This window comes from Vibrio sp. 10N.261.52.C2, from assembly GCF_041471425.1.
In the GTDB taxonomy this organism is placed as follows: domain Bacteria; phylum Pseudomonadota; class Gammaproteobacteria; order Enterobacterales; family Vibrionaceae; genus Vibrio; species Vibrio crassostreae_C.
In genome coordinates this window covers 1-115343 of the sequence record NZ_JBFROH010000035.1, presented here as the reverse complement: position 1 = coordinate 115343, position 115343 = coordinate 1, and the positions used below count along the sequence as shown (strand labels likewise).

The 115343-nt window shown below is 43.3% G+C and carries 92 protein-coding genes and 2 pseudogenes (1 of these 94 running past the window's edge); 40 read left to right on the top strand and 54 right to left on the bottom strand.

Annotated elements, in window-relative coordinates; all coding sequences use genetic code 11:
* On the top strand, nucleotides 1-1327 hold the 3' portion of the coding sequence (locus AB4307_RS14550) for a metallophosphoesterase family protein (RefSeq protein ID WP_372132199.1). Its footprint begins 701 nt before the window's first position; the window shows 1327 of its 2028 coding nt (coding positions 702-2028); its start codon lies off the left edge, out of view; its stop codon occupies nucleotides 1325-1327.
* Between the two features lie 153 nt (nucleotides 1328-1480).
* Nucleotides 1481-1930 (top strand): tellurite resistance TerB family protein, encoded by a 450-nt coding sequence (locus AB4307_RS14545; protein ID WP_102428587.1) that lies wholly within the window; start codon nucleotides 1481-1483, stop codon nucleotides 1928-1930.
* Nucleotides 1931-2052: 122 nt separating this feature from the next.
* Here the strand turns inward: AB4307_RS14545 and AB4307_RS14540 are convergent, their stop codons facing one another.
* A complete protein-coding gene (locus tag AB4307_RS14540; protein ID WP_017068784.1) occupies nucleotides 2053-2583 on the bottom strand; it encodes a 3'-5' exonuclease in 531 nt (176 codons plus the stop codon).
* A gap of 87 nt (nucleotides 2584-2670) precedes the next feature.
* Nucleotides 2671-4209: a sensor domain-containing diguanylate cyclase gene (locus AB4307_RS14535; protein ID WP_372132196.1), complete on the bottom strand. Its 1539-nt coding sequence runs from the start codon at nucleotides 4207-4209 to the stop codon at nucleotides 2671-2673.
* A 348-nt stretch (nucleotides 4210-4557) separates the two neighbouring features.
* Here AB4307_RS14535 and AB4307_RS14530 point away from each other — a divergent pair, with 348 nt between their 5' ends.
* The 3 genes from AB4307_RS14530 to AB4307_RS14520 all read left to right on the top strand — a co-directional run bounded on the left by AB4307_RS14530 (nucleotide 4558) and on the right by AB4307_RS14520 (nucleotide 10139).
* Nucleotides 4558-5190, top strand: coding sequence for a DUF2760 domain-containing protein (locus AB4307_RS14530; protein ID WP_102258585.1), 633 nt, complete (start codon nucleotides 4558-4560; stop codon nucleotides 5188-5190).
* Nucleotides 5190-7145: an Hsp70 family protein gene (locus tag AB4307_RS14525; RefSeq protein WP_372074224.1), complete on the top strand. Its 1956-nt coding sequence runs from the start codon at nucleotides 5190-5192 to the stop codon at nucleotides 7143-7145. The genes AB4307_RS14530 and AB4307_RS14525 overlap by 1 nt, the downstream gene beginning before the upstream one ends.
* A 153-nt stretch (nucleotides 7146-7298) precedes the next feature.
* Nucleotides 7299-10139 (top strand): Hsp70 family protein, encoded by a 2841-nt coding sequence (locus AB4307_RS14520; RefSeq protein ID WP_017067721.1) that lies wholly within the window; start codon nucleotides 7299-7301, stop codon nucleotides 10137-10139.
* Nucleotides 10140-10310: 171 nt separating this feature from the next.
* Here the strand turns inward: AB4307_RS14520 and AB4307_RS14515 are convergent, their stop codons facing one another.
* The 8 genes from AB4307_RS14515 to AB4307_RS14480 form a co-directional block, all read right to left on the bottom strand.
* Complete coding sequence (locus AB4307_RS14515; RefSeq protein ID WP_017065431.1) at nucleotides 10311-10526, bottom strand: hypothetical protein; 216 nt, start codon at nucleotides 10524-10526, stop codon at nucleotides 10311-10313.
* A 269-nt stretch (nucleotides 10527-10795) separates the two neighbouring features.
* Nucleotides 10796-11269: a DUF2947 domain-containing protein gene (locus tag AB4307_RS14510; protein ID WP_017060433.1), complete on the bottom strand. Its 474-nt coding sequence runs from the start codon at nucleotides 11267-11269 to the stop codon at nucleotides 10796-10798.
* 152 nt (nucleotides 11270-11421) lie between these two features.
* Nucleotides 11422-12009: a ribosomal protein S5-alanine N-acetyltransferase gene (gene rimJ / locus AB4307_RS14505; protein WP_372132193.1), complete on the bottom strand. Its 588-nt coding sequence runs from the start codon at nucleotides 12007-12009 to the stop codon at nucleotides 11422-11424.
* An 18-nt stretch (nucleotides 12010-12027) separates the two neighbouring features.
* Nucleotides 12028-13572, bottom strand: a complete 1545-nt coding sequence (gene tyrR / locus AB4307_RS14500; RefSeq protein WP_229647229.1) for a transcriptional regulator TyrR — start codon at nucleotides 13570-13572, stop codon at nucleotides 12028-12030.
* Nucleotides 13573-13695: 123 nt separating this feature from the next.
* The gene (locus AB4307_RS14495; RefSeq protein WP_017067719.1) at nucleotides 13696-14748 is read right to left on the bottom strand and encodes a YcjF family protein; all 1053 of its coding nucleotides are present in this window, start codon (nucleotides 14746-14748) and stop codon (nucleotides 13696-13698) included.
* 14 nt (nucleotides 14749-14762) lie between these two features.
* Nucleotides 14763-16136, bottom strand: a complete 1374-nt coding sequence (locus AB4307_RS14490) for a YcjX family GTP-binding protein (protein WP_017067718.1) — start codon at nucleotides 16134-16136, stop codon at nucleotides 14763-14765.
* 199 nt (nucleotides 16137-16335) lie between these two features.
* Nucleotides 16336-16521 carry a hypothetical protein gene (locus tag AB4307_RS14485; RefSeq protein ID WP_004734731.1) on the bottom strand — a complete coding sequence of 62 codons (186 nt, stop codon included), beginning with the start codon at nucleotides 16519-16521 and terminating at the stop codon, nucleotides 16336-16338.
* Nucleotides 16522-16684: 163 nt separating this feature from the next.
* Nucleotides 16685-18202 carry a fumarate hydratase gene (locus AB4307_RS14480; RefSeq protein ID WP_102320448.1) on the bottom strand — a complete coding sequence of 506 codons (1518 nt, stop codon included), beginning with the start codon at nucleotides 18200-18202 and terminating at the stop codon, nucleotides 16685-16687.
* Nucleotides 18203-18456: 254 nt separating this feature from the next.
* Here AB4307_RS14480 and pabB point away from each other — a divergent pair, with 254 nt between their 5' ends.
* Nucleotides 18457-19836, top strand: a complete 1380-nt coding sequence (gene pabB / locus AB4307_RS14475; protein ID WP_372132189.1) for an aminodeoxychorismate synthase component I — start codon at nucleotides 18457-18459, stop codon at nucleotides 19834-19836.
* A 142-nt stretch (nucleotides 19837-19978) separates the two neighbouring features.
* Here pabB and AB4307_RS14470 read toward each other — a convergent pair whose 3' ends face one another.
* Together AB4307_RS14470 and AB4307_RS14465 are read right to left on the bottom strand one after the other, a co-directional pair.
* The gene (locus AB4307_RS14470) at nucleotides 19979-21697 is read right to left on the bottom strand and encodes an ATP-binding protein (RefSeq protein ID WP_372132186.1); all 1719 of its coding nucleotides are present in this window, start codon (nucleotides 21695-21697) and stop codon (nucleotides 19979-19981) included.
* 1 nt (nucleotide 21698) lies between these two features.
* Nucleotides 21699-22241, bottom strand: a complete 543-nt coding sequence (locus AB4307_RS14465) for a heme NO-binding domain-containing protein (RefSeq protein ID WP_017060423.1) — start codon at nucleotides 22239-22241, stop codon at nucleotides 21699-21701.
* Nucleotides 22242-22544: 303 nt separating this feature from the next.
* Between AB4307_RS14465 and AB4307_RS14460 the strand changes: the two genes are divergently transcribed.
* The 3 genes from AB4307_RS14460 (at nucleotide 22545) to AB4307_RS14450 (ending at nucleotide 26189) form a co-directional block, all read left to right on the top strand.
* Entirely contained in the window at nucleotides 22545-23144 is a 600-nt protein-coding gene (locus AB4307_RS14460) for a CoA pyrophosphatase (RefSeq protein WP_102320451.1), read from the top strand.
* Nucleotides 23145-23453: 309 nt separating this feature from the next.
* Entirely contained in the window at nucleotides 23454-24707 is a 1254-nt protein-coding gene (locus AB4307_RS14455; protein ID WP_017065422.1) for an aromatic amino acid transport family protein, read from the top strand.
* Between the two features lie 120 nt (nucleotides 24708-24827).
* A complete protein-coding gene (locus AB4307_RS14450) occupies nucleotides 24828-26189 on the top strand; it encodes an L-serine ammonia-lyase (RefSeq protein ID WP_017060420.1) in 1362 nt (453 codons plus the stop codon).
* A gap of 373 nt (nucleotides 26190-26562) precedes the next feature.
* On the opposite strand, the gene AB4307_RS14445 is transcribed toward AB4307_RS14450, so the two are convergent.
* Together AB4307_RS14445 and AB4307_RS14440 are read right to left on the bottom strand one after the other, a co-directional pair.
* Nucleotides 26563-27705 carry an amino acid permease gene (locus AB4307_RS14445; protein ID WP_102432745.1) on the bottom strand — a complete coding sequence of 381 codons (1143 nt, stop codon included), beginning with the start codon at nucleotides 27703-27705 and terminating at the stop codon, nucleotides 26563-26565.
* Between the two features lie 81 nt (nucleotides 27706-27786).
* Nucleotides 27787-27984: a hypothetical protein gene (locus tag AB4307_RS14440; protein ID WP_123923953.1), complete on the bottom strand. Its 198-nt coding sequence runs from the start codon at nucleotides 27982-27984 to the stop codon at nucleotides 27787-27789.
* A 446-nt stretch (nucleotides 27985-28430) separates the two neighbouring features.
* Between AB4307_RS14440 and AB4307_RS14435 the strand changes: the two genes are divergently transcribed.
* Nucleotides 28431-30053, top strand: coding sequence for a methyl-accepting chemotaxis protein (locus AB4307_RS14435; RefSeq protein ID WP_048668647.1), 1623 nt, complete (start codon nucleotides 28431-28433; stop codon nucleotides 30051-30053).
* A gap of 88 nt (nucleotides 30054-30141) precedes the next feature.
* Here the strand turns inward: AB4307_RS14435 and AB4307_RS14430 are convergent, their stop codons facing one another.
* Nucleotides 30142-31632: a SulP family inorganic anion transporter gene (locus AB4307_RS14430; RefSeq protein WP_372132183.1), complete on the bottom strand. Its 1491-nt coding sequence runs from the start codon at nucleotides 31630-31632 to the stop codon at nucleotides 30142-30144.
* A 558-nt stretch (nucleotides 31633-32190) separates the two neighbouring features.
* Between AB4307_RS14430 and asnS the strand changes: the two genes are divergently transcribed.
* Nucleotides 32191-33591, top strand: a complete 1401-nt coding sequence (gene asnS, locus AB4307_RS14425) for an asparagine--tRNA ligase (protein ID WP_017060416.1) — start codon at nucleotides 32191-32193, stop codon at nucleotides 33589-33591.
* Nucleotides 33592-33724: 133 nt separating this feature from the next.
* Here the strand turns inward: asnS and AB4307_RS14420 are convergent, their stop codons facing one another.
* Nucleotides 33725-33931, bottom strand: a complete 207-nt coding sequence (locus tag AB4307_RS14420; RefSeq protein WP_004734707.1) for a hypothetical protein — start codon at nucleotides 33929-33931, stop codon at nucleotides 33725-33727.
* 127 nt (nucleotides 33932-34058) lie between these two features.
* Nucleotides 34059-35462 carry an aminotransferase-like domain-containing protein gene (locus tag AB4307_RS14415; RefSeq protein ID WP_372132180.1) on the bottom strand — a complete coding sequence of 468 codons (1404 nt, stop codon included), beginning with the start codon at nucleotides 35460-35462 and terminating at the stop codon, nucleotides 34059-34061.
* Between the two features lie 218 nt (nucleotides 35463-35680).
* Between AB4307_RS14415 and AB4307_RS14410 the strand changes: the two genes are divergently transcribed.
* The 3 genes and pseudogenes from AB4307_RS14410 to AB4307_RS14400 all read left to right on the top strand — a co-directional run bounded on the left by AB4307_RS14410 (nucleotide 35681) and on the right by AB4307_RS14400 (nucleotide 39165).
* Nucleotides 35681-35980, top strand: a complete 300-nt coding sequence (locus AB4307_RS14410; RefSeq protein ID WP_017060414.1) for a hypothetical protein — start codon at nucleotides 35681-35683, stop codon at nucleotides 35978-35980.
* A 289-nt stretch (nucleotides 35981-36269) separates the two neighbouring features.
* Nucleotides 36270-37772: pseudogene (locus AB4307_RS14405) on the top strand (HD-GYP domain-containing protein).
* Nucleotides 37773-37974: 202 nt separating this feature from the next.
* Nucleotides 37975-39165, top strand: coding sequence for an amino acid aminotransferase (locus AB4307_RS14400; RefSeq protein WP_372132177.1), 1191 nt, complete (start codon nucleotides 37975-37977; stop codon nucleotides 39163-39165).
* 124 nt (nucleotides 39166-39289) lie between these two features.
* Here AB4307_RS14400 and AB4307_RS14395 read toward each other — a convergent pair whose 3' ends face one another.
* On the bottom strand, nucleotides 39290-39931 hold the full coding sequence (locus AB4307_RS14395) for an outer membrane beta-barrel protein (RefSeq protein WP_017068768.1): 642 nt from the start codon (nucleotides 39929-39931) through the stop codon (nucleotides 39290-39292).
* 150 nt (nucleotides 39932-40081) lie between these two features.
* Between AB4307_RS14395 and AB4307_RS14390 the strand changes: the two genes are divergently transcribed.
* Entirely contained in the window at nucleotides 40082-41971 is a 1890-nt protein-coding gene (locus AB4307_RS14390; RefSeq protein WP_102333201.1) for a DUF294 nucleotidyltransferase-like domain-containing protein, read from the top strand.
* A gap of 5 nt (nucleotides 41972-41976) precedes the next feature.
* Nucleotides 41977-42693, top strand: a complete 717-nt coding sequence (locus AB4307_RS14385; protein ID WP_017060409.1) for a 3'-5' exonuclease — start codon at nucleotides 41977-41979, stop codon at nucleotides 42691-42693.
* Nucleotides 42694-42903: 210 nt separating this feature from the next.
* On the opposite strand, the gene AB4307_RS14380 is transcribed toward AB4307_RS14385, so the two are convergent.
* The 4 genes from AB4307_RS14380 to AB4307_RS14365 all read right to left on the bottom strand — a co-directional run bounded on the left by AB4307_RS14380 (nucleotide 42904) and on the right by AB4307_RS14365 (nucleotide 48834).
* The gene (locus tag AB4307_RS14380; protein ID WP_372132222.1) at nucleotides 42904-44793 is read right to left on the bottom strand and encodes a GGDEF domain-containing protein; all 1890 of its coding nucleotides are present in this window, start codon (nucleotides 44791-44793) and stop codon (nucleotides 42904-42906) included.
* Nucleotides 44794-44813: 20 nt separating this feature from the next.
* Nucleotides 44814-45962 (bottom strand): sugar ABC transporter substrate-binding protein, encoded by a 1149-nt coding sequence (locus tag AB4307_RS14375; RefSeq protein WP_029235305.1) that lies wholly within the window; start codon nucleotides 45960-45962, stop codon nucleotides 44814-44816.
* A 351-nt stretch (nucleotides 45963-46313) separates the two neighbouring features.
* Nucleotides 46314-47408 (bottom strand): 3-phosphoserine/phosphohydroxythreonine transaminase, encoded by a 1095-nt coding sequence (gene serC / locus AB4307_RS14370; protein WP_017065411.1) that lies wholly within the window; start codon nucleotides 47406-47408, stop codon nucleotides 46314-46316.
* A gap of 163 nt (nucleotides 47409-47571) precedes the next feature.
* Nucleotides 47572-48834, bottom strand: a complete 1263-nt coding sequence (locus AB4307_RS14365; protein ID WP_372132175.1) for a DUF945 family protein — start codon at nucleotides 48832-48834, stop codon at nucleotides 47572-47574.
* 183 nt (nucleotides 48835-49017) lie between these two features.
* On the opposite strand from AB4307_RS14365, the gene AB4307_RS14360 reads away from it, so the two are divergent.
* The 3 genes from AB4307_RS14360 to AB4307_RS14350 all read left to right on the top strand — a co-directional run bounded on the left by AB4307_RS14360 (nucleotide 49018) and on the right by AB4307_RS14350 (nucleotide 52280).
* Nucleotides 49018-50961: an ATP-binding protein gene (locus tag AB4307_RS14360; protein ID WP_017060404.1), complete on the top strand. Its 1944-nt coding sequence runs from the start codon at nucleotides 49018-49020 to the stop codon at nucleotides 50959-50961.
* Nucleotides 50954-51451 carry a response regulator gene (locus AB4307_RS14355; RefSeq protein ID WP_017065410.1) on the top strand — a complete coding sequence of 166 codons (498 nt, stop codon included), beginning with the start codon at nucleotides 50954-50956 and terminating at the stop codon, nucleotides 51449-51451. Before AB4307_RS14360 ends, AB4307_RS14355 begins: the two co-directional genes overlap by 8 nt.
* Nucleotides 51452-51737: 286 nt before the next feature.
* Nucleotides 51738-52280 carry a hypothetical protein gene (locus AB4307_RS14350; protein WP_017065409.1) on the top strand — a complete coding sequence of 181 codons (543 nt, stop codon included), beginning with the start codon at nucleotides 51738-51740 and terminating at the stop codon, nucleotides 52278-52280.
* A gap of 149 nt (nucleotides 52281-52429) precedes the next feature.
* On the opposite strand, the gene AB4307_RS14345 is transcribed toward AB4307_RS14350, so the two are convergent.
* On the bottom strand, nucleotides 52430-53011 hold the full coding sequence (locus AB4307_RS14345) for a TfoX/Sxy family DNA transformation protein (protein WP_372132172.1): 582 nt from the start codon (nucleotides 53009-53011) through the stop codon (nucleotides 52430-52432).
* Between the two features lie 357 nt (nucleotides 53012-53368).
* Between AB4307_RS14345 and AB4307_RS14340 the strand changes: the two genes are divergently transcribed.
* The 5 genes from AB4307_RS14340 to AB4307_RS14320 all read left to right on the top strand — a co-directional run bounded on the left by AB4307_RS14340 (nucleotide 53369) and on the right by AB4307_RS14320 (nucleotide 58925).
* Nucleotides 53369-54289, top strand: a complete 921-nt coding sequence (locus AB4307_RS14340) for an HDOD domain-containing protein (protein WP_017066065.1) — start codon at nucleotides 53369-53371, stop codon at nucleotides 54287-54289.
* Nucleotides 54290-54343: 54 nt separating this feature from the next.
* On the top strand, nucleotides 54344-55249 hold the full coding sequence (locus AB4307_RS14335; protein ID WP_017071961.1) for a LysO family transporter: 906 nt from the start codon (nucleotides 54344-54346) through the stop codon (nucleotides 55247-55249).
* Nucleotides 55250-55422: 173 nt separating this feature from the next.
* Complete coding sequence (locus tag AB4307_RS14330; RefSeq protein WP_017065407.1) at nucleotides 55423-55950, top strand: hypothetical protein; 528 nt, start codon at nucleotides 55423-55425, stop codon at nucleotides 55948-55950.
* A 118-nt stretch (nucleotides 55951-56068) separates the two neighbouring features.
* Nucleotides 56069-57712, top strand: a complete 1644-nt coding sequence (panP, locus tag AB4307_RS14325; RefSeq protein ID WP_017060397.1) for a pyridoxal-dependent aspartate 1-decarboxylase PanP — start codon at nucleotides 56069-56071, stop codon at nucleotides 57710-57712.
* A gap of 358 nt (nucleotides 57713-58070) precedes the next feature.
* Nucleotides 58071-58925 carry a MurR/RpiR family transcriptional regulator gene (locus tag AB4307_RS14320; protein WP_004734686.1) on the top strand — a complete coding sequence of 285 codons (855 nt, stop codon included), beginning with the start codon at nucleotides 58071-58073 and terminating at the stop codon, nucleotides 58923-58925.
* Between the two features lie 124 nt (nucleotides 58926-59049).
* Here AB4307_RS14320 and AB4307_RS14315 read toward each other — a convergent pair whose 3' ends face one another.
* Entirely contained in the window at nucleotides 59050-60342 is a 1293-nt protein-coding gene (locus AB4307_RS14315; protein ID WP_017060396.1) for an iron-containing alcohol dehydrogenase, read from the bottom strand.
* Nucleotides 60343-60748: 406 nt separating this feature from the next.
* Here AB4307_RS14315 and AB4307_RS14310 point away from each other — a divergent pair, with 406 nt between their 5' ends.
* A complete protein-coding gene (locus tag AB4307_RS14310) occupies nucleotides 60749-61012 on the top strand; it encodes a GrxA family glutaredoxin (RefSeq protein WP_009847069.1) in 264 nt (87 codons plus the stop codon).
* 249 nt (nucleotides 61013-61261) lie between these two features.
* On the top strand, nucleotides 61262-62944 hold the full coding sequence (locus tag AB4307_RS14305) for an aspartate:alanine antiporter (RefSeq protein WP_017060395.1): 1683 nt from the start codon (nucleotides 61262-61264) through the stop codon (nucleotides 62942-62944).
* A 311-nt stretch (nucleotides 62945-63255) separates the two neighbouring features.
* Here the strand turns inward: AB4307_RS14305 and fabV are convergent, their stop codons facing one another.
* The 3 genes from fabV to psrA form a co-directional block, all read right to left on the bottom strand.
* On the bottom strand, nucleotides 63256-64458 hold the full coding sequence (fabV, locus tag AB4307_RS14300; protein ID WP_372132169.1) for an enoyl-ACP reductase FabV: 1203 nt from the start codon (nucleotides 64456-64458) through the stop codon (nucleotides 63256-63258).
* A 209-nt stretch (nucleotides 64459-64667) separates the two neighbouring features.
* Nucleotides 64668-66950, bottom strand: coding sequence for an acyl-CoA dehydrogenase (locus AB4307_RS14295; protein ID WP_017071963.1), 2283 nt, complete (start codon nucleotides 66948-66950; stop codon nucleotides 64668-64670).
* A gap of 55 nt (nucleotides 66951-67005) precedes the next feature.
* The gene (psrA, locus tag AB4307_RS14290; protein WP_017071964.1) at nucleotides 67006-67635 is read right to left on the bottom strand and encodes a TetR family transcriptional repressor PsrA; all 630 of its coding nucleotides are present in this window, start codon (nucleotides 67633-67635) and stop codon (nucleotides 67006-67008) included.
* Nucleotides 67636-68396: 761 nt separating this feature from the next.
* On the opposite strand from psrA, the gene AB4307_RS14285 reads away from it, so the two are divergent.
* Both AB4307_RS14285 and AB4307_RS14280 read left to right on the top strand, forming a co-directional pair.
* Nucleotides 68397-69704: a TolC family outer membrane protein gene (locus AB4307_RS14285; protein WP_372132165.1), complete on the top strand. Its 1308-nt coding sequence runs from the start codon at nucleotides 68397-68399 to the stop codon at nucleotides 69702-69704.
* Entirely contained in the window at nucleotides 69704-70315 is a 612-nt protein-coding gene (locus tag AB4307_RS14280) for an OmpA family protein (protein ID WP_372132162.1), read from the top strand. Before AB4307_RS14285 ends, AB4307_RS14280 begins: the two co-directional genes overlap by 1 nt.
* A 275-nt stretch (nucleotides 70316-70590) precedes the next feature.
* On the opposite strand, the gene nhaA is transcribed toward AB4307_RS14280, so the two are convergent.
* From nhaA to AB4307_RS14255, 5 genes and pseudogenes are all read right to left on the bottom strand, one after another.
* Nucleotides 70591-71757, bottom strand: a complete 1167-nt coding sequence (gene nhaA / locus AB4307_RS14275; RefSeq protein ID WP_010441484.1) for a Na+/H+ antiporter NhaA — start codon at nucleotides 71755-71757, stop codon at nucleotides 70591-70593.
* 275 nt (nucleotides 71758-72032) lie between these two features.
* Nucleotides 72033-73181, bottom strand: coding sequence for a lipocalin-like domain-containing protein (locus tag AB4307_RS14270; RefSeq protein ID WP_017070605.1), 1149 nt, complete (start codon nucleotides 73179-73181; stop codon nucleotides 72033-72035).
* The gene (locus tag AB4307_RS14265; RefSeq protein ID WP_137001714.1) at nucleotides 73171-75624 is read right to left on the bottom strand and encodes an ABC transporter permease; all 2454 of its coding nucleotides are present in this window, start codon (nucleotides 75622-75624) and stop codon (nucleotides 73171-73173) included. Before AB4307_RS14265 ends, AB4307_RS14270 begins: the two co-directional genes overlap by 11 nt.
* Nucleotides 75605-76276: an ABC transporter ATP-binding protein gene (locus AB4307_RS14260; RefSeq protein WP_017060385.1), complete on the bottom strand. Its 672-nt coding sequence runs from the start codon at nucleotides 76274-76276 to the stop codon at nucleotides 75605-75607. Before AB4307_RS14260 ends, AB4307_RS14265 begins: the two co-directional genes overlap by 20 nt.
* Nucleotides 76277-76398: 122 nt before the next feature.
* A pseudogene (locus AB4307_RS14255) lies at nucleotides 76399-77768 on the bottom strand (MATE family efflux transporter).
* 98 nt (nucleotides 77769-77866) lie between these two features.
* Between AB4307_RS14255 and AB4307_RS14250 the strand changes: the two are divergent.
* Nucleotides 77867-79297, top strand: coding sequence for a DUF2867 domain-containing protein (locus tag AB4307_RS14250; RefSeq protein WP_017066073.1), 1431 nt, complete (start codon nucleotides 77867-77869; stop codon nucleotides 79295-79297).
* Between the two features lie 250 nt (nucleotides 79298-79547).
* Here the strand turns inward: AB4307_RS14250 and AB4307_RS14245 are convergent, their stop codons facing one another.
* From AB4307_RS14245 to rsuA, 3 genes are all read right to left on the bottom strand, one after another.
* Entirely contained in the window at nucleotides 79548-80207 is a 660-nt protein-coding gene (locus tag AB4307_RS14245) for a DUF2913 family protein (RefSeq protein WP_017060382.1), read from the bottom strand.
* Nucleotides 80207-81424 (bottom strand): Bcr/CflA family multidrug efflux MFS transporter, encoded by a 1218-nt coding sequence (locus tag AB4307_RS14240; RefSeq protein WP_372132159.1) that lies wholly within the window; start codon nucleotides 81422-81424, stop codon nucleotides 80207-80209. The genes AB4307_RS14245 and AB4307_RS14240 overlap by 1 nt, the downstream gene beginning before the upstream one ends.
* A 200-nt stretch (nucleotides 81425-81624) precedes the next feature.
* Entirely contained in the window at nucleotides 81625-82320 is a 696-nt protein-coding gene (gene rsuA, locus AB4307_RS14235) for a 16S rRNA pseudouridine(516) synthase RsuA (protein WP_017060380.1), read from the bottom strand.
* A gap of 97 nt (nucleotides 82321-82417) precedes the next feature.
* On the opposite strand from rsuA, the gene radD reads away from it, so the two are divergent.
* The 4 genes from radD to AB4307_RS14215 all read left to right on the top strand — a co-directional run bounded on the left by radD (nucleotide 82418) and on the right by AB4307_RS14215 (nucleotide 86911).
* Complete coding sequence (gene radD, locus AB4307_RS14230) at nucleotides 82418-84160, top strand: DNA repair helicase RadD (protein ID WP_017066075.1); 1743 nt, start codon at nucleotides 82418-82420, stop codon at nucleotides 84158-84160.
* 180 nt (nucleotides 84161-84340) lie between these two features.
* Nucleotides 84341-84739, top strand: a complete 399-nt coding sequence (locus tag AB4307_RS14225; RefSeq protein ID WP_017066076.1) for a PepSY domain-containing protein — start codon at nucleotides 84341-84343, stop codon at nucleotides 84737-84739.
* Between the two features lie 61 nt (nucleotides 84740-84800).
* Entirely contained in the window at nucleotides 84801-85460 is a 660-nt protein-coding gene (locus AB4307_RS14220; protein WP_017060377.1) for a response regulator transcription factor, read from the top strand.
* A gap of 104 nt (nucleotides 85461-85564) precedes the next feature.
* On the top strand, nucleotides 85565-86911 hold the full coding sequence (locus AB4307_RS14215) for an ATP-binding protein (protein WP_017060376.1): 1347 nt from the start codon (nucleotides 85565-85567) through the stop codon (nucleotides 86909-86911).
* 77 nt (nucleotides 86912-86988) lie between these two features.
* On the opposite strand, the gene AB4307_RS14210 is transcribed toward AB4307_RS14215, so the two are convergent.
* Both AB4307_RS14210 and AB4307_RS14205 read right to left on the bottom strand, forming a co-directional pair.
* On the bottom strand, nucleotides 86989-88296 hold the full coding sequence (locus tag AB4307_RS14210; protein WP_372132156.1) for an LssY C-terminal domain-containing protein: 1308 nt from the start codon (nucleotides 88294-88296) through the stop codon (nucleotides 86989-86991).
* Between the two features lie 14 nt (nucleotides 88297-88310).
* The gene (locus AB4307_RS14205) at nucleotides 88311-89039 is read right to left on the bottom strand and encodes a glycosyltransferase family 2 protein (RefSeq protein WP_372132153.1); all 729 of its coding nucleotides are present in this window, start codon (nucleotides 89037-89039) and stop codon (nucleotides 88311-88313) included.
* A 367-nt stretch (nucleotides 89040-89406) separates the two neighbouring features.
* Here AB4307_RS14205 and rplY point away from each other — a divergent pair, with 367 nt between their 5' ends.
* From rplY to AB4307_RS14190, 3 genes are all read left to right on the top strand, one after another.
* On the top strand, nucleotides 89407-89685 hold the full coding sequence (rplY, locus tag AB4307_RS14200) for a 50S ribosomal protein L25 (protein ID WP_017060373.1): 279 nt from the start codon (nucleotides 89407-89409) through the stop codon (nucleotides 89683-89685).
* A gap of 480 nt (nucleotides 89686-90165) precedes the next feature.
* Entirely contained in the window at nucleotides 90166-90345 is a 180-nt protein-coding gene (locus AB4307_RS14195) for a hypothetical protein (protein WP_333913260.1), read from the top strand.
* A 69-nt stretch (nucleotides 90346-90414) separates the two neighbouring features.
* Nucleotides 90415-91650, top strand: a complete 1236-nt coding sequence (locus AB4307_RS14190) for a phage integrase Arm DNA-binding domain-containing protein (RefSeq protein ID WP_372132148.1) — start codon at nucleotides 90415-90417, stop codon at nucleotides 91648-91650.
* A gap of 88 nt (nucleotides 91651-91738) precedes the next feature.
* Here the strand turns inward: AB4307_RS14190 and AB4307_RS14185 are convergent, their stop codons facing one another.
* From AB4307_RS14185 to AB4307_RS14145, 9 genes are all read right to left on the bottom strand, one after another.
* A complete protein-coding gene (locus AB4307_RS14185; RefSeq protein WP_372132146.1) occupies nucleotides 91739-92134 on the bottom strand; it encodes a hypothetical protein in 396 nt (131 codons plus the stop codon).
* An 88-nt stretch (nucleotides 92135-92222) separates the two neighbouring features.
* Nucleotides 92223-92765, bottom strand: coding sequence for a hypothetical protein (locus tag AB4307_RS14180; protein WP_372132143.1), 543 nt, complete (start codon nucleotides 92763-92765; stop codon nucleotides 92223-92225).
* A 2233-nt stretch (nucleotides 92766-94998) separates the two neighbouring features.
* Entirely contained in the window at nucleotides 94999-95655 is a 657-nt protein-coding gene (locus AB4307_RS14175; protein ID WP_372132140.1) for a hypothetical protein, read from the bottom strand.
* Between the two features lies 1 nt (nucleotide 95656).
* Nucleotides 95657-96754 carry a hypothetical protein gene (locus tag AB4307_RS14170; RefSeq protein WP_136989433.1) on the bottom strand — a complete coding sequence of 366 codons (1098 nt, stop codon included), beginning with the start codon at nucleotides 96752-96754 and terminating at the stop codon, nucleotides 95657-95659.
* Nucleotides 96741-97736: a PD-(D/E)XK nuclease domain-containing protein gene (locus AB4307_RS14165; RefSeq protein WP_372132137.1), complete on the bottom strand. Its 996-nt coding sequence runs from the start codon at nucleotides 97734-97736 to the stop codon at nucleotides 96741-96743. The genes AB4307_RS14170 and AB4307_RS14165 overlap by 14 nt, the downstream gene beginning before the upstream one ends.
* Before the next feature lie 431 nt (nucleotides 97737-98167).
* Nucleotides 98168-100618: a DUF262 domain-containing protein gene (locus AB4307_RS14160; RefSeq protein WP_372132135.1), complete on the bottom strand. Its 2451-nt coding sequence runs from the start codon at nucleotides 100616-100618 to the stop codon at nucleotides 98168-98170.
* Entirely contained in the window at nucleotides 100611-102590 is a 1980-nt protein-coding gene (locus tag AB4307_RS14155) for a DUF262 domain-containing protein (protein ID WP_372132132.1), read from the bottom strand. The genes AB4307_RS14160 and AB4307_RS14155 overlap by 8 nt, the downstream gene beginning before the upstream one ends.
* Before the next feature lie 196 nt (nucleotides 102591-102786).
* A complete protein-coding gene (locus tag AB4307_RS14150) occupies nucleotides 102787-103974 on the bottom strand; it encodes a HEPN/Toprim-associated domain-containing protein (protein WP_372132130.1) in 1188 nt (395 codons plus the stop codon).
* Nucleotides 103975-103987: 13 nt separating this feature from the next.
* Nucleotides 103988-106060, bottom strand: a complete 2073-nt coding sequence (locus tag AB4307_RS14145; protein WP_372132127.1) for a hypothetical protein — start codon at nucleotides 106058-106060, stop codon at nucleotides 103988-103990.
* A gap of 1094 nt (nucleotides 106061-107154) precedes the next feature.
* Here AB4307_RS14145 and AB4307_RS14140 point away from each other — a divergent pair.
* Together AB4307_RS14140 and AB4307_RS14135 are read left to right on the top strand one after the other, a co-directional pair.
* Nucleotides 107155-107277 carry a hypothetical protein gene (locus AB4307_RS14140; protein WP_372132124.1) on the top strand — a complete coding sequence of 41 codons (123 nt, stop codon included), beginning with the start codon at nucleotides 107155-107157 and terminating at the stop codon, nucleotides 107275-107277.
* A 282-nt stretch (nucleotides 107278-107559) separates the two neighbouring features.
* Nucleotides 107560-108552, top strand: coding sequence for an integrase domain-containing protein (locus AB4307_RS14135; protein ID WP_372132122.1), 993 nt, complete (start codon nucleotides 107560-107562; stop codon nucleotides 108550-108552).
* Nucleotides 108553-109154: 602 nt separating this feature from the next.
* On the opposite strand, the gene AB4307_RS14130 is transcribed toward AB4307_RS14135, so the two are convergent.
* From AB4307_RS14130 to AB4307_RS14095, 8 genes are all read right to left on the bottom strand, one after another.
* Nucleotides 109155-109547, bottom strand: a complete 393-nt coding sequence (locus tag AB4307_RS14130) for an NUDIX hydrolase (RefSeq protein WP_017060354.1) — start codon at nucleotides 109545-109547, stop codon at nucleotides 109155-109157.
* A 61-nt stretch (nucleotides 109548-109608) separates the two neighbouring features.
* On the bottom strand, nucleotides 109609-110370 hold the full coding sequence (locus tag AB4307_RS14125) for a nucleotidyltransferase domain-containing protein (protein ID WP_372058830.1): 762 nt from the start codon (nucleotides 110368-110370) through the stop codon (nucleotides 109609-109611).
* A gap of 14 nt (nucleotides 110371-110384) precedes the next feature.
* Nucleotides 110385-110921, bottom strand: coding sequence for a GNAT family N-acetyltransferase (locus AB4307_RS14120; protein WP_102320615.1), 537 nt, complete (start codon nucleotides 110919-110921; stop codon nucleotides 110385-110387).
* Nucleotides 110922-110971: 50 nt separating this feature from the next.
* Nucleotides 110972-111367, bottom strand: a complete 396-nt coding sequence (locus tag AB4307_RS14115; RefSeq protein ID WP_102320616.1) for a DUF3465 domain-containing protein — start codon at nucleotides 111365-111367, stop codon at nucleotides 110972-110974.
* 58 nt (nucleotides 111368-111425) lie between these two features.
* Entirely contained in the window at nucleotides 111426-111677 is a 252-nt protein-coding gene (locus AB4307_RS14110; RefSeq protein WP_017067224.1) for a TIGR03643 family protein, read from the bottom strand.
* Nucleotides 111678-111800: 123 nt separating this feature from the next.
* The gene (locus AB4307_RS14105; RefSeq protein ID WP_372132120.1) at nucleotides 111801-112322 is read right to left on the bottom strand and encodes a GNAT family N-acetyltransferase; all 522 of its coding nucleotides are present in this window, start codon (nucleotides 112320-112322) and stop codon (nucleotides 111801-111803) included.
* A gap of 146 nt (nucleotides 112323-112468) precedes the next feature.
* Nucleotides 112469-113281 carry a zinc metalloprotease gene (locus tag AB4307_RS14100; RefSeq protein ID WP_017065382.1) on the bottom strand — a complete coding sequence of 271 codons (813 nt, stop codon included), beginning with the start codon at nucleotides 113279-113281 and terminating at the stop codon, nucleotides 112469-112471.
* Nucleotides 113282-113499: 218 nt separating this feature from the next.
* The gene (locus AB4307_RS14095; protein ID WP_280604051.1) at nucleotides 113500-113925 is read right to left on the bottom strand and encodes a hypothetical protein; all 426 of its coding nucleotides are present in this window, start codon (nucleotides 113923-113925) and stop codon (nucleotides 113500-113502) included.
* A 526-nt stretch (nucleotides 113926-114451) separates the two neighbouring features.
* Between AB4307_RS14095 and AB4307_RS14090 the strand changes: the two genes are divergently transcribed.
* Nucleotides 114452-114643, top strand: coding sequence for a hypothetical protein (locus AB4307_RS14090; RefSeq protein ID WP_017065380.1), 192 nt, complete (start codon nucleotides 114452-114454; stop codon nucleotides 114641-114643).
* 206 nt (nucleotides 114644-114849) lie between these two features.
* Complete coding sequence (locus AB4307_RS14085) at nucleotides 114850-115269, top strand: BLUF domain-containing protein (RefSeq protein WP_372128963.1); 420 nt, start codon at nucleotides 114850-114852, stop codon at nucleotides 115267-115269.
* Nucleotides 115270-115343: the final 74 nt, after the last annotated feature.

Here is a 115343-nt window from a genome sequence, read left to right as displayed (position 1 = left end):
ATCCATGCTCGATAAGTTATTCCCGAACCGTGGCGTGCCGATTTTTAGCTCTACCGATTGTGAAAACCACTTGGTCACGCTGTCTGAGTTTATCGCGATGTACTTATTGGTTTGGTCTCCGACACTGTGGCTATGCGTCAATCGAGAGCGTTTAATTGAGAATAACTTCACTCAAGGTGGACGCCAATTAACACCGACTGAGCAGCAACAATGGCGTGATGAAAGCGCCATCATGGATGATTTCATTGCTGGCTTACCGCAAGTGCAACGTCTGTTCGCGCATATTCCAACGTACATGATCTTCGATGATCACGATGTGACGGATGATTGGAACCTTACCGTGGGTTGGGAGCATGCCGTCGACCAAAACCAGTTCGCGACCCAAGTCATTGGTAACGGCCTTGCGGCTTACTGGATGTGTCAAGGTTGGGGTAACAAACCGGAGAGCTTCGATGAAACGTTTATCGAGCAAGCAAAACAGCTTTTTGTCGCTCAACCGCTCATTACTAAACAACCGCGCATTAGTAAACAAACTCATAATGAAGCCGGCAATGCAGCGACTACTCACTCTATTGGCAACATCGAGCCAGACAAGCATCAAGCCTTTATTGAGATGCTGAGTCGCTTTGAAGAGTGGCATTACACAATAGATACCTCACCCAAAGTCATTGTGTTGGATACTCGTACGCGTCGTTGGCGTTCAGAGTCACGCATGAACAAGCCTTCAGGTTTAATGGACTGGGAAGCCTTGATTGAGTTTCAACATCAGTTAATGAATCAAGATAAAGTGGTGATCGTTTCTGCTGCACCGATGTTTGGCGTGAAGTTTATTGAAACACTGCAAAAGATGGCGACCACAATCGGCAAGCCATTAGTGATTGACGCTGAAAACTGGATGGCACATCCGGGCAGTGCTAATACGCTGATTAGCATCTTTACCCATACCAAAACACCGACCAACTTCGTGGTACTTTCTGGCGATGTTCACTACTCCTTCGCTTATGACATCAAGCTTAGGTATCGTCGCAACAGCCCGAACATCTATCAAATCACCTGCAGTGGTATTAAAAATCAGTTCCCTGCTCCGCTGCTTAAATTCTGCGATGTATGGGACCGCCTGTTATACAGCCCTCGCTCAGTTTTGAACTACTTCACTAAGCGTAAACGCTTGAAGATCGAAAAGCGAAGCCCTGACAATCAGACCTTCTATCGCCTTTCAAACCGCAGTGCGATTGGAGAATTGAGGCTAGACACTGATGGGAAACCGCAATCGATCACGACACTCAGTGGCGACGGTAAAATTACCCGTTTCCCAGAGCCCGATTGATAAAATGCTCCTTATCGCTCGCGTATCCGTAATGTCAGTTTTTAGTAAAGACGCTTGCGATCACACTCTGTAGACCCAATAGTTATGCTTATGGTTATAGTTGATAGCTATCAGCGTTACGGAACTCGATACAAATTTTAACTGGAGCTCGTTATGTTCAATTCTCTCACATCAATGTTTAAACAATTGATTGAAGGCCAGGACCTAAGCAAAAACCAAGGCACATCACCTAATATCGCCATCGCGAGTTTGTTGTGTGAAGTCGCGGGTGCCGACCATCAGATCAATGAATCAGAAAGAGTCGCTAAGCTACAGCTTCTGCAGCGTTTGCTGGATTTAGATGAAGAACAAGCAAAGGTACTGCTCGCGCAAGCAGAGCCGAAAGTAGAGCAATCAGTATCGCTGTATGACTTTACATCGCAACTCAGAGACCTATCTCAGCCAGTGCGAATCGACTTAATCAAAGCGATGTGGGAAGTAGCGCATGCCGACGGGGAAATTGACCCTATCGAAGATTCTGTGATCCGTAAAACAGCGGAGCTGCTCTACGTTGACCACAGTGACTTTATCAAGAGTAAGTTAAGTGTTTTAGGCGAAAATTAGTGCCTGAAATAATGAATTGGAAACTGAAATAAATAAAAGCGACGGGTTAAGAAACCGGTCGCTTTTTTGAATCGGTAAACTGAAAGCTGACTAAACAGGGCTGAGAGGAGCTAAAAATTTAGCTACAACATAGTTAATGTGAGTTTCGCAAGATTATAAGCATCGACATAACCCGAGTGCTGACGACCTTCCCACTCAATATTTTTGGCTTCTTGAGCAGCGCGGTGACCAATGCGTTTGTCTTTCAAGCGATTCTGAACACGGTAAAGCGTTGCGATGTTTAAGAACTCGCTAAACGGAGGCTCGATGCCTTTTTCAATACACTCTTTGTGTAAGATAAGGTCGTCACGTCCCCACGCTGCGTAGATTTTTTTGGGACCACCAAAGTTCTTAATCATCGACTTGATGACAGACTCTAATGGGCGACCCTGCTTTTCGATTTTACGAGGTGTAATGCCCGTTAACTCGGCACAGAATAGAGAGACTTCGTCTTTCTCTGGCTTAACGTAGTATTGTGCTCGCTTCACGATAGTACCGGATGCTAGATCAATCTCAGCAAGACCAACTTCAATGATCTCTCCTGTTGTTCCCACACCGTCTTCGCTCCAACAGCACATTTCCAAATCGAAACACACAACTCGATTGTGATTCATACGTCGCCTAATTCTCTCGTCAAAAATTTTGTGAAATTGTACATGAGCCCAATACAGAACTCGACCCTAGTTGTATCAAGTGCTCATTTAGCCTGCAATTGTCACTCGATTTCGGCCATTCGACTTACTTTGATAGAGCATACTGTCTGTTTTTTGCAGAATCTCTTCCGTGTTTTCATTAGCGTAAATAGCAGCACCAATACTCAAAGTACAACTGAGCTGTCGACCTTTGTGCTCACAATGAGACTGGCTCACTGTTCTTAGAATACATTGTAAGTATCGTTCTAGGGCTTCATGGTTTGTAATACTAGAAATGATACAGAACTCATCTCCACCTATACGAAACAGGTTATCCCCCTCTTTCAAGCTCACTGAAATCAATTTAATTACATGAATGAGTAAAGCATCCCCTGCAGGGTGACCGAATTGGTCGTTAATGCCTTTGAACTTGTCGACATCAAATCCGATGAGACTAAAGGGTTCATTTCGCTGTATCGCTTTATCTAACATCTTATTGAAAGCACGTCGGTTATAAACCTCGGTCAGGCTGTCGTGGTTGGCTAGAAAACGAAGCTCTTCTGTTCTTTTATCAAGCATTTGATACAAGCGCTCTTTCTCTCGGATTTGCATATTAACGATATACGCCAACAGCAATGAGATAGTTGTTCCGACTAACGCGATTCCGGTTAATACCAGATAACCATAGAAAGAGATGCATGAATCTATTTTGTAATCGACCTTCCAATCTCGATTGGTCAGTGAGATTGTTTTGGTAATGTGGTGCCCAGATACCGCTTCATAACCCTCGGTTTCAAACAATATTGGGGAGTCTTCTGCTTCGAAACCCGTATCGGTAACACGAATATAGACATCCATGTCTCCCACTGCCGAAGCCAGTAGATTTTCAAAGTAGTAAGTCGTTCGAACCACACCAATCACAACGCCAAGTAGATTATCGCTTTCGCCTTCAAACACAGGGTGATAAACCAACATGCCAGTCTTTGGTGTATTTTGATCTAAGCCGTCTTGAAGCAAGCGAACTTTGTCTGAAATATTCGCTTTACGTGTCTGTTTAATATTATCTAAAACCAGCTTGAAGCGCTCACGAGAAAAATAAAAGCCAAGTACATTGTCGTTTGCTTGTGTGTTGGGATACAGGTCACTAGCAATGAACGCCGGCTCACCATCTAAGATGTAACCAAAGACTTTGGCTTCGTGTTTTGGAATAGTGAACAGCTCGCAAGACGGGTATTTTTCTTTCATCTTAGCGGTATGCTCGGCAATCTCGTCTGCTGCCACTTTTTGCATCCACTGCAAGCCAATTAGACTTTTTGAAACATTAATCGTTTGTTGTGCAAAACGATCAAACTTATCCCAGTTTTCAGGATCATTTGCGTAGAAAAAATTAGCACCAGAACCAATGTAAGCCACGTCATTAGCTATAAACGCTTCCAAACTCAGTGTCTGGTGAGTAGCAAAGCTATCCAAATTCATATTTAACGCGCGGTTTTGGTTTAACGCGACTAATATAAAACACAACACAGTAATCAAAAAACTGACCAAAAATACGACCAATGGGAGAGTTCGTCTCTTCAACCCTGTAAGTGGGTCGGTAGTTTGCGGCATGTGGCTTCCAAATAGTCTCTAATGAGTTAAAAGTATATAACGGAAGGGAATCATGCTCCATTTCTGTTTAGTCTTAAAACTGACATAAAACGGGCATTGTTTACCTTGCCCTCACATCGACGACCAATATTCGACCGAATCTCGACTAAATTTCAAGCTAACACACCAAAAACCCACTTGATTAAAAACATTAAATACCACTCTTAAGCCTTGAATATGCTAGTATCCATCCATATTTATAGCTTGAAAGTGACCGTTTCGGCTTAGTGCCAATGAGTTTCTTTCCAACCTGTATATTCCTTTGAACCGACGAATATACCGTTAAATCAATTTTAAAGAGAAATCACTATGATCGTTGATTTGAACCTAATCCCACAAACGTTTGATATGCTTCACGCAGGCCTAACTGCATCAAGCGTTTTACTACTGTTAATTGCCGTTTCTCGTAAAACCAAAGTGGTTGAGAAAGTCGTAGAAAAACCAGTAGAAAAGATCGTTGAAGTTGAAAAGCCAGTTGAGAAAATTGTCGAAGTAGAGAAAGTTGTTGAAGTTGAACGTGTGATCGAAAAAGTAGTAGAAGTTGAATCTAAGCTGGCAACAGCACCAACAGATTCTGCAATGCAACTACTGTCTATCATGCAGCAAGAAGCTCGTTTAATTGACTTCCTAAAAGAAGACCTAACGTCATTCTCTGATGAAGAAGTTGGCGCAGCAGCTCGTGTTATTCACACTGGCGGTCAAAAAGTATTAGCCGATTACGTAACGCTGTCTCACATCCGCACTGAAGATGAAGAAACACGTATCACTATTGCTGAAGGTTTCAACCCTCAAGAAATTCGCCTAACTGGCAACGTAACGGGTAACGCACCATTCAACGGCACATTGGTTCACAAAGGTTGGAAAGCAACTAACATGAACCTGCCTAAGCTTGCTGAAAACTACGATGCATCTGTAATTGCACCGGCAGAGGTGGAGCTATAATGGAACACCAAAACCATTCTTCATCGCAAGAGCATTCACAAGAACATCAGGCGCCTAAGTTCAGTGTTGGTATCGATTTAGGTACAACACACTGCGTTTTGTCTTACATCGACACAAGCAATGAAGACGCTCGCGTTGAGGTGATGCAAATCCCTCAACTTACGGCTCCTGGTACGGTAGAAACTCGCAGCCAACTAGGCTCGTTTCTATACCAACCGCACGAACACGAAATGAACTCAGGTTCTCGCGTTCTACCTTGGTCATCTGAGCCAAAAGCACTGGTTGGTGCTATTGCTCGTAACCTTGGTTCGAAGACCCCTATTCGCTTGGTCGCTAGCGCGAAATCTTGGTTATGCCACAGTGGTGTAAACCGTCGCGACGCATTTCTTCCTGCAGGCAGCCCTGAAGAAGTTGAAAAAGTATCGCCACTTAAGACCACTGAACTGTACCTTGAGCACCTTAAAGATGCTTGGAATCACGCGAATCCAGAACACAAACTGGCAGACCAAGATGTAACGATTACCGTCCCTGCTTCGTTTGACCCTGCGGCTCGTGACCTAACGGCAGAAGCTGCACGTAATGTGGGCTTCACTCACCTGACTCTTCTAGAAGAACCACAAGCCGCACTTTATAGTTGGATTGATAACAGCAACGACACATGGCGTGATGAAGTAGACGTTGGTGACATCGTGCTTGTTGTCGATATCGGTGGTGGCACAACTGACCTTTCTTTAGTTGAAGTAACACAAGACGATGGCAATCTAAGCCTGAACCGTATCGCAGTAGGTGAACATATCCTACTTGGCGGCGACAACATGGACTTAGCTCTAGCGTATCGTCTGAAGATGAAACTGGCTCAAGAAGGCAAAGAACTGGCTCCTTGGCAGGTTCAAGCAATGACTCACGCATGTCGTGATGCGAAAGAAGCACTGCTTAACGATGCTGAACTGCAATCTGTTCCTATCGTTGTTCCAAGCCGTGGTTCTAAACTGCTTGGCGCAACACTGAAAACAGAACTGACTCAGCAAGAAGTTCAACAAACATTAGTGGACGGCTTCTTCCCTAAAGTTGCTGTAACTGAGCACCCTGTACAAAAGACGCGTGGCGCACTGACTCAAATGGGTCTGCCTTACGCTCAAGACGCAGGTATTACTCGTCACATTGCCGCATTCCTTTCTAAGCAAGCGAACGCGCTTTCTGGAAATAGCGAAACGGCTCAGCAAGATTTCAACCCGTTTGCAAACATGCCCGGTATGCCCGGTACGCAAGGGTCAGAAGCGCCAGCGGCAGACTTCATCAAGCCAACAGCAATCCTGTTCAATGGTGGTGTTCTAAAATCGAACCTACTTGCTGATCGTCTTTCAGATACGATCAACGAATGGTTGATCAATGCTGACGAAGAGTTCGCAAAACAGCTTTCAGGTTTAGATTTAGACCTAGCGGTTGCAAGTGGCGCTTCATACTACGGCGCAGTTCGTCGTGGCCAAGGCGTTCGTATCCGCGGTGGTATCGCTTCTTCTTACTACGTAGGAATTGAAAGCGCGATGCCAGCTATCCCAGGTATGGCTCCTCCGATGGAAGCTTTGTGTGTTGCACCATTTGGTATGGAAGAAGGTTCAAGCGTACAAGTACCTAGCCAAGAATTCGGTCTAGTGATTGGTCAGCCAGTACACTTCCAGTTCTTCGGTTCAACCATTCGTCGTGAAGATGAAGCGGGTACGCACCTTGATCACTGGGCGCCTGAAGAGCTTGATGAGCTTCCTGAAATCCAAGTGACATTGCCGGTTTCTGAAGGCCGTCGCGAAGGTGAAGTGGTTCCAGTGACTTTGGCTTCTCGCGTTACTGAGCTAGGCACCTTACACCTAGAAGCGATTGCTACTGACAACGGTCAGAAGTGGCACGTTGAGTTCGATGTTCGTGAAGACTCGAATAACGACTCAAACGAACAAGCATAATGAATCAACGGCACCTTAGCGGGTGCCGTTACTTTATCAATGCATTTCTCAATCTAGTCCTGCCTGTTTCTCAGGAATGACGTTTACGAATAACAACAATAAGACCAAAGCTATCAAAAAACTGGTCATCACTCTGGAAGAATAAGGTTTTGTATGGCAACTCCTCGTTTTTTAGTCGGCATTGACTTAGGTACAACCAATACGGTTGTCGCTTACTGTGAAATCAACGACGACCTACAACATGCTCCCGTTTCTCTTTTCGATATTGACCAACTCATCGGCCCCGGTGAAGTGGTTCGCAAGCCCCTACTTCCATCCTTTCGTTACCACCCAGCACAAGGTCAAATCTCCCCTTCTGACCTGACGATGCCGTGGGAACCAAGCCCCGTTGAAGGCGATATTAAGAACGTTATCGTCGGTGAATGGGCTCGTGAATTAGGCGCTAAGGTTGAAGGCCGCCAAGTATCGAGTGCTAAGAGTTGGCTATCACACCAAGCGGTTGATCGTAACTCCGACATTCTGCCTTGGGCTGGCGCAGCTGATGTCGATAAAGTCTCGCCAGTTGTGGCGAGTGCAAGCTACCTCAACCACATTCGCCAAGCATGGAACTACCGTAACCCGAGCAACAAGCTGGAAGACCAAGATGTTGTGGTTACCGTTCCTGCTTCCTTCGATGAGACAGCACGTAAGCTAACACTCGAAGCCGCAGAACTGGCGGGCTTAGGTAAGATTCTATTACTCGAAGAGCCGCAAGCCGTTTGTTATGACTGGTATGCCCGTCACCAACAAACCGCAGCAGATGAACTTCAACAAATCCCACTGATTCTAGTGTGTGATGTTGGAGGTGGTACCACCGATTTAAGCTTAATTGAAGCCAAATTCGATGCGAACAGCGACGGTAATAACGAGCTCGCACTCGACCGTATTGGTGTTGGTGAACACTTGATGCTCGGTGGTGACAACCTCGATTTAGCGCTTGCTCACCTCGCTGAGCAACGCTTCAATCAAAACAAAAAGCTCAATGCCTCTAGCCTAACCAAACTGATTCAACAGACTCGCGCCGCAAAAGAGAGCCTGCTTTCTGCCAATGCGCCCGATGATGTAAAGATCACCATGCTGGGCAGCGGTTCAAAACTGCTTGGCGGTACTAAGAGTATTGGTTTAACTAAACAAGAAGTCCATCAAATCGCATTGGAAGGTTTCTTCCCGCTTTCTGAGTTTACTGAAACACCCGACAAACGCCGCAGTGCTGTGGTTGAGTTTGGTCTGCCTTACGTGGCTGACCCTGCGGTGAGTAAGCACGTTGCAGAATTCCTAGCAACGCACCAACAAGTGTCTAAAGCCGCATTGGAAAACTCAGACTCTATTGAGTTCGATGACACCAAACCTGCAATTCCAGTTGGCGTGCTGCTCAATGGTGGTGTGTTTAACAGTGAACTGGTAACAGAGCGAATTACTCAGCTACTGGGCAACTGGAACGGTTCTCCTATCACAGTGCTTGATAACCCTCATCCAGATTGGTCTGTTGCCCTTGGCGCGGTTGCCTTTGGTAAAGCACGCCGCGGTGCACAGCTGAAAATCGGTGGCGGTGCTGCCCGTTCTTACTTCTTGCATCTGCAAGAGAAAAACAAGATGGGTAAAGCGCTTTGTCTGCTTGCCAAAGGAACCGAAGAAGGCCAAGAGATACGCTTGAACAGCCGTCGTTTCTCGCTGACTTTAGGTGAGCCAGTACGATTTAATCTTCTGACTTCAACACACGATCAAATTGCTCATGACACCGCCATTCAAAACGGTGTGATGGTCAATGTGGATGCCGACTTGTTCTCCCCTCTCCCACCGTATATTTCTACGCTGGAAGGCTCAGGTACTGCAGAACTTCAAGCCAACCAAAAAGAGCGTGTTGAAGTACTGCTCGCTTGTCAGTTAACCGAAGTCGGCACATTGAAAATGGAGTGTGTGAGTATAGAAGATGACTCTAAGCGTTGGTTGCTTGAGTTTGAAGTAAGAAACAAGCAAGGCGATGAATCTGATACCTCCGCGCTTCACCCAAGATTGGAAGAGTGTAAGGAGTTGATTTCTCGCCTGTACAGCGGCAACAAGAAGAGTGCTGAATCGAAAGAGATCAAAACACTATCGAAAGATCTTGAGAAGCGACTAGGTAAACGCGATGAATGGGACTTCACGACCCTTCGTCATCTATTTGATACCTTCTCATTAGGTCGTAAACGTCGTCGCCGCTCAGAAGCACACGAGAAGAACTGGCTACGTTTGGCGGGATACTCGCTACGTCCTGGCTTTGGCGATCCGACTGACTCATGGCGTATCGAACAGATTTGGGGCCTTTACCAACAGAACATTCAGTTCAAGAACCACCAAGGCTGGACAGACTGGTGGGTATTCTGGCGTCGTGTCGCTGGTGGGCTAAACCAAGAGCAGCAAGAGAGTATCTTGGCTGACATCGCTAAATACCTTCACCCAGGTGCAATGAAGAACCCTAAGACAGCCAAAGATGCGCAAGATAATGGTTATGAAGCCATGGTCCGTTTAGCGGCGTCACTTGAGCAACTTGAGGTTGAAGACAAAGTGCTGCTGGCAAGTTGGTTCTTAAGCAAAGCGATCAACCATAACCAATTTGAACAAGCGCACTGGTGGGCTCTGGGTCGATTGGCTTCAAGAACACCTTTGTATGGTAGCCAACACAGCGTGATTCCTAGAGAACAAGCTGAACAGTGGTTGCCGAAACTACTTGAGCAGAACTGGCAGAAAGAGCAGATGATCGCCTTTGCAGCGGTGATGATTTGTCGAAAAACCGGTGACCGTCAGTTTGATATCTCTGACGACTATCGCAATCAAGTTATTGAGAAGCTTAAGCAAAGCAAGGTACCTGACTCATGGTTAACACTAGTGAGTGAAGTGACTGAGCTTTCTGAGAGTGAATCTAAGCGTGTGTTTGGTGATGCGTTACCAAGCGGATTAAGCCTAATCAATAACTAGGTTTGAAAACGATTAGCTTTCGTTGCTAATGGTAAAGAAGCTAGCAAGAAAAGAAAAAGCCACTTTCGATTCGTTGAAAGTGGCTTTTTTATTGGTGGCTTAAGGCTGGTATGTGTAATCGACTTATAGCTTTTTGGTTAAGAGCCTTAGCCGTGTTGCAGTTCATCATTGTTAATGTTTGGTTCCAGTTGGGTTGATAGGAAAATCCGTATTTTCATAAATGTCAGATAGTTTTTTCGGTTTATTCTCTTTTGCTCCTTTGTTCGATTGATTATGAGTTTCGCTTAAAAGCCATTCCTCATGCATTTTTGCTGAATCCAAAAACTCTGGATCCTCCATTGCTTCCTTGCGAAGTTTATTTACACGTTCGAGAGTATCCCAAATCATAATACTTCACCTCCACTAAGGCAGTAATATAAAGATAGCTCAACCCCATGAAACTTCAACTAACCCAATGAGATAGCGATCTCAATTTCGTAATTCACTCGCTTTAAATGAGTGGATATGGTCACCTTTAGTTGGGCTCAAATAGTGGGTCTTTCCCCTTGATCTTCGAAGATCATTAGGCACAAAAAAAAGCGAGCTCGATGCTCGCTTCTTGTTTTTCTATCTGTTGATCGAAACACCAACACTCACTCGATTAAATCACACCGAGATTAAGCACGGTTACCGATTTTCACCTTGCCATTGGTAGCAAACCAAAGGGCTTCTGAACGACGACGACCGATTAAAATCGGGCCATCATCGTAGAACAAAAAGTTCTTCCAATGCTTCTTGAAAATCGCCCATTTGGTTTCAAGAACATTGTACTTTTCATAACAAAAATAAACAGTTACGTCATCTTGCCAATCAATAAAGTTAAGAATCTCTTCTGGCATTTCAGGCTCATCCGCTTCCCAATGCGCCATCCAGCTGATCTCTTCATTCCAGTTCGATGCTTTGCTTGGCCAGTCTTGCGAGCTCAGTCGTTCTGCGTCTGGGCTTTGAGGGCTCACGTTCTCTTTCCAGAACTGAGAAGCTCTCGCCTGTGTCATTGGCTTAATCTTTTCCAAGTCCTCTGCCGGCAGCGGCATTGACTGGTGTGTGAAAATCCATTTTCTTTGGTATTCGTCCAAAGTTGTGTATGACATCAAAATTCCTCAAATATCTTCTCAGGCTGATGGATTTACCATGCCTATCTGTTCTTTTTGATGCAGTGACGGTTTCATTTTATCTATGTCGTCACTGCCTCTAAATCTGTATTTACGCTTAATTGGTACTTACGCCTAATGACTATTGATCTCTATACAGCGCGTCTATCTTCCCAGTTTGGGTTAACTAATGCCGTCAGTATATGGTCTTCCCATTTACCGTTAATCTGTAGGTAGTCTTTAGCAAAACCTTCTCGGACAAAACCAAGATGTTCTAATACACCAGCACTGCGTTCGTTGTGAGGCATGTAGCCCGCCATTAAGCGGTGCATGTTCTGCACATCAAACATGTAGTCTTTGGCCATGCTCAAACCTCTGCGCATGTAACCATGGCCTTGTGCACTTTGCGCCAATGAGTAACCGACATTACAAGCGTAGAACGGGAAACGCGACAAATTACTGAACGATATGGTGCCTAACATTTCATTAGAGTCAGCGTTAATCAGTAAACAGTAATAGCCTAGCCCCATTTTATGAAGCTCGTTTAACTTAATCAGTCGCTGCGCCCAACTCGCTCTATCAAAGAACGCATCTTCGCGTATCGGCTCCCAAGGTTTCAGGTGCTCTCTGTTAAACTGAAAGTACTCGCTGATCATGCCAGCGTCATCGATTTCAGCCGTGCGTAAAATCAGATTACCATCATGCTTATAAATGCGCTCTGGTGTACTCAAATCTTCCATAATCTTGTTCTTATTCGATCAGTTCTTTCTGATACCGTAATCACGAAGCTTATTCGCAATTGAGGTATGAGATACATTCAAACGTTTTGCTAGCTTACGGCTTGATGGGAAAGACTGATAAAGCTTCTCTAGAATCTGAGATTCATAGTCTTTCATGATTTCATCGAGCGAACCATCTAAGCTCAGGTTCGCCATTCCTGCCGTCAATGTTTCAAGCTGTGGCAAGTGGAATTGCTCAACCGTTAGCGTGTCTGAATCCAACTCTGTTAGTGCGCGTAGAACCATGTTGTCTAACTGACGAATGTTGCCTGGCCATTGGTAATTGCCAAGCTGGTCGACTAACTCTTGAGTCAATTTTGGTTTTAACATACCTAACTGCTGCGCGTACTTTGCAACGAACAGTTCCAATAGCGGTGCTACGTCGTTTGAGCGTTCACGCAATGCAGGGATAGACAGAGTCAGTACATTCAAGCGGTAAAACAAATCTTCACGGAACGAACCCGAGTCGGCTAATTCAGAAAGACGGTGGCGCGTTGATGCAATAATACGAACATCAGCGTGCATCTCTTCTTCTTCACCAACACGACGGAATGAACCATCTTGTAGGAAACGCAGCAATTTGATTTGTAGATGCGGGCTCATCTCGCCAATTTCATCTAAAAATACGGTACCGCCATTCGCTTGTTCGAAAATACCTTTATGACCTTGCTCATGGTTGAATGAACCCGGCGCATGACCAAACAATTCCGTTTCCGCTACGTCATCAGGCATCGATGCACAGCTTAGAATCAAGAATGGGAAAGACGATCGATTTGAACGGTTATGACACGCTTTTGCCAACATCTCTTTGCCTGTCCCTGTATCGCCTTCAATTAATAGAGGCTGATCCAGCATAGCCAATTTCTTAGCTTGGCTGATCAAGGCTTTATGGCGATTAGAGACACCAACAAAGTGTTCGAAACCTAGGTTGTTCTGTTCTGGGATTGAATCTGGCGAGTTCATCTCTTGATTACAAGAGCGAATCGTCATTACTGCGCTTGCCAGTACCGCTTCGTTGACATCACCACCAAGGTAAATCGGCAGGATCTCAATAGAGAAATCTAAACCATCTAACACGACAACTTCACGATGGCGCGTTACATCGCCTTCGATCCAGCGAGCAAAGTTAAAGCTAGGAACAAACGTCGCTAGCGGTTCACCGATGACTGCGTCTTCTTGCTTATTAAAAAGGTTCAATGCAGCGTGGTTAGCCATATCGACTGAGCCTTTAAGGTCAATCGCAATAACAGGATCAGGTAGGTTTGCCAGCAGAGCAATCAGCTCTGTGTTATGCCTTTCGCTTGGCATAAATTGGATTTTACGTACATCCTTCACACCTGAAATTCGGCGAATTTCAGCCATAAGTTCACTAAAAGCATCAAAATCGATATCAGGGCAGTTTAGGTAAATAATACCTTTAACATCAATTTCGATTCCTCTTAAATCAATGCTTTTTGAGGCCAAGATATCGAGCAACTCACGTGTTAAGCCGAGTCTGTCTTCACACAATACTTCAAGACGCACAAATAGTCCTATTATAGGTGTCAGGATAAGTTGACAGTAGTGTGGATTAAGCTCTGAGTTCAGTCAAGAAGAAGAGTAAACATATGTTTACTCTTCTTCTCAAACTATTGAGCTTTAAATGCTTTATTTGAGAGTGATACGCTTTATTTCTGAAAGGACGGCTTTGCGGAGGTCTGCCAGTTTTACTTTTCTCTCGTTATGCCAAGGCATAGGTCGAAGCAATGTCATGGCTTTTAGACCCAGTCTTGCAGTAAGAATACCAACACCTAGCCCCTGCCCTGCTCGAGCTGAGACTTTGCCTGCAAGATCCATCGAGACGAGATCCATACTTGCATCAATTGCGAGTTCACTGGCTCCCGCTGCTGCCATGTTGATTAACACCAATTTAAATAGCTTAATCCTAGACCAGTAGCCAAGCTCAATGCCATACACATCAGCAAGCTTGTCGATCATGGTGAAATTTCGCCAAGCCACCAGCAACATATCAGCCGCCGCCAATGGACTCACTGCAACCAAAGCCGCCGATTCGGTCGAAAACTTAGTGACGATTTGAGTCGCTACTTTGTCTTGTTGACTCACGACTAACGCATCGTACATATCCAACACTTCTGCATCACTGTGTGCTGGGTTAATGCTGTTTCGCCACTTATCGTACGAAGGAGACTCAGCGATAATGCCACCTTGCTTGGCGATGTTTTCACAGAACGCTTTGCCCTTGCCGACACTTTGACTTTGGAGTAGCTCTTCACTCTGCTCTTGCACACTAAAGTGATCTTTAAGTGAACGCAGTTTCCACAGCTCTTTGCCTATTGCGCCTAAACCCAATGAAGCAATGGCAGCAATAAAGCCTGCCCAACCTAACGCAAGCCAATCAGCAGTTTGAATTGCGGTAATGACCGATTCAATTGCTTGCCATCCAACTAGGCCAGAAAAAGCGACCAATAAACCCGTTCCAAACCACTTCTTCTTTTTGCTCGGTCGAATCACTTGTTCCAATTGCTGCTCAGCTTCACCATCAAGATCAGCTTTCACTTGCGGTGCGACAGGGACAAATTTCTCTTGCTCTGTGAACAGTTGTTGAGCGCCTAAATCCGGGCCAACGTCACTCTTGTCTTGCTCATCAAAAGAGGTCTTCAACGGTTCATTAAAGACCTGCTTTGTTTTTAATTCACTCATTTTGATTGCCTCAATTACTTCAACTTGTCGCCAATGAGATACTCTAAAACCTTGTCGACTCTTAGATGTTGGCAAGGCTCATCGGAATGTTGCTCCATCGGTCTAAAGCTCGTGAAATCAAACTGGTTGGTTTCCCAATACTGTTTATTAGGCAACTTACGCGGCACCTCTCCCGGATACATGGTTTGAGGGACATTATCCAAAGTCACACCTTGCAACGCCGGAACATTGTCTGAGCCAGACGAGATATAACCCGCGCTGGTCGCTTGAATAGACGCGATACTCATACAACTCATGTCGATGTGTTCAAACGCCGCCTGCTGCCAAGCCGGATGTACCATCTGTTGTAACAGTGACACCAAGTTCGGATGTTGATCCGGTGTCACGTGGTCAGCCTTGGTGGCTGCAAACAAGATCTTGTCGATCTTCGGCGCAAATAAACGTCTTAAGATATTGCTTCGACCGTACTTAAAGCTCTTAAGTAACTGTTCTAACGCGCCACGCATATCCATGAAAGAGTCATAGCCCGCATTAAGTGGCTGTAAGCAATCCACCAACACGATTTGTCTGTCGAACGTCGCGAAGTGATTCTTGTAGAACGCTTTGACGACCTTCTGTTGATACTCTTCATAACGCGCTTTAAGTACCGCATAGTTACTTGTTTTTGAGAACTTACCCTCAGGTGCGATGCACGGGAAGAATTGCAACACAGGCGCGCCTTCAAGCTCACCAGGTAATACGAATCGACCCGGTTGAACCCAATGCAACCCGTTACTTTTACAAGTATGAAGGTACTGAGTGTAGCTATCGGCAATCGCGACCAGTTTCTTTTCGTCCGCTTCTGCTAGCAAATCGATATCACCACGCATGGCGTTCCACTGTTGCGAGTAAGTTTCTCTGTCGCCTTTCAATGCGGCAAACTGAGATTGGCTCCAGGTATCGAAGTCCATATCCAGTAACGGCAAATCAAGCAGCCATTCACCTGGATAATCGACAATATCGAGATAAAGGGTGCTGTTTTTACTCAGTAGCTTTTTCGCGCCCTTCGCAGGCTTATATTTGATTGCTAGACGAATCTCACTGACATCACGCGTTGGCACTGGCCATTCTGGTGGCTGTGCATTCAACGACTCCATCGCTTCATCATAAGAGAAGCGTGGAATCATCATGTTGTGTTGCGGGATACGCTTTGCGCCAATAATTCTTCCATCTCTCGCCGATGCAAGCAGTGGCAAGTTTTTGTGGGTAGACGTATGAAGAAGCTGATTAACCAGCGAAGTAATGAATGCTGTCTTACCCGCACGAGAGAGCCCCGTGACCGCTACTCGAATATGAGAATCCGTTCCTCTGCTTATAAAGTCACTCATTTCTTGAGTTAGGTGTTTCATTAGAACGACTCCGTGATAGTTAGGCTAGCTGGTTATGATAATAGAAAGGCAAGCCTATGTTCTTTCCCCGTTGGGATAGTTTGTATGCTTTTGCTTATGTTGATGAGTATGCAATACACATTCTTAATGCTAGATGAATAAAAGCCCCTGACTACATTCATAATCAGGGGCTTTAGAATTTTTGCACGATATCCGACGTCTAATCGTCTTCAATCAACTTGTAGATAACAAACAGTGCAATCTCTGCAATTAGCCAAAGCGCACATGTAATCGTCACGTATTTATTATCAAAGATACTGATCCCTTTCAAGATCAGGTCGTAGCCAACAAAAGCACCAATCACCACTGCCAAGATAATCTGTAGGATCTGAATAAAACGAGGCATTCCTCTCTCCTATGTTCTTATATCAAACTATGTGTTTATCACTATATCATTGATAATAAGACAAAAGTGCAGATAATGCTGCACTTTTGTCTTTAACTTTCTGTCAAAAATTGCAATTCAAACGCTGAAGTTAGCGACAATTACGATTTTTGGCGTCGGTTAATTACGCTTTCTCAGCTTCAGCAATCTTCACTTTCCACGTGTCAGGGCCGATCTGGTGTGCGTTCACGCCGTTAGAGTCAACCGCTACCGTTACAGGCATATCTTCAACTTCAAACTCGTAAATCGCTTCCATACCGAGATCTTCAAACGCAACAACGCGTGCTTTTTTAATTGCTTTCGCGACTAAATAAGCTGCACCGCCAACCGCCATTAGGTAAACCGCTTTGTGCTCTTTGATTGATTCAACCGTTGCAGGGCCACGTTCCGCTTTACCGATCATGCCCATAATGCCAGTTTCGTTCAGCATCATGTCAGTGAACTTATCCATACGTGTTGAAGTTGTTGGGCCCGCAGGACCTACCGCTTCATCACCTACAGCATCAACAGGACCCACGTAGTAAATGAACTTGCCTTTGAAATCAACGCCGGCTGGTAAGCCTTCGCCGCTTTCTAGCATGCCTTGAATACGTTTATGAGCAGCATCACGACCGGTTAAGATCTTACCTGACAGAAGAACCGTTTCGCCGGTCTTCCACTCTTGTACGTCTTCTTTAGTCACTTCATCAAGGTTAACACGGCGTGTATTTGCGCCCGCTTCCCAAGTGATGTCTGGCCACTCTTCTAACTTAGGTGGCGTTAGCTCTGCTGGGCCGCTGCCATCTAGCGTGAAGTGAACGTGACGCGTTGCTGCACAGTTCGGGATTAAGCAAACTGGCTTAGATGCTGCGTGTGTTGGTGCTGTTTTGATTTTTACGTCAACCACAGTAGTGAGACCGCCAAGACCTTGTGCACCAATACCTAGCTTGTTTACACGGTTGAAGATGTCTAGGCGAAGCTCTTCTTCTGCGTTCTCAGGGCCTTTTTCGATAAGCTCTTGAATATCGATGTGTTCCATCAAAGATTCTTTCGCTAGTACCGCTGCTTTCTCAGCCGTACCGCCAATGCCTATACCTAGCATACCCGGTGGACACCAGCCTGCACCCATTGTTGGCAGCGTCTTCTCTACCCATTCTGCAATATCATCAGAAGGGTTCAGCATAACCATCTTGGTTTTGTTCTCAGAACCGCCGCCCTTAGCCGCGATTTGAATTTCAACTTTGTTGCCTGGAATCATATTAATGTGGACAACCGCTGGTGTGTTGTCTTTGGTATTAATACGCTTACCTGCAGGGTCCATTAGGACAGATGCACGCAATGGGTTATCTGGGTTGTTGTAAGCTTGACGAACGCCTTCATCAACCATCTGTTGTACTGTTTGATCCGTTTCCCACCTAACATCCATACCGATGTTCACGAAACAAGTAACAATACCCGTATCCTGACAAATTGGACGATGGCCTTCCGCAGACATGCGCGAGTTGATAAGAATCTGAGCGATCGCATCTTTAGCTGCTTGGCTCTCTTCTTTCTCGTACGCTTTTTCTAGGGCTTGGACAAAGTCTAAAGGGTGATAATAAGAAATGTACTGAAGTGCGTCAGCGACACTGCTGATCACATCTTGCTTACGAATAACCGTCATTGCATGCCTCTTTATTGTTCTGGTTCCATGTGGGTTCACAGTTTGACTATATGTGCCAAATCGAATTAGGTGGTTTAGCTTTTTATTGTGTTGAGCTGTATTTAGTTGCTTTAGCAATCGCTTGCATAGCTTTAAACTAAACCACTTGGATTACTCCTTTCTAATCAAGAACCCATTTTATTTTCAATTTATGATACTCTTGCTTCCTCTCACACGCCATGCAGTGATCGAACTCTTTGTCACAAATTAAACAAATGAATAACAACGAATTTCGCTCTATCCAAATCAAGCCGCTTGAATATCAATCAACTTTAGCTAAACAGCTGTTTTCCCATATTGAAAACCTGCCGTGGGCAATGCTATTACGCTCCGCTTCAGAAAGCCACGTTGATAGTCGATACGATATTTTAGTTGCTCAACCCATCGCCACCTTCGAGACAATCGGTGCAGAAACGACCGTTAATGTTAATGAGACGTGCGAGGTTTCAGACTCTGATCCTTTCGAACTACTCGACCAATATCAGCAACAATTATTGCCTGCGACTAAAGAGCACACTCAGTTGCCATTCGTTGGCGGCGCTTTAGGCTATTTTAGCTATGATTTAGGGCGCAGAGTCGAGACACTTCCATCACTCGCAAAGCGTGATATTGAAGCACCTGACATGGCAGTTGGCTTGTATGAATGGGCTGTTATCGTTGACCACCAATTGAAAACGGCGTGTATTGTCGGTAGCAATATCGATGAACATCATGATTGGCTAATGCAGCAGATGGCTCAATCACACCTATCACATGCGCCCTTTGGGTTAACCACACCGTGGCAATCCAATATGAGCGAAGAGAGCTACGCCACTAAGTTCGATAGTGTTCAAGAGTACCTGTTATCCGGGGACTGCTATCAGATTAACTTAGCTCAGCGCTTCAATGCCCAATACCAAGGTAGTGAATGGCTGGCTTATGACAAGTTAGAACAGTACAACTCAGCGCCCTTTTCGGGTTTTATCCGTTTGGCCGACTGCGCAATCATCAGTGTTTCGCCAGAGCGTTTCTTAGAACTCAAAGACAACGTCATTGAAACCAAGCCAATCAAAGGCACACGACCTCGTTCTGAGGACCCGATGATTGATAATACCAACGCGCAAGACCTAGCAAGCGCCGATAAAGATCAGGCGGAAAACTTGATGATCGTCGACCTACTTCGTAATGACATTGGCCGAGTAGCAAAACCGGGCACAGTGCATGTACCAAAGCTCTTCGATATTGAAAGCTTCCCTGCCGTGCACCACTTAGTGAGCACGATACGAGCGGACCTTGATGACCAATACTCTGCAACTGACCTTCTGAGAGCCTGTTTCCCTGGAGGCTCGATTACTGGCGCACCAAAAGTTCGCGCGATGCAGATCATTGAAGAGTTAGAACCGCATCGACGTTCAGCGTACTGCGGCAGTATTGGCTACATCAGCCGAAATGGCAGAATGGATACCAGTATTACCATTCGTACATTAGTCGCCGAGAACAACACGCTTTATGCTTGGGCTGGCGGTGGTGTGGTATTTGATAGTGATTGTGCTTCTGAATACCAAGAAACACTGGATAAGCTGAGTCGAATTCTACCGGTACTTGAAGATTGCTAAACCTAGTGTCATTAACTGCGAGTTCCGTAGCTTAACGGCTAGCAAAAGTTCGATATAAAAAGAAACCGAAGGATCGTAAGATCACTTCGGTTTTTTAGTCTGTAAGTTAGAGTACATAACTCACAACGCTTTATTCGCGTGTTTAAGCGACCTTCACCGCAGAGACACCCCACTTCTTAAGCATCTCTTTCAGATCGTTGGCGGTGTAAGGTTTACTCAAAATGTCATCCATCCCACACTGAATACAACGTTCGCGTTCTTCAAGTGTCGTTCCGGCGGTCAGAGCCACAATAGATTTAACGTAACCCTTCTCTCTTAGCTTCTCTGTTGCTTCAAACCCGTCCATAACAGGCATTCTGCAATCCATGAATACAATATCGTATTCATTGTCTGACGCGAGCTCAAACCCTTCGACACCATTGCTTGCGATAGCTGGTTCAATCTCATGTTTACGAAGCATCTGTTGGATGATGATCTGGTTCATCTTAATATCATCAACCACCAGCACTTTAAGTAGTGACAATTCCGCCTCATACTCAAAGCCCTTGGCGACACTATCACTCTCTGCCGGAACATCGACAACTTGAAGAGGAATCGAGATGGTAAACGTCGTGCCTGAACCAACGACACTGGTCACCCCAATATCACCATTCATCAGAGCCACCAGTTTGCGACAAATCGCTAAGCCAAGCCCGGTGCCCTCATAGTTTCGGCTACTTGAGTTATCTGCCTGTGTAAAAGGTTCAAATAGCGTCTTATGTGCTGATTCAGCAATTCCGACTCCGGTATCTTCTACAGAGAAAACAAATTGGTTTCTGTCCCACTCAATATCAACATTCACATGCCCTTCTTCTGTAAATTTAATCGCATTACCTATTAAGTTCACAAACAGTTGTGTGATGCGCTCTAAATCGCCTTGGAAATGGGAGGGAACGTTTGACGTAACACTGATATTGAATTCGAGCTGCTTCTCAATTGCTCGATTGACGAAGATGCTTTCAATCGTGTTTCTCAAATCACGTAGGGCAAATTTCTTTGGAATAAGCTCCAACATCCCTGCATTGATTTTGCTGTAATCCAATAGATCATTAATGATGGTTCGGAGAAACTCTCCAGATTGGCTCAGGTTGTTCACTATCTCACGCTGAGAGCTATTCAGTTCGGTATCACTGATCAACTCGGCACTGCCTAGTAAGCCATTAAGTGGAGTTCTTAACTCATGATTAATCATGGCCACAAAGTCACGCGTTGCCCTTTCGGACTCTTCCGCTCGTTTACGTGATTCAATATTTCGGTTGATTGCTAGTTGATGGGTTAAGGCACTGCAGATAAGGTCCGTGACCAACAACAGTTGGCTTTGGATAAACTCGTAGTCTTGGTCTAACAACCTGACTCTGACGATTAACGCACCAACTATGACTTTTTCAACCTCTAAGGGCACGGTCAGTAGGTTGTCTTGCCAATGAGGTTCTTGAATGTCTTGCTCTAACACCTCGACAGTCTCATCGCCATAATCATAGGTCTGTAACTGAGGGATGAGCTTGGGAGGTAGAATCAAACGACTGGCTTCGATTAAGTAACTGTTAGTCACGTTGGTCGTTAGTTCAGATAGCATGACATCATCGAGATCATTTCTTAGAAACGCGCGCCCAAAATCAATCAACAGGTTGTCGATTTGTTCTTGGAATTCAATGCGGCGTATATTCGCGTTGGAGCGTTTTTCTAACTGACGCAAAGCAAGCTCAAGCTGTTGGTTAGCCTCGAACAGTTCGAGGCTCTTCTGTTCCAACAATCCTTCAGCCGCTTTCCTTGCCGCGATTTGACGCTTAAGCTTCTTCTCTAGGGCAGATGCCAGATCCATATTACTTTTCTACTTTGAGATTAAACCTAACCACGCTTTGGTCATCATTTTGTGGCGTCATCTCCACCGCGATAGATTCACCGTGGTATTCAGCACATCCTTCAATAAGCCCCAAGCAAACATGAGACATACACCTTGCGCTTTTGTAGTCAAAAACAAGTTGTGCTTCGGTCGTGGTGATAAAACTGAATTCAGGTGGCTCAGCATCTGGATAGAGCTTCTTCACTTCAACATGAATGTAACGCTCTACGTGCTGAATAAATTGAAAGGTGGTATTGCTGTGAGCAAGGCTCGCTTTATTCGGTAATGAGGCCAGTAAGTTCTTAAATACAGACTGCCCAAACACGCGTTGCAAGCTTGCCGCATCAATATCGGTTTTCTTACTCAAGTTGATAATCAACCTGACAAGGTCTTTGTGGTCGTAACTGCCGACCGACGTATAGATCCCTTCATCTTCTGACATTTCTAGAACTTCTTCCAAAAGCTCTAGCCCAAACTTGTCTTCAACAAGCTCTAAAAATTCGGTGAATATGATTCCTTTCATCTCATACCTTTTCTTCTATTTCTTTTTAGAATGGTCCACTAAGTTATTGTTATCAAATTCTTAAACAAAAAATCTACGTTTCGTCACCCAATTTTATGACATGGGTAACGCTTACTCGCCTGTATGCACATATTGAATATAGCAAAAATCGTCATTTTGAGGAGATTCATCGGTAAACAGCCTCTCATGACGCCCAATTGATAACTAAAAGAGGGAAAGTGAATGAAGAAAAACTCGATATTGGTAATCAACCCACGGTTATGTCTATACTTAAAATCATAATAATCAATATATTGGCTTGATATGAATAAAGAAAACTTCCTTCAGCAATTCCAACTTAACCCTACCGTTGGCTATCATCCTGAGTCAGTAGAGCGTGTTTCGCACATCAGTGGCGAGCAATTACGTAAAGCGGCAGTGGTGGTAGGTTTAGTTGAAAGAGAAGATGGTTTACATGTCATTTTTACTAAAAGAGCGGCTCATTTAAAGCATCACCCCGGCCAAGTCAGCTTTCCTGGTGGTAAACACGAACTTTCTGACCCTTCTATGCAATTCACTGCACTCAGAGAGCTCCATGAGGAGGTGGGAATTCGATCGGATCAAGTTAAAATTATTGGGCAATTACCAGCATTGAGTACTATTAGTAAATTTTCTGTGACGCCGATTATTGCCATGGTCGATCCTGACTATGAAGCCATCATTGATGAGAACGAAGTTGCCTCAATTTTTGAGGTACCCGCTACCTATGTTTTAGACCAAGCCAAGTTACACAGCCACACTGTTAACTTTAAACAAATCAAGCATCGGGTTTTTGCGATGCCTTTCCAAGAGCACCTAATTTGGGGCGTTACGGCGCAAATTATCCAATCGCTGCAGCAACACGTACTGCAACGAATCACATAGCAACTACGTTTTGTTTAATCTCTGTTAACAAAATCCAGACTTTCTATGGAACAGATTTATTAATGCAATTTTACGCAAACGTTTCCCTGGTATAAATCTATACAACCCCGCCTTTCGCATAAATAAAAATAATACCAGGCATAAACATAAATCACATGTAGCACGCTATTTTCGTGATCAAAAATTCGTTTTTCGCATATCATGTGACACGCCGTTTCATTACATGATTTAGATCTATTTTTTGCAGAAGAAAATTCTGCAGAATTAGCCCCGACTTATTTCCTGTTCCCAAAAAATGAGTAATTTAACATGAACACAACAACTTCTTCGGCAAATGCCGTTAAAGATTCAAGCAAGTTTAACTATAAAGATTTTACCTGGTGTTTATCACTATTCGGTACAGCAGTTGGTGCTGGCGTACTATTCCTTCCAATCAAAGCTGGTGCGGGTGGTTTTTGGCCATTAGTTATCCTAGCTCTAATTGCGGCACCAATGACTTGGTTCGCACACAAATCTCTAGCTCGTTTCGTACTGTCCGCTAAAAACCCTGAAGCTGACATTACAGATACAGTAGAAGAACACTTCGGTAAGACTGGCGCAAACCTTATTACTTTCGCTTACTTTTTCGCTATCTACCCAATCGTTCTGATTTACGGTGTTGGTATCACAAACACTGTTGATTCTTTCCTAGTAAACCAAATGGGTATGGAATCTATTCCTCGTCCTCTTCTTTCTGGTGCACTTATCCTTGCTATGACTACAGGTGTTGTATTCGGTAAAGATCTGATGCTGAAAGCGACTTCAGCAATGGTTTACCCACTAGTATTCATCCTACTAGCACTGTCTTTCTACCTAGTTCCGGATTGGAACACTTCAATGATGGAAGTAACACCTGAATGGTCAACAATGCCTTCTGTTATCTGGCTTGCAATTCCAATCATCGTGTTCTCTTTCAACCACAGCCCAATCATTTCACAGTTCTCTAAAGAGCAACGTCGTGTATACGGTGAAAACGCAGTTAAGAAAACTGACGCGATCACTGGCGGCGCAGCAATGATGCTGATGGGTTTTGTAATGTTCTTCGTATTCTCTGTAGTTCTTTCTCTATCTCCAGAGCAACTAGCAACAGCACAAGCACAGAACATCTCTGTTCTTTCTTACCTAGCAAACGTACATGAGTCTCCACTTATCTCTTACATGGGTCCTCTAGTAGCGTTCGCAGCGATTACTTCTAGCTACTTCGGTCACTTCCTAGGTGCTCACGAAGGTCTTGTTGGTCTAATCAAGTCTCGCTCTGGTTCTTCAATCTCTAAGATTGAAAAAGCATCTCTAGCGTTCATCGTTGTTACAACTTGGATTGTTGCGGTAGTTAACCCAAGTATCCTAGGTATGATTGAAACAATGGGTGCTCCAATGATTGCAGCTATCCTGTTCCTAATGCCTGTGTTCGCGATGCAGAAAGTACCAGCTATGGCTAAGTACAAAACTTCAGCACCTGTGCAAATCTTTACAGCTTTATGTGGTCTAGCGGCTATTAGTTCTGTAATCTACGGCGCTCTTTAATCTCAAGCCCTTTTTATAAGATGGCATCCATCTTATATCGCGAGATTAGACAAAAAATATAATGATAATAAATGAGCCTCCCTACTCCCCTTGGGAGGCTCTCTTTTTGAGGTAATCGCTATGATTAGTGTATTTGATATCTATAAAATCGGTGTTGGTCCATCGAGCTCACACACAGTTGGACCAATGAAAGCGGGTAAAGAATTTATTGATGACCTACGTTCAATGGGAAAATTGCGCGACATCACTAAAATCACCGTGGACGTATATGGATCACTATCACTGACAGGGAAAGGTCACCACACAGATATCGCAATCATCATGGGTCTTGCTGGCAATACTCCTGAGCGTGTTGATATCGATTCTATTGCTGGCTTCATTGCTCGCGTAGAAGAAACTGAGCGCCTTCCTGTTGGCATGCACTGTCATACAGTATCGTTCCCACGCGATGGCGGTATGAACTTCCACACTAGCAACCTTTCTCTACACGAGAACGGCATGAGCATTCATGCATGGGTTGGTGACGAAGTTGCATACTCAAAAACGTACTACTCAATTGGTGGCGGTTTCATCGTTGACGAAGAGAACTTCGGCAAAGAAGAAGAAAACCCAATCAAAGCACCTTACGAATTCACAACAGCTGAAGAGCTGGTTAATCAGTGCAAAGAAAGCGGTCTTTCTATCAGTACACTGGTTATGAAAAACCAAGCAGCGTTCCACTCAGACGAAGAGTCTCGCACTTACTTCGCTAACATCTGGAAAACTATGCGTGAGTGTATGGATCGCGGTATGAATACTGAAGGTATCCTGCCTGGTCCACTACGTGTTCCTCGCCGTGCAGCAGCACTTCGCCAACAGCTAATGACTTCAGAAAAAACAACCAATGATCCAATGTCGGTTGTTGACTGGGTAAACATGTTTGCTTTCGCAGTAAACGAAGAAAATGCAGCTGGCGGCCGTGTAGTTACGGCACCAACAAACGGCGCATGTGGCATCATCCCTGCTGTATTGGCTTACTACGATAAGTTCATCCAAACAGTGACAGAGAAAGATTACATCCGTTACTTCGCAGCTTCTGGCGCGATCGGTGGTCTTTACAAGCGTAACGCTTCTATCTCTGGTGCTGAAGTTGGCTGTCAGGGTGAAGTTGGTGTGGCATGTTCTATGGCTGCTGCTGGTCTTGCTGAGCTTATGGGTGGTAGCCCTGAGCAAGTATGTATGGCTGCAGAAATCGGCATGGAGCACAACCTAGGTCTAACGTGTGACCCAGTTGCTGGCCAAGTACAAGTACCATGTATCGAGCGTAACGGTATTGCAGCAGTTAAAGCAATTAACTCGACTCGTATGGCACTTCGTCGTTCTTCTGCTCCTACTGTTTCTCTAGATAAAGTTATCGAAACGATGCTAGAAACAGGTAAAGACATGAACGCTAAATACCGTGAGACATCTCAAGGTGGTTTGGCTGTTAAAGTTGTTTGTTAATCACTCTGAATTAATAAACCGATAATAAAAAAGGAACGCCGAGGCGTTCCTTTTTTGTACCTAAAGCTTTTGTAGCTGAAGCTAAGTGACTAGGGCGTGTTGATCTTTCGAGCTGATTTTTGCAGCGAGTTGCTGGGTATTTATACAAGGCAGAGGCGTCGATGTACATGAGAAGCCGATAACGTAGTAGAAATGGCCAGCAAACGCTGCCCGAAGGGTTCGGCTATAAGCGTTTTACTCTTTGTTGAGGGGGGTTTGCTTAGAGTGACTAGGCTACTTCCCCCTCGCCGCGATAAAAACGCTTTTATCTCGAACAAAATTTAACCACGAAAGGTCAACACGCCCTAATTATTCAACCAACCAAATTGCTTTGCTAAATCACTTGCGAGATAAGCAAGAAGCAACCAAACAACAATGAGAAAAGCATCATCGGCTTGCCACCTTCCGCGCTGTATCTATCTTCTGCTACTTTCATAAAGCGTTGCTTGTGAACCATCACCAGAGGAACGAACACAGCTAAGAACACTAAGATGATACCTGCGTAGTTCAACACTTGTAGGAACTTGTCTGCAGCAAGCAATGAACCTGCCAACGGTAAGATAAAGCTAATACAGTACGTTACTGCAGTATTTTGGTTGAACATGTCTTTGTTCTGGTTGAACAACGCCATCGCCACACCAAAGAAAGAGGTCAACAACGCCAACCCAGTGAAGGTAGACAGAACGTTACCCACCCAAGGAGATTGAGCCTCAAACGCCGCCATCAAATCGGATACGTTCTTAAAGCTTCTGAATTGCTCTTCACTCAAGTTACCCACTACCGCAAACAACCAGCACAAGTAACACACTAAAGGGATCAGAGAACCGACGATCACCATGTTACGCAGCTGTTTGTCTGTCGCTTCGTGGTTGTAAGAAACTAAAGTTGGAATCACAACCATAAAGCCAAAGCTTGTAAACAGGATTGCACTGGTTTTGATTAAATCAACGTGGTCATGGCTGGTTACCTGCATCAAGTTTTCTTGAGTCATGCTCGGTGCCAAGAACGCCATGGTTGCAAACAAACTTGCAAGCATCACGAAGAACAATGCGCGGTTGAGTTTATCAATCACACCAGTACCACTTGCGACTACAGCGCCAGCAAGCAAGGTAAACACTATTTGGCTGGTAGTAGCGGTAATTTCGACGCCAAAGTTAGACAGTAACTTACTCAGCAAGTCACCTGCGCCCAGAATGTAAGCCATTAATAGACAAATTAATAACGCGTATAGCAAACCGTTGGTAAGCAACTGGCCTTGTTTACCCAAGGTTTTTCGGGCAATAGAGTTTAATCCTAGACCGCCACCCGCTTTGATGGTCGCTTCTAGAAGTAATAATGCTGCGTAAGTCGTACCGAAGCAGATCAGTACCATCAGCAGTGTGCCATAAAGCAATCCAAATTGAGCTAATACCATTGGGATCGCGAGCATACCAGCACCGAGAGCGGTACCAGCGATAATTAGGGAGCTACCCATCATTTTAATATTCATTATTTTTAACTTATTTGTTTAGTTTTTATAGGTGTGAGTCTTCGTGCATCAAGTGGATGACAAAGGAATTCAGATAGAAATAAAGTTATAAAACGAATAACAATAGGAGCGATAAGCGGTAAAGAAGCGTGCAGAGACGTTGTCGAACAGGGCGTTCAAAGGGGAGCTTGTCTTAAGAGAGGTAAAACGAGAAGCGTGAGTAAGCGTTAACTGATGTGGTGAACCTTCCGTAGGTTCAATAATCGGCGATGTAATCTTGAATTTCATGTATGTGTCCAATAATTGATTCACATTCCATAGTATTTGAAGCAGCGTATCCGTTGCTGCCCTACCTCTAGCATTAGAGACCTTCTCATCTTATCGAATGAGACTCGAAACACAACGCTATAACCACACTTTTTGCTATTAAATTGAACAAAATAGCTATCTGGATATAAGTTGACCACCAAACCTTCTAATACAATAATTTTCATTGATAAAAGACAAGCTGATAAATACATCTAGCCCATGGAACCCGAGACTCTCTCCTCTAACTAGAATCAAATTCACAACTCAACGTTATATTTTGACATAAGACATAACACAAACTTGCTACATCACAGAAACATAACCACAACCGGAGTATGGTCACACAATTCGCCGTACCCCATAGGTGGTAGTGACTCTTACACGTACAGTATGCGCGTCATTAAAAAATAAAAAATTAATACCTTATGCGCTCAACTATAACCTTCAAAATTCTAGTGGCCCTCGCTATTGTGTTCACTTTTTTGCTAGCAATATCGACCTACTTTCAATATTCGCAGCAAAAACAACTTGTTAACTCTGTATTGAGTGAACAGCTTCATGATAAGGCAAGTAACTATTTCGATAGCCTTAATATGATGATGCTGACTGGCACAATGGCGCAAAAAGAGACCCTGCGTCAAAAAGCGTTAGCACAAGAAGGCATTGAAGACGTTCGTGTTTTGCGCGCTGACGCTGTAAGCAAGTTATACGGTCCCGGTAATGACAATCAAATACCTGTTGATGATATCGACAAGCGAGCGCTAGCAGGTGAAACGGTTATCGAACCCTTTTCTGCCGATTGGGGTAAAGGCTTGGTTATTGCTCTACCCATGAAGTCGAGTGAAGATTACCGGGGTACCAATTGCGTCGCCTGTCATATGGCACCAGAAGGCGAAGTATTGGGGGCAATTCGCCTTGAATACAACCTTAGTCATGTCAACTCGCTGATCAACACTCAAACCATGACCGCTATTGGCATTATGACGGTGATCTCGTTTGCCGGATTTGTTCTTACGATGGGATTAATTCGCAAGATTATCGTGCGCCCTCTTCAACAGACTTCTCGCTTCATGACCCAAGTCAGCAGCGATAAAAACCTGTCCACTCGCCTGCCTGAACAAAGTAAGGATGAGATTGGCACGCTGGCTAACTCCATCAACTCGTTCATGGGCACCGTATCTGACAGCTTAGAAAAGGTACAGAATACTTCGCATAAACTGAATGCGTCTGCCAACCAACTGACTAGCGTCGCGCAAATTACCGAGCAAGCCGCCAGCGACCAGCAAAGCGAAACCGCAGAAGTGCAACACAATGTCGAAGGGATACAGGCGCAACAAGTCAATGTAGAACAAGCCACTTTAACCGCTTCAGAACTCATCAATCACACCGCCGATGTAGCGTGTAAGAGTGCCAACCAAGCACACGACGCAAGCAGTGAGATAAAGAACCTAGTCAGCAGTATAGAAGAAGTGAAGCACAAGATACTGACACTCAATGAGCAAACCGGAGAGGTCTCTTCAATCTTGAGTGTGATTCGTGGCATTGCCGACCAAACCAACCTTCTTGCATTAAATGCAGCGATTGAAGCGGCTCGCGCCGGAGAACAAGGTCGAGGATTTGCAGTAGTTGCTGATGAAGTTCGTCACCTAGCATCAAGAACCGCCGAAGCAACAGGCAGCATTGAGTCAATCATTCATCAATTCCAGCAAGGCAGTGAAGAGTCTCTGACTTCGACCGATCGCGTTTGCGAACAAGCCCATCAAAGCTCCACCGACATCGACGCACTTTCAATAGAAATGAATGGGGTGGTTGAAGAGATGAAACAGGTGCTAGCCCACGCACAGAACATTCAGCAGCAAACGCAATCCACCACACAAGCGACTCAAGATGTTCAACAAAAGGTTGAAACCATCACTTCTCACGCCGACAACACATCGCAATCTGCGGCTGAAACCCGCGACATCAGCAATGACTTAGAAGAGCTGTCTGATCACCTTGAGTCACTGATTAATCAGTTTACTTTGTCGAGTACAAAGAAGAACCCATAGGTCGTCTACAACAAAAAAGCGCTCACAATGAGCGCTTTATCTTCCTAACAATGTCTAGTTCAGGCTTTCAAATAACCTTAGACAACGATTAGTGCGTAATGGAAACCGCGGTTAAGTCTTTATGCTTGTGGTACATCGCGTGTTTGAATATCAGATTCGCACTCACGGTATCCATTCCAGAAACCTCCACATAAGCCCCCTTTTTACGGAACTTGAACACAACCTTATCAAGCGCTTCAACCGAGGTATTATCTAAGAATGACGCATCCGATATATCGATGGTCACTAAAGAGGTCGCGTTGTCATAATCAAATAGGTCGACAAACGCATCAGACGAAGCAAAGAAGACATGGCCTTTCACTCGGTGAATGGTGTTCATTTCGTTGGTCACGACTTCATCGGATATAAACACCATGGATTTGCTGGCATGTGCATAAAACAGAGCCGATAACACCACGCCAACCGCCACCCCAATCGCTAAGTTATGAGTAAACACCACCGCCACCACGGTCGCTAACATGGTTACATTAGTTGGAAGTGTGTGGTCTTTAAGCTCAACAATAGAACGCCACGAGAATGTGCCGATAGAAACCATGATCATCACAGACACTAAAGCTGCCATCGGTATCAGCTTCAACCAATCAGAAACAAACACCACCATTAATAACAAAACAACCCCGGCAATCATGCTGGATAATCGGGTTAAGCCACCTGATTTGATGTTAATGATCGACTGACCGATCATCGCACAACCCGCCATGCCACCAAAAAGGGAAGCCACGATGTTCGCAACGCCCTGCCCTTTACACTCATTGTTTTTATTGCTTTCAGTATCGGTCAGGTCATCCACTATTGTCGCTGTCATCAAGGATTCCAACAAGCCAACCAGAGATAGAGCAATCGAATATGGCAGGATGGTTGCAAGCGTCTCAAACGTTAATGGAATATTGGGAATTAAAAAGACAGGCAGTGAATCAGGAAGCTTACCCATATCGCCAATCGTTCTCACATCTAATCCGAACAACAAACTAATGACTGTCAGGGCAACAATCGCGACTAATGGAGAAGGTATTGCACGACCAAACTTGGGGAAATAAGGAAGCAGATAAATGATCGCCAAACCCAAAGCGACTAATACATAAACGCTCGAAGGGACGCTGACCAATTCAGGGAGCTGGGCCATGAAGATTAGGATGGCGAGCGCGTTAACAAATCCAGTAATCACCGATTTGGAAACAAAGTTCATCAGGTTACCGAGCTTGAGATATCCCGCCGCGATTTGAATAACGCCTGCAAGAAATGAAGCAGCAAGCAAGTACTCCAATCCGTGCTCTCTCACTAAGGTGACCATTAACAACGCCATTGCGCCTGTTGCTCCGGAAATCATTCCTGGGCGACTGCCAACCAAAGCGGTTACGACACAAATACAGAACGAAGCATATAGCCCTACTTTAGGGTCAACGCCTGCAATAATTGAAAATGCGATGGCTTCAGGGATCAATGCGAGTGCAACCACAACCCCAGATAATGAATCTCCTTTGACGTTTGATAACCAGTGTTTTTTTAAATAATTAAGCATGTAATTCTCTTTTACTTGTACAGCCAGTCCTGCCTTGTTGAGACATAATCTGATCGACTGTTTTTCTTGAATGAGCGAGCGCTCGAAAAGTGCGGGTGTAGAGAGAATGCAGGGGTTAAGGCGGCGTAATTAACACGTAGATATTAAACTCCTCTTGTTGCTTTAGTGGGAAATTAAGAAGGTGATTAAGTCCAATATGACTGAATCCGCGCCAATATAGAGCGAGTTTCAACACAATCACACTCCAATTATTGGAAACAAAGGTTTCGATTACGCCTTGTTCATTCGACGATTCACATTAGGCGGAACGTAAGGCGCACGCTAAGATCGAACAAAAAACACACCCTCAAACGTATTTATGGTCAGTAGACACAATATTTCTTTCACCAAGCAAGAATAAAGGTTGAAGCTGTCGGTATGACAGGTAATATGTTCAATCGATTTAAAAAGTTTATACAACTTAATGTTTCGGCTAATTATTGTGCAAATGTATATTTATTTGCAGCAATGCCAGAGACTTTGAGTTGAATTTGTCCCTCAATGGAGAATGAAATCAACATGACTTACGCGCCTGTAACAGACGTACTTGGCGGCAAGCTAGCGGTAGACAGTGAAGTAACTGTTCGCGGCTGGATCCGTTCACGTCGTGATTCCAAAGCTGGAATCTCTTTCCTTGCCATTTATGACGGCTCTTGTTTCGACCCGATTCAGGCCGTGGTTCCTAATAATCTTAATAATTACGAAAACGAAGTATTAAAGCTAACAACTGGCTGCTCTGTTGAAGTAACGGGTAAGATTGTTGAGTCTCCTGCGAAAGGTCAAGACTTCGAACTAGCAGCAACTGACGTTAAAGTTGTAGGCTGGGTTGAAGACGCTGACACTTACCCAATGGCTAAGACACGTCACTCTATCGAATACCTTCGTGAAGTTGCTCACCTACGTCCACGTACAAACGTGATTGGCGCAGTAGCACGTGTACGTAACTGTCTATCTCAAGCGATTCACCGTTTCTACCACGAGCAAGGCTTCTTCTGGACTTCTGCTCCGCTTATTACTGCATCTGATGCAGAAGGCGCTGGTGAAATGTTCCGTGTTTCTACGCTAGACATGGAAAACCTACCACGCACTGAAAAAGGCGACGTAGACTTCAACGAAGATTTTTTCGGTAAAGAGACGTTCCTAACAGTATCTGGCCAACTTAATGCTGAAGCTTATGCTTGTGCACTAAGCAAGGTTTACACGTTCGGTCCTACGTTCCGTGCTGAAAACTCAAACACAAGCCGCCACCTAGCTGAGTTCTGGATGGTTGAGCCTGAAGTTGCGTTTGCAGACCTTAACGATGTAGCGAAACTGGCTGAAGACATGCTTAAGTACGTTTTCGCTGCTGTTCTTGAAGAGCGCCGCGACGACCTTGAGTTCTTCGCTTCTCGCATCGACAAGCAAGCAATTACTCGTCTAGAGCAATTCGTAGACGCTGATTTCGCACAAGTTGACTACACTGACGCAATCCAAATCCTACTAGACTCTGGTAAGAAATTTGAGTTTGACGTTGAGTGGGGCATCGACATGTCTTCTGAGCATGAGCGTTACCTAGCTGAAGAGCACTTCAAAGCACCTGTTATTGTTAAGAACTACCCGAAAGACATCAAAGCTTTCTACATGCGCTTAAACGACGACGGCAAAACAGTTGCAGCAATGGACGTACTTGCACCAGGCATCGGTGAAATCATCGGTGGTGCACAACGTGAAGAGCGTCTAGACATTCTAGACGAGCGTATGATTGCTATGGGTATCGACCCTGAGCACATGAGCTGGTACCGCGACCTACGTAAATACGGTACAGTGCCACACGCTGGTTTCGGTCTTGGTTTCGAGCGTCTAGTATCTTACGTAACAGGTATGGGTAACGTTCGTGACGTGATTCCATTCCCACGTACACCACGCTCTGCAAACTTCTAATTCGAAACCTATTCGATATTAAAAGTTAAGAACAAACAAAAACCTCCGCACTTGCGGAGGTTTTTTTATGTTCGGAATAAAACGAGTCCAGATGCTTCTGCGTGCCACTATCTGAGACTCATTATTTCAAAAGCTAATCCACATCTTGGTCGATAGCGTATTTTATTGCAAGACCGCAAATTGCCATCATAACGAATGGGATCGCGGCAGTGGTGTATTCCGCCCACGCCATATCAGCGAATGCTTTTGCCAGCAGTACGTGGCCGAGAATAAGCAGAAGCGCACACACAATAGCGACAATAATCAGCTTAACTTCATTTCCCATAGTCATTTTCAACATAACGGTATCTCCAATATTTGGTCTACCGTTATTGAATCACAACTCTTTGGTCAATTAGGCGTACAGTTACCCCACAAACAACCCGTACAGTTGGAATGATTGTCTTTGTTATGAGGGACTTAAGGTTTTACGAGTGCGTAAGTTGATGTGCCAGTTTGCCAAGCCAGATGAGCGCCTGTTCTTTCTCTTCTGTTAGTTCATAAGAGAAGTTCAATCGTATCGCGTTATCCACTCTGCCATGCTCACTAAACAGATCGCCAGATGCAACGCTAATACCTTGTTCGATAGCCAGTTGATGAAACTGTTGGCTGTCGAATTTTTCAGAAAAGCGAATCCATATCAAGTAACCACCAGCCGGCTCTTCAATCTCTATTGAATGCGGAAAGTACTGCTTAATGACATCGATAAATCGCTCTTTCCTGACGACAAGGTTTTTACGCAGTTTACGAAGGTGATTGTCGTAGCTTTCATGCGTTAAGAAATGAGCGACACCAAGTTGAACAGGAGCGCTACTCGATAACGTAGAAAGAAGCTGTAACTTTTGAATCGCGTCGTTAAAACGCGTGTTCACAACCCACCCTACTCGATAACCAGGACACAAACTTTTTGAATACGACCCACAAAGCAAGACGGAATCGGTCTTATCGAAGGCCTTTAGTGGCTTCGGCTTATGCCCTTCGTAATAAAGATCGCCATACACGTCATCTTCAATAATGTAGGTTCCATGCTGTTCTGCAATCTCTACCACACAGCGCTTTGCCTGTTCCGACAAACTGGTTCCCGTTGGGTTTTGAAAAGTCGTCATCAGCCAACACGCTTTAACATCTTGGTTTTGTAGCGCGTTTTCAAACTGCTCTATATTCAACCCATTGATTGGGCAAACGTCCACTTCGATCGGGTTAAGCCCGAGCCTCTCGACAGCCTGCAGAGCACCATAGAATGCGGGAGACTCAATCACGACGTTATCACCCGACTTGGTGACCGTTTGCAGGCTCAAGTTGAGCGCCTCCATAGCACCCGACGTAATCACGATGTCTTGATGATTAACCGTAATCCCTTGCTGCAGATAACGCTGTGCGATTTGCCTTCTCAAGGACTCACTGCCCGGTGGCAAATTATTTATCACACTCGCGCCAGTCATCTTCCTACCCGCGCTGGCAAGGTTTCGAGTCAAGGTAGGTAACGGGAACAGGTCAGGATCTGGGAATGCAGAGCCGAAAGGAATCACACCTTCGGCTGAACTCGACTTCAAGAAATCAAATAAGCGGTCATTAATGGCTTTCTTTTCACTAACGAGTGGCTGTGCGTAGTCAACGCCGTCCAGCCTTGGCGCTACAAAGTAGCCCGACTGAGGTTTAGCGATGATCCACCCTTCGCTTTCTAGCAACTGGTAGGCTTGTAAGACAGTACTATTGCTGACGTTGTAATTTCGACAACTCATGCGTACCGAAGGGATCTTCTCTCCGGATCGCCACGTATTGTTGGCTATCTGAGTTCGAATATCCTTTGCAAGCTCTTCATAACGCGCCATCTAATTGTACTACCTAGAGAAATTCTGTGAGCCGGTGATTTTATCACTTACGCCAACAACTATTGCTGCTATACATATGATCGCACCTAATTTCCACAATAGTGTGAATTAGTTCACAGATAACTTTGTAAGCTTTGCTAAGTTTGTACCCAAGGTAGGAGCTAAGTTGGCTTTCTACCTCAATAATTTGATGTAACCCAAAAACATGCGAGATAACAATGAAAAAAATAGAAGCAGACCAATTAAGTTATAAAGGAGAGTCAAACGGTGTTCACAGTTGGACAACACCGAGCGGTCAGCCATATTACTGGCACCCAGATTGGCTCCATATTGCTGAAGATGCGACAGGCTCACATCCAAAGCAAAAGATCGATGTCGAACAAGACCAAGCACCAACGGAAAAACACGCGGTGTCTGCTATTCTGAAACACATCAACCAATGGGCTGCAGACAAACTAGCGTCTCACCCTGAGATTGAAACCGGCTCAATCGAAGCTGAAATCAATCTCAAAAAGTAACGGGGTAAAGTAGATAGCGAACTCAATCACGCGCGATTCTAACCCAATACACAGACTGAATAGCCTCGACCCTCGACCGGGGCTATTCAAGTATCTTCATAAAAATGCTGCAATAACCCCCACCTAGCTAACAAATCTCTAACACAAACCAGTTTCTTGTATCAATCCACGAAAGCTATCGATAGAATTTCCGGTCTTATTCACGTCAGCTATGCTAATCATTCGAAATTCTAAAGTCGTGAATCAATGAATGCGTAAATCTAATAAGAATGAGAACAAAGGCTTACCGATGGATACTTCAAATTACAATCAATCGCTAACGACTAAGTTATACGTCATTGCTGGCGTGCTGTTTGGCACCTATGGCAGTCGGGTGTGCCCTATGCTCGATAGCTTAACGACGTTAGAGATTTTCACACAAGTCAGTATTGTGTTTATCTTATTATGGCTCGCACGTCGTTACCCATTGGCGCAACATACCTTGGTCAAGCAAGGCCGATTCGCGCAACTCGATACCCTGCTATTTTTTGCTGCAAGTGTGCCTTTCGCGCTCTACTAAAACTTAAGCTATGAATTCACCATAGATAGTAATTTGAAGGTGCTGTTTGGCATGAGTCTATTCGGCTTCTTTACCGGAACCATTCTTCAATTGAATGCCAAGCTCAGCCAAATGGATAAAATGGAGACGACTGGACAATTCGACTTCCAACTGGTTGGTGAAAGAAGTTCACTGGTCAAGCAGATGATAGGCTTGGTTATCGTGCTTCTGGTAACACTGACGACTATGTTGACGATGATTGCTGTCAAAGACATCTTCTGGTTAGAACATAACCCTGACCGCTTATTGGATGGCACCGGCAAGATCAGCGTGATCAAAGAGTTTATTTATTTGGCTGTGGTACTGGGTGGCTACGCGATAACCATCATGACGCTTTGGAGCAAGCTAATTAAGCGTATTCTCCTAAGCCAAGAGCACGCATTAAACAAAGTCACCAATGGCGAGCAAGGCGTTCGCTTACCTATTTTCGGCTACAACGAGCTTGGCTCAATGGCATCTATGACCAATACCATGCTTGATAGCCTTGAAACCGCGCAAAACGAAGTCAAAACCACACGTGACGTGGCCATTGTGAGCTTATCGGCATTGGCTGAATCTCGAGACAATGAAACGGGCGCACATATCCTAAGAACTCAAGAGTACGTCAAGGTGCTCGCACAAGAGCTCAGCAAATCAGAAACCCACTCAAGCTTGTTAACACCAAACTACATCGAGTTGCTCTACAAATCTGCGCCTTTGCACGACGTGGGCAAAGTAGGTGTTCCTGATAGTGTGTTATTGAAGCCGGGCAAATTGACGGACGAAGAGTTTGAGATAATGAAAGGTCACCCCGCGATTGGGGCTGAAGCGTTATCTATTGCAGAAAAGCAGTTGGGAAGTAGCTCTTTCTTAAGAGTCGCAAAGGAGATATCTCTGACTCACCACGAGAAATGGAATGGCAGTGGTTATCCTAATCAGTTGTCTGGTGAAGATATCCCGTTATCTGGCCGTTTAATGGCATTAGCTGATGTTTATGATGCGCTCATCTCGAAGCGAGTCTACAAGCCAGCCTTTACTCATGAACAAGCTAAACAGATCATCTTAGAGGGCAATGGGACGCATTTTGATCCGCAAGTTGTCCAAGCTTTTCTGGTCGTCGAACAAGCGTTTGTTTCAATTGCTGCGACCTACAAAGATGGCAAAAATGTAGCGAGTGAACTCGAGCGCGAAAGCTTTATTGCTCAACCAGCGTAATCTATTCAAAATCCACTAACTTCTTGCACCCTATAGGTTAATCCGTAGAGTGTTTTGTTATCAAATATCCTCTTTAGTCAATAAATCTGATTGAAATGGATTTTTTTTGGTCTTTCTGTTCACTTCGTATTGTCTTAAAAATTCCATACAGGTATAACTACCCATAGATACTATCCCCTCTCAATTGACATGGATGAAGATTATGTTTGAAAAAGTGTTAGCTGCTCCCGCCGATCCTATCCTCGGCCTTACTGAAGAGTTTAAAAAAGACTCTCGTGCAGAGAAAATCAACCTTGGCGTTGGCATCTACAAAAATGAAGATGGTCAAACACCAGTACTTAAAACAGTAAAGAAAGCAGAAGCTGCACTTCTTGAAAACGAAAAAACCAAATCTTACCTAACGATTGAAGGTACAGCTGAATACGGTCTAGCGGTTCAGAAACTTCTTTTCGGTTCAGACGCAGAGATCGTTGCATCTCAACGCGCTAAAACAGCACAAGCTCCAGGTGGTACAGGTGCACTTCGCGTAGCGGGTGAATTCATCAAGCGCCAACTGGGCGAAGTGAAAATCTGGATCAGTAACCCAACTTGGGCTAACCACAACGGCGTTTTCGCAGCTGCGGGGATCGAAACTGCTCAATACAGCTACTACAACGCTGAAACTAAAGACAAAGACTTCGCTGGTATGGTTGCTGACCTAGAGAAAGCTTCTGAAGGCGATATCGTTCTTCTTCACGGCTGCTGTCACAACCCAACAGGTATCGACCCAACAACTGAAGAGTGGGAAGTACTGGCTAAATTGGTTGCTGAGAAGAAACTGCTGCCTCTATTCGATTTTGCTTACCAAGGTTTTGCAAAAGGCGTTGAAGAAGATGCTGCTGGCCTACGTATTTTTGCTCAATACAACAAAGAGATCCTTGTTGCTAGCTCGTTCTCTAAGAACTTCGGCTTGTACAACGAGCGTGTTGGTGCATTCACTCTGGTTGCTGAATCAGCAGACGTAGCAACGACAGCATTCTCTCAAGTTAAGAGCATTATCCGCTCTATCTACTCTAACCCACCGGCCCACGGCAGTGCTGTCGTTACTCACATCCTTGGTGATGCTGATCTACGTGCTGAATGGGAAGCAGAAGTGGCAGAAATGCGTGACCGTATCCAAGAGATGCGTGAACTATTCGTAACGACACTGAAATCAGAAGGTGTTGATGCAGACTTCACATTCATCGAACGTCAAAACGGCATGTTCTCGTTCTCAGGTCTAAGCAAAGAGCAAGTAACTCGCCTAAAAGGCGAATTCGCAATCTACATTGTTGGTTCTGGCCGTATCAGTGTTGCTGGTATGACTAAGTCAAACATGGGTCCTCTATGTAAAGGTATCGCTGCGGTTCTTTAATCGAAAAGCGAAACCTGTATTTGCAGACCAATAGATGTGTAAAAGCCAGCAATTAAGCTGGCTTTTTTGTGTCTGTCTCTTTGTATATAAGAGCTATTAGTGCACTTAGCCTTTTCGTTACTGGCTAATACTCTAGGAAAAATTCCACTCCTAGCTCGTGAGTACGCTCGCTACGAATTTTACCTTCACCATCTCGATGTTGATATGACCCACCAATCGCAAACTTATTGGTCACTAGATAACGTAAACCTAAGTGATAGACCTCTTCATCAAACAGGTCACTTCGATTCACTTGCACACTCCCATTAGCTATCCAACGTTTCGCAAAGCCATAGTTAAGCTCAGCTTTTACCCCTTGGATGAACTCAGTGTCTGAAGATTCAGTTCGGTTGGTGTCATTATCTTCAACCTTACCTTTTGTGATACCAAGCAGGTAGTAAGCCACTATATCTAAATCTTTCTTAATGCTGTAACGGTAACCAACACCTGGCATCAGCGTATCAATTCGAGTTGTGGTGTCATCAGGGTGAATAAAGCGTGCGCTGTAGTCTCCCAGCAACAACCAATCATCCGTCATCGCGTAACTGACGCCTAATCCATACGACGAGGCGTTATTATTACTGCCTGCATCTTCATTTAAACTGCCCGAATGCGCCGTGGCATAAATATGGTCGTAATCTAAAATATCCACCGCGTTAGTGTCCGCCCACAAACTTGGAGAAAACATAAAAACCGCAGATACAAAACTAAGCTTCCACTTCGACATTCCTATCATCCTTAAACTGTCACTCCATTAATTGAAAGGTTAGTCTATCCATAAGACTTTAAAAAGGTTTTAGCTCACAGATTGATTTGTGACGGCAAAATATTATCAAATGTTGTACCATGAAATCATACAAACCAATGGATGATCATTATGGATGCTGAGTTATTAGAGATTCAAAACTTTCTGGCACAATACCCCCCTTTCACAGAACTCCCTGAGGAGATGTTGGCGAAAGTGACCAGTAGCGTGGAAATTTCTTATTACCGCCAAGATACCCCTATCATTCACTTTGGTGATCAAATTCATGACTTATACATCGTTCGAAGTGGCGAAGTCGAAGTCTACCGCCGTAAAGGCGAACTCTATAACCGCCTGGATGAAGGCCACTTGTTCGGTCAAATGGGCCTACTGACCAACAACAAGGTGCGTTTCCCAGTTAAAGCCACCGAAGATACCCTGCTTTACTGTATTCCTGAGCCTATCTTCCAAGAGCTCTACGACAACTACGACTCCTTTGCCGATTTCGTAGAAGTAGAAGATAACGCGCGACTGCGCCAAGCCAACTCAGACAGCAACGACGCTAACGACTTAACGACATCCAAGGTTAAAACGCTGCTGACCAGCGAAGCACCAATGATCGAAAAAACGCGCACGATTCAGCAAGCTGCGACCATGATGGCACAGGATAATGTTTCCTCTTTGTTGATCATCGACCCAGATATCGTTGAAGATGATGAAGATGACTCAACACCCGTGATTGGTATCATCACCGACCGAGATTTATGTACTCGCGTTTTAGCTGAAGGGCTTGACCCATCGGATGAAGTCTCTAGCGTAATGACACCTGAGGTTATCTCTCTCGATCACAATGCTTACGTATACGAAGCTATGATGACCATGCTTCGCTATAACGTGCATCATTTACCAGTGCTTAAAGATAAGAAGCCGATTGGTATTATCGAAGCGACCGATATTGTTCGTTATGAGTCTCAAAACTCGCTGTTATTGGTAAGTAGTATCTTCCAGCAACAAAGTATCGAAGATCTGAAGGTGCTTTCCGAGCAAGTAAAAGACAGCTTTGTGCGCTTAGTTAACGAAGATGCCAACGCCCACATGGTGGGTACTGCAATGTCGGTAATTGGTCGTAGCTTTAAGCAGCGAATTATCGAACTGGGCGAAGAGAAATTGGGCAAGTCGCCTATTCCTTACTGTTTCCTCGCACTGGGCTCTATGGGGCGTGATGAGCAGCTGCTGGTTACCGACCAAGATAACGCAATCATTCTTGATGATACCTACGACGAGAAAAAGCACGGTAAATACTTTGAGGAGCTGTCGACCTTTATTTGTGATGGCTTAGATCAGTGTGGCTATGTGTATTGTACTGGCGATATCATGGCGACTAACCCAACGTGGCGTATGACTCGTCGACAATGGGAAGAGTGCTTTGCCGATTGGATTGATGATCCAAACCCGAAAGCACTGTTAAATGCTTCAATCTTCTTCGACTTAGATGGCGTTTATGGTCGTCTGAAATGGGCCGAGCAATTGAACAGCTTTATTGTTCGACGCGCACGTAAGAACAATCGCTTCTTGGCGTGCCTTGCACGTAACGCACTCAACCGTACACCTCCGCTCGGCTTCTTCAAAGATTTCGTGATGGAGAAAGATGGCCGTCACAACAACTCTATCAACCTTAAGCGTCGTGGTACTGCGCCACTCGCCGATTTGATTCGTGTTCACTCGCTCGCGGTAGCGTCTCGCTCTAAGAACTCGTTCGAACGCTTAGATGACATTATTGACGCCGGTATTCTGCCAAAAGGCCGAGCTCAAGATTTGAAAGATGCGATGGAGTTTATCTCTCTGGTTCGTATTCGCCACCAAGCACACGATGTCGACAACAACATCGAGCCTGATAACAACATCGAGCCAGAGAACCTGTCTGACTTCGAACGACGTAACCTAAAGGATGCATTCCAAATATTAAGTAATGCGCAAAACTTCCTTAAGTTCCGTTATCAAGCCAGCAACAAGTTTAAGTAGGGCCTATGAACAAACTATTCAGATCACCTGCGGTCGATTGGCCATTTAAGTTTGCTCAGAAGCTTGAACGAGCGAGAGACGAGCGCTTAAAGCACTTTTATAGCCAGCCTCTTCCTGCGCCTGATACGCCACTTTCAGAAGTGATGTTTTTGGCTGTCGACTTTGAGACAACGGGGTTAAACCCAAACAAAGACGGCATCATTACCATTGGTTTAGTGCCATTTACGCTCAATCGCATCTACTTGCGACAAGCCAAACACTGGACTCTAAGACCAAAACAGAAACTTGAAGAAGAGTCTGTCGTGATTCATGGCATCACTCACAATGACATCATTGATGCGCCAGACCTTAGCGAAGTGTTGGGCGAGATCTTAGAATCAATGGCGGGACATATCCCTGTGGTTCACTATCGTCGTATCGAACGTGACTTTTTGGACAATGCATTGAAAGTGCGACTCGGTGAAGGCATTGAGTTCCCAGTCCTCGACACGCTGGAGATTGAATCTCAGATCCAAAATAAACTGGCTGGCGGCTTGTGGAACAAGCTGAAAGGTAAGAAGCCAGCTTCAGTGAGACTGGGTCAGAGTCGTCGTCGATACCATCTGCCCGACTACACGCCGCATCATGCATTAACTGACGCTATTGCGACCGCTGAGCTACTCCAAGCGCAAATTGCTCATCACTTTGACTCTGAGATGCCTCTGAAGAGTTTCTGGCTCTAGCTGAGTTACGTAAGCTAAATACAAACACAAAGCCCATCAACTTCCATTGGTGGGCTTTTTCATTTTTATCGTCTGTGTTTAAGCAACGGTTGGCCCGACTAAGCGCATTTCCCATAAGCGTTTAAACATATTATAACGTCACACCCCAGCAGTTCCGCTCTAATGGGCGTCGAAAATCGTGATCGCTATTTGTCAGCGCGATTGGCATTATTACTTCCCAACCACAGACAACGTTTGGTAATAAAGACGCTTTTGCTGATACATATTCTCATCAGCGACTGAGAACAATTGCTCAACGTCTGTTGAATCACTAGAGGCTGCACCAATCGAGAATCTGACAGGAATAGAGATACCCGCTTTAGTCTCGATTGCCTGTTGCTCCTGAGCAATGTACAACTGCTCAGTCATCTTTGCGACATTTAGCGAACTCGACTCACCAGACGTTAAGGTAAGCACCGCAAATTCATCTCCACCCAAACGGTATAGATTACTGGCAGGTGTCAATTCGTGGCTGATTACGTCTACGCAGCGCTGTATCAGCTCATCCCCGATCTCATGCCCATGAACATCATTGGTCGTTTTCAAGCCATTGATATCAATAATGATCAAAGAAATCTGATTTTGATTGTCGTTAATGCTGCGTTTACTGAATTCGAGATCTTCATTAAAAGCTTTACGATTCAAACAGCCAGTCGGCATGTTAATCCGTGTAATATTTTCGAGCTCTAGCCAACCAGCTAACTGTTTTTGGTACATGTCAAAAATCAGAAGATCTTCTTCACTGAGGACATCAAATGAACTTGAACAAAAATACCCGATCGCCGTCCCCTGTGAGTCACAGAGTATCAGGTCAGCCTCGCCAGTCCGGTTAAAATGAAACTGAATCGAATGTTGAACAAGTAATGTCTTTAACTCTTGATCGACCATTTGAGGAATCAACCGATATTCAGCCGCGTGTCTTGATGATGCAAACTGAACGATCTTCAAAAGACGATGCTTCTGGGATTCTTCACGCGCGAGCGAATACGTTAACTTGCTGGTTTTCTCTTCAACTAAGTCCTCTAGCAGAACATTAAACCTTTCGAGTTTATCGTTACTTTCTGTAAGCTCACGGACTTGGTATTGTATGCGACCCCACAAGGTTTCCAATAAACGACTCAGCGTGACGAACTCTGTAAAACGATGTTCATCCACACTATGAGTCGGTGACTGGTTATGCGAATACGACGTAACAGATTCAGCCAACAGGTTTAACTGCCCTGAGAACCAGCGGCTTAGGAACAGAGCAAACACAATCGAGATGGCAAGCGTCGCCACCAATATTCTGACAAAGACCACCTGAGCTTGTTGCATCTCTAATAAACGCTCACTGTCGGAAATATGATGTTTGACGTTCAGTACCAATTTGTCGGTAAAGAATGTGCTGTCGATAGAGATAATGTTCGCACTTTGTTCAGAAGATTGAGCATCCGTTGAATCAATATAGTTAAACTCAACCGACTCATTTTGATAAAGGAAAGGCGTCACTTTAGTCTTAAGTCTGTCATACCCCATAAGAACCACAAGATAACCCTGCGGCGTGTATGTAGAACCTTCTATCAAACGATAAGGTAAAATCGGCGCGACAAAAGCGATACCTGCAGCGGCATTATCCGCCACTTCAGTTTCGGTAAACTCGGTGTGGAACAATTTCCCTTGCCCATAAACCGATTGAGGACGCTTCAAGCTTTCTAATAACTGGCTCTGCTCAAAATGGTACAAGCTGCCTTTGCTGTCATAAATGGGCTTCCAGTTTTGGTCCAGAATATAAGTCGCGGACACACTCTCCGCTAGCGCATTGAAGCTATCCATCTTGTCCCAAACAACACTCGAGAAAAAGATATTACCACCCGCTTTAATCAATGATCGGTCATGCGAATACCATTGAGTTAGGCTCGCCGTCAGCTTAATTTGCTCTTGTACGGTTTGACGAATACCGGTCGTAGAGTTGTCCAGCTTGGTTTCTTTTTGCTCTAAAGAACTTTGGTTTTGTTTATTGAGAATCAACTGTCCCGCTAGGTAAACAGGAAGCATTGAGCAAGCCAGCAACACCAAGCCCATGGTGTATTTTAATGATAGCTTCAATCTCTTACCCTCATATTCGCCGAGTAATATTGAACAAAATCATTGTAAAACTTATGCAGTTCACTCTTTGGCATCCCTGACTTGTAACGCTGATACGCCCGAGCCGATGCCTCCCAAACGATCGCCATCTTGTAGTCACTCGACATCATTTGCGATGCTTGAAACTCATCGTACATATTTGAAAGTGTCTGGTTACCTTCCTCAACACGGCGTTGATTAACCTCATAAAACGGCGAAACCATGGCACTCGAGTGAGCTAAATAGGTGAAACTGTTTGATTGCAGGTATTGAACGACTTCTTTCAAAGCCAATTTCTTATCTGGGTTTTGCATGCCTTTTTCCGTGACAGCAAAAACCTTTGCGCCACTAAATGAAGACATACTTTCACCACGATAGGTCGGCAACGAATTGATGTACAAATCTCGACCAAAGGCGGCATCGAGTTCGCTGAACGCCCAATCACCGTCAATCAAAAACTCGACTTCCCCATTGATGAACCTCTGCCTCGCGCAAATATCGCTGCACGATGATTCGATGACTTTTTTCTGCTGCAACATGTCGATGAAATCAAAGATAGCAACTAACCCTTCACCATTAACATTCTTCGACGATAATAAGTCTTCAGAAAAAAGCTGATAGAAAGCTAGATAGAAGTACATGTTTGGATTGGGAAAAAGCACGCTCACTTGATCGGACTGAGCAGAGCGTTCAATTAGGCTCTCCCATGTCACGACTTGCGCTTGAGGCTTGCTCGAATACAGAACGACTTGGTTTCCAATACCAACCGGTAACGCCTTAAGCTCACCGTTGATGACCACTGCATCAAGCGCTTTTTTCTCATAGCGTTGGGTATCGACCCAAGCATCAGGAAGCGTCGCTAAATCGATATATTCAGTTAGACCTAAGAAGTCAGAAGGAACCCAGATGGCGTCGGGAAAGGTATTGTCTCTAGGATCAGCAACAAGCAGTTCAGAACGAATACTGTTGACGTCAAACGAACGAATTTCTACACGATGATCAGTCATCGCTTCGATATGTTCTTTTACATAATCGGCCGTTTCATAATTAATACCAGCCCATATTTCAAGTGTGGACGAACAAGCAACGGCCGGAAATAGCATCGCAAATAGACTCAATAACCTCACACTTGGTTCCTTGTGGTAAAAATTTGACGTTGGATTTTAATCGCCCATCAATAAACCGGGCGATGCGGCTTATCGCTCACTGCTCATGATTAGAGACCTAGCTTTGGGCGACACGTTATATAGTAAAAAGTGCCTAAATAACAGTTGATACTCTCGCTTTAAGAGAAAGGTCTGCTCATTCTGATACATCCGTCATATCTCTGGATGACTGTTCTTACAATAAATCAACATACCATACCCTTTATTATTAACGACAAAAAAAATGCCGCAAAAGCGGCATCTATCTCGTTCGGTGCATTCGACACAATAAAAATCAAATAAGCAATTTATCAGTCAAAGCCCTATCATCGATTAAGCGTATTTCTCTTCGAAATCTTTCATGAAGCTAACCAGCGCTTGAACGCCTTCCAGAGACATTGCGTTGTAAAGTGAAGCTCTCATTCCACCTACTGCTCTATGGCCTTTCAGTGATTTCAGACCTGCAGCATCAGCCAATTCTAGGAACTTGCCATCTAACTCAGGTTTCGCCAGTTGGAACGGCACGTTCATTCTAGAACGGTTTGCAGTGTGAACATCGTTTTTGTAGAAAGCTGAGCTATCGATTGCATCGTAAAGCAGCGCTGCTTTCTCTTTGTTCACCAACTCCATCGCTTCAACGCCACCTTGAGCTTTCAGCCACTTGAACACAAGGCCTGATAGGTACCAAGCGTACGTTGGTGGTGTGTTGAACATTGAGTCTTTTTCAGCAAGTACTTTGTAGTTCAGAATACTCGGCAACACGTCGTTTGCGAGTTCGAGTAGATCATCACGTACGATTGCAATGCAGATACCCGCAGGGCCGATATTCTTTTGCGCGCCCGCGTAGATAACACCGTACTGAGACACATCAATCTTACGAGACAGAATGTTAGATGACATATCCGCTACGATTGGCTTATCCGTTTGAGGAAGCTCGCTGATTTCAATACCATCGATGGTTTCATTCGGACAGAAATGTACATACGCAGCTTCCGGGTCAATTTTCCAATCTTTAGCTGGAACAACCGCTGCTTTACCATCAATTGACGTCTTCGCGTTGAATACATCGATTTCGCAATATTTGCTCGCTTCAGTCACTGCACTTTCTGCCCAGTAACCCGCATCAATGTAAGTCGCTTTCGTCGCATCACCTAAAAGGTTTAGAGGAACAGCAGCGAATTGAGCACGAGCGCCCCCCTGACAGAAAAGAACTTTGTAGTTGTCTGGGATGTTCAGAAGATCACGTAGGTCCTGTTCGGACTCGTCAGCAACTTGAATAAATTCCTTGCTGCGATGGCTGATTTCCATCACGGAAGTCCCTAAACCATTCCAATCAATAAAGTCCGCTTGCGCTTGTTTCATTACCGGTTTAGGCAGTGCAGCTGGGCCAGCACTGAAGTTGAATACGTTATCTAATGTAAGTTCCATGGGGATGATTGCTCCTGCTAAATAATAACTATGCAAGTAATACCATGTTTTACCCAACATAAAAACAACAAAAGAGGTCTTAAGACCTCTTTTGTTTTGTACCGTATAAAATGTTTAAGCTTAACCTGCTAAATCACCCTATCAGTATTCACGCCTGCTCTGTTTATTGAACAAAAACCGGCATAAGTAGAGCGATTAATGGAATTTCTTGTCCATTTTCGAACACTAGGTTTCCACTTTCTAAGTCAGCGCTGATTTCATAACCACTGTCTGTTTCCTTGATCATTTCCATCACAAGCAATTCATCGATACCTTCACGGATGAATGGATACTCTTCAACAAGTTCATTTGAGAAGCTAGAGTGAACGTTGCCCGTTAATGCAGGCATGATCATCGAAGGGTTGCTGCTGATCTTTTCGGTCCCTTCCGGCACGCTCACCAACCACTTAGATTCGAACTGTCCCTTACCTAACTCTAACGACATGTTGTTCATTGAAAGGTCGAAACCTTTAGCAAACAGGATATCGATAAATGGAATGATCTCTGCAACGTCTTCTTGCGTCATCACAGGATTAGATTGGTAAATCTCAAAGATTTTCTCAAACGACTCGCTATCCAACTTCGACATTTCAAAATCGACGTTTAGGTTGTTCAACTGGCCTTCACTGGTCTCGATGTTTGCGATATCCAGCTTGAGGTTGCTGCACAGACGCTTAGTTGCTTCATCTAGATGTGATTCAAAATCGTACTTAGAATTTTCAATGGTCATGAAAGGCTGCATTGCAGAATCTGAAACCAAGAAGCTATCGATAGTAAAATTCTGAGTACCTAACCAGTAGCCTTTCGCTTGTTGGCCTGAACCCACACCTTTCAGATTAGACAGCGTTACCTCTTCACCGGTTTCAAAATCAATTTGAACTGAAGGGATTGAAAGCTCGTAATCAACTTGGCCTAAAACAGTCGCATGGCCAGAAAGATTCGATTTAGTGATCGAGACCGAAGTCCCATTCTCATCAGAACCTTGGTGATTGAACTGGCTTAACTCAAAGTTAAAGTCAGTGTTGCCGTTTAGCTCAGTACTAGTGGTCAGAGTTAAAGGCAGAATATCGGTATTCTCAAACGTCGACAGTGCATTTAGACTCACCAAACCATGGCTAACCGCACTATTTATGACAAACTCACTCGGCAACCCATCAATCGCAAGTTGCTCTTTCAGGTTTTCATCCGTCACAGTTAAACGAGTGGTTACGTTGGAAGACAAGTAACCTCTATCGTATTCCACGATCTCAGCTTGAATGCTTGAATTGTTAAGCTTTGCAACGCCATCGGTAATCGCATTTTGTCCAATTTGCCCAACCGCTAGCGGCCAACAAAGTGCCAGTGAGATTGCTCCGCCAATAGCACCAATTTTTCTTAACTGTTCCATGAGTTCTCTTTCTACACGTGTCTATTTTTTTTAGTCTAACCCATCAGTAGCAAACAAGAAACATTGAGTTAAATCAGTCTATTGCTCGATACTTCGATTGCCTCAATAAATTAACGGCTAGCTCTCATCCTTATTCGGCGGTTCTTGCTAGGCTAAAGACGTCGCTACTATTAAGGTTGAGCTGTGAATCAATACGCTGTTATCTGTTTGGACAATAATCCGGTTAGCATTGAAAGAATACGTTCGGAGCTGGCTCCGTTGGCTTCTGTATTCGATATTTATACTGCCGAGAACATAGAAGACGCACATCACGCATTAGAAGATATTCATGATCACAACCAAACCGTTGCCTTGGTGATCACTCATCATCATTCTGAATTTAATGGCGTGCAATTCCTGATTGAACTTCAACAGCTGCCCCATAGTAATACCGCAAGAACGATATTAGTCAGCGCTTCGTCAGACATTCAATCCATTTTAACCGCTGTGAATGAAGGTAGGCTCAACCACTGTTTAACCAAACCGGTTCAAGATCAGGTTCTGTTCAAATCAGCGCAAAAAGAGCTGACCTCTTTTGTTATCCAATACGACTCAGAAAACCTGCTCTCTTACAGCGATGCCTTGGATCAACAACGCTTACTCAGAGCGCACATTGAGCAAAAGATTCACTCTTTCCAATCGGGTTTCATTCACGATTACCACCAGCTTTCGGATAATGCCCTTGCAGAACGTGTCGTCAGTGCCTTACAAGATGTGTTTTCAAAAGATGACAAAACTAAGGCCATTCGTGACTATTCCCCTGAGCATCTACTCACTGTGGAAGGCGAAGACAATCGCTTTTTATGGCTGATCATTGAGGGTGAAGCAGCTCTTTATAAGAAAGATGAACTTGGGCAACAGCGGGAAGTGGTACGTCACTCCAAAGGGAACATTGTTGGCGGGATGTCATTTGTAACAGGCGAGCCTTCGTTTTCTACGGCGATCACCCTAACGCAGACTCGCGTTATCAAACTGGATAAAGATAGCTTTGCTCAGGTGATGCATTCAAACAATACCCTGCTGCCTTTATTTACCAATCTATTGCTCCGTCATTTTAATCGACGTTTGCAACGCAGCATCACCAATAAGATCAAACTGCAGCAGACACTAGAATCATTAGAGTCTGCACATCAACAACTGATCGAGAAAGAGAAAATGGCGATGCTCGGGCAGCTAGTCGCGGGAGTCGCACATGAGCTGAATAACCCGATTGCTGCCATATTAAGAAGCATCGAAACTCTGTCAGACCATCTCGACCAAATATTGGCAAACCTATCCGTTCCAGAGTCCAATAAAGGGACTGACGTACTGGCACATTCAAAGTTAGCTAAGCCACTATCAACAGCCCAAGAAAGACAGCTCGTAAAGCATCTTACGTCGACGATTAATGACCGTGCTTTAGCAAAAAAAGCCGTGAGACTAAACCTAAGCCAAGACTCTACGGTTCTAAACACATTAAAGGCGTCCCCTGTCGCAGGCAAAGAGCTGCTCAATGACTTAGAGCATTACCATTATGTTGGAAACTCTATCCGCTCAATTCAAGTGTGCAGCAAGCGTATTGCCGATATGGTCAAAAGCTTAAAAAGCTATGCTAGAGAAGATGAAGAAGTTCGCCACTACACAGATATCCACGAAGGGCTTGAAGATACCTTAGTGATCTTCGAAAACAGGCTTAAACACCACCAACTCGAAAAGCATTACGATACCGACTTACCGCCTTTATTGTGCCAGTCGCTCTCGCTGCAACAAGTGTGGACCAACCTTATCTCCAATGCGCTCGATGCCCTATCTGAACGAGGAAAAGTGACCATCACCACTTCTCAACAGACAAAAGGCGACGACGCGTTTCTTGTGGTGCAAATCTCCGATACTGGCCACGGCATTGCCAAAGAAGACATCAACACTATTTTCAACCCAAATTTCACGACTAAAAAAGAAGGCAACTTTGGTTTAGGGATTGGGTTATCCATTTCTCAACAAATCGTTTCGGCTCATCAAGGGTTTATTTTGGTGGAGTCAGAGGTAGGCAGCCATACAAACATGCAAGTGTGGCTTCCATTCAAACAAGAAGGAGCACCTCATGAATAAGTACCTAATTTTATGTGTCGATGATGAACCTGAAGTTCTCAATAGTGTCCTTCAGGACTTGGCGATATTTGAAGAGAACTTTCTGGTTGAAGGTGCAGAGTCGGTCGATGAAGCCAAGCAAGTAATCAAAGAAATGGGACAAGATGGTATTAAGCTCGCGTTAATCTTATGCGACCACATCATGCCAGAAGAAACCGGCATTGATTTTCTGATCGAACTCAACCAACACGACGCTACTAAACCAACACGTAAGCTGCTGCTCACAGGGCAAGCTGGGCTGGAAGATACCGTCACGGCCATTAACAACGCTGCACTTGATTTCTATATTTCAAAACCTTGGCAAGGCGATCAACTGAGAGACACGATTACTCAACAATTGACTGACTATGTCATTGCCAACGACAAGCAATTGCTAAACTGGACTTCCATCTTAGATACCGAGCGCATACTGACTTCAATGGCGGATAAACGCACCAGTTTTGGTGAATAGCACTGATTGGTTAATGGATACTGAGAATAGCGTCACCCGATATAAAAACCTTCCGAATGTATACAAATTTTGGATAATTCGCTCGTCTATTTTTCTCATTCGCCCTAAACATGAGATCTCCGTTACATACTGATCCTTAATTTGCTTGTTTTTTAACTAAATGAGTAAGGTTTTACATTTTAAAGGATTACTTTTCCGTGAGTTAGATTAAACTGTCTCAATGTTTATGGTTTGCCGATTTGTCTCAAACCAAAGGAATTAACACTAATATAGGTTTACGGTCGTTATGCGCAAAATTCTACTTACTACCGCTATGCTATTGGCTTCTGGTCAAGCACTAGCTGTTGATGAACAACCACAGGTAATGAGCAACTTTAACTATGATTACTTTGAAGCACGTATCGGTGCTAGCCCAGTAACATTTGGTGGTGCGTTCAGTAAGTCCATTCACCCGAACGCTCACGCTATAGCACGTATCGATTCAGAATTTGAAAGCGATTACGACTCAGCTGTAGGTCTTGGTTTCCACGCTCCATTAAACAACTGGGCAGACCTAACAGGTGAAATGCTAGCTCGTATCGTTCAACCTGAGAACTCAAGCTCTACTGATATCGGTATGGAAATCAACATTGGTGTTCGCCAATGGCTTGGTCCACAACTAGAAGTTGGTGGTAAAGGTGGTTACGTTTCTATCGATGACAACGATGATTGGACAGGTTCTGTTTACGCGCGTTTCCACTCTACAGAGCTTTTCTCTTTAGGTGCTGAAGCTCGTATTAACGACTTCTACGGTGACCAACTTATGTTCACTGCTCGCTTCAAGTACTAATACTTAAAGCCAAGCTAGCTCTTAACGAGCACTTAGCCTTTTGATACTTAGTCTTTTAAGAAATCCGACTAGGACAGAAACAAAAAAACCGAGGACATTCCTCGGTTTTTTTTATTGACAGTAATCTTAAGCATATAAGGCAAACTTCTTTAGTGGCAGCTCTTCAGTAATTGCTGCTTGCGTGGCTCTTGTAATAGTTTCCAGTGAATACCATCAATTGCACCCGCAAATTTCCAAAGTAGTTTTAGGTCAACATCGTTTCCGTACGCTTCGCGAACCTTATTAAACACTTCAGGTGCGCCCAACTTCATAAACATTGAAACATCATCCACCCCCGCCTTTTTAACCATGCGCTCTAACGTAAGCTGCATGTTTGGTAGATCTCTTAATCTACGGCTAGCTGATGACTTCTTGAAGCTACGCTGCTGAATTGAATTATCGATTGAAGTACGAATAATACTATCCAATTCAGGATGTTCACAGGTAAACAGATCCGTAATGTCGTAATAGTTTACGGTTGCTGTTGTCTGCTTCTTTACATGACGATACTTTTCACAATCAAGATCGGTCAGTTTTTTATCTAATGATTTTCCACCTCTAATGAATAAACAACCTTCACTCAATAAAGCGAACATAGCGTCATTTTGAAAGAGGCCAATACCTCCGAACATAGAACGTTTTTGATGCTCACCAAATTGATTCACGTAATTAATAAATGCTGTCTCGGTCATATCCGTTGATCCTTAATCAAATTACCCCGATTAGGTTGATCACCAGACAAGCAGCTTGTTATGCGAAAATTTTAAATCTATTTTGTTATTCTATAGGTGAATATTATGGTTTCGTTTTTCACCTTTAAATAAATCATACTTCGAAAAGAAAAATAAGTCTGGACTTAGTTCACATCAATCAATTGAGTATTCCGGTTTTTCATGATTGACTTCACAGTAAACTATCAAACCATGCTTGAATTTGGACACCTAGTGATACACCGGTTCAAATTATTAAAGGTTATGTAGACGGGTGAGTATTGCCTCGCAGCATCGTGGCTTGTAAAATGGCAGGACAGACCTGTTTTTACTTTTTATATGAATCATTTATCGTTTTTCTGGCTACCTCAAAATAAGACTCTTCTCTTAAAGGGTCTAGAATCAGAGTTTGCCCAACTTGTTGGACATTCTATCTCAGCGGGAAAAATAACACTTCCTCCTATCCCTAACGTTGTACTGAAGATTCAATCGCTTTGTACCCTTGAATCAACTGGGATTGCTGACGTTGCCGAGTGCTTACTCGAAGACCCAGGCCTCGCTGCTATTGTCATTCGTGTGGCTAACTCTGTCGTCTTTAACCGACGTAATATTACTTGTGTTGATATTATGACGGCGGTGTCGCGCCTTGGCATATTAAGAGTACGTGACATCGTGACGGCTCAGGCTATTGAGCAACTCAAACACTCAGTCAACCTCAGTAAAGAATGTAATAAGGTATTGGTTCAGAGCGCTTCTGTATCAAAAGAGCTGGGCGCTACTATGGTGCTTGTTACCAACAGCTTCAAAGAGCTCTCCCCTACTGAATACCGTTACCTTGAGCATGAAAAATCGCTGCTTGTTGGATTACTGGCTGATATTGGTTTGTTCTGTTTGGTTAGCGAATACCACCTCTACCTCGAAAATGGCAATTACCTAGATCACGACATCGCTCTACAAATCTTCCAAGGCCAATGTTCTGCTACCAGTAAATTGGTGCTTAACCGTTGGGGCTTCGACAGCGACTTTATTGATGTGTGTAGCAATACCATCAATAACCACGAACAGCGTGAAGTCTCTTACTTAGATATCGCTCGAATCGCTAACCACCTGCTGATGTTCAGAAACAAGGATGAGAACATCGATGATCACGAAGTTGAACTTAACGTGACAGGTGCAGAGGTGCTTTATAAATTAAGCAACTTGAGCAAGCATGATTTTAATGCAAAGCTAAGCGACGTGATCAATACTAGCGGCTTCTAAGTCACTGTTAAATTACAAGTAAGTGTAATATGAAGTAAATGCAATGGGGAAAGCATGTTTACAGGGATGATCTTTATATTTGCGCCACTCGTCGTGGGGTATCTTTTTGCAATTTCGAACGCTCAGACATTAGAATTTATCAACCGCTCAACATCGCGGTTGATCTACGTGATTCTGGCGTTAATGGGACTAAGCTTAGCCGCCCTCGATAACCTAGGCAGTAACCTGCAGACAATCCTTCTATATACCGTCACTTTCTTTGTCTGCTTAAGCGTATGTAACCTAATGGCACTGCCCGCTATTGATAAGTTATTGCCACTCAAAACCGACAGTAGCAAGAAGAAGCTTCCCCTCTCTTCTATGGCGATGGAATCTGCAAAACTCATCTTAGTGGTAGGTTCAGGGCTAATCGCTGGCTTAGTGCTGCCTATTGGCCTTGATTGGGTTGATACCGCAAGCGAATGGATTCTGTTTGTTCTTCTATTCTTTATCGGCATTCAGCTGCGTAATAGCGGACTCACACTTCGTCAGATCTTACTCAACAAGCACGGTATGGTTATCGCAATCACCATTATCATCACCTCAATGTTAGGTGGTGTAATCGCGGCTTACATCCTAGATATCCCTCTGTTCAAAGCCTTGGCAATGTCTTCTGGATTTGGTTGGTACTCTCTGGCTGGTATCTTAATGGGTGACGCCTTTGGTCCTGTCTATGGTGGCGCTTCTTTCATGCTTGAGCTGTTAAGAGAGTTAGTTGCCTTGGTACTGATTCCAGTGCTAATTCGCAGCTACCCATGCACTTCCATTGGTTATGCTGGTGCGACTGCGATGGACTTCACCTTACCGGTCATTCAAACAACAGGCGGCGTTAGATGTGTGCCTATCGCTATCGTCAGTGGCTTTATCCTCAGTTTGCTTGTTCCGATATTGATGTTGTTCTTTGTATCTCTTGCTAACTAGATCGCAGGAATAGCGTTTGTTTTAGATTAGAATGCAACTCGAATACCAATGCCCATACGCCGATACAGTTACCGAAATAAAAAGACACTAAGTGTCATTGCTCAACAAATAACGATCACGGTAACCTGTAACGACAAAGTTATAAAAAGAATAAACTTACAAAAGGAACCACTATGAAACGCCTTTGCGTCGCATTACTGCTAGCTTCAACTTCTACTTTCTCTTTTGCAGCAGATTCAATGTCTGAGACAAACCAGTGCCAAGCAAAAAAATATGATGCGTACATCGACGCTTCTTTGAATTGGTATGCCGACCTTGCTGCATTAACCTCTGAGCAATATCCAGAGCTAACAGAAGTGAGTGAGTGGTTCCTAGAAGGTCGTAAGCACCACTTTGAGCTGAATCGTGCTGCGGTTAACTACTACCTTGTGAACGATTCAAGCAAAGTGGCAACAGAGCAACCTGTAGAAGGTTGGTTGCAACTTGAGCAACACGACATTAAAACGCTATCAACACGTGATGATGAGCTTGGTAAAATCGCGAAAACAACATTCGATGACCGCCAATCAACGCCTCACGCTCAAAACTACGAACTACGTTCTGCCTTTGCAGAGCTGCTTAGTCACCCTAAGCAAATCGACTCAGCGCTGCAGCGTTACAACCAGTCGATCAGTAAACTTGAAGCGATTAAGTGTAAATAACCCCGCATTTAATATGCTTTTTTGAGAAGTTGGATTTCATAATTAAGACGGGACATTGTTCCCGTTTTCGTTTAGATTGTCCCGCTCGCGTCAATATTAGAAAAATAACTCGCTTGCTATGGTTACGGAACAAAAAACAGCAGATGTTAGCTTCGACAGTCTTCTACGTATCTTCACGGTACCTGAAGGCCCAGATTCAACACTCACTCAAATTGAAGACAAACTTTCACGAAACCTGAATCAATTCTTACGTGAACATATTGTGGCTGAAGAAAAGCCGCTACGTGAAATTGAGAAAGATTTTTCAAATGCTCATATCCCAGAGCAGCCTGAGTTTGTTTCTGAACATACTGAGCATCTCCTCGATTCTCTTGTGTCTCATTCGGTTCACACGTCTTCGCCAAGTTTTATTGGCCATATGACCTCTGCGTTGCCGTACTTCCTGATGCCGCTTTCAAAAATCATGATTGCGTTGAATCAGAATCTAGTAAAAATCGAGACCTCAAAAGCTTTCACTCCCCTAGAACGTCAAGTTCTGGGCATGTTACATCGCCTGATTTATCAAGATAGTGACCAGTTTTATTCTCGTTGGATGCACAGCGCAAACCACTCTTTAGGTGCGTTTTGTTCTGGCGGTACCATCGCGAACATTACAGCGCTCTGGGTTGCACGTAACAACGCACTAAAAGCGCAAGGTTCGTTCAAAGGTGTAGAAAAAGAAGGCCTGTTTAAAGCCATGAAGCACTACGACTACGAAGGCCTTGCCATCTTAGTCTCTGAACGTGGCCACTACTCTCTGAAAAAAGCCGCGGATGTCCTTGGTATTGGTCAAGAAGGTCTAGTGTCTGTTAAAACAGATAACGACAACCGTATTTGTACTGATGATTTAAGACTCAAGATCGAGCAGCTCAAGCAGAACAAGATCAAACCTTTCGCCGTCATTGGTGTGGCTGGTACAACCGAAACCGGTAATATCGACCCGCTAAGAGACATTGCTGAGGTGTGTGCCGAATCCGATTGTCATTTCCACGTTGATGCAGCTTGGGGCGGTGCGACTCTGATGTCTAACAATCATCGTCACCTACTTGATGGTATTGAACTGGCGGATTCAGTCACGATTGATGCGCATAAACAGCTTTATATCCCTATGGGTGCGGGTATGGTTCTGTTTAAGAAGCCAGATGCGATGACTGCGATTGAACATCATGCTCAATACATTCTTCGTAAAGGCTCAAAAGATTTAGGCAGCCATACGTTAGAAGGTTCTCGTTCAGGTATGGCAATGCTGGTTTACGCCGCAATGCACATCATTAGCCGCCCAGGTTATGAACTGCTGATCGACCAAAGCATCAACAAAGCGCGCTACTTTGCCGACCTAATTAAAGATCAGAGCGACTTCGAGCTGGTTTCAGAACCTGAGCTTTGCCTACTGACTTATCGCTATGTCCCTGAGTCAGTCAAAGCGGCACTGCTTAAAGCTGAGCCTGAACATCGTGTCGAACTGAATGAGTTGCTCAATGAGCTGACTAAGTTTATTCAGAAGAAGCAGCGTGAAACAGGTAAGTCTTTCGTGTCACGTACACGCTTAAACCCTGAAGCATGGGTACATCAGCCAATCATCGTTTTCCGCGTGGTATTAGCAAACCCACTAACAGGCAATGACATTCTTTCGTCAGTGCTTGAAGAACAGCGTGAGATCTCTAAACTAGCACCAAACTTGATGGGCAAAATCAACAAACTGGTTACGCAAATCAACGCATAGTCATTCAATTTTAGTTGCATCAAATTGAAAATTTCTTTCTTTTTGATGTAACTAAGCTGTCAGTTCATACCCATTTTGCATTCTTTTTGCTCAAACTCTCTTCCAATTCTGTAGTTTTCTAAAATTTTGTTGAGGTTTGTCATATTCTTAAGCATTCATGCCCTGTTTTTGTATTAGTAAATAGTATGTTGGGTTTATACTGACTCTATGGTGCTAGTTAGCTTGATATCTATTTGACGCAGCAGTATTTACGAAACCGAATATACATCGGCTTTGTGTTTACTGATATTTGCTTCAGCCATACCCCCTGGTAAAAGATATTAACTAGCAAGTTGTTCTCTATACCCTTGTGAACACTATGAATACATTAGAAAAAATACAAAAAAACCTGGAAAATTTCAGCAAGTCTGAGCGCAAGGTAGCCGAAGTAATTATGGCTTCCCCTCAAACTGCAATTCATTCTAGCATTGCTACCTTAGCTAAAATGGCTGACGTGAGTGAGCCTACAGTTAACCGCTTCTGTCGTCGATTAGACACAAAGGGCTTCCCTGACTTCAAACTTCACCTAGCTCAAAGCTTGGCAAACGGTACACCTTACGTGAACCGTAATGTTGAAGAAGATGATGGTCCAGATGCTTATACGCATAAGATTTTCGAATCAACTATGGCTTGTCTAGACGTTGCTAAAAACAGTCTAGACGCGATGCAAGTAAACCGTGCTGTTGACTTGCTGACTCAAGCAAAACGCATTTCGTTCTTCGGACTGGGTGCCTCTTCTGCTGTCGCCAAAGATGCTCAAAACAAGTTTATTCGTTTTAATATCCCAATCACATGTTTCGAAGACATCGTGATGCAACGAATGAGCTGCATTAACTGCAGTGATAACGACGTTATTGTTCTTATCTCTCATACTGGCCGCACTAAAAGCCAAGTTGAGATTGCAAACTTAGCGCGTGAAAACGGTGCGACAGTTATTGCTATCACAGCAAAAGATTCTCCACTGGATAAAGCGAGCTCGTTGTCTATTTCTCTGGATGTTCCAGAAGACACTGACGTTTACATGCCAATGGCAAGTCGCGTTGTTCAGATGACGGTTATCGATGTGCTAGCGACAGGCTTTACGCTACGTCGTGGTTCTGGTTTCAGAGAGAACCTAAAGCGCGTCAAAGAGTCACTTCGTGATTCACGTTACGAGAAGTACTCTCAGTTCTAATCTGCTTAGTCATGAACTGAAAACAGATGACCAGAGAACAAGTTGAATTAAAAAAACGGAGCCTAGAGCTCCGTTTTTATTTGTCTGTATAAAATGACTTATACAACGAACAAGTTTAAGACCGTTAGATAGTCCAACTATTGCCCTTCTCAACCACGCTGTTTTCGGACGCATAAGAATTGATAATGGTAAAGCTCGACTCGACAGCTGGCTCTTGCCCAATTTGATTCATTGAAGCTCCCTCATGATGCCCTTCTCTACAACTGCACTTCTCGCATACTTGCTTCAAAATATGCACGAGCCTCTCTTGGTTAAGCGGCAAAGGGTTTCCTTTAATCGCCACTGATTTGAGCGCGTCGGCAGACACCTCATCAAACTGGGCTTCACAGACACCAAATTCCAACAAGTTGGGTAACTTAAGCGTATCAAGCACTTCCGATAACCAAGAAATTGCCTCCTCTTCTATTGCTTCTACGTTACCTGTTACTATCTGAGCGATTCGCTGATAACGCGCTAGGATGTCGCTTCTTTGCTGCTCTTTTGCAACGGCTATGTTCTCCAACATCACAAACGGCGCTAAACGCGCGGTAATCACACTATGAGGCGCAGAAATCTTACCTCCTAGTGCGGAGGCTAAACCATGGGCTGCGCCAAGCTTGGCATTAGTTATCGCCATACCACCGAGCATAGAAGCGAAAGCAAGATCAGAACGCGCTTGAGGCTCATCATAAACACACGCTTTAACCACAGAACCACTCAACTTACGCAGCCCTTCTTCACAAATCATATCGGTTAACGGATTCGGTTCACCACACACGTAGGCTTCCATTAGATGAGTAAAGGCATCCATCGCACCTCGCCCAGATAGATATAGATTGGTTCCATGAGTTAGGGTTGGGTCGACAATCGCAACGTCGGCCAGCATGTCTGGGCTTCTCAGGCTGATTTTTACTTGGTCTTGGCCTGATTTCAGCACCGCGTTTTTAGTGACCTCGGCGCCGGTACTCGCTGTGGTTGGAATTGCGATAAACGGAAGTGGTTTGGTTTTAAGAGGAACATTACGCCCGACCACTTCAACATAGTCATATAAATTGCCTTGATTAGGTAAAACCGCAGCCAACGCTTTGCCCATATCGATGGCGCTACCGCCCCCCATGGCGACAACCATATCTGGCTTAAATCGACGAGCAGAAATAGCCGCCTCTTCAACCATTTTGATATTAGGTTCACCGGAAACGGCAATGTGCTGATAACGCATACTCTGCGCATCAAGATAGTCAGTAACAATTGAAGTGCGCTCTAATGTATTGCCTGTAACCAATAGCACGCTGTAGCCATATTGATTAAAGAGAGACAATGAAGCGGAAAGTGCTCCATCACCAAAGATGATCTTTGTAGATGTCATAAATTGAAACATGGTGCCTCCTGCGCCTATGACCGAACAAAACTGCGAACTCTTGGTTATTGGAATTTAGCCTTTATATAGTGCATCAGTATTAAGATGCCTCGTTCTGTATGCGCTTTTTTTGACGAGGTGCAACTTGTCGCATTAAAGATGGATTAATGTCGTATTCTTAGGGGTAATTCACACTCTTAAATTAAGGGTAATCAATCTGAATACCCATCAGAAATCAGCATGGATCCTTTTTGTGACCATTATTTGCTCTGATAGACAAAACCTATTGTATTAAGAGGTAATTCCATCTTTATTTCCCCATGGCATTGAGGCATAGTTGGTTTTATGAAATTTTGAGTGGCATTCACTAAAGAATAGTTAACATAATCGAGTTAACGAGCCTCATCCCGTATTTAGGAGAAATTAAATGTTTGTAGTTATTTTTGGTCGCCCTGCTTGCCCATTCTGTGTTCGTGCAAAAGAGCATGCTGAAACTCTTAAAGCTAAACGCGATGACTTCAACTACCGTTACGTTGACATCCACGCTGAAGGTATCAGCAAAGCTGATCTAGAGAAGACTGTTGGTAAACCTGTCGATACAGTTCCACAAATCTTCATCGACCAAGACCACATCGGCGGCTGCACAGAATTTGAAGCATACGCAAAAGAAAACCTAGGTCTTTTCGACTAAGCTAGGATTTCTCAAACGAGAATCAGGGCTAAAGCCTTAAACAGCTGACCCATTTAGGCGTTAGACTGTACGATTTATAGAAAGCCCGCTCACTGTAGCGGGCTTTTTTATGACCAGTTTTCATACGGAATAAGAATAAGGTCAAAATCAAGTAAATTAACAAAATATTGCTTATAATTTATTTATATTTAGATACAATTCACCTCTCAAACTTACCCTGTGTTCCACGCCAATTATTGAGCGACCACCGTGAATATCGACGTTGTTTTTCTGTTAGAACAAAACCCCATTCTCCTCATCTTTGTTGTTTTATCGATTGGATTAGCCATTGGTAAAATTCGTTTCGGTAGCCTCCAACTTGGTAATTCAATCGGTGTTTTGATTACTTCCCTTATCATGGGACATCTTGGCTTTTCTTTTAACGCAGATGCGCTCACCATTGGTTTCATGCTGTTCATCTACTGTGTTGGCATTGAAGCTGGACCAAACTTCTTCGGTATCTTCTTCAGAGACGGTAAGCACTACCTCATTCTGAGCCTTGTGGTACTTTCTACCGCAATTGCCCTAACCTATTTCAGTAGTCATTACCTTGGCCTAGGCTTTGGTTTATCTGCAGGCATGATGGCAGGTGCCTTAACAGCAACGCCGATATTGGTAGGTGCTCAAGATGCTCTGAATTCTGGGCTTGCAGAATTACCAAGAAACATGGACTTGAGCCTGATTATCGAAAACCTTTCAGTCGGTTACGCGATGGCTTACTTGGTTGGCTTAATCAGTATGATTATGTTTGCTCGCTTGATTCCAAAACTTCAAAAAGTGAACCTACACGACTCGGCAGAGCAAATCGCCCAAGAACGTGGGTTAGGCGCTTCAGGTCAGCGTAAGGTTTACTTGCCCATTATTCGTGCTTATCGAGTGGGACCAGAGCTCATCTCTTGGACTGACGGTAAGAATCTGCGTGAACTGGGCATCTATCGCCAAACAGGCTGTTACATCGAGCGTATTCGACGTAATGGTATTCTTGCCCATCCAGATGGTGATGCAATTCTGCAAGAAGGCGATGAGATCGCATTGGTTGGTTTCCCAGATAGCCACGCTCGTCTAGACCCAAGCTTCCGTAACGGTAAAGAAGTTTTCGACCGTAACCTTCTCGATCTGCGTATCGTGGAAGAAGAGATCGTCGTTAAGAGTGACAGTATCGCAGGTAAGCGCCTATCTGACTTAAACCTGTCTGAATACGGCTGTTTCCTTAACCGCGTAGTACGTGCTCAGATTGAAATGCCGATGGACTTAAACATCGTGCTTTCTAAAGGTGACGTCCTACAGGTGAGTGGTGAAAAGAGTCGAGTGCACGGCCTAGCTGAGAAAATTGGTTTCATCTCAATCCACAGCCAAATGGCGGATTTGATGGCCTTCTGTAGCTTCTTCATTTTGGGTATTTTGTTTGGTTTGATCACCATGACATTCGGTCAGGTATCGTTTGGGCTAGGTAACGCGGTTGGCCTGCTTCTATCGGGCATCATGCTTGGTTTCCTACGAGCGAACCACCCTACTTTCGGTTATGTGCCTCAAGGTGCTCTGAACATGGTCAAAGACCTCGGTTTGATGTTCTTTATGGTCGGTATCGGCTTGAGCGCCGGTGGTAAGATATTTGAGCACTTAACCCAAGTTGGCCCACAGGTAATAGGTATTGCCCTAGTAGTGAGTGTGCTGCCAGTATTCTTCGCTTACTTGGTTGGCGCTTACGTATTGAAGATGAACCGAGCTTTGTTGTTCGGTGCAATCATTGGCGCGCGAACTTGCGCTCCAGCGATGGACATCGTAAATGACCACGCTCGCTCAACGATTCCGGCTCTGGGTTATGCGGGTACTTATGCGATAGCCAATATATTGATGACCTTAGCAGGTACTTTCATCATCATAATTAGCTAGCATCTGCTGCATTAAAAGCAGCCAAGCTTAGATATTTCGAATGCACTAATTCACTTTGGGTTAGTGCATTTTTTATAACCTGTTTTTTTTTAAGCGGTTCAAGCCTTCTTCCCCACTCCTGCTCTTAACTCTCTTCATCCCTTATTTCTACTCTTGTCCCCCTTCGAATCGCGGTAGCCGTATCCGCTCTTAAATCTCTTCGCATCCCGCCACTCGAATCCCATATCTGCTCTTAATCTCTTGAACCAAATAGCAGACAAAAAAATAGGCGCTCAATGAGCGCCTATTTCGTTTAGATTCGATAACTTGAATTAGATGTCAGCTACATCAAATTCAACAGTTGGGTTAACGTCAGCTTCGTAATCAACACCTTCAACACCGAAACCAAATAGCTTCAAGAACTCTTCTTTGTACTCTACGTAGTCAGTCAGTTCTTTTAGGTTCTCAGTTGTGATTTGAGGCCATAGGTTACGGCAGTGATCTTGAATGTCTTCGCGAAGCTCAAGGTCATCTAGACGTAGACGGTTCACTTCATCCACTTCTGGCGCGCTGCCGTCTTCTTTGTATAGACGTTGGCTGAACATACGGAAGATCTGTTCCATACAACCTTCGTGAATACCTTCTTCACGCATCTTCTTGAACACCATAGCGATGTAAAGAGGCATTACAGGGATTGCAGAACTTGCTTGAGTCACTACAGACTTAAGAACAGCAACGTTTGCAGTACCGCCAGTTTGGCCTAGCTTCTCGTTCAGCGCTGTCGCTGCACGGTCTAGATCCATCTTAGCTTTACCTAGTGCGCCATCCCAGTAGATTGGCCACGTTAGTTCAGTACCGATGTAGCTGTAAGCAACCGTCTTACAACCGTCCGCTAGAACACCAGCTTCAGAAAGAGCATTGATCCAAAGTTCCCAATCTTCACCGCCCATTACAGTAACAGTGTCTTTAATCTCTTCTTCAGTTGCAGGCTCTACGCTTGCTTCGATGATTGTGTCTTTGTTCGTATCAACCGCAGTTGACGTGTACGTTTCACCGATAGGCTTTAGAGATGAACGAATTACTTCGCCAGTCTCTGGCATTTTACGTACTGGAGACGCCAGTGAGTATACAACCATATCGATTTGGCCTAGATCTTCTTTGATCAGGTCAATTGTTTTCTGTTTCGCCTCGTTAGAGAAAGCATCGCCGTTCAGGCTTTTTGAATATAGGCCTTCTTCTTTAGCAAACTTGTCGAACGCTGCTGAGTTGTAGAAACCAGCTGTGCCAGGCTTTTTCTCAGTACCGGCTTTCTCAAAGAAAACACCGATAGTTGAAGCGCCGCCACCAAATGCAGCCGCAATACGTGAAGACAAGCCGTAGCCACTTGAAGAGCCAACAACTAGTACACGTTTAGGTGCGTTTGCGATTGGGCCTTGAGCTTTTGTGTAAGCAATTTGTTCTTTTACATTAGCTTCACAACCGACTGGATGTGTTGTAGTACAGATGAATCCGCGAATTCGAGGTTTGATGATCATATTCAACTTCCTTAAAAAATCAGGTTAAGGATAAAAGTTTCGTACGCAAATGGCATCTAATTTCTGTAAAAATGTGGCGAAAATGCAAGTGGTTGGAGCACTCAGTGAATATTTGCTGACTAAGTCACCATTTGTTAACGCCTCTATTGCAACTTCTACGACAAAAACAAAAAAGGCACCTAATAAGGTGCCTTTTGTCATTTCTTTATCTAAGCAACGCTATTTAGCTTAGGTTTTAACTCTTTTCGAGTCAAAGTTTCACTGTAATCATGACTGAAGTGGTCAACTTGAATAGCTGCGTAGCGAAGTTTGTCTGCTGCAATGATTTGGTCAACTTCGTCTTGAGTAAGAACATCTGCCGCCAGTGCTTGAGCAAGTTTATCTTGCAATAGACCTTTACGAGCCACTTTGCCCTCTTTCACTGCTTTGAAGATCTTACGTTCGAGAGGCTTGATGCTGTACATCGCATTGAACGCATTCTCCATTAGGCCAACACTATCCTCTTCTTCTTTGCCTATGTAGCAAAGGTGAGTTAGACGTTCACGGTGTGCACCCGGAGTCATCAAGCTTTCTGCCAGTTGTACCGTTAGATTATCACTTGGTTTTTCAAAGTGGTTACCGACAGGGAAAACTAGACCTTTAAGTACTTTACCTACCATCTTGTTCGGGAAGTTTCTGTACGCTTCTTGTAGCGATTTAGCCGCGTTATGGAAACAGTGTTGAACCGCGTAGTGTACGTAGTCTAGGTCAGCTTGTTGACGACCTTCATCTTCATACTTCTTAAGCGCTGCAGACGCCATGTATAGGTAACTTAGACCATCACCTAGACGTGCAGAGATAAGCTCTTTACGTTTCAGTTCGCCACCTAGTGTAAGCATTGCGAAATCCGCACTCACTGCAAGCGCACGGCTCAAGCGAGTTAAGTCTTGGTAGTAAGGCTTCGTTGGACCGCTCATATCCGCTTTAATGAACTTAGAGCCTGTCAATGCCGCACCGAACGCACCAAACGTGTTCTTAGTTGCGTGAGAGATATGCTTGAACAACAAGTTATCGAAATCCTTCGCACCTTGCTTCTCATCTGGGTTTGCTGCCGCTTCCATTTCGCTTAGCACGTATGGGTGACAACGTGTCGCACCTTGACCGAAGATCATCAGGTTGCGAGTTAAGATGTTCGCACCTTCTACTGTGATAGCAACTGGAATACCTAGGTAAGGCGCAGCTAAGTAGTTCATTGGACCATCTTGAATTGCACGACCAGAGTGGATATCCATTGAATCATTCAGGATAGTACGCGCCATTTCTGTCATGTGATATTTCGCGATAGCCGTAACGATACCCGGCTTCTCTTTCATATCGAGTGAAGTAGTTGTTAGTGTACGAGTCGCTTCTAGTAGATACGTTAAGCCACCAATACGACCTAAACTCTCTGCAACTCCTTCAAACTTACCAATCGACATACCGAACTGCTTACGAACATAAGCGTATGCGCCGGTCGTTTTCGCCGTTAGGTGGCCCATCGCCGTGCCAAGTGCGGGTAATGAGATACCACGACCTGCAGACAGACATTCCACCAGCATACGCCAGCCTTTACCTGCGTAATCGGCACCACCGATTAACCATTCCATAGGAATAAATACATCGTGACCGCGTGTTGGACCATTCATAAACGCAAGACCAAGTGGGTCATGACGCTCACCAATCACAACACCTTCGTGGTCAGCCGGGATTAGCGCACAAGTGATGCCAATGTCTTCTTTGTCACCCAGTAGCTTTTCTGGATCGTGCAGTTTGAAAGCCAGACCAAGTACCGTCGCCACTGGTGCTAGTGTAATGTAGCGTTTGTTCCAGTTAAGCTTGATACCTAGCGTCTCTTTACCTTCGTGCATGCCCATGCACACAGTACCGACATCAGGGATACCACCCGCATCAGAACCCGCTTCTGGGCCTGTTAGTGCGAAACATGGGATATCTGTACCGTCAGCAAGACGAGGTAGCCAGTAGTCTTTTTGGTCTTGAGTGCCGTAGTGAGACAGCAGCTCACCAGGACCAAGAGAGTTTGGAACCATTACTGAAACCGCAGTACTGATACTGCGAGTCGCAATCTTAGTTACGATAGTTGAGTTAGCGTGTGCTGAGAATTCACGACCGCCATACTCTTTCGCAATAATTAGCGAAAAGAAACGCTCTTTGCGTAAGAAGTTCCACACCTCTTCAGGAAGGTCTCGATCTTCTTTTACAATTTGGTGGTCATCAAGCATAGCGAGCAAGGTTTCAAGCTCATTATCCATGAACGATTGCTCTTCTGCTGTCAGCTGAGGTTTTGGGTATTGATGCAGCTTAGTGAAATCTGGTTTACCAGAAAACAGCTCTCCGTCCCACCACACGCTACCCGCTTCCATCGCTTCTTTCTCGGTGCTAGATAGTGGTGGTAGTACTTTTTTAAAGAGTTTAAAAGCTGGGTCACTTACCCATTTTTGTCTTAGAGAGCTCATAGTTCAGATCCTTTTGTTCACTATATTGGTTGTGAATGTTTCGCTTTTTATTGTTTTATTCTTCTGCTGACATGCCAGCGGCTAAATATGGAATAAGAATATCGACCACTGCCTTAGCATCTATCTTTCTGTCATAGTCATTCTCTGCAATTTCTGCCAGAGCCTGACTTGATGCCATGGTGAATACACAAGTCCCTAGGGTGAAGTGTAATCGCCAAAATAACTGTTCTTGAGTGAGGTTCGGATTCGCCTTCATTACTGACGTTGTAAACAAAGAAAGTACTTCGCTATAACGGGTAGTAATGAACCAACGCAAGTGTCCTTGCACATCTGTATAGCCTCTGCCGATAAGTAACATGAACCGGCTTGTACCATTTGGCCTAACATCATTAAGTGCTCTTAGTGGCTGTCTCAGAGACTCAAACACGTCACTCATAGAATACGTTTCGTTCAAGTTTAAGTTCACTAATGCATCTTGCAGTGCTGGCATAAATGCTTCTAAGTAACGATTGAGTACCGCACGAACCAGAGTCTTCTTATCGCCAAAGTGATAGTTCACTGAAGCTAAGTTGACATTCGCTTTACTCGTAATCGTGCGTAAAGAGGTGTCATTAAAACCGTGCTCAGCAAATAAGCCTTCAGCCACATCTAAGATTTTGTCTTTGGTTGTACTTCTTGGTGCCATTTCAATCACTCGTATTAAACAACTGTTTGAAATATACGCTTAGTACATTTATTTAACAAGCAAGCAACATCACATTTTCACAAATTGGTCGTACCAGTTAATAAAACTCAGCACTAACCGATTGAATCGCTGTGTGTTTACAAAAAAAGAAAAAAATAATGAATTTTCTTGGAACTGAAATGGAAATGGTGGGTCATAAATTATATAGAAAACAGCGTATTTAGAAGTTTAACAGGCCGTCAAACTTGTTCTTCTCACTGCTTTCTTAATTACTGCATTTTCCTTATTAACTCCTATACTTGTATCCGCCCAAACCACGTTGGTTTGGGCTTTTTTTTTGTTTGTTGTTTGGGACGAGAGTGAGCCTTACTTACCCCTCTTCACAGCTACTAACTACAACCTGAACAGCGCGACCGCCTCTTTATATGCTGTCATTTCTTCCTAAGAGTCGAACTACCATGCTTGGCACATTGTTATCACTGGAACTCGTATTTCAAACAACCTACTAGCCAACGTTTACCTATCTGAGTCCAAACCTAATACTACGTTTCCTCTATTTACGGTGCATCCATTCGAAGCTTGCCACTTGCTACTATTGGTAAATTAATCAATAAGGATAGAGACTTACATTCGAAATAAAGCCAACAAACTTAGCAATTTCTTGCAGATGTCCTAAGCTTCGTTTAATACCCTTTTCAATTAAGTAGTTAAACGCTTGTTGGGAAGCGGCGGGAGCTTTTAAAAGTAGAAGGAGACCTACTTTGAGACTGTTGAAATTACCTATTATGTGTTGCTTAGTTATTGCAGCTCCAATCTCTGCTCAAACTTTAGAACAGGCCGTAGCCATTACCTTGACTACAAACCCTGAGATAAAGAGTATCTTTAATGAGTTTGTGAGTGTACGGAAACGAAATGACGCCGCAGGTGGTGCTTATAGACCTAGTATCGACCTGGATGCTGGTATTGGTTACGAAGGCATAAACCCTGCACCAAATAACGGCCCCGATACCGATCTCACAAGAAAGGAAGCGACGATTTCCCTCACTCAGTTGCTGTGGGATGGTTCATCGACTCTCAATGATATTGATCGTACTGCCGCAGAAGCAGAATCGGTTCGTTTGCAATTGCTCGCGGATGCCGAAGACAAAGCGCTAGAGGTCACACAGATCTACTTAGACGCAGTCAAAGCAACTGAAGTTTTAGCCCTTTCGGAAAGTAACCTCGCTATCCACAAGAAAATCTATAAAGACATCAAAAAGCGTGCAGTCTCAGGCATAGGCTCAACCGCAGATGTATCTCAGGTAGAAGCAAGGATTGCAAAAGCTCACGGCAACTTATTAGCCGCACAGAACAACCTAATTGATACCCACACCCAATTTAGAAGAATAGTGGGTCAAGAACCGCTTGGCTTAGTCTACCCAAGAGCCGATATTTCTATGATTCCTCTGTCATTATCAGACGCGCTTGTTGATGCTCTGGACCAACACCCAGTCATCAAAGTCGCGACTGCAGATGTCGATTCAGCGCACTTCCAGTACAAACAATCAAAAGGGGTTAACTACCCGACGTTCTCTATCGAGGCATCTCAATCATGGCGAGATGATGCTGGAGGCGATGAAGGTTCGAGCCAAGAGACTTTGGCAATGTTGAGAATGCGATACAACCTCTACAACGGTGGTACCGATAGTGCTAATTCAGAAGCTGCAGCTTACCAACTCAATAAAGCAAAAGATCTAAGAGATCGTGCTTATCGACAAGTTGAAGAAGGCCTTCGCCTCTCTTGGAGTGCATTGGATCTGACGTTACAACAAAAGAACTTCTTGTCTGATCACGTGGATTCGGCGTCAGAAACCGTTATCGCTTATGAGAAACAATATCGAATCGGCAAACGTACGCTACTTGATCTGCTTAACACTGAAAACGAATTGTTTGAAGCCCGCAAAGATTACTTAGATGCGCATTACTCTGAACAGTACGCTAAATACCGTGTAATGAACGCGACAGGCTCTCTATTGAACGCTCTACTGGTCGACATTCCAGACGAGTGGACAACGGCAGTGGAGTATTAATGATGAAGAGACCTTATTTATTACTTTCCGCATTAACGATAACGCTATGTGCATGCTCTAGCCAAAATGAAGAGCCCTACATAGAAACGCCAGAAGCGGAGCAAATTTCTGACCTGCAAGACGATGATAACGATGGTGTGGTCAATGCACGAGACACCTGTCCTGGCACACCAGAGTCGTCTCTGGTAGACAACGAAGGCTGTGGAGAGACGGTTAGCTCGCAAGAAGTCAGACGGCTGAACATCCTTTTCGCCAATGACTCCTATAAAGTTAACCCTATCTTCTCAGATCAAATCACTACCATGGCTGAGTTCTTAGAAACCTACCAAAGTGCATCGATAGAAATTCAAGGTTACGCCAGTAAAGTCGGCGCGAGTGAATACAACTTAGAGTTATCAAAGAAGCGCGCTCACCACGTTGAAGATGAATTATTGTCGAATGGTATAGACCCGAGCCGAGTAAGAGTTGTCGGTTACGGTGAAAACCGCTTAGAGAGCGATGGCAACGATGCTACTTCTCATGCACTGAACCGTCGAGTAACAGCAACGGTTGTCGGGCTGAATGAGCAGATCGTCGAGGAGTGGACCATATTTACCACGCTAGAAAAATAACATGACACTGTCACTCTGGTCATCCAAAACGATCCGCAATTCATGCCGATCAAAATAATGAGTTGAATCTAGGAGTTTTAGATCATCAATAACTAACCAAACTAAAAATACTAGCAGTTAGGATCAATAAAGCCGAGATAGGAAACCCTATCACGGCTTTTTTGTTCTTTGCTGTCACATGAATCGGGGAGGATGATTCTGTGACTCGTCTTGCTACTCAGAAGTTAGCTTGTTAATCAGTGAATAGGCTCGCCGTTAAACGAGCCTACCGCTGATTATAGTTTTACTTCTTGTTGCTTTGCTGTTTTCGGTAAAGAAACGCTTAGCAGGAAGTAACCTAGAATTGCAGCTGTTGTAGATCCCATCAGGATGCCTAGTCGAGCTAGTGTGTCAAACTCTACATTCGTTGGGCCAAATGCTAGTGATGAAATAAAGATAGACATTGTAAAACCAATACCACACAGGACAGATACTGCGAAGATGTTCATAAAGTTCACACCTTCAGGGAGCTTAGCAACACCCAATTTCACCGCACCCCAGCTGAATGCAAAGATACCAAGAGGCTTACCAATCAATAGACCCATAGCGATACCAAGTGGTAGCATACCTGTTAGGCTTGAGATTGAGATACCTTCCAATGAAATACCTGCGTTTGCAAAAGCAAAGACTGGCAAGATTGCAAAAGCGACGTATGGGTGCAGAGCATGTTCTAGATGCTTCAGCGGAGAATGTTCACCTTTATTGCCTTTCAGTGGGATAGCAAAACCAATTACTACACCAGCCAGCGTTGCATGAACACCAGACTTCAATACTGCGAACCACAGAATTGCACCAACAATAAGATAAACACTCAGCTTAGTCACATGCTTGTTGTTTAGCATGAACAACACACCAGTCGCGATGAAGCCAACCGTTAACGCAAGCGTTGATAGGTCGCCTGAGTAGAACAGTGCAATGATAACAACAACGCCAAGGTCATCGATAATTGCTAAAGCCAATAGGAACACCTTCAAGCTAACCGGTACACGGTTACCAAGAAGCGCCATGATACCTAATGCGAATGCAATATCAGTTGCCGCTGGGATAGCCCAACCTTGAAGCGCTTCTGGGTTACTTGAGTTAAATAGCACGTAAATAAGTGCCGGAGCTAGCATACCGCCAACGGCTGCGATAGCTGGGAAGATTGCTGTCTCTTTAGACTTTAATGCGCCTTCTAAAAGTTCGCGCTTAACTTCTAAGCCGATAAGAAGGAAGAAGACAGCCATTAAGCCATCGTTAATCCAGTGAGACACAGACATACCAAGAACGTAACTATGCAATACGCCTTGGTACATTTCGTTCAGTGGTGAGTTTGCTACAAACATTGCGATCGCCGCAGCGATGACTAGTATGATGCCGCCAGCAGATTCCATTTTAAAGAAGTCACGGATGACGTCGGTCATGATTTCGCCCTTATATTTATTATTTAAATAAACGAATAACAAAGAATAACCATGAGTTTATATCCAAGCGTAATCGATAGATAATCACTTCTTCGGATGTTTAACTTCGGTTTTTCCTACAAATACTAAACAATACGTCGTATATTCCATAATGTTGTTATGCACCATGAATTAAGTATAGATGAGATCATCGAACCTGTATGCACAATTCATTGGGGAACGCTAAAAGGCGCAGGCATAAAAAAAGGCTATCAAATTATAGCCTTAGGTGTTTTTTAGTAGCCAGTTAACTGCATAAAGCCTGTCGCTTCATGGCTCCCGCTCGCCTTAATCGGCCCTTCCCAATATGGTATGACAAATGGAAGCCACATATCCCTGCGTATAATACGCGTTGTGAGGTTGATATCATGCTTAGGGACGTTAATGATCCACTGCAAAGGCATCCGTCTTCCATTCATCAACGTTGTATTTTGCAATGGTTGAATGGAAATGTCGGATTCCGTTAATTGGTAAACTTTGCCTGAGCGCGTTGCTAATGTCCCGAATATGTAAGGCAACTGTTGGTTATGACGATAGCGGTTAATGCTCAGCGCTGTGCCGTCATCGAGGTTAAATACAAACCAATCCCAACCTTGTTGGCCCACTCCAAGTAAGCCACTGCCCCACTCTTTATGTACCCACGCAGTTCCTTCCACTTCCTTGGTAACGCCGTCTAGGTTCAACACACCGCTCAACGATAAAAATGGAGCGCTGAAGTTATAAGACGCGACAGGTAATAAGTCGTGCTTTTTCTGATAACCGTTATCGCCGTTGAGCACATAGGGCCCTTTTGCAATGGTGTCGAGTTCTAGTCCAAACGTATCAGTTTGCACTTGAAGGCGCCCGGGGAATGGGGTGTTGCCGAGTGCACGCCAGTTCCAGTTATCAATCCAAAGTCTGAATGGACGATTAGTCATTCCCGCTTGGCCAATACCGCCACGAGCCATGCGCTGTTCTTTCCATACTTTGGACTTAGAAGAGACCACCACATTTGAGATATAGACTTGAGGGCTTTGCCACCCCGGTGTTTCACGTTCGTCCGTTGCGATACGAAAAAAACTCCACTGAACCGAATAGTCTTTACCATCATCACCTTTCAAAGACGCGAAGTAATGCCACCACTCGTGCTGAAACTCTGGGTGGAACTTAAAATCTTGTGGTAGCGAAACATTACGGTCTGGCAAAACAGGTTCGAACACATTGAAGTGTTCATTAACCAATATTGAGTTAACTTCATTCACGCCCTTTTCACCAGGATCGATGAAATAGGAGTAATAACCCCAAACACTTAAAAAGATGCCGAAGAAACTGATTAATAGCAGAGAAGACAGGATTCGTTGTCTTAACTTATTTGAGGTATTCCGTAAAAACATACTAAAGCGCATCCCTCAGTGATTTCATCGGAGTATTCCGAATCATTCTCATCACTGGCAAAGCACCAGCTAACATCAATGCTGCCATAGCCCACGCAAATGTCTGTAAATAGTCCCAGGGAATCACTTGCAACTCGAGTGACCACCCAAAAGACTGCTTGATCACGATATCGACGATCAAACTAGCCAACGCTAAGCCGAGCGGTATCGCAATTAAGGAGGAAATAAGCCCGAACACAAACAATTGTAAGCTACCGGTCAGAATCAGTTCTTTCGCTGAGACACCTAAACAGCGCTGTAAAGATATATGCCTTTGTCGAGACACTTCACCCGCAACCGTTGCAAAGAAAATACCGAAGACGGCGATAACCAAGGTGATGTTACCTAATGTATCTGCAATCGCGAACGTCCTATCGAACACCCGCATCGCTTGACTGTGGATGTTGTTGTTATCGAAAACGCGCTCGGAGCCAAGCCTGAATACGCTTTCTAATCGGCTGCGAAGCCCTAATGAATTCACATCGTCTTTGAGTATTACCCCAAGGCCGACATTACCCCGCCCTGCAAAGCCATACAGCCAGTTTCGATGCGACATCATGACTTGATGGTAAGGATTACCGTAATCGTAATAAACACCGACAACCTGCCAACCAGAGCCGAGACTATCATAGAGGTCAATGTAGTCGCCAGGGCGAATCCCCAGCTTGAGAGACATCGATTCACTGATCAACACGCCTTTAGAGTGATGTAAGTGATACCAGTAATTCGGAATACCTAATTTGATCGTCAGCGCTTCTAGCTCACCTTCAGAAGGCCCCGTACTGACCACCTGAATACTACCGACTGGAGACGCCACATCTTTCTCCCAACGCCACCAAACCGAATCCACTTCAGGTTGGTCGGATAACCAATTACTCATACGAGCAGCGGCATTATTGGTTGGGTAGATATACAGATCGGCAGCCAAACGCTGTGTTAGCCATTTATCAGTGGTATCTCTAAAGCTACCGACCATGGTTTCTACACCAATATTGGCTGTTAAGGCTAACATAAACGCCATCGTCGCCACGCCACGGTAGCTCATACTGGAAGCTGCATCAGCAAAGAACCAGCGAGCACGAACCCAGCGCAACGAATAAGAGAGGCTGTTAAATAACTTCCACATCAAAAACGGGGTAAATAGCGCCACACTGATCAGCATTAGCGCGATAATCGCAAAACCCGTTTCTTGAGTCTGAGGGGCTTGATACACAGCAACAGCAGCAACCAAGAAGCCACAGCCAATCAACGCTTGCCAAGTGAACTCGGTACCCGCAAAACGCATCAAAGACAAACGAGAAGACAGACGAATCGGTTGAGACTTAAGTAAACGAACCAGTGGCCACGCACACGCTAAGAAAGCACCAATCAATGCCATCAGTAAGCTGTAACCACTCCAACGCCAATTCCAGTCGATCGTTAAGCCGACGTTAGCGTCGTATAAATCGCCCAAGCTTGAAGATACGGCAGGTAACAATTGGTTTGCTAGCATCACGCCAAATACATTGCCGCAGATCCAGCTCAGTAAAACCAATAGCAGTAACTCTAAACAGAGCGCTTTAGTCAGTTGCCAACCAGACACACCCGTTTGTCTTAAAATCCCGACTAACGGTTGACGCTGAATAAAAGAAAGCGACATTGCTTGATAGAAAATGAACAAGCCAACCACAAACGACAGCATACCCATCGCTTTTAGGTTTAAGTGGAACGCACTGGTCAGCGACTCAAGCTCTGCCTTAGAGCTACGAGAGATCGTCAAACCATTAGGTAACATATTTTTAAGACGTTCAAACTTCTCAGTGGGCATGTCTGAACAAGCAATCACTGAAAGCCCAGCACTTCGTTTAAGCATTCGGAGCAAGGAGATATCCGCAATCAACCTTGTACCATTAATCATATTATTTTGATCAACAACCACAGGACCAAGTTCAGAACCATCCATCAAAGGGATGTAATCACCGTTGTGCCATTCCATGTGTTCAGCAAGATCATCACTGACAAGGATTGGATATGGTGGCTTCATGAGGTTCAAAGCGGTGAGATCTTTTAACGCTATACCAGGTTGTAGCTGAAGCATAGAAACAGGATCTATACCGACAACCATGAAGTTTGCGCCATTTTCATCAGTGATACGATGGTGATCAAGAGGAGAACACTGTTGAAAACCTTCACGGCGAAGTTGGATATAAAAGCCTTGCGGGATTTTATTGGCGTTGTGTTTTGGTCGAATACGGTAAGGAAGAGGATTCGAAAAGAGTTTTTCGCCATGCGCATAGCTTTGCTTGGCGTGTTGGTTGATAGCAGTAACACCAACCAAAAGTGATACGCCGAGGGTTAAACCAAGCCATACCAAAATAATCTGCAGTGGGTAACGTCGATAGTGACCGAGTAGTGCCTTAACTACGGGCCATAACATGCAGTTGCCCTCCTTGCAGACGGATCCTACCATCCATATGCAGAGCTACTTTTTCACTGTGTGTTACCAACAGCAACGTACATTCTAATTGACGAGCCAAAGAGGTCAGCAAACGCATTACCGCTTCTGCATTACGCTCATCTAAACTACCGGTCGGCTCATCGGCCAGCAATATTTTTGGTTCCATATACAGCGCACGCGCAATGGCCGCACGTTGTTGTTGGCCACCAGACGCTTCTTCAGGGTAACGGCCAAGTAAAGGCATAAGATCTAAAGCAGAGAGAATCTGTCTCCAGAGACCTTTGTCTTCAGGTAAGCCTTTTAACTGGCGGCAAAAACGGATGTTATCGGCAATATTTAACGTTGGCAGTAAGTTGAATTGCTGAAAAATATGGCCAATGTTGTTTCTGCGATAAGCGGTGCGGTCACGCTCGGTTGAGTCGTGCATATTGAAGTGAGGAAAAGCGATTTCACCTGAGTCCGCTAGGTCTAAGCCCGCGATAAGATTCAGTAAAGTACTTTTACCTGAACCGCTTTCTCCCATTAATGCCAGCTGGTCACCTTGGTTTAATGTTAATTCAGCACCTTGCAAAACAGGGTGAAACTCCCCCCCATCGACATAGCCTTTACATAGGTCTGACAGCTTTAACATTAAACAGCTCGCATTAGTTAGAATTTGGAAGGAGAATCTACACTAATTCCCTGTTAGGAGGAAGTATTTTGAAAGATAGATCACACGCCAACGATAAAGTGATGCGATTGGTGCGCCCTACTTCAACTTCCTATCAAGTTTTTAATCCATTTTCTTGTTTTCATGCGATAGAGCGACCCGCCCCACTTGAGGACTTCTTCCGTTAGGAAAAGCAGATATACCCACTCAGGTGGAAACTTAAAATAGATAGCCGCGATGGCTGCCAATGGGATACCGATCACCCACTGAGCAATCAAATCTTGATAGAGGCAGAACTTCACATCACCACCCGCTCTCAACACCCCAACGATCACAGTCAATGGCACCGAGCGAATGACAATACCCACACAGAGGATCAGAATGAACTTCTCTGAGAGGGCTCTGGTTTCTTCCGTCAGTGCGCTAAAGGCATTAAGTATTGGCGTTTGAACGAAATAGAGAAAAACGGCTACAACAATACTAGTTAAGAAACACAAAATTGTTAAGCCAAGCGCTTGATAGTAAACCGCTTCATTGTTTTTCGCACCAAGTTGATTACCCACCAAAACAGCTGCCGCATTCGAAAGGCCAATCAATAAACTCAATGAGATAGATTCAACCGGCGTCATGACCGATAGCGCAGCCAGACCTTGAACGCCCGATTGCCCCATGATCGCGTGGTAAGCAAACAAACCACCCATGCTAAGAAGTTAAACGTGGTCGGCAGAGACAGCTTCAAGAAGCGAACCACCTTATCAATCGAAGCTGCCGCTTTAATATCGCAAAACTTAAATGCTAATAAATGCTTAGAGAAATAGAGATAACCAAACAAAGTCGCGACTTCAATCGCGCCACTCAGTACCGTCGCAATCGCCGCACCTTTGATTCCAAGCGCAGGAAAGCCTAAGTTACCGAAGATCAGCACCCAGTTTAAGAACACGTTAGACAGGATGCCGATACCGCTGAAAAATGTACTTAGCCCGGGTTTGTGCATCGCTCTCAAACCCACAGCCATACTGCTGACACACGATACCGCTAGCATGCTAAATGACGTAATTACGATGTATTCAACGCCTAAGTTGATGACCTCTTGAGAGTCGGTCGTCACGCCCATGATTTGTGCAGGAAATGAAACGAAAAACGCGATAGTCAGTAAAGCAAACAGTGTCGACACCAGCCACGTCAGCGCAGTGCTTTCTCTCACACCTTGTCTATTACCCGCGCCCCAATATTGAGCAGTAAGAAGAGCACCGCCCGTGGTAACACCCACCAGCATAATGGTCGTCACGAACATCGCTCGGCTCGCCACACCCACAGCTGCGATGTCTGCTTCGCCAAGTTGACCCAACATCAATACATCCACCAAGCCTCGGCTTGAAAACATAATGCTCTGCAAGGTGATAGGCAGTGCAATCGCAATAAGCCTGCGAACAAAATCACCTCGTGTGTGATGAATAATTGAAGAGAGCAACATAGAGAGATACCTAAACGGAACGTATTGATGAATAAAGATAAATATCGCGCTATTATATCAATGTTCGGTTTTTAACCACAGATATAAATGGAGTAACAATGAAGAAAGTACTGGTTTTAGGGGCTTCTGGATATGTTGGTTCGCAACTCCTCCCTCTCCTGCTTGAGCAAGGCTATCAAGTCACGGCAGCAGCAAGGCATATCGACTATTTAAAGGCACGGACCGAGCCTCACGAAAGCTTATCGCTTGAGTATCTTGATCTGGCCGATCAAGCTGCGACACAAGCCTTAGTCCCCGACTTTGATCTTATCTTCTTTCTCGTCCATGGCATGGCAGAAGGCCACGACTTTATCGATTATGAGCTGAACTTAGCCCGTAACTTTGTTTCTGCTCTTGGGCCAAAGAATCAACACGTCATCTACCTGAGTTCTTTACAGCCTCAGACTGGTGATTCAGAGCACCTTCAAGCGAGAAAGAAAACCGGCGAATTGCTTCGTAAAGGGCCTGTACCCGTTACCGAACTTCAAGCTGGCGTGATCATTGGCCCAGGATCTGCGGCATTCGAGATCATGCGAGATTTCGTGTACAACTTGCCGATTATGATTGCGCCAAAATGGGTTGACTCTAAAGCCAACCCGATTGCTTTGCAGAACCTGAACCACTATTTACTAAAACTCGCACAAGACACGCCTAGCGAAAGCCAAACCTTTGAGGTTGGCGGGCCGGATATTGTCTCTTACCGAAACCAATTTGCTCATATTGCCAAAACTGCCGATCGTCCACTCAGGCTATGGGCGACATCGCTACTGACACCAAAGATTGCTTCATATTGGTTAGGCGTGGTGACTTCTGTACCGTCTAACATAGGTAGAGCACTACTTGCAGGCTTAAAGCACGACTTCATCGCCAGTTCGACCATCATTAGAGAAAAGTACCCTCAGAAGCTTATCTCGTTCGAAAATATGGTTGAACAAGCCATTCACGCTGAAGGAAACTTTGTCAAAAGCAATGTATGGGGCTTTGATAAAACCGCATTCAAACGCTGGCAAGCTGGGTATGGCTATTACCCGAAGAAAACAGGCGCAAGTATCACCTCAAGCGCTTCATTGGAATCGCTTTGGCATGTTGCTCAGCAAATCGGAAGCCCGAAGCAAGGTTACTTCTTTGCTAACACTTTATGGCGCACACGCGAATGGTTGGATGTTCTTTTCGGTGGCGGTGTACCGGTTCGACAAATGCCAGAAGGGCCCAACCTAAAAGTCGGTGACAAAATCGATTCATGGAAGGTCATTCGCTGTGAAGAGAATCAGTTTTTATCTCTGCTTTTCGGTATGAAAGGCCCCGGTTTAGGGCGACTCGAGATTACTGTCTCTGACCACGGTGACTCTCGCGAGCTGAATATCTCGGCTTGGTGGCATCCAAAGGGGTTTCTAGGGTTACTGTATTGGTTTGCTATGATGCCAGCCCACCTGTTTATTTTTAAAGGCATGGTGAAGGCAATTGAGAAGCAAGCTAAAGAACAGGATTAAAAGCAGATGCGGGATTCGAGTGTCGAGATGCGAAAAGATTAAAAGCAGATGCGGGATTCGGGTAACGAGATGCGAAAAACTAAAAGCAGATGTGGGATTCGAGTGTCGAGATGAGAAAAGATTAAAAGCAGATGCGAGATTCGGGTAACGGGATGCGAAAAGACTTAACAGCAAATTAGCGACACGCGCTATGAGAGACAAAAAAGAGCGGATAATTCCGCTCTTCGTATCTCTCATCTCGAATCCGCTATTAGCCGATAACGCTAATTGGGATCTCAGCCAGTTGGTTGCCTTGGTTAGCAGGGTAAACGATGTATTCACCGTGATACTTCACCGCAGACTTATAGTCCGTTACTTTGTGAAGCATGAAGCCCGCTTCCATCGCCGCCTGGATGAACTCGGCGTGGTTGCCACGAACAAACCAGTTCATTGGCTTAACCATCAACTCCCCGTCGAAAGAGTCGTCACACTGTTTACCGCATAAAGCAAAAGAGTGCTCGCCATCGGTGAAGAATTGAATCTTGCCGCCAGTCGTTAGCTCGTCTTCACTCGATACGCTCCAACCCATCTCGTACATTTTGTCCATGAACGCTTCAACATCACTGTCTTTTAGCGTTTTAGGCTCTTCGCCTTCAGGGAAAAAACGTCCGTAAAACGCAGAAATACGTTTAAAGGTAAAAGTTAAATCAGAGTTATTGCCTTTTGAGCGACCCTGTTTCTGCCAGCGAACCAAGTCAGGCACAATCACGCGATCATAAGCTTGGGATTTAATTGCCTTTGTTACCCAACGAACCAAATAAAGGTTGTTCGCGATAGGTGCGTCAATGGCCTTGCCAGACTTATGTAGAGCATATAGCTCGCCTAGCGCATCATTCACTAACTTCTGAATTTCAATATAGTATTTTGACATTATGCCTTCTTTCCTAATGTCCAATATAGTAATGCTGACATTACTGCACATGCAGCCATTACCATAGCCATAGACCCAGCACTGTCACTTGGCAGCATCGCAACGATAGCCCCAACGACAGAACCAGTACCAAATCTTAATGTTCCCGCAAGCGATGAAGCCGTGCCTGCCATGTTTGGATAACCACTGAGCAATAGACCCATAGAGTTACTGCCGATAGTAGAGATGGTGCCAATAAATAGCATCACAAACGGCACGATTCCCCAAAGCCCGAGATCCAGCGCCCAACCGACAAGTAAACCTACGCCAGCCAGTAATTGGATGACCAACGCTGCCCTCAACATTGTATGAGAACCGACCTTCTTAACGATTCGACCATTGATTGTCGTCATCAGAATCATCGCAACAATGTTCAGACCAAATAGGTAACCAAACAGGTCAGGACGTACGCCATAGACATCAATGTAGACAAAAGAGCCTGCAGTTAAGAATGCAAACATCCCAGAGAACGAGAATGCACCCGAGAAAATCAAGCCCATAGCGGTCGGGTTTTTACATAAACGGGCGTAATTACGAATCGTGGTTTTAAAGCGCAATGGTTGTCGGTTTTCTGCAGGAAGCGTTTCTGGGATCTTCATCGATACCGCCAGAATCACGATCACCGCAAAAATAGCCAGAACCCAGAAAATTGAACGCCAACCGAACCACAACGCTAAGTAACCGCCAATCATCGGAGCAACCAATGGCGCAACTGTCATCACCAAAGTAACGAAAGACATGGTTCTTGCGAAATCTTCACGATCGAACATATCTCTTACCACCGCTTGGATGATAACGGCCGCCGCAGCACCAGCAAAACCTTGAGTGGTACGGATGTAAGTCAGCGCTTCAATGCCATGAGTTGTCGCACTCACCATAGAAGCGATAGCAAACAAGAACACACCAATAAGCAGTACAGGCTTGCGACCATAGCTATCCGCCAACGGGCCATGCAGCAACTGCCCCAGCGCGAAACCTGCGGTATAGGCTGTTAGCGTGATTTGTACCTCACCCGCCGTCACACCAAGATCTTTAGCAATGGTCGGCATCGCTGGCAGATACATATCAATGGCTAGCGGAGTAAGTGCACCAATCGCACCTAGAATCAAAAACAGCACTAAGCCTAATTGAGGTGTTTCTAGTTGGGAGCTTTGGCTCTGTGAGGTCGATGTTTGCATGGTTCTCCGAATGTTCAACTGATAGAGCTAGGGACTAGCGTGAGTACGCGAGTCAAAGATTGGCTGAGACTTTCCTAGTACCAGTCAACATCATCAGCCGACGCTATCCATGGTCGGCTTTACAACGAAAGGGCTATTTCCAGCAAAAGTGGTCTCTTGTTAAGAACAATTTCTTGTTAAGAGCAACTTCTAGCTAAGGACTACTTCCAGATTGAATCGACTTCTTCTTGCGTTAGGTAACGGTATTCACCTAACTCTAAAGATTCGTCCATCTCAATTTCGCCAATACGTTCACGGTGTAGTGCTTCTACCTTGTTACCAAGAGCAGCAAACATACGTTTAACTTGGTGGTATTTGCCTTCGTGAATCGTTAGCAATACTTCACGCTCTGCACGAACTTCTAGGTGTGCAGGAAGTGTTAGGCCATCTTCGCTCTTAAGCTGGATGCCCTCTTTGAATTTTTCAACGTAATCGTCTTCAACAGGTTCAACCAACCAAACACGGTACGTCTTCTCGCACTTGTGCTTTGGCGAAGTGATACGGTGAGACCACTTACCATCGTCGGTAATCAATACAAGACCTGTTGTATCAATATCTAGACGGCCAGCAAAGTGCAGCTTGTCCATTTTGATTTCATCAAGTAATTCAAACGCGATACGATTTGCGCCATCTTCATGCGAACAAACAAAGCCTTCAGGCTTATAAAGCATGATGTAACGTGGGCCGTGAACATTCAGTTCATTGCCTTGCCATTCGACAACGCACTCTTCAGTTACCTTGAGTGAACCGCTTTTTTGAATGACATCATTTACTGTCACTGCCTTGGATTTTAATAAGTGTGTTGCTTCTCTTCGAGTGACGCCTAATGCATCGCACAGAAATTTATCTAAACGCATGAATACCTCAACTAATCTAAGTCGGGTATTATAGTCACCTTTGCTCAATTAGTTGAGCTATTTCACACTATTTGTTTTCCTTCTTACAAGACGCGATATGTATACACTCCGCCCGTACCAAGCTGATTCTGTAAAATCAGTGATTCATTACTTCAGAAAACACCAAACTCCGGCAGTGCTCGTGCTTCCGACAGGTGCAGGAAAAAGCCTTGTGATTGCAGAGTTAGCAAGGCTTGCGAAAGGTCGAGTGTTGGTGCTTGCTCACGTAAAAGAGTTGGTTGAACAGAACCATGAAAAGTATGAAGGTTACGGGCTGAAAGGCTCGATTTTCTCTGCGGGTTTAGGACGCAAAGAGACCGACCAACAAGTCGTGTTTGCTTCGGTGCAATCTGTGGTGCGAAATCTCGATTCATTCTCTAACCAATTTTCGCTGTTGGTTATCGACGAATGCCACCGTGTTCCCGATGAAAAGACCAGTAGTTATCAGAAAGTCATCACTCACTTACGCGAGAATAATTCGGGCATCAAGGTGCTTGGATTAACAGCGACCCCATATCGTCTTGGGATGGGTTGGATTTATCAATACCACACTCGCGGTCAAGTGCGTTCAGATGAGCCACGTTTCTTCCGCGACTGTATCTTTGAGCTGCCGATTCGTTACCTGCTCGATGAAGGTTTCTTAACTCCTGCACGCATGATTGATGCACCCGTGTTGAGCTATGACTTTTCGCAGTTAAAGCCCGCGAGCACTGGTCGCTACAAAGAAGCAGAACTCGACATGGTGATCGAGCAATCGAAACGAGCGACCCCACAGATTGTCGATCAGATTATTCACCTAGCCCAAGATAAACTAGGCATCATGGTATTCGCTGCGACCGTTCGACACGCGCAAGAGATCCTCGGCTTATTGCCAGAAGGTGAAGCTTCAATTGTGATTGGTGATACACCAACTCTCGAACGTGACCAAATTATCAGCGACTTCAAAGAACGTAAAATCAAGTTTTTGGTTAACGTATCGGTATTAACCACAGGTTTTGATGCGCCACACGTCGATTTAATCGCGATTTTGCGCCCGACAGAATCCATCAGTTTGTATCAACAAATCGTTGGCCGTGGCTTACGCCTATCTCCGGGTAAAAAAGAGTGTTTGGTGCTCGACTATGCGGGCAACAGTTACGACCTCTACCAACCTGAGGTTGGCGACCCTAAACCCGATTCAGACAGTGAAATCATCACCATCCCTTGCCCTGCGTGCGGCTTCAATAATAACTTTTGGGGCAAGCTAGACAGCAATGGCTTCTTGCTTGAGCACTTTGGGCGCAAATGCCAAGGCTACTTTACCGATGAAGACACGGGCGAGCGCGAGCACTGTAATTATCGCTTCCGAGCGAAATATTGCGGTGAATGTGGTGCTGATAATGACATTGCTGCGCGCATTTGTCATGAGTGCGATGCAACCTTAGTCGACCCAGACAAAAAGCTAAAAGAAGCACTGAACCTAAAAGATGCCTTGGTATTTGAATGCTTGGAAATGGACCTCAACGTGCTTAAAGACGAGAAAGGTAAATCACAACTTAAGGTCACCTATCGCGGAGAAAACCAAGCGCAAGTGCATGAGTTTTGGTCATTAACCAGCAAAAAGCAGAAGCAGAACTTCAAAGACCAGTTTGTTCGCCCTCACCTTGCAGACAGACATCGCCCTTTCGAAGAAGCCTCACCGACGAAAGTGGTTGCTCACCAACATAGATTCCGCCCACCTCAATTCGTGATTGCCCGTAAAGTCGGACGCTTTTGGAAAATGAGAGACAAGATATTCGAAGACGAACTACAGCAGCGTTAAGGTTAAGAATAAAAGTAAGTCTTACGTTCTTAACACTCGGCAATTAATCTTATGTATTAAAGCCTGCGCCATTTAAGCGTTAAGTTTTTCGGTATCAAATTCTCATTATTAATCAGGTTCACTTTCTGTTCAGAATTACTTTTTTATACTGAACGCTATCAACCTTCTCTAGGATTCGCTATGTTTAGTAAAGCTATGATTTCTTTGTTTTCTATAAGCTTAGGCTTATTTGTTTCTGCTGGCGCATGGGCTGACTCACATCATAATGGTCATGAATTAGTGCAGGACGTTCATAAAGCAGGAACCAGCATCGAATTTGAAGAAGATCAAGACGAAGTCTATGAAGCCGTACGAGAAGGCTACATTCGCCCTTTCTCAGAAATGTATGCGGCGGTTGAAAACGATCTTCATGGCAGAATCATTAAAGTAGAACTAGAAGAAGATGACGACATTTGGGTGTATGAACTAAAAATCAATTACCAAAACAACATCATCAAAGTCGAATACAACGCTGAGACGTTAGAAATGCTTATGATCAAAGGCCGCAACTTTAAAGACGCAATTAAACACGGCGACTAGTTACGTACGACGAAGAGCTAAGCACGACGAACAGTCATTAGAAGAAATTAGAAGAACAATTATGAAAATTTTAGTCGTTGAAGATGAGCCTCGTTTGGGCCAACAAATTATTGAAACACTTGAGGGGGCCGACTGGGTTCCAGAGCTCTCTCAAGATGGTATCGACGCACTCTACCGTGCAACGTCAGAAGAATGGGACGCGATTGTCCTCGATTTAGGTTTACCTAAGCTTGACGGCCTAACGGTATTAAAAGGCATTCGAGACGAAAACATCAACACGCCAGTGATTATCTTAAGTGCTCGTGACACGCTAACTCAACGTGTTGAGGGCTTGAACGCCGGTGCTGATGACTACCTAACTAAGCCATTTGAGATGGTCGAGCTGATTGCCCGTATCCGAGCTCAACTGCGCCGAGCATCAGGCAGTGCTGCTCCGATACTTCAAATCGGTGATCTAAGCCTAGACACACGCAGTTCTAAAGTGTTGTGGCAAGGTCAAGCAGTTAGCCTCACGGCGCTGGAATATAAAGTTGTCGCGTACTTCATGCATAACCAAAACAAGGTTATCTCGCGCACTGAGTTGGTTGAGCATATCTACAAGCAAGACTTCGACCGAGACTCAAACACGGTTGAAGTGTTCATCGGTCGTATTCGTAAGAAAATCGCACCAAAGATCATCAAAACCGTTCGTGGCCTTGGCTACCAACTGAATGCTGAATAGCTCAGTCGTCAATCACGCCAAGAGCAACCATTAATTAAGTGGACAGCCTGTTCTGATCATCGCAATACGATAAGTTACGATGAGCAAAGGCAGGTTGGAAATGCATGAATCTAAAGAAACGAACACTTAAAAACATCAGTTTAAAAAGCCGCTTGCTCCTTGCTGCGGCTTTTTGGCTAGGTGCGATGATATTAGCGGCTGGTGTCGGGATTCCGAAACTGGTTAACGACTACCTCGTCGATGACATGAAGCAGCAGCTTGGCTTAACCATGGATGAGTTAACCGCCAATATCGAAACCAATGACAGTGGTAACCTGATCATGGCAGAGCGTCTGTCTGATCCTAGGTTCAACCAGCCCTACAGTGGTATTTATTGGCGCGCCGCTACCCAAGAGCAGATCATTCGATCTCGCTCGCTATGGGATAAAGACCTCACCATCAAGCGTTCACCGATTCACACATCAGTCAAAGGGCCAGAGAAAGAAAAGCTGATTTACATCGAGCAAGATATCTACCTGCCTGAACTGAGCGACCCTGTCACGATCACCATTGGTATTGATGAAGATCCATTAGAATCCACACTGACAGAGCTTACTGGTCAAGTCTGGTTGATCCTAATGTTGCTGTTTGTTGGCGTGCTGATGTTGATCGGTATTCAAGTCAGTTGGTCGTTATTACCGCTCAGCAAGATGCAACGCGAACTGGTAATGCTAAGAAACGGCGAGCAACAAGGGTTAAGCGATAACTACCCGAAAGAGGTTTCTCCATTAGTCTCTGACCTCAATGCCCTGCTCTTTCACTATCAAGAGTTATTAGAACGAGCTCGTAACCACGCGGGTAACTTATCTCATGCGTTGAAAACACCGCTTTCAGTTCTAAAAAATGAGATAGAGCGACTTCCAGAGGATGACAAGGCACTGCTGCAACAGCCCATTCATCAGATTCAAAGCCAAATTGATTATCACCTTGGCCGCGCTCGTATGGCAGGTGCAATGAACATTCTTTCGGTGAAGTCTTCACCTTGTGAGCGTGTTGAAGCTATCTCAATGGCGTTTGATAAAGTCTACGCAGCCAACGAAGTCACCATAATTAACGAGCTAGACTCTGAGATTGAAGTGGCAGTAGAAAAAACCGACCTTGATGAAATGGTCGGCAACCTACTCGAGAACAGTTACAAGTGGGCGGGCAGCATTATTCGCGTCCATGCAAATGAACTCGACGATGGCAACATAGAGTTGGTGATTGAAGATGATGGCCAAGGCATTCCTGAAGAGAAGCTTGAGCAAGTGACCAAACGTGGCGTCCGACTTGATGAAACCACACCAGGAACAGGCTTAGGGCTTAATATCGTAAATGAAATGGCACACAGTTACCGAGGCAGCCTAACGCTCAGCAAGAGCTCAATGGGCGGCTTAAAAGCTTCTCTGGTGCTTAAAGTAAGTAAAGGCTGAACAAGCTAAGTAAAAGTTAAACACAATAAGCCCTAACGTAATGCTAGGGCTTAATTCTATCGACCTTATATACAACTCTATATATCGTTCACAGCAACATCCAAAGTTTGTGAATTATCACTAAGGGTCGTTGCTCCAATCGTTAATACCCGGCCATCAGTGTAATAGTCATGATCGTCATTGATCACTTCCACCGTTGCTAATGGGTACTTGTCTAACTCGATGTCTGGTAGTAACGTTCGTATCTGATTAGCAAGCCGATCTCGCTCTTCATCAACATTAGGCTCAATGTTATGAAGCACGGTCACAATGCCTGAGTAAGGCGTGACTTTAAGGCCATCATCATAGCTAATTGCGCCTAACCACTGAGGCTGGTTAGTTTTAATATCAACACCTGCACGCCACCAACGAATATGGCTGCGCTTCATCAGGTTACCCGGCAATTGAAAAGCCATATCTTGCGGCTTGTCTCGCCAATATAAATCAGACACTGGCGGCGTTTTTTCTCTAAGCAATGCGAGATAACCAACCCATTCAATCTCATTTCGAGAGAAGGTTTGATTCTCTATCCAGCCTAATTGCTTCATTAAGTCTCTTGGGGTTGCTCCAACATAAATTACGTTGATCGCTTGCGCCGAGTAGAACGAAGATTTACCGGGGAACGCTTTATAGGTAACCGAGTTCCAGTCGACTTTGTTTATTTGAGCCGTCTCTGGTTGATTCTGAAAGTCATCCGCTTTCCAGAAAAAGTGAGCGTAGTTCGCAAACAATACCCACGCCAACAACAGCGCACTAGACTTAAGTACTAAGCATCGCCACTTCATTCGGTAACCGATAATGGTGAAGACTAATACCGCGAACACACCAACGATCAAGCTATTATGCTCCGAGATAAATATCTTAAGGCTATTAAGCCACGGGAAGTTTTCAACGCCGTGCGCCAGTAACATGCCCCAAGCAATGAACTGCCCTCCACCAAGGGCCAAACCGATAAACGCCAACACACTAAAATTACGCCACGGTACACGATGCGAGCCAGCTATAAATGGCACAACCCAAGCGATAGGCCCTAATAAACGAGCAAAAAGAATGATGTATGTGCCTTTGCGAGCAACCAGATAGCGGCAGCGCGCAATTAATCTTTTGGTTTTAGGGCGAAACTTAATGAGCCTTCGTTGCACCTTAACACCGTATTTATAACCAATGAAATAACTGAGTTGATCACCAAGCAAACCACCTAGCATCACCAAAACCAACGCCATCCATGCACCTGAATACAGTTGAAAGCCCGCTGCGATAAAGAACGGCTCTCCCGGTACAAATAGGTTTGGGCCAATGAGAGCATCACCCAATGCTCCCAGAAACAGCCCTAGTCCATCAAACATAACAACCTCAATGCTTACTGTTCTTTGTAATGACCGAACTTGTAGTTCATCTCGTTGTTACGCATTTCGCCTTTAAAGAAGCGTCTTACATTGGCTTTAAGATAAGTAGAGCCTGTCTTCACAACGCCATCTTGATCTAATCGACGTGGGTCAAAGCCAAAGGTCATATTTAGGAATCTAAATCGCCATGTTTTGCTCGCACGTTTTACATAATCACAGTCCTCACAAAGGACGATCTCTTCATCAAAACCGCCGATCTCATCATGCGCCCGTTTAGTCGAGAAAATACATGCGCCAATCGCCGTCGGGAAAAAGAACTGAGTAGTAAACAAGCCTGCGTTAAATAGCTCGTAACCAAACTTGTGTACAAGCGGCAAACCTTTCGAGCTCATGTACACACCCGCCACTTCAAGCTTCTTCTCTTCTAGTTCATAAAGCGCTTTCGCAAGGAAGTTTCGAGGCAAGCTCACGTCAGCATCTAAGAAAAGGATTCGGTTGTATTGCGCCAAAGCAGCCCCGGTGTTTCGACCAAGGCTAACACCGCGTTCTTGCATATGGTGGACTGTCAGTTTTGGCAATGCACTTTCATAGGCTTGTGCGACTTCTCGGGTGTTATCTTCACTGTTCGAGTCGACAACAATCACTTCAAACTCTTGGTGGGTTTGCACGCTCAACTCTTCCATTAAGCGGCTAATGCGTTTCTCTTCGTTTAGCGTAATTACGACAATGCTTACCGGTTCCATATTTTCACCTATTCATTCTGCTGTTTAATTGACACTAAGATTAACGAACTAAGACTTAACCAAGTCTTAGGCAAACATTCATTTTCCGTTCATTAACTTGATGATTTAGCAGTGATATAAATAGATAAGGATTGCGATGTAAAAGGGAGTAAAATGCGCTAAACAAGCGTTAGCGAACGTTTTATCTCCAAACGAACCCATTATCGAAGGAAATTCACTTTGAGATGTGCTTCTGACTTGCTCATATTGGAATGTGATGTTAGTATCCGCGCTCGCTTAAGCATGAACTTTTGTGTTTAAGCATTACCACACACTCAAGGTCGCATTGAGGTGTGAAGTTAATTTTTACTAATTTGAGAGTAAAACTATGAAATTTGAAGCAGTAGTACGTACTGAACTAGGTAAAGGTGCGAGCCGCCGCCTACGTCACGCTGGTAAATTCCCAGCTGTAATCTACGGTGGCGAAGCTGAAGCTGTAGCTATCGAACTTGTTCACGCTGACGTGATCAACCAAATGGACAAGCCTGAATTCTACGAAGCAATCACTCTACTGATTGACGGCGCAGAAGTTAAGGTTAAGCCACAAGACGTTCAACGTCACGCGTTCAAGCCAAAAGTTGAGCACATGGACTTCATCCGCATCTAATTCCCTACCAAGGAATAAGATTGGATTAATCCAGCCTTCTGCATAGAAAAGATAATCGATCTTACCAGTCGAGAAATCTAGAAATTCGAAACCCCGATGCTACCAACACCGGGGTTTCACCGTTTCTGGGGTTTGAAAAACCGATTAATATTTATATTTTTCATAACCTTAGGCGATAATTGGGTAAATTGTGAAAACATGAAAGATCACGATAGTGACATTATCGTGACACTATACAGTGCTCACATGCTCAATTAATCACTCTCATACGCCCCCACGACACCTCTCCCCGGTCTTGGTCTTTAAGTCACAACCGATTTGTCACTTTGGCCCAGTTCGCGTTTTTTCGATTGTTAGAAAAACAATTAAACACTCAAATTAGCGTCCTTATTTGCCAAATCAGTTGTTATTACGGATTACATTGATTTCAGGTGAACGACCACCTGACTTAAGACCAACACAATGAAGTGGAGAGCAATCATGAGCACGCGAACACTAACACCTAAAAAGTATCTTGAAGAAAAGTACCCAGGTTCAGGTATCACGACAGCTACCGTACATAACTGGTGCCGGAAAGGCTACTTGCCCTATGTCCTGACACCAAGCGGTAACCTACTCGTCTTAGTAGATGACAACAGTGCCCTTCAGTTTAGTAACTGAAAATGAACGTCGGTAATTAGATCACTACTCCATGATTAGGGTGGTGATCTATCATTAGGAGATCTAACTATGGGTAGAAACCGCTCTGTCAAAAATATCGACTTACCACCTTATCTTTATCGATATCAACATAAAGATGGCAAGGTACGTTACCGCCTGAAGCTTGAGTCCGGGAGTTATTTCAATTTCCCTAAAGGCACAAAAAAGCTCCACGCTATCAATGAAGCGGTTAACTATAATATCCAATACCGCTCAATGGCACAGCGCATTAAGCAAGCTCACCAGTCTACAGAACAAACTGAAAGTAAGTTCAATATTCCTTTAGGTAAAGCGCTACAAAAAATCTACCCCATGATTGAAAGAGAAGAGCTCTCACTAGGTTCACTGAAGAAGTATCAATCGATAATGCAGAAACTCTGTGATGATTTGGGAACAATACTCACGCATGACTTGAACTTAGAAATGTTGAATGCATTCTTAAAAACACATTATGGTGAGTCTTCATCTCAGAACTACAACAATAACCTCAGCCATATCAAGAAAGCATTCAGTTACCTAGCAGATCAATCATTTATAACAGATAACTTCATGCGCAATAAAAAGCGTTTAAAAGTCATGAAGTCAGAACGTGTTAAAAAGCGTCAAAGACTGACGTTAGAAGAGTTTGAGTTAATTTATAGCAACGCACCAACCTTTCTAAAAGTCGCTATGGCGTTGACGTTAGAGACGACACACTCTGTCAATGAAATATGTCGTATCAAATACAACATAAGAGAACCAAAAGATAACCGCTGTGGGATTGTATGGAATCAAGATAAGAAACCAAATATGCTCCATGGTGAAAAAGTTTATGGATACCTTTATATACATAGACAGAAAGTCCAAAACTCAGCAGCATCTAGAGTCAAGATCCCTGTCACCCAATCCATCTACGACATTGTACAGCTAAGCTATTCAGATCGGGTGTCCTGCCCTTATATCGTCCATAAGAAACCTATACAACAGCAACGAGGCATAGCTCAAGATTGTGACCATATCTATCAAGTGCAAAGCCATTACCTAAGTAAGCAGTTTAGTAAAATCCGCGACAAAGTTGGAGTTAAGTCTGACTTACCGAGCAACCAAAGGCCTACGTATCACGAGATTCGCTCCTTAGCTGCTCGGTTGATTGAACAAAAAGGCTTAAGTGCCACCAGCAGGATGGCTCATAACGACGCCAAAACCACTGAGATTTATACGAAACCTGACGAAACAGTATGGAATGAGTGTGAGCCCATTTCTATCAGGAGTTATTCGAACAATTGATAAATTCGTGCATAGGTGCATTAGTAAATCAGAGGTACAACCGAAAACCAAATGCTTATTGACAGCAGAACAACGTATTTATTTCAATCTAAACCTTTGTTCTTATTATATATTTACGTTCAAGCTTCTTAAATAATGATATCAACTGATCACACACATAAGTCTCTAATAAGTCGCCTTCTTCAGAGCTTAAATCAAGAGTCCATTCGATCAAGTTATCTTTAATACTATGTTTGATTAGACAATTCCTAGCACCAAACCCTCCGTCCATATCGCCAAATGGAATACGAAAGATTTCAGATAGTTGTTTAACTTTAGTGTCAAAATCGACGCCTCCATTCTGCTCAGGATACGAAAACTTGACGCACTCGCCTGTCACAATACAAATGTATTCATTTGCGTTAATGATAGGCGTAATAAGCTCTCTAAGACTGGCTACATTATTAGAAACTGATACAAGGCGACTCTCTAATTTTTCCAACATACTATTGGCTCCAAATAAAAAAGGAGACAACAGTACGGATCAGACCCAATAACATCAATAGATTCAAATAAAAAGAATGCTAGGCAGTTTAATTAACGCTAGCTGCTTTTGTCGCAGCTGTGAGCTTAGTAACTTTATCACTCGTCATATCTAAACTCATTTGATATTTTTCCGTTGAAGCTACGCGAAGTTGGCGCTCTATAGACATCAGATCATCAATAGCTTTGCGTAGTTTAGCCGTTGCCCTACGAATCTGACACATTGCTTGCTTCACTGAAGCCTCTGAAACTAAATTACTGCGTTTCATATCGTGATGTTGTGCATTGAGAATCATCTCAAAGCCTCGGATATAACCGTTAGCAACAGACAGTTCATCGATCGCTAAGTCACCAAAGTAACTATCAACATTTTCTGATTGCTCAATCTCAGAATAAGCATCTCTAAGCTTTTTAGTTTGAGCATCTAGCTGACCAATAATAGCTATTGCTAAGTCATAGCTCTCATCTGATAGATAAAACTCGCCGTCTTTACATTCAAAACATTCCAAACGAAATGCCATAGCTTGAGCAATAATGCTACGTATAGAATCACTGGCACTACCACCGAAAGCAGCTAGAATATTTTTACTCATAACTTGTCTCTTATTAATTGCTAAATAAAATCATTATAGGGAGTATGTTAGTACTGATAAATTGGTCAAAGTTATCCCGTGATACACACCATAACACAAGTTATTGTTTTTAAATGGTTCGTAAGATGACACTCCTTGATCGCTCAATTGCCTACAGTGATATAAGGAATGAAAACAAAAGCTATCACGAGTCGCTCTTAACACAAATTAATTGGATATGATGGGTATTATAAGGTTCCATACCTCGACTAAGCTCCACTTTTAACTTATCGAGATAATATCTTCGTTGTCTTGTTCAGTTTTAGTTGTTTAATGGTCAAGAGAAACAGTCATACTCATTTCGCTCTCACCCTCACAAAACCAAAGCTAAGCTAAGCTAAGCTAAGCCATTGTTTTTAAACGGCTCGCAAGATAGCACTCCTTGATCGCTCAATTGCCTACAGTGATATAAGGAATGAAAACAAAAGCTATCACGAGTCGCTCTTAACACAAATTAATTGGATATGGTGGCTATTATAAGGTTCCATACCTCGACTAAGCTCCACTTTTAACTTATCGAGATAATATCTTCGTTGCATTGTTCAGTTTTAGTTGTTTAATGGTCAAGAGAAACTGTCATACTAATTTTGCTCTCACCCTCACGAAAACTACACCTAAACTATTGTTTTAAATGGATTCTCAAGATAGCAATCTTTGATCGCTCAATTGTCTACAGTGATATAAGAAATTATGCCAAAACCTGTCACGAGTCGGTTCTAGCGCCAAAAATCTTAATATGGTGGTCAATGTGGGGTTACGTACCTCGACTAAGCTCCACTTTTAGCCTATCGAGATAATGTTTTCGTTGCCTTGTTCAGTTTTAGTTATTCAATGGTCAAAAGAAACAGCCATACTTCATTTCCCTCTTATTCTCACGAAAATCACATCTAAGCCATTGTTTTTAATAAGTCGAAAGATGGAATTACTTGATCGCTCAATTGCCTACAGTGATATAAAAAATTATGCCAAAACCTGTCACGAGTCGGTTCTAGCGCCAAAAATCTGAATATGGTGGTCAATGTGGGGTCACGTACCTCGACTAAGCTCCACTTTTAGCCTAGCGAGATAATGTTTTCGTTGCCTTGCTCAGTTTTAGTTATTCAATGGTCAAGAGAAACCGTCATACTTCATTTCCCTCTTATTCTCACGAAAATCACATCTAAGCCACTGTTTTTAAATGGGTCGAAAGATGAAATTACTTGATCGCTCAATTGCCTACAGTGATATAAGAAATTATGCCAAAACCTGTCACGAGTCGGTTCTAGCGCCAAAAATCTGAATATGGTGGTCAATGTGGGGTTACGTACCTCGACTAAGCTCCACTTTTAGCCTAACGAGATAATGTTTTCGTTGCCTTGTTCAGTTTTAGTTATTCAATGGTCAAGAGAAACAGTCATACTTCATTTCCCTCTTACCCTCACGAAAATCACATCTAAGCCACTGTTTTTAAATGGGTCGAAAGATGAAATTACTTGATCGCTCAATTGCCTACAGTGATATAAGAAATTATGCCAAAACCTGTCACGAGTAGTTTCTAGCACCAAAAATCTGAATATGGTGGTCAATCTGAGGTTACGTCCCTCGACTAAGCTCCACTTTTAACTTATCGAGATAATGTTTTCGTTGTCTTGTTCAGTTTTAGTTGTTCAATGGTCAAGAGAAACAGTCATACTATATTCCCCTTTCACCTTCACGAGAATCACACCGAAGCTGTTTTTTAATTAAATTATCAATAACGAAAAGCTGCTTAAAACGGAGCATTGACTATACGGGGCAAGCATGATGACCGAAAATCAGATATTTCGCCAATTGGTCTGTGGTTTGTCGGTTGAAGAAGCCGCGAGACTTTGCTTCAAAACTGCGAACACGATCAAACGTAGGGATAAAGGCTCAGAAATCCCAGATGTCTGCAAACGTTTAGAGCTAGGTCATTGTAGTAAATAGAGGGGCCTCCAAATGATTGAGTGGATACTTAGAACCTCCTACTGGCTAGTTTGTCCCCCACAGCAGGTATTGGCTTGCTAGAAATAAATTCAGAACTTGAAATTAAGACTTCAACTAAATTGATTAAATTAGCAAGTTCTATAAGTAGAATTAGGCAAATTGAAAGTGGATAAGTTACGCATAAAGTTATAAATCATTATGCAGATAATTTTTAACAAAGGCTCTCAATTGAGAGCCTTTATATGAGCTATTAGCTAGTTAAATATACATCCAAAACATCCTGGTTATACTCATTCATAGAGATAACACCACTAGAACTAACTTTACATCTAGACTTGGATGATTGGCTTTCTATATGCATTACCATATATTTTATATCGTGATTTTTTTCTTCAACAAAAGACATTGCCTCTTTATAAATATCCTTTTCAGAAGAAAAAACAAACCTCCCCAAACCTTTATTAAGTATATTAATGTTACATAATTCAATTTCATTAATTTTAACTTTAAAACCGCTTCCCACCAATTTTTGGTAAAAACTAGCTGGACTTTTAGAGACTTGTTTTATGCTGGTAAATATAGGCAATGATTTTTTAAGGTCTTGGTTAAAAACTTTTGATTCTCTAGGTGGTTCTATCACTACTATATAAGGTTTGCCTTCTAACTTAACAACCTTAAAGTTAGTTTTAATATAATCGTGATAGGTAACCGATTCTTCATTCCCTTCGATGTCTCTAATTACTTTAGTTACAACCTTCTTGTACAAATGCGACGCTTCCAAAAAATCATTACGCTTTTTGTGTATCAAGAACCCTGAACCATCATCAAAAGGTAGATGGACTATCGAATCATATATATCAATTACACTTAGGCTCTTAGAAACTTCAATGATTCGATAACTTTTCATTCTACTTACCTTCGCCATTTAAAATAATTGAATATTGCTCAAGCGCAGAATTCTCTAACAGAGTATTCAATTGCTTTCTTTCTATACTAGTGATTTCTCTATGTCTTTGAGCATGTAACCCTTTAGCTCGACTAGACTTAGCAACGTCATATATATACTTTACTAAGTACTTGAAGTCTTTGCACTTATCTCGTTCTCCGAATTGAGCTTCGAAGATAACTTTTTTACCATCGAAGATGTCTTCTATCGACGACCAAACAATTTTGTATATGTAGTAACCATCTTCATGTAACTGTTCAAAGGAAGGTGTGTTTGTAACGCTCACTCCTTTTAATGCCGCATTCCGTATAGCTGCAATGTGACCTTCTTGAGCTTCCTCTTTTTTGTCTGAATCACCATCGTTATTATTGAAGTTCTTTGTCACGTCGACAGATAAAATGTCATCAAAAGTGTAACCCGGTATGTTATTTGCCAAATTTATAAAAAACTCAGACCTTAGGTTAGGGCTAGTAATGTATTGAAGGGAAACTTCTATTGGCTCAATATCAACTTTACCGGTTTCAGACTGTATTCGCTGAATAAGGTTATCTTTAATATGTTTCACAGGAACTAAAGAACCATAGCTAAACCCTAAAGAACCATTGTTGTTAGTAATCTCTATTTCAGATTTTACCGGTTTCTTCTGTCGAAGCTCAGATACTGTAAGATCTTCAGATATGTAGTTAATCTCTAATTTAACCGTGTTATCTTTTTTAATCACTCTACAGTCGATATCGTTGGAAGATAGTTCTTTTTTTACTTTATTGGCAATTGTTTTCAACTTTTCAGTATCAATATCGATATCGAGCTTCGATACTTCTGTACGAACCTTGTTATTAGGAACTTCCAATAGAGTAGTTAACCATAGAAAATCACTGTATCCAAAGTTAAACGTAATTATATATTTTATAAGATCTTCTTTTTTAGCTTCACTTGAAACTAAAATTCCTTTTCTTCTTAAATAATGTACCATTTGGATTGTAGAAACTTTTTCCAAGCCATCGGATATTGCCTTATCTGACACGTGATATAGGCTAGGGCCAGTTTTAATCTTCTTCATTTTGTGCACCTAGTACCGATTCATTGAATGAACTTGAGAACTTAGTAATAACGTCAAAACTAACCTTTTTATTTAAATCGTCAGTTTTCTTACCCCAAATTGCAGAATACTTTATAATCGCAGACTCGAATATGTTAGCTATGTCATCATTTGAGTTAGAGTCTTTCGTGTATCGAATTCTTATAGGCTTGTTCTTTTCAAACATCTGATAATGTGAAAAAGAATCCAGTAGATAAATAAAGTCATCAACTTTAGGATCCTCTTTCGAATAATACACTACGTAGCCGGACGCAATCTCATCATCCTCGTCATAATCATGCTTAATGATTAATGTATCTGACAATAAAGCCTCTAAAGTGGCGGGTTCAGAGTCTCCAAGTCTATTTTTGGTGAGCACTAGATCTGGGTACAAAAAACTATATTTTTTTGGTTTAGGAAGCTTATTGCGTGCGATTAAACGCGATATATCAGTTGTTACATCAACAAACTTCCTGATTTTTTGAGGGGATAGCACATAGATTTTGTTATGCTCGTCGAGCTGCAAATCCTCGTGCTTAATCGCTCTCATAATACTGTCGAACTCACTGTCATAATCGCCACAATGGTTATAGATGAATAGCATTCCAACTACGTCATACTGGTCCGTGGTATGTATGTACTTTTGCTCAAATGAACCACTGTTGTTCGCACATTGCGTAGCTTTTGATAGGCTAATAATCGATTTACTTATTGAATCTTTGGTAATACTACTCTTGGCGTAACTCTTGAGATCTGTATTGACGTATATGTCTTCACCAAGATATGGGTGCTGATAATAAAACACTACATCACTAGGATGAGTCTTACCTTTTGTTTTGTGTATCTCTGGGCTCGCACATTCCCAGTTGCGATCTCTAGCTTTTCTTCGTTGCCACTTAAAAAAGTAAAAGATCTCATCACTTATGTGCTCAGCCATTTTGGCTATGTTTGCTGTTTCACTCATACATGTATACTTATTCTCTAATATTTCACTGACGTTGTTCAGCTAAATAAAACCAAACAAAGATACCCAAAAGTATACCGTTTAAGTATGCAACAGTAACCATTCATCCTCACAATAACTTGAAATATAGTTAGTTTTCTCAATATGTGAGAAATACAAAACTTCCACCCTGCCCCGTATTACATCTCGGGGATTAACAGCCAACAGCATGAGAAGAATTTATAACTTTTAATAGGGCAAAGCCCATGAACAGGATGTGAATGAGTAAAGGTCTAGCAAATAATGGGGCACCTTCGATCTAGAAAGTGCCACGGGTAAAAATTCAACCCGAGAAGATTTTGGACATTTCTGATTCAGTAACTTGGCTAATTTAGTTAAAAGCGAATAACTAGAGGTATGACTGACCTCTAGTCGAACGACCACTTCTGACATTACTCATCGCATAAATCTTTTAAGCCAGCACAAAGTTCCCCAATCACTTGTTTAATTTCACTTAGATCATTTTCTGTCTTAGGCACTTTTTTAAGGTATCCGCTATCAAAACCATGCTTGCTAACAAACCCTGTTAGTTCTTCATCCTCATAGTCCGCACTTATTCCCTCTAACCAAATGTGAAAATTTTCGTTGTAAAATCCAACACTAAGCTTAATTGTTTTACCCTGGTATTTGGCTCCAGAAATATCACAACAAGACCAAGCTTCACTTGATTTTACAGGAGTCGTGTATGCCCTTGAGAAAGGTGCTATATGTTCATCCGTCAGCTCCAACTCTAAAGCTTTAGTGTATAGGTCAAAATGGTAGTGATTCCTTTGCGACTGGCATAACAGTATTTTTTCTTCTTTGGTAATGGATATAAAACCTTGCTCACACACTTCAAATAAATCTGGATGTTTAATAAGTAATCTTATCCACGCCTCTGTATTTGGTGCTTTGATGGCCGTGCTACAAATCATCATCAGAGAAGTAATTATGTCATCAGAATCAAAGAGTGGGTCATCGACTACCGCTTTGACAAGAGCTTGTCGGGACTCCATATTTGCCCCCCCCCCACCAGGGTGGATTCTTAAGAGTCGTTTCCAACTATGGTCTCGTCTAATATTATTTTTGGTTAAGCGTGTACTTAGCAAGCTACGTCTATTGCCTGTCCAATTAGTAAAGTAATTACCCTTACTTAATACTGCTCGCTCCCATAGGTATTCGATATTTGATGAACTGCTAGATATTTTACTGAAGACGCTTTGGATAGCTTCAGAATATAGCTTGAATCTAGCTAAGTACTCGCTATCTTCATCAGCAGTCCAATTGCAGTGTTTATGTTCTCTATAATGAGAAAGAATTTGAGAAAAGTTTAAAAGACAACCGACCTGACCTTTCAAGAAAGAATGATTCTCTGCATTCACGATAGCTTCACGCCAATCAGCTGATTTAATTAATAAATGAGCTTTTATCTTTTCTTCAAGTACCTGAGCACCTGCAAAACCTGCTACTTCTGTATCGTCAACTAGACTTTCCAGGATGGGCTTACCTGAGTGACACAGCTTATCAATCGCATATAGTGTTTTACTAAATTCATCAGAGGTATTGATAATGGTGTTTTCGGTTAAGTTGAAAATAACCCTTAGCCATTCATTTAGTTCGCTGTAAGACGTTGATTTAGCAATGTAGCTATAAAAAGCATAGAACCTAAGTTTATCATCGTAGCTAGCATCATTTTTCAATACGTTTTTGAATGTTTTTTGTTCGTCATAGTAGTAGTCAGTTTCTAAATAACTGTGAACTTTGTTATTTACGATTCCATCCTTGTAGATGACATCAAAGAAACTAATCAGACGCACGAAAAACGGTTTGTTCAAGCAACCTAACGCTTCATATTGAGAAAGCGAAAGCGATTCTAATCGACTATTTTTGCCAAACAGTTCTCCACTATGAACATTGAGATCCAGCGGTGAACCTTGATGTTCAATGAGGTATTGATAGGCAATAATTAGTCGAATGAAATTCATTAACTCATCATCAAAAGTGTCATCATCAGAACAAACATGTCTAAAAGGCCAAAACAGATCGGCCCAATCGGTATCTACCTTATGGATAAAGTACTCATAACCGCTGGCATTATCTTTAAAAGGTAGCGAGTATCCAGGCCACGGTCCTTCAAAAGATTTTACTTTTTGCTCCAACTTGGCTTTAAAGTTTTCAAATATTGTTAATGGCTTACCACGAGCATTCATTTTTATATAAAGCTCATCAGACAAACCAAATGAATGAAGATCTAAAAACTGAAAAGTAATGTAAGGTTCACTTGTATTGATTATCCGCTCGTACAAGTTGGTATCGCTTTGAGAAAACAATGTTTGAATCGCATCGAGCATATTTAAGCAAGCTTGAACAGTTGGGTCTTGTTGCCACGACAAATAAAACCACTGACTATTCTTAATTTGCTTGCTTATCCCTGCTTCAGATAGTTCAATATCTTTGGAGATCAATGCATCAAAAAACTCTGTTGTGCTTGGACGAGTCTTATAGGTAAAGCGAGACCGTTTTTCATCAGTGACAAACCGAACTCTAAATTCTTCAATATACCCGTGTTGAACTGCTAAGTACCAATGCAGCAAAAACAAAGTCGTTAAGCGCTGCTGTCCATCAAGAACCGAGAAAACCTTGCTTTGCCCTTCTTCAAAATTTCCATACACAAAGTCTAAATCTAGTGGTTGGCGTGATTCATCATTGTTATTTAGAGCTTGGAATAATGAATTTAGAAACAGTGTTCTTACTTCAAGCTCTTCTCTACGGCCTTGTGCATAATCACGCTGCAATATTGGAATTTCGATCACTTCAACAAAATTAAACAAACCATAAAACGTTAAGCTTTTTCCCTTATTCATACCCTAAATCCTTATGATGAACACCTACACCCTGAAAGAAACCGAGTAACATTTCTAAGATAGCCCTTTGATGATCTTCGCTATCCTTCGCTTCCCAATACAGCATCTTATCAACCTGTTTGCTGTAATACTTAAGAAACGCATTTTTGGTGCATAGCGGAACAAAGGTTGCTTTCTTATCTAATGCTATGATCCTCGCCCGTTTAATTGGGAATACCGCATTTTGATAGCTACGATTAGTTCTGCTGTCTAGCAAAGTTAGATTGCCAATTGAGTTATCAACATCTTCATCGCCAGTAGAGTCATAATGAGCCCGAACTCTGTCGTACAAAGATTCAAACTGGTCATTATTTAAGTTTGCGGCTTGTAGTAACTCTATTGCTTCAAGTTTGATAGAAAGTTCTTCATTGTTTACATCAGCGCCAGACTCCTCAGCTTTTGGGCCTTCATCGCTAGAGATATAAGCAACAACATTTTCAAGCCATACCTTTTGTTTGCCTTTACTACTTGGCATATCGGATGCCACCGAGCGTATATGTTCAATATCCCAACTATCTAATTTAAATTTATCAAATTGAAAGCGTGCATTGGTAGCTGGGTTTGCAAGTAAGCTTGCAACATTAAATAGCAATAGTATTGGTCTTAGTCTGTGTGCTCCAGATTCATAAGTGAATGCGTTTAGCCTCTCATCTAGCCATTCTCGAGATAATTTGTCTAACTCTCTACCATTAAAGGTTTTACTGAAGACTAGCTTTAACAATGATTGTCGGAAATCATACTTCGTGAGAGCCTCTTGGTGTAAATCGAAAATACTAGCGACAGAGACTTTTTGCGAGACTAAATAGCCAATCAGGTGAAATAGCCCACGGTCGTTGTACCATTCTTCTAGAGTCATAAAACACTGTTTTATCTTTAGCCACTCACGAGCAACATCGACAGGCCTATCATTATCACCATTGAGACCTAGCAATCGGTTGAACGTCAGAAATATTTTCAATTTGTCGGTGTCTAGAATGCCTTTATCATCAAGGTTTCTGGATGCCAAATCCAAAACAAACTCTATTCGATTTGTGGTAATGGATTTGTTACTAATGAAGTACCAGAAAGCATCATCTTGTAAGCGCTTCTCAATAGCATCCCACTCCTGTGAAATCTTTAACTGTTGTAGGTCTTGAATCGGTTTTTTGCTTTTGTAATCATCAACATCTTGAGCAAAATTACTCGATTTTAAAAATAATGCTTTTACTAGCTCGGCATTGACTAGAGGTATCTTGCCCATGTTGAGTCGAGTAAATACCTCTGTAACATTTTCTGTTTCACTTATCTGATACCAAATAACTTTAACATCATTAAGAAATACAGATTCAATATCATTTACACGGTTAATTTTGTCTTTAAACCAATTTCTAATTTCATTATAACTTTCAAAAATATAGTGAAAGTCTATATTTTTATCTTTTTGGCTTTCATCAAGTGTAGCGATGTATTCTTTGCTTTCAGGTCGTGTCTCATATTCAATTGAATAAAGTTGCTTTCGGAAATCTTCCGAAAATCGTGAGTTAAAATAACCCAAAATAATAAGAATAGTAGTTAACCTTTGCTGACCATCTACCAACTCCCATTGCTCACCTCGTGCTTTTACCACAACGGGTTGTAAACAATAAAAATCTTGTTCTGTCTTGTTTTTGCTCAGACAAAACTCATAAACGTCATTGAGTAGCTCGGTGACTTGCCTTTTAGACCAACGATAGCCACGTTGATAGGCCGGTATAAAAAACGACAGGTCAAGCAGATCGTTAATCGGCTTTAATTCTAATTCATTACATTCAGGCATTCGTATTCCTTCTTGTTCTTTGGTCAGTAGCAACTGCGTGCGGCCTGTCAGGATGGTAAGGTCTGAAACTGATATACACTTTATTGTTATGAGAAAAACTAAGCCATTTAGATCTTGAACAAGTGTGAGCTGGCGCAATCGCAACTCATTTTGGCGCAGATCTAAGCTAGCTGGAAAAGTGCCACGAGTAAAACTTCAGGTCGATGAGGTCTCTGGGCAAAAATGAACTAGAGAAAAGACTTTCGAACTAACTCACAAATTAGGAAAAGTATGTTGAATCTGACTCTTTCGGATCTGAATATCCATTTCGAATTTTATGTGTACTAGCTCAAACCTAATCAACCAGCATCCCATCGATTATCTGAAGATCTATAGCTTTAGTAACATTTGTGACTAATTCAATTAGCTCGACAACATCTTGTTGGGATACGCTAATGATATTACCGTCAATCTTCTTCCCATTCCGGTGAACAATGTCATGCCTTATGAATATCAAAGGACGTAGTCTAGATAGGTGATCTTCTGGAAACTCGCAAAGCAACACTCTTTTATAGAGATCTTTCACGATATCTATGTTATGAAAGGAGATTCTATCTATCTCTTCATTAAGAGTTCTATCTAAGTTGTCTAAGAATCCGAAGACTTCACTTTTGTTCATTTTCTTATTAAATGAAGTATGAGACTCTACGAACCTTCGCTTTATCGCATCGCGATTTAGCACATGACGTTTCATGGTATCGGATAGGTATGCTTCCATCGTTGTAATAACACTAGCAAATACCATCCTCTGCAGAACCGCATTCTCAGAAGTTGAGCTCAAAGTATTCAACTCATCCAATGAAGCAGTCAATAGCCCGTAGAAATACGTTTCACCAACTTGTACTTGGGCAATGTCATCAAAATCATCTACCCAACCACCCGAGACAAGGTCTGTTAAGTCAAGGGTGCACACTACATCATCTGATGAGATTTCGAGTAAAACTAGCGCATAAGTTTCGACTCTCTTACAAGGAAACATAGCCCCAGCAAAGCCCTGATTACCATCGTACACCCCGTAAAAATCTGAAAGCATAAAAGATAATAGTGGCTCACCTTCAATCTGAATTATGGAGTCAAAGTTACCATCTTCGAAACTGTTTTGAGAAAGTTCTAACGCTCTAGGCAGTACTCTTAGCCAATCGTCGAAGCTATGCGCCTCGACTACCTTTAAGTTTTCAGTAATTTCATGGCTTAAAGCACTATCTTCACCGTGACCATATCCAAGTGACTCTTTCATCTCTGAAATCCAAGAAGCCTTCACTTCTTCGAAATCATGGCGTGCTGAATTAAGGTCATACCCTGCTAACTGCAATCTTCTAGTCAGGGCCTTAGCGTCAATCTTATAACCAATGAAAGTATTAGATTCATCATCACTAGAGACCTCCCTGACTCGATCTTGCTTGGTAAAGTACCACTGATCGTAGTAATTTTTCCAAGACCAGAGCTCATGATCACCGATATTCACATCAGCATAGCTTCCCACTGCAATCTCCCTATCACATCACAACATCTACACTAGCAAATTCGGCATCAAAATCATCAGACTTAACAACTGGGAAATGATGCTCTCGTTCAAGCACTTCTATAGGTGATCGCTGTGTAAGAACCAAGTAGTTTTTGATTACCTTGTATGAGTCTTCCGTGATGTACGGAAATTTGTTTACGTTGTATTCAAAACAATCCGCACCTTCATTTAACTGTGGTGGATTGCATGCATATCTCTGAAAGTTTGATTTCAACTCATCAAGATTACTGTAGAGCTGGAACCAAGCAATAGTCTTGGTTCCTCCTTGTCTTGACGGAAAACTAAACAAGTTCACTTTGTCAGATGCAAAGTATGCTCTCAGTATTTTCTCATCAATAACAGGAACACCATCGAACTCATAACCAACAAAAACCCTCCCGCTATTCAAAATGCACTGAGCAAATTTGTAATCTACGTTAGGGTCGTAATTCCAGCCCAAACGTTCGAAAATTGCTTGCAAATTGGCTTTCAAAAACGCTGTTTTCCTTGTGACCTGCTGACCTGCATGTTCAAGGATACTAGCAGCACGAGCTTTAGATATTTCAGAGTCAGTAATAACAATAGACTTTGCCTCACCAATAATGACTAGGTCATCAATACGGGCTAACAAGTCAAATTCTTCCTCGCCTGAATCGAGTCTAATTCTTTTACCAACTCCCTTATCGTAGTCGGTGATTAGAGTGTTCTTCTCGAGGGAATCATTCAGCTCTTCTAGAACGGTATCTTCATATGTGTACCCCTTTTCCCCAAAGTCTATACCCAAATCATCAACCCATCTTTCAAAAACTCTAAACATAGAAGGAGAGCACAGTGCACTAACAACAATCGCATATTCGTTCTTGCTGGTCTTAATTAGAGGCTGGCACCACAAATCACTAGTAGGCGATGCTTTGATAGTCATAAACTCAAGAATCTTATCTATTTTTGCCGGAGCCAAACCTGTCGCCTCGCACAAAGCTCTTTTCAAAGAGAAGATTGGAACTGTCGGGCAAAACTCTTTGAGTTTGTTAATAGTGAATGCGCTATCGTCTTCAGGAAATTTATGCTTCAAAGTATTCGCCATCAACATCATACAACGGAATACGTTCAAGCTTTCATAAAGAGAGAAACCTTTATCGTAGTCGTCAGTGAACCACTTCTCAGGGTAATGGGATTGGAGGTCTAACTCTCTAACTCTCCATTCAGCATTGAATGTAATTAGCTTATCCCCTGCATCTTTGACGTTTGCGACGTAAGCCACTCGCCTTTTGTTCTCACGCTTCATCATGACGAATTTATCACCAAGAAACTTAGAGCGAATCGTTGGCGTTGAAGCGATCATGGTATTCTGTCCTGAAAGACGATCTTTTCTAATCGAGCTACGTAGAAATGAAACCTCAAATTCTGATTTGGGTTGCTGAATAGAGAAGACTTTGTGCTCGTCGTCTAACTCAATCAAGTCATAATCAGACCATAGAACACATTGCCACAAATGTAGGTATCCCCAATAGAGTTGTGAGAGCCCAGACTCCTGCATTACAAACGACATTTCATCTATTGGATTTTTAGAAACTGTTAGCTTTTCACCTTTCTCTACTTTCCCAAGGCAAACTCGAACTGCCAACTGAAAGCCATCAACAGCCCCATGAGCCAATTCTCCAAGACTTTTCTTATCCCCCATCATATTGGCTTCAATCATTGCTGCATGAACATGAGCTCCTTTAGCATTAGCATCTTGAACGTTAGCTTCCACTTCTTTTATGATATTTTTAACCGCAACAGCTAGTGTTCGGTTAGAGGAAGCCACATAAGACAACATCAGCTTTTCATAAGTTGTTTTAGGGGCCTTAGAATAGAGTTCAGCCAGCTTACCACGAACCTCACCTAGCAAGCTGTCAATGATGATTCCCGCTTTGTAAACCTTCAGGTCTCTTTCTGAAGCATCTGTCTCAAACTTCTCCCACTCTCTGTTCCACTTTTCGGCAGTAAAACGGTTACTATTTGGAGCCTTGATTTTCCCTTTACGTACGCTTTCTGCAAACGTCTCTTCAAGCACCTTCGCCATATTATATAACCCTTTGAAATTTAAATATTATACATGATATTAGTACGATGCTAAGTCGTAAAGCCAGAGAAAAACTAGAAGCATCAAGCGCTCAAATTTACATACGCTCAAGGATTATAAAATGTACTGCTGTTTCAGGTGCAGGATGTGCAATAAAGTTATTATCCTAAATTATTTTCGAACACTTTGGAGCAGCTAAGAGCCAACTGTCTCTCGTCAATCTAACCCAACTTTATTGTAAACTTTAAGTAAAAAAGCCAGCATAGCTAATTCTGGCTCAGTATTAGAGAGCAAGCTACTTTGATAAGTGGCCTTTTCTTATTTTGAGGATTTACTAGGCTTTAACCTTGGAGTATTTCCTGGAGTTTTTTTATTGTCACGTCGACGTTGATCTGGTTTTCCTGTCGATTTAGCGATTGGTTTTGGACCTGGTTTCAAACCCATTACTATATCCTTAATTATACAGAGGTTATTCCTCGTTCACGATCTATGGGCAACATTAGGACCTTTCAAGGTGTGAACAAAAAACAAACAACAATAATGTAAATTTCAATCGATGAAACGCGTTTTTGGGCACTTTCGAGTTAATAAATGCCATGGATAAAGATTCAAACTAAGAAGCTTTGGAACAAAATACTTTAACCGTTCTCCTCCTCTGACTTGGTACTGTCAAAAGTAATCAACCTGTTTTGTATTGAACTGTTTAATTGTATCCCAACAGTTAAACAGCCAAATTGGGTTCCCTAATTGAGAAGTGGCTACGAAGAAACAGATACCTTGTATGTAAACCACGAGGTAGGATCAGCATTCTTAATGCTGCGATTATCTCTCACATGTTAGAGCGCATGTACGAAATGCTCTCATCAATTTGATGCCCCAACAGAGTATGTATTACTCACAAACTCAAATGAAAGTTCGCTTTCAACCCTTGGAGTACGACTCCATTACTCAAGATTTATTATCTGTATTGCGAAAAGGACCGCTAAAGTCTCCGTCTATTTTAGACGGCAGACAAAAATAGACGGAGACTGCATCCGATAACAGATCCATTGGTATCTCTAGCCTGACAAAGGTATTGAGAGGTATTCGAAATCATGAAAATGCATGAAATGCATCGAACCAATCCATCAGTTACTGCCGGAACTCGTGATCATTCCACTCACTTGTACGTGACAGCAGCCACCAAGCAGCCTGAATTGAACGGACAAAACCTCTAGCCGAACGCTAAGGCCAACCTCAAAGTAAACATAGATTGTTCTCTCCCACTAATCTGTGGCGTCTTCGCCCACTCTATGTAAATGCCTTTGAGCACTAACTTTTGCCAAGTCAGCTTCAACAGCGTAAGCGCTGGGATCGCTTCTTATCTTCCCAACCTCTGCTAATGACGTGCGACATTTTAAACGCGCATAAACACTTAACACTATTCGCTGCTTGCAGAGCCTATAACTGAAAGAAACTGAGAGGAAAGTATGAGTCTAACAAGGTTCCCCACATCTAGGATGGACAGAGAAAACCCTAATGCCAGAAACTGTGGCCTAAGATCTCGAGATATAAATCAAGCGGCTAAGAATGCGCTTTATGAAAAATTTAATGCCGGTCAAATCGGGTTCAAAACCGTAGCAGACCAAACAACTCGATTTACACAGTTCTCGACATTTATCAAAGACCATCATGGTGTCAAGGATATGCGAGCGATAACGAAAGAGCATGTATCGCAATACGCTCAAGAATTAGATTCGAAAATTGATAACGGCTCAATCAGTATCAAGACAGCTCATGAATACTTGTCTGCCGTCAACTCCGTTCTTAGTCAGGCTATTGGGGATTCATCTCTTAGGGTTACAGCATCGGAAGCTGGCCTTCCAAATCGTTCTGGCATAACTACGGAAAATCGAGCTATTTCCCAAGAACAACATAACAAAATTACATCACAGCTTTCTGACAGGCTCTCTGCTATCAGTGAAATGCAAAGGTCATTAGGCTTGAGATTCGAAGAGGCTTGTAAAGGTAACCCCGCAGCCATGCTAAAAGAAGCCGTTATAAAGCAGAGCATTTCTGTCACAGACGGAACGAAAGGCGGTCAAGCACGGACAGTACCAATCGTATCCCAAAATCAACTTGATGCACTTCAGAATGCCAGTGTCATTCAGGGACATCATCACTCCATGATCCCTGCAGATCAAAGCTATATACAGTTCCAATCTCAATCCTATCGAGAGTTTGGAAAACTTGATTATAAATCACATGGTGAGCGACACGCCTATGCGCAAAACAGTTACACCAACCACATGCAACAACAAACCGCAGTAGCAGGAATAAAATCAGTTGTGGAGTCGGGTTATAAGCATGGTTCTTCACACCACCAATACATCGCCAATAAAGTGGGATGCACAGTTGAGCAAGCTAAAGCTTTTGACAATGCGGCAAGACTTTCTGTTGCTGAAGAACTTGGCCATCATCGAACCGACATAACAAATGCATATCTGGGGTAAATCATGACTAGAATGGAATATGAGTTAAATCGAGCTATACATCTATACTTAAGGACAGGGGGCAAAAAGAACCGTAAGAATCAGGCAGAGAAAATGAGCAGCTTCTGTCGCCATGTTCAGAGGCACAACCCAGCCATCAAATCTATCGGCCAAATTGGACGTAAGCAAGTGGCTGAGTTTTGGAGGAGCAAGAGCGAGTTGGCTCCCTCAACTAAAACCGCCTATTACTACGCAATTTGTTATATTTGGAATCAGGTACTCGGCAGAAGATCGACACCACCACATTATAATATGGTCCATCAAAGGTAGTCACAACCAGAGAACTCTAAACAACACAGTAGGGAATTATTGTCTCGATTTTCCATTTTTTGCTGTTTACTCTTTTTGCAAAATACAGTGATAATAACTCAAACCGCGATAATTAAATCAATGAGTTAAGTTAATAAAATTTGCATTTTTTCTAAGGAGAATTATCAGAATTAGTTAGATAACATATTGGAATATATTCAGTTTTTATACTATCGTTCTTAACACTACCAACATCGGGGTTTCACCGTTTTTGAGCCCTCAAAAAACGTCCAAAACATCTTATCGAATCCAAACTAAAGATACCTACCCACGCGCTCTACTTCTTTCAAAGCAATACCATCGGCTGCTATACCAACAGGAGCTGAACCTAGTGAATACCACTTAACATCATCAGTCTCTTGAGCGGTGATATCTCCTTTCCAGTCACTCACGATAAAATAATGAATCAACTGAAGTTCCTTCGTAGGATGGTAAAGCGAACACAAGTATTGGTAATCAATCGGAACAACATTAAGCTCTTCATCAAGTTCACGAAACAGCGCCTGAACCTGGTTTTCACCGTGTTCAATATGGCCGCCAGGTATAGTGATTAAACCGGGATCGGTCTCCCTAGACTCACTACGCTTTTCTAGTAATACCTGCGATTCCTTCAGCATGATAAAAGAAACACACTCGTGGACATCCATCTAATTTTCCTAAAGCCGTTACAAAGGTAGTTAAGTTTGTTGTTCTAGCTTGTGTTAATGCTTAATTTACAACAAGCTTTTTACTCAGCCTTTCATACAATTCAAAAGCTTCTGTTTTAGATATCAAATTTCCGAGAGCGTATTGATGAGCTAGCTCAATATCGTCGCTTTGATTGGAGTAATAGCGCTTGGCGACTGCAGCGCACTGGCTCAGATTGGTGTACCAACTGCCGTCTTGCTCAGCCACAAAATAATACGCCGCTCGCACTAACTTTTTACCAATTACCTTAACGATATCCGCATCAGTCATTGTTTTGAAACTCGAGGGCATTTGCTTAAGAAAAGTCGATAAATCGCCATTAAGAGCTTGGGCTATTTCATTGCTGGGCTTATATCGTGGAAACTTTATAGATAGATCATTCCCCCAAATACAACAGCAACAATGCTTGAGCCAAAACTGCCAATGGAATTCTTCGTTGGGTTGCAGAACATCCCGCAGGAAGCCAGGATCGATATCAAGCTTGGTCACTTGCGGATAGGTTTGGGGTATGGTGTCGGAAAGTAGGTTAAATACTTCCTTTTCTCTCTGACCAACAGGCGTAGCGAGTACGATAGAAACATCCAAATCAGAGCGACCAACAATGGCCGTTCCTCTAGGCACGCTTCCATACAAGTAGATACCATCAACTTGACTTGGAAGTTCTCTTAGCAACGAATCAACGACTGCTGACACCACGTCTTGAAATTCAGGCGCAATGTTCTTTGGCGAATAAAGATTTTGAATGAACCCTTCTCTATCGAGCCCTCTATCTAGCTTCTGCATACCACTTTCCATCACTAAGCCTTTTTCCAATCAGAACGTAGAACCGCCAACACAACTGTATCCCACCATTGACCTTTGAAGAATCGATGATCTTTAAAACACGCTTCTTGTTTCATTCCTAGTGACTTACATAATTTAATCGCAGCCAAGTTCTTGCTGATGGTTTCAGCGTAGATACGGTGTATGCCTAACTCTGAGAAACCAAAATCAGCGAGGGCTTCAGAAGCTTCTATAGAAAGCCCTTTTCCCTGAATTTCCCTTGAGAAAGCACAGCCCATTGAAGCTTGTTTATCGCGTTCAAGACGTAAACAAACGGTTCCAATAAACTTCCCCGAATCTTTGCTTTCAACCGCTAGCTGATAGGACTGGCGTGGTACTTCCAAAGCCTGTGCAACAAACAACTGGGTTAGCTCTCGATATTTGTTAGGTTCACAATCACTTTCATCATAGAAACGCTGATACTTAGCGTCTTGAGACATCGCAACAAAGGCACACTCGTCTTCGAGACTCATATCTCGAAGAATCAACCTGTCAGTTTCCAGCTTAAACATCAAAATTCCTTTTTATCTTATAGCCTTGAAAGGAAAAGTCTCGGAGGTGTTTACTCGTATACTTTCCCGTTATGCTTCAACCAACCATGAGTGTGATGATTACGAGGGTCTTTGTGCGTCCAGTGCATTACGCCACCTTTCTTGTTCCATTCATATTCACCATAAAATTCAACTCGATCGCCCTTTGCCAGTCCCTGAACACGAGGCGCTAAGTCAATATTATGTGCGACTAACAAGGTTTGTCCGCTATCGAGTCGCAAAATGAATTTCTGATGTCGAGAACCTTTATTATCATCAGGAAGTACTCGATACACCGTACCCGATCCGCGCACCTGAACGTCGCTTTGGTGATTTTCGTAAGCTTGCTTAAGTCGCGTATCATTCGCTTGAACATGACTGATGCCGAAGCTAAGCAGCACTATAAGTAGAGCGAAAAATTGTTTCATTCCTTTCATTTCCCATATCTGTGTGTTGATTTGGGATACTGGCTGGGCATCCCCTCTTTTAACGATGCTTGTACTGAGTCGGACAATAACCTCTCGAAACGTCCGAACTGCGCAGTTTTACATGCTTGGTCGAGCGCCCAGAAACACGTGAGCGCCACAGCTTAAAACTGCCAAGCTTGAGATGGCTACGCATAAAACGAATCACTTGCGATTCATTTAAACCAAATTGGTGCTCTATTGCCTCAAATGGCGTTCGGTCTTCCCACGCCATTTCGATAATTCTTGATTCATTCTCTTTAGACAGCATCATGCATACTCTTCCTTTATAAACTGGAAGAAATACGCCCGTCTTAGATTTAAAGATCACAAGTGACCACTTTGAACTACACGACTTATAAAGTTCAATAAAACAACAAGCTAACTCAAATTATGGCTATTTGCTTTCCAGCCACTCAGAACGCAATAGACCATACTTAATCGAGTCATAATACTCGCCTTGGTAATAACGCACTTTTCTTAGCCTAGCTTCTTGCTGGAAGCCTAATTTGAGGGCTAGTAACATCATCCGCGGATTACCCGACCAAGTGGTTAAACCGACACGCTCTATCTGCTTGTTTTCGAATAGGTAAGATACCCAAAGAGGAAGAGCTAACGCAGCAATACCCTTCCCCCAATAGTCGGAGTTATAAATGACTACTCCGACTTCAAGCCAACGTGTCTCTTCACACTCCCAATAACAACTGACGGTTCCTACAGGCACATCGTCTACAACCACCAACTGTAAGTCGGATCCATTGAGTAACCGTTGAAACGAACGGCTTTCAAACTCTTCTAGTGATGGCGGTGAGTATGGAAAATAAGGGCCGTTAAACTTCGTCCACTCATCGTTTGAGATAACCAAGGAATAAATGGCTGCCAATTCGCTTGGCATGGCGGGCCTAATACTTACCTGCATTTTCTCTCCTTGGTTTGGTGCTTAGGTATGGTTCTTGGTCTAAGTTCTAGAGGGATTAGTCGCGACCACAGCAGTCATTAATCTCATAATAACCATTAATAATAAAGTAACTAAATCGGATGACTACCAATCTAGCAGCTAGGCAATCATGGGGTTAAATAAGCTTGTGCGAACTCTCTAAGCACTCTCGCATTATTGTGGTATTTGCTATCCCCGCACTTTGTGCCATCTACTCTGATGTCCGGGCTGGAATATGCAGGTATAACATCTCGCTCATAAGACATCACTGTGCCTCTGTCAGCACAAATTGTACCGAAGGAATATTGAGGAGCTCTTGGATACGTTCCAGAAATGTAACTTTCTATACTATCAAAATCTTTCAATAACGTTTTATAGTCATGATTAGCACCACTTAAATGGCCAATTTCATGCTCCATTAAGTAATCAGGGCAGTTTATCGCTAAAGAAAAAAAGTAGGATACCGAAGAAGACATACCACAATAATCAGACTCAAAGCTAAAATTATAATTAGAAAATACTATCCCAGTAAAAATGGGGACGCCGTCTTCTGTTGTTTCTGGAATCGGTTCTTCCATCGAGAGTTTTAATAACCTCTCTGCTGCGCCCAAATCTTGAAACCAAAGGCTGTCGATTTCAGACGTATAAGTCACCTTAGTGACTTTTCTCGTCATAGGGACGCAGGAGTTTTTTAACACCAGATTCGAATAGCTTTCCCATGTCGCTATTTTAGAGGCTATAAATGCTTTGGAATATTCATCTAACACCGATTCATCAACATAAAGGTGGATTTCTGTATTCAAAACCTCGCTCTGTACACAAGTAGGAAACTCGATGCTTTGAGCATTGGAGAGTCGACTATTGCTCAACACTATAATCAAAACACAACCAACTAACTGGATGAGCCTTTTAAAAGAACTCTCACTGACTCGTGTATTCATTTCCACCCTCTCCCTATATTCAAAACCACAAAGAGCATCAAAAACGCCGTGACTTAAGATTCATATCAACCCCCATTACACATATAAGCATTGGCCTCTCAAAGTAACCTGCACTACCTGTGTTTTTCAGAAAATAAAAAGCTCGCCATACAATGACGAGCCTTGTTGATTATGGGAGCTTAACGCTTATAAGACCTTAACCTTAACAGATCTAGCCACTAAGACAGCTGATCGCGTAAAGCCAATTCAACGTTTTTCAATACTTTGAACTCTTCTCGAGTACAACCGCGCGCCACGGAAACCCAATGGTCGCCAGTTTCATCGGCCCCTTTAAACTCTGCACGCAACTCATATCTTCGCCATGTAACAAACGCCAAGATAAAGGTCAGTGCAAGCATCGGTAAACCGAACTGAGGAACAAATGCCCAAGTCGCAGCCGAGAGAACTAAAGCCAACGAAACAATATTGATTGCGTTTTCTTTAAGACCCAATTGACGAATTTCTAACTGTTTGATTTTACGTAAGCTATACACATCTTTCTTAACTCGGAGTTCGTTAGAGCTCACCAGAAAATCTGATGCTTTGTATGACCTACGAAGTCGCACTAAATTCGCTAACCTGTTGCGTGTTTGATTCTTTTTCATCGCCTTTCTCCATGTTATTAAAGGTTAGTAAAAACTAATGTAATCATGAAGTTAATGAACGAGTGCTTATTTTATAAATCAAACTAATATTAAAATCAAGCCTATGCAATTAATAACAATTATAACAACATCACTTAGCATACAAAATTTAGATAAAAGAAGGTTTATTGAGGAGTCGACTCATCGTAAATCGATGTACTTTAGTTAAGTTAGATATAGGCCGATAGTGATTCCGATAATCGACCGAACATACTAAACGGCGGGCATGGTTCACCCTGCTTTGTAACTACTTATTTCAAAGAGATTTTTGCAATGAATCTCACGCTCTAGGAATGCTGAACCACGGTCACATAACGCTCCACTTGTCATAGGTCGCATAACTCCCTTGCCCACTATCCATCCGGCTTTTAAATACCTGAATCACTCAATTGAACATATCAATATAGCTTATCCATTAAGCAATTGATCTCATAATGTAGAGTCTGTACGCTTACACTATGCACACGGTTACCTAATGAAGATCACGATGAACGAACTACTGACATGCGGTATGGAACAGAAACAACGAACAACGGTGACGAGTTTATTCGCAAGAAATGGATTTAAGATCGCAACGACTGACTTTGATGATGTGACTTTCGAACGTGAAAATGTGTTGGTCAACGTTCGATTTGATTCCTCTTCTAACGTTGAATCGATTTCAACTCTAAACAACTAACGAGCTCACAAGCAGGTCGCTAAAATAATTGAATGGCCAACATTCGAGTCATTTTAGCGTATCTTGCAACCTGCCCTTTTCTACTTCATCCCCACCCTCTTCTCTTCCAAAAGCCACCGAGTGACAATTAAATCAATAACTCGCAATTCCATGATCTTGGCTTATATTTATTAATACCCTTTGAAAAAAAATTCGAAATGATGCCTATGTTCCTAACTCGGTTAATTTATGTCAGTACGCTCTGTGAAAGTTGCGATTCTCAGGCTTTGAACGACATTCTTCAGATTTCACACGACCGCAATAAGCAAAGCCATTTAACAGGCCTTCTAAGCCACAATGATAAGTATTTCCTGCAATGTATTGAAGGTTCGAGAACCACAGTGAACCATACTTACAATCATATCTTGAATGACACGCGACACAAAAACGTCATGATTTTATATTTCAAAGAAATCGATTGTAGGCAGTTTGGTGATTGGTCTATGGGTGACATTCCACAATCTAGCCTAACTGAACTGGTTAATTTACAGTTTTCAACATCAGACCAGTTCAACCCGTATGAGATGTCAGGAGAAAGTGCCTACCGAATGCTTCTGGAATTGAAACAAAATTTGCCATCAGAATAGCTCTTCGACCCAACTTAATCCGTAGAGCAAGCAACAAAAAGCCCCAACGTATGGGTAATGCCGTTCACTTAAGA

What these genes read in the sequence shown, in the direction of transcription:
- AB4307_RS14545 (WP_102428587.1), top strand. Translation starts at nt 1,481, where the DNA reads ATGTTCAATTCTCTCACATCAATGTTTAAACAATTGATTGAAGGCCAG.
- AB4307_RS14540 (WP_017068784.1), bottom strand. Translation starts at nt 2,583, where the DNA reads ATGAATCACAATCGAGTTGTGTGTTTCGATTTGGAAATGTGCTGTTGG.
- AB4307_RS14535 (WP_372132196.1), bottom strand. Translation starts at nt 4,209, where the DNA reads ATGCCGCAAACTACCGACCCACTTACAGGGTTGAAGAGACGAACTCTC.
- AB4307_RS14530 (WP_102258585.1), top strand. Translation starts at nt 4,558, where the DNA reads ATGATCGTTGATTTGAACCTAATCCCACAAACGTTTGATATGCTTCAC.
- AB4307_RS14525 (WP_372074224.1), top strand. Translation starts at nt 5,190, where the DNA reads ATGGAACACCAAAACCATTCTTCATCGCAAGAGCATTCACAAGAACAT.
- AB4307_RS14520 (WP_017067721.1), top strand. Translation starts at nt 7,299, where the DNA reads ATGGCAACTCCTCGTTTTTTAGTCGGCATTGACTTAGGTACAACCAAT.
- AB4307_RS14515 (WP_017065431.1), bottom strand. Translation starts at nt 10,526, where the DNA reads ATGATTTGGGATACTCTCGAACGTGTAAATAAACTTCGCAAGGAAGCA.
- AB4307_RS14510 (WP_017060433.1), bottom strand. Translation starts at nt 11,269, where the DNA reads ATGTCATACACAACTTTGGACGAATACCAAAGAAAATGGATTTTCACA.
- rimJ (WP_372132193.1), bottom strand. Translation starts at nt 12,009, where the DNA reads ATGGAAGATTTGAGTACACCAGAGCGCATTTATAAGCATGATGGTAAT.
- AB4307_RS14495 (WP_017067719.1), bottom strand. Translation starts at nt 14,748, where the DNA reads ATGAGTGAATTAAAAACAAAGCAGGTCTTTAATGAACCGTTGAAGACC.
- AB4307_RS14490 (WP_017067718.1), bottom strand. Translation starts at nt 16,136, where the DNA reads ATGAAACACCTAACTCAAGAAATGAGTGACTTTATAAGCAGAGGAACG.
- AB4307_RS14485 (WP_004734731.1), bottom strand. Translation starts at nt 16,521, where the DNA reads ATGCCTCGTTTTATTCAGATCCTACAGATTATCTTGGCAGTGGTGATT.
- AB4307_RS14480 (WP_102320448.1), bottom strand. Translation starts at nt 18,202, where the DNA reads ATGACGGTTATTCGTAAGCAAGATGTGATCAGCAGTGTCGCTGACGCA.
- pabB (WP_372132189.1), top strand. Translation starts at nt 18,457, where the DNA reads ATGAATAACAACGAATTTCGCTCTATCCAAATCAAGCCGCTTGAATAT.
- AB4307_RS14470 (WP_372132186.1), bottom strand. Translation starts at nt 21,697, where the DNA reads ATGGATCTGGCATCTGCCCTAGAGAAGAAGCTTAAGCGTCAAATCGCG.
- AB4307_RS14465 (WP_017060423.1), bottom strand. Translation starts at nt 22,241, where the DNA reads ATGAAAGGAATCATATTCACCGAATTTTTAGAGCTTGTTGAAGACAAG.
- AB4307_RS14460 (WP_102320451.1), top strand. Translation starts at nt 22,545, where the DNA reads ATGAATAAAGAAAACTTCCTTCAGCAATTCCAACTTAACCCTACCGTT.
- AB4307_RS14455 (WP_017065422.1), top strand. Translation starts at nt 23,454, where the DNA reads ATGAACACAACAACTTCTTCGGCAAATGCCGTTAAAGATTCAAGCAAG.
- AB4307_RS14450 (WP_017060420.1), top strand. Translation starts at nt 24,828, where the DNA reads ATGATTAGTGTATTTGATATCTATAAAATCGGTGTTGGTCCATCGAGC.
- AB4307_RS14445 (WP_102432745.1), bottom strand. Translation starts at nt 27,705, where the DNA reads ATGATGGGTAGCTCCCTAATTATCGCTGGTACCGCTCTCGGTGCTGGT.
- AB4307_RS14440 (WP_123923953.1), bottom strand. Translation starts at nt 27,984, where the DNA reads ATGAAATTCAAGATTACATCGCCGATTATTGAACCTACGGAAGGTTCA.
- AB4307_RS14435 (WP_048668647.1), top strand. Translation starts at nt 28,431, where the DNA reads ATGCGCTCAACTATAACCTTCAAAATTCTAGTGGCCCTCGCTATTGTG.
- AB4307_RS14430 (WP_372132183.1), bottom strand. Translation starts at nt 31,632, where the DNA reads ATGCTTAATTATTTAAAAAAACACTGGTTATCAAACGTCAAAGGAGAT.
- asnS (WP_017060416.1), top strand. Translation starts at nt 32,191, where the DNA reads ATGACTTACGCGCCTGTAACAGACGTACTTGGCGGCAAGCTAGCGGTA.
- AB4307_RS14420 (WP_004734707.1), bottom strand. Translation starts at nt 33,931, where the DNA reads ATGTTGAAAATGACTATGGGAAATGAAGTTAAGCTGATTATTGTCGCT.
- AB4307_RS14415 (WP_372132180.1), bottom strand. Translation starts at nt 35,462, where the DNA reads ATGGCGCGTTATGAAGAGCTTGCAAAGGATATTCGAACTCAGATAGCC.
- AB4307_RS14410 (WP_017060414.1), top strand. Translation starts at nt 35,681, where the DNA reads ATGAAAAAAATAGAAGCAGACCAATTAAGTTATAAAGGAGAGTCAAAC.
- AB4307_RS14400 (WP_372132177.1), top strand. Translation starts at nt 37,975, where the DNA reads ATGTTTGAAAAAGTGTTAGCTGCTCCCGCCGATCCTATCCTCGGCCTT.
- AB4307_RS14395 (WP_017068768.1), bottom strand. Translation starts at nt 39,931, where the DNA reads ATGTCGAAGTGGAAGCTTAGTTTTGTATCTGCGGTTTTTATGTTTTCT.
- AB4307_RS14390 (WP_102333201.1), top strand. Translation starts at nt 40,082, where the DNA reads ATGGATGCTGAGTTATTAGAGATTCAAAACTTTCTGGCACAATACCCC.
- AB4307_RS14385 (WP_017060409.1), top strand. Translation starts at nt 41,977, where the DNA reads ATGAACAAACTATTCAGATCACCTGCGGTCGATTGGCCATTTAAGTTT.
- AB4307_RS14380 (WP_372132222.1), bottom strand. Translation starts at nt 44,793, where the DNA reads ATGGGCTTGGTGTTGCTGGCTTGCTCAATGCTTCCTGTTTACCTAGCG.
- serC (WP_017065411.1), bottom strand. Translation starts at nt 47,408, where the DNA reads ATGGAACTTACATTAGATAACGTATTCAACTTCAGTGCTGGCCCAGCT.
- AB4307_RS14365 (WP_372132175.1), bottom strand. Translation starts at nt 48,834, where the DNA reads ATGGAACAGTTAAGAAAAATTGGTGCTATTGGCGGAGCAATCTCACTG.
- AB4307_RS14355 (WP_017065410.1), top strand. Translation starts at nt 50,954, where the DNA reads ATGAATAAGTACCTAATTTTATGTGTCGATGATGAACCTGAAGTTCTC.
- AB4307_RS14350 (WP_017065409.1), top strand. Translation starts at nt 51,738, where the DNA reads ATGCGCAAAATTCTACTTACTACCGCTATGCTATTGGCTTCTGGTCAA.
- AB4307_RS14345 (WP_372132172.1), bottom strand. Translation starts at nt 53,011, where the DNA reads ATGACCGAGACAGCATTTATTAATTACGTGAATCAATTTGGTGAGCAT.
- AB4307_RS14340 (WP_017066065.1), top strand. Translation starts at nt 53,369, where the DNA reads ATGAATCATTTATCGTTTTTCTGGCTACCTCAAAATAAGACTCTTCTC.
- AB4307_RS14335 (WP_017071961.1), top strand. Translation starts at nt 54,344, where the DNA reads ATGTTTACAGGGATGATCTTTATATTTGCGCCACTCGTCGTGGGGTAT.
- AB4307_RS14330 (WP_017065407.1), top strand. Translation starts at nt 55,423, where the DNA reads ATGAAACGCCTTTGCGTCGCATTACTGCTAGCTTCAACTTCTACTTTC.
- panP (WP_017060397.1), top strand. Translation starts at nt 56,069, where the DNA reads ATGGTTACGGAACAAAAAACAGCAGATGTTAGCTTCGACAGTCTTCTA.
- AB4307_RS14320 (WP_004734686.1), top strand. Translation starts at nt 58,071, where the DNA reads ATGAATACATTAGAAAAAATACAAAAAAACCTGGAAAATTTCAGCAAG.
- AB4307_RS14315 (WP_017060396.1), bottom strand. Translation starts at nt 60,342, where the DNA reads ATGTTTCAATTTATGACATCTACAAAGATCATCTTTGGTGATGGAGCA.
- AB4307_RS14310 (WP_009847069.1), top strand. Translation starts at nt 60,749, where the DNA reads ATGTTTGTAGTTATTTTTGGTCGCCCTGCTTGCCCATTCTGTGTTCGT.
- fabV (WP_372132169.1), bottom strand. Translation starts at nt 64,458, where the DNA reads ATGATCATCAAACCTCGAATTCGCGGATTCATCTGTACTACAACACAT.
- AB4307_RS14295 (WP_017071963.1), bottom strand. Translation starts at nt 66,950, where the DNA reads ATGAGCTCTCTAAGACAAAAATGGGTAAGTGACCCAGCTTTTAAACTC.
- psrA (WP_017071964.1), bottom strand. Translation starts at nt 67,635, where the DNA reads ATGGCACCAAGAAGTACAACCAAAGACAAAATCTTAGATGTGGCTGAA.
- AB4307_RS14280 (WP_372132162.1), top strand. Translation starts at nt 69,704, where the DNA reads ATGATGAAGAGACCTTATTTATTACTTTCCGCATTAACGATAACGCTA.
- nhaA (WP_010441484.1), bottom strand. Translation starts at nt 71,757, where the DNA reads ATGACCGACGTCATCCGTGACTTCTTTAAAATGGAATCTGCTGGCGGC.
- AB4307_RS14270 (WP_017070605.1), bottom strand. Translation starts at nt 73,181, where the DNA reads ATGCGCTTTAGTATGTTTTTACGGAATACCTCAAATAAGTTAAGACAA.
- AB4307_RS14265 (WP_137001714.1), bottom strand. Translation starts at nt 75,624, where the DNA reads ATGTTATGGCCCGTAGTTAAGGCACTACTCGGTCACTATCGACGTTAC.
- AB4307_RS14260 (WP_017060385.1), bottom strand. Translation starts at nt 76,276, where the DNA reads ATGTTAAAGCTGTCAGACCTATGTAAAGGCTATGTCGATGGGGGGGAG.
- AB4307_RS14250 (WP_017066073.1), top strand. Translation starts at nt 77,867, where the DNA reads ATGAAGAAAGTACTGGTTTTAGGGGCTTCTGGATATGTTGGTTCGCAA.
- AB4307_RS14245 (WP_017060382.1), bottom strand. Translation starts at nt 80,207, where the DNA reads ATGTCAAAATACTATATTGAAATTCAGAAGTTAGTGAATGATGCGCTA.
- AB4307_RS14240 (WP_372132159.1), bottom strand. Translation starts at nt 81,424, where the DNA reads ATGCAAACATCGACCTCACAGAGCCAAAGCTCCCAACTAGAAACACCT.
- rsuA (WP_017060380.1), bottom strand. Translation starts at nt 82,320, where the DNA reads ATGCGTTTAGATAAATTTCTGTGCGATGCATTAGGCGTCACTCGAAGA.
- radD (WP_017066075.1), top strand. Translation starts at nt 82,418, where the DNA reads ATGTATACACTCCGCCCGTACCAAGCTGATTCTGTAAAATCAGTGATT.
- AB4307_RS14225 (WP_017066076.1), top strand. Translation starts at nt 84,341, where the DNA reads ATGTTTAGTAAAGCTATGATTTCTTTGTTTTCTATAAGCTTAGGCTTA.
- AB4307_RS14220 (WP_017060377.1), top strand. Translation starts at nt 84,801, where the DNA reads ATGAAAATTTTAGTCGTTGAAGATGAGCCTCGTTTGGGCCAACAAATT.
- AB4307_RS14215 (WP_017060376.1), top strand. Translation starts at nt 85,565, where the DNA reads ATGAATCTAAAGAAACGAACACTTAAAAACATCAGTTTAAAAAGCCGC.
- AB4307_RS14210 (WP_372132156.1), bottom strand. Translation starts at nt 88,296, where the DNA reads ATGTTTGATGGACTAGGGCTGTTTCTGGGAGCATTGGGTGATGCTCTC.
- AB4307_RS14205 (WP_372132153.1), bottom strand. Translation starts at nt 89,039, where the DNA reads ATGGAACCGGTAAGCATTGTCGTAATTACGCTAAACGAAGAGAAACGC.
- rplY (WP_017060373.1), top strand. Translation starts at nt 89,407, where the DNA reads ATGAAATTTGAAGCAGTAGTACGTACTGAACTAGGTAAAGGTGCGAGC.
- AB4307_RS14195 (WP_333913260.1), top strand. Translation starts at nt 90,166, where the DNA reads ATGAGCACGCGAACACTAACACCTAAAAAGTATCTTGAAGAAAAGTAC.
- AB4307_RS14190 (WP_372132148.1), top strand. Translation starts at nt 90,415, where the DNA reads ATGGGTAGAAACCGCTCTGTCAAAAATATCGACTTACCACCTTATCTT.
- AB4307_RS14185 (WP_372132146.1), bottom strand. Translation starts at nt 92,134, where the DNA reads ATGTTGGAAAAATTAGAGAGTCGCCTTGTATCAGTTTCTAATAATGTA.
- AB4307_RS14180 (WP_372132143.1), bottom strand. Translation starts at nt 92,765, where the DNA reads ATGAGTAAAAATATTCTAGCTGCTTTCGGTGGTAGTGCCAGTGATTCT.
- AB4307_RS14175 (WP_372132140.1), bottom strand. Translation starts at nt 95,655, where the DNA reads ATGAAAAGTTATCGAATCATTGAAGTTTCTAAGAGCCTAAGTGTAATT.
- AB4307_RS14170 (WP_136989433.1), bottom strand. Translation starts at nt 96,754, where the DNA reads ATGAAGAAGATTAAAACTGGCCCTAGCCTATATCACGTGTCAGATAAG.
- AB4307_RS14165 (WP_372132137.1), bottom strand. Translation starts at nt 97,736, where the DNA reads ATGAGTGAAACAGCAAACATAGCCAAAATGGCTGAGCACATAAGTGAT.
- AB4307_RS14160 (WP_372132135.1), bottom strand. Translation starts at nt 100,618, where the DNA reads ATGAATAAGGGAAAAAGCTTAACGTTTTATGGTTTGTTTAATTTTGTT.
- AB4307_RS14145 (WP_372132127.1), bottom strand. Translation starts at nt 106,060, where the DNA reads ATGGCGAAGGTGCTTGAAGAGACGTTTGCAGAAAGCGTACGTAAAGGG.
- AB4307_RS14140 (WP_372132124.1), top strand. Translation starts at nt 107,155, where the DNA reads ATGAAAATGCATGAAATGCATCGAACCAATCCATCAGTTACTGCCGGA.
- AB4307_RS14135 (WP_372132122.1), top strand. Translation starts at nt 107,560, where the DNA reads ATGGACAGAGAAAACCCTAATGCCAGAAACTGTGGCCTAAGATCTCGA.
- AB4307_RS14130 (WP_017060354.1), bottom strand. Translation starts at nt 109,547, where the DNA reads ATGGATGTCCACGAGTGTGTTTCTTTTATCATGCTGAAGGAATCGCAG.
- AB4307_RS14125 (WP_372058830.1), bottom strand. Translation starts at nt 110,370, where the DNA reads ATGCAGAAGCTAGATAGAGGGCTCGATAGAGAAGGGTTCATTCAAAAT.
- AB4307_RS14120 (WP_102320615.1), bottom strand. Translation starts at nt 110,921, where the DNA reads ATGTTTAAGCTGGAAACTGACAGGTTGATTCTTCGAGATATGAGTCTC.
- AB4307_RS14115 (WP_102320616.1), bottom strand. Translation starts at nt 111,367, where the DNA reads ATGAAACAATTTTTCGCTCTACTTATAGTGCTGCTTAGCTTCGGCATC.
- AB4307_RS14110 (WP_017067224.1), bottom strand. Translation starts at nt 111,677, where the DNA reads ATGATGCTGTCTAAAGAGAATGAATCAAGAATTATCGAAATGGCGTGG.
- AB4307_RS14105 (WP_372132120.1), bottom strand. Translation starts at nt 112,322, where the DNA reads ATGCAGGTAAGTATTAGGCCCGCCATGCCAAGCGAATTGGCAGCCATT.
- AB4307_RS14100 (WP_017065382.1), bottom strand. Translation starts at nt 113,281, where the DNA reads ATGAATACACGAGTCAGTGAGAGTTCTTTTAAAAGGCTCATCCAGTTA.
- AB4307_RS14095 (WP_280604051.1), bottom strand. Translation starts at nt 113,925, where the DNA reads ATGAAAAAGAATCAAACACGCAACAGGTTAGCGAATTTAGTGCGACTT.
- AB4307_RS14090 (WP_017065380.1), top strand. Translation starts at nt 114,452, where the DNA reads ATGAACGAACTACTGACATGCGGTATGGAACAGAAACAACGAACAACG.
- AB4307_RS14085 (WP_372128963.1), top strand. Translation starts at nt 114,850, where the DNA reads ATGTTCCTAACTCGGTTAATTTATGTCAGTACGCTCTGTGAAAGTTGC.